111 protein-coding genes, 1 pseudogene and 1 riboswitch (1 of these 113 only partly in view) are annotated in these 112,245 nt (G+C 69.6%); of the genes and pseudogenes, 52 read left to right on the top strand and 60 right to left on the bottom strand.

Features of this window, described 5'->3' with window-relative positions; genetic code table 11:
* The 14 genes from D0D37_RS01995 to D0D37_RS47750 form a co-directional block, all read right to left on the bottom strand.
* Positions 1-135, bottom strand: partial view of a response regulator gene (locus D0D37_RS01995; protein WP_116198755.1) — the 5' end (the start) only. 153 nt of this gene lie to the left of the window's left edge; the window shows 135 of its 288 coding nt (coding positions 1-135); it begins with the start codon at positions 133-135; its stop codon lies beyond the left edge, outside the window.
* A 692-nt stretch (positions 136-827) separates the two neighbouring features.
* Positions 828-1,115 carry a hypothetical protein gene (locus D0D37_RS46425; protein WP_162834041.1) on the bottom strand — a complete coding sequence of 96 codons (288 nt, stop codon included), beginning with the start codon at positions 1,113-1,115 and terminating at the stop codon, positions 828-830.
* A 513-nt stretch (positions 1,116-1,628) separates the two neighbouring features.
* Complete coding sequence (locus tag D0D37_RS01985) at positions 1,629-2,156, bottom strand: hypothetical protein (RefSeq protein WP_116198753.1); 528 nt, start codon at positions 2,154-2,156, stop codon at positions 1,629-1,631.
* Positions 2,146-2,715 (bottom strand): hypothetical protein, encoded by a 570-nt coding sequence (locus D0D37_RS01980; protein WP_116198752.1) that lies wholly within the window; start codon positions 2,713-2,715, stop codon positions 2,146-2,148. The genes D0D37_RS01985 and D0D37_RS01980 overlap by 11 nt, the downstream gene beginning before the upstream one ends.
* A gap of 504 nt (positions 2,716-3,219) precedes the next feature.
* Positions 3,220-4,020, bottom strand: coding sequence for a hypothetical protein (locus D0D37_RS01970; protein WP_116198750.1), 801 nt, complete (start codon positions 4,018-4,020; stop codon positions 3,220-3,222).
* Positions 4,021-4,027: 7 nt separating this feature from the next.
* Complete coding sequence (locus D0D37_RS01965) at positions 4,028-4,300, bottom strand: acyl carrier protein (protein WP_116198749.1); 273 nt, start codon at positions 4,298-4,300, stop codon at positions 4,028-4,030.
* Positions 4,301-4,322: 22 nt separating this feature from the next.
* Entirely contained in the window at positions 4,323-6,041 is a 1,719-nt protein-coding gene (locus tag D0D37_RS01960) for a fatty acyl-AMP ligase (RefSeq protein WP_116198748.1), read from the bottom strand.
* Positions 6,042-6,120: 79 nt separating this feature from the next.
* Positions 6,121-6,915: a hypothetical protein gene (locus D0D37_RS01955; RefSeq protein WP_116198747.1), complete on the bottom strand. Its 795-nt coding sequence runs from the start codon at positions 6,913-6,915 to the stop codon at positions 6,121-6,123.
* Positions 6,916-8,199: 1,284 nt separating this feature from the next.
* On the bottom strand, positions 8,200-8,727 hold the full coding sequence (locus D0D37_RS01950; RefSeq protein ID WP_116198746.1) for a type 1 periplasmic-binding domain-containing protein: 528 nt from the start codon (positions 8,725-8,727) through the stop codon (positions 8,200-8,202).
* The gene (locus tag D0D37_RS01945; RefSeq protein WP_116198745.1) at positions 8,715-8,996 is read right to left on the bottom strand and encodes an Ada metal-binding domain-containing protein; all 282 of its coding nucleotides are present in this window, start codon (positions 8,994-8,996) and stop codon (positions 8,715-8,717) included. The genes D0D37_RS01950 and D0D37_RS01945 overlap by 13 nt, the downstream gene beginning before the upstream one ends.
* Complete coding sequence (locus tag D0D37_RS01940) at positions 8,993-9,724, bottom strand: 2OG-Fe(II) oxygenase (RefSeq protein ID WP_116198744.1); 732 nt, start codon at positions 9,722-9,724, stop codon at positions 8,993-8,995. The genes D0D37_RS01945 and D0D37_RS01940 overlap by 4 nt, the downstream gene beginning before the upstream one ends.
* On the bottom strand, positions 9,721-10,335 hold the full coding sequence (locus D0D37_RS01935) for a methylated-DNA--[protein]-cysteine S-methyltransferase (protein ID WP_116198743.1): 615 nt from the start codon (positions 10,333-10,335) through the stop codon (positions 9,721-9,723). Before D0D37_RS01935 ends, D0D37_RS01940 begins: the two co-directional genes overlap by 4 nt.
* Entirely contained in the window at positions 10,332-10,817 is a 486-nt protein-coding gene (locus D0D37_RS01930; protein WP_116198762.1) for an RNA polymerase sigma factor, read from the bottom strand. The genes D0D37_RS01935 and D0D37_RS01930 overlap by 4 nt, the downstream gene beginning before the upstream one ends.
* 118 nt (positions 10,818-10,935) lie before the next feature.
* The gene (locus D0D37_RS47750; RefSeq protein ID WP_244223346.1) at positions 10,936-11,295 is read right to left on the bottom strand and encodes a hypothetical protein; all 360 of its coding nucleotides are present in this window, start codon (positions 11,293-11,295) and stop codon (positions 10,936-10,938) included.
* Between D0D37_RS47750 and D0D37_RS47745 the strand changes: the two genes are divergently transcribed.
* The 4 genes and pseudogenes from D0D37_RS47745 (at position 11,184) to D0D37_RS01910 (ending at position 16,782) form a co-directional block, all read left to right on the top strand.
* Entirely contained in the window at positions 11,184-11,426 is a 243-nt protein-coding gene (locus D0D37_RS47745; protein ID WP_244223342.1) for a CGNR zinc finger domain-containing protein, read from the top strand. The two genes, D0D37_RS47750 and D0D37_RS47745, sit on opposite strands and share 112 nt — an antisense overlap.
* A 139-nt stretch (positions 11,427-11,565) precedes the next feature.
* Positions 11,566-12,390 (top strand): DUF4097 family beta strand repeat-containing protein, encoded by an 825-nt coding sequence (locus D0D37_RS01920; protein WP_116198742.1) that lies wholly within the window; start codon positions 11,566-11,568, stop codon positions 12,388-12,390.
* 29 nt (positions 12,391-12,419) lie between these two features.
* Positions 12,420-15,474 (top strand): annotated as a pseudogene (locus D0D37_RS01915) (AfsR/SARP family transcriptional regulator).
* 93 nt (positions 15,475-15,567) lie between these two features.
* Complete coding sequence (locus D0D37_RS01910) at positions 15,568-16,782, top strand: cytochrome P450 (protein ID WP_116198741.1); 1,215 nt, start codon at positions 15,568-15,570, stop codon at positions 16,780-16,782.
* A gap of 110 nt (positions 16,783-16,892) precedes the next feature.
* Here D0D37_RS01910 and D0D37_RS01905 read toward each other — a convergent pair whose 3' ends face one another.
* Together D0D37_RS01905 and D0D37_RS01900 are read right to left on the bottom strand one after the other, a co-directional pair.
* Positions 16,893-18,098, bottom strand: a complete 1,206-nt coding sequence (locus D0D37_RS01905) for a metal-dependent hydrolase family protein (RefSeq protein WP_116198740.1) — start codon at positions 18,096-18,098, stop codon at positions 16,893-16,895.
* Complete coding sequence (locus tag D0D37_RS01900; RefSeq protein ID WP_116198739.1) at positions 18,095-19,588, bottom strand: peptide MFS transporter; 1,494 nt, start codon at positions 19,586-19,588, stop codon at positions 18,095-18,097. The genes D0D37_RS01905 and D0D37_RS01900 overlap by 4 nt, the downstream gene beginning before the upstream one ends.
* Positions 19,589-19,767: 179 nt before the next feature.
* On the opposite strand from D0D37_RS01900, the gene D0D37_RS01895 reads away from it, so the two are divergent.
* Complete coding sequence (locus D0D37_RS01895; protein ID WP_116198738.1) at positions 19,768-20,706, top strand: Lrp/AsnC family transcriptional regulator; 939 nt, start codon at positions 19,768-19,770, stop codon at positions 20,704-20,706.
* A gap of 43 nt (positions 20,707-20,749) precedes the next feature.
* On the opposite strand, the gene D0D37_RS01890 is transcribed toward D0D37_RS01895, so the two are convergent.
* Both D0D37_RS01890 and D0D37_RS01885 read right to left on the bottom strand, forming a co-directional pair.
* Complete coding sequence (locus D0D37_RS01890; protein WP_116198761.1) at positions 20,750-22,222, bottom strand: amidase; 1,473 nt, start codon at positions 22,220-22,222, stop codon at positions 20,750-20,752.
* Between the two features lie 96 nt (positions 22,223-22,318).
* Positions 22,319-22,996, bottom strand: coding sequence for a GntR family transcriptional regulator (locus tag D0D37_RS01885; RefSeq protein ID WP_116198737.1), 678 nt, complete (start codon positions 22,994-22,996; stop codon positions 22,319-22,321).
* 230 nt (positions 22,997-23,226) lie between these two features.
* Here D0D37_RS01885 and D0D37_RS01880 point away from each other — a divergent pair, with 230 nt between their 5' ends.
* From D0D37_RS01880 to D0D37_RS01850, 7 genes are read left to right on the top strand one after another with little or no spacing between them, the layout of a single operon-like run.
* Positions 23,227-24,396 carry an acyl-CoA dehydrogenase family protein gene (locus tag D0D37_RS01880; protein ID WP_116198736.1) on the top strand — a complete coding sequence of 390 codons (1,170 nt, stop codon included), beginning with the start codon at positions 23,227-23,229 and terminating at the stop codon, positions 24,394-24,396.
* Positions 24,393-25,223, top strand: a complete 831-nt coding sequence (locus tag D0D37_RS01875; RefSeq protein ID WP_116198735.1) for an HpcH/HpaI aldolase/citrate lyase family protein — start codon at positions 24,393-24,395, stop codon at positions 25,221-25,223. Before D0D37_RS01880 ends, D0D37_RS01875 begins: the two co-directional genes overlap by 4 nt.
* Positions 25,220-26,368 (top strand): acyl-CoA dehydrogenase family protein, encoded by a 1,149-nt coding sequence (locus tag D0D37_RS01870; RefSeq protein WP_116198734.1) that lies wholly within the window; start codon positions 25,220-25,222, stop codon positions 26,366-26,368. The genes D0D37_RS01875 and D0D37_RS01870 overlap by 4 nt, the downstream gene beginning before the upstream one ends.
* A 9-nt stretch (positions 26,369-26,377) precedes the next feature.
* The gene (locus D0D37_RS01865; RefSeq protein ID WP_244223341.1) at positions 26,378-26,977 is read left to right on the top strand and encodes an SDR family oxidoreductase; all 600 of its coding nucleotides are present in this window, start codon (positions 26,378-26,380) and stop codon (positions 26,975-26,977) included.
* Complete coding sequence (locus tag D0D37_RS01860) at positions 26,974-27,849, top strand: HTD2 family dehydratase (protein ID WP_116198733.1); 876 nt, start codon at positions 26,974-26,976, stop codon at positions 27,847-27,849. Before D0D37_RS01865 ends, D0D37_RS01860 begins: the two co-directional genes overlap by 4 nt.
* Positions 27,842-29,056, top strand: coding sequence for an acetyl-CoA C-acetyltransferase (locus D0D37_RS01855; RefSeq protein WP_116198732.1), 1,215 nt, complete (start codon positions 27,842-27,844; stop codon positions 29,054-29,056). The genes D0D37_RS01860 and D0D37_RS01855 overlap by 8 nt, the downstream gene beginning before the upstream one ends.
* 34 nt (positions 29,057-29,090) lie before the next feature.
* Complete coding sequence (locus tag D0D37_RS01850; protein ID WP_116198731.1) at positions 29,091-30,239, top strand: CoA transferase; 1,149 nt, start codon at positions 29,091-29,093, stop codon at positions 30,237-30,239.
* A gap of 274 nt (positions 30,240-30,513) precedes the next feature.
* Here the strand turns inward: D0D37_RS01850 and D0D37_RS01845 are convergent, their stop codons facing one another.
* The 3 genes from D0D37_RS01845 to D0D37_RS01835 are packed head-to-tail and all read right to left on the bottom strand — an operon-like array spanning position 30,514 to position 33,716.
* Positions 30,514-31,113, bottom strand: coding sequence for a TetR/AcrR family transcriptional regulator (locus D0D37_RS01845; RefSeq protein WP_116198730.1), 600 nt, complete (start codon positions 31,111-31,113; stop codon positions 30,514-30,516).
* Between the two features lie 30 nt (positions 31,114-31,143).
* Positions 31,144-32,262 (bottom strand): hypothetical protein, encoded by a 1,119-nt coding sequence (locus tag D0D37_RS01840; RefSeq protein WP_116198729.1) that lies wholly within the window; start codon positions 32,260-32,262, stop codon positions 31,144-31,146.
* A complete protein-coding gene (locus D0D37_RS01835) occupies positions 32,259-33,716 on the bottom strand; it encodes an FAD-dependent oxidoreductase (RefSeq protein WP_116198728.1) in 1,458 nt (485 codons plus the stop codon). The genes D0D37_RS01840 and D0D37_RS01835 overlap by 4 nt, the downstream gene beginning before the upstream one ends.
* Before the next feature lie 397 nt (positions 33,717-34,113).
* On the opposite strand from D0D37_RS01835, the gene D0D37_RS01830 reads away from it, so the two are divergent.
* On the top strand, positions 34,114-35,268 hold the full coding sequence (locus tag D0D37_RS01830) for a permease (RefSeq protein ID WP_116198727.1): 1,155 nt from the start codon (positions 34,114-34,116) through the stop codon (positions 35,266-35,268).
* 28 nt (positions 35,269-35,296) lie between these two features.
* Here the strand turns inward: D0D37_RS01830 and D0D37_RS01825 are convergent, their stop codons facing one another.
* Both D0D37_RS01825 and D0D37_RS01820 read right to left on the bottom strand, forming a co-directional pair.
* Positions 35,297-35,701 (bottom strand): DUF6010 family protein, encoded by a 405-nt coding sequence (locus tag D0D37_RS01825; RefSeq protein WP_425266886.1) that lies wholly within the window; start codon positions 35,699-35,701, stop codon positions 35,297-35,299.
* A gap of 82 nt (positions 35,702-35,783) precedes the next feature.
* Positions 35,784-36,611: a helix-turn-helix domain-containing protein gene (locus tag D0D37_RS01820; RefSeq protein WP_116198759.1), complete on the bottom strand. Its 828-nt coding sequence runs from the start codon at positions 36,609-36,611 to the stop codon at positions 35,784-35,786.
* A 104-nt stretch (positions 36,612-36,715) separates the two neighbouring features.
* On the opposite strand from D0D37_RS01820, the gene D0D37_RS01815 reads away from it, so the two are divergent.
* A complete protein-coding gene (locus D0D37_RS01815) occupies positions 36,716-37,516 on the top strand; it encodes an alpha/beta fold hydrolase (RefSeq protein ID WP_116198726.1) in 801 nt (266 codons plus the stop codon).
* Between the two features lie 162 nt (positions 37,517-37,678).
* Here the strand turns inward: D0D37_RS01815 and D0D37_RS48990 are convergent, their stop codons facing one another.
* Positions 37,679-38,158 (bottom strand): alpha/beta fold hydrolase, encoded by a 480-nt coding sequence (locus D0D37_RS48990; protein WP_208719749.1) that lies wholly within the window; start codon positions 38,156-38,158, stop codon positions 37,679-37,681.
* 119 nt (positions 38,159-38,277) lie between these two features.
* On the opposite strand from D0D37_RS48990, the gene D0D37_RS01800 reads away from it, so the two are divergent.
* The 4 genes from D0D37_RS01800 to D0D37_RS01785 are packed head-to-tail and all read left to right on the top strand — an operon-like array spanning position 38,278 to position 41,573.
* On the top strand, positions 38,278-38,499 hold the full coding sequence (locus D0D37_RS01800) for a DUF6480 family protein (protein WP_116198725.1): 222 nt from the start codon (positions 38,278-38,280) through the stop codon (positions 38,497-38,499).
* A gap of 54 nt (positions 38,500-38,553) precedes the next feature.
* Positions 38,554-39,990 (top strand): MFS transporter, encoded by a 1,437-nt coding sequence (locus tag D0D37_RS01795; RefSeq protein WP_244223340.1) that lies wholly within the window; start codon positions 38,554-38,556, stop codon positions 39,988-39,990.
* The gene (locus D0D37_RS01790; protein WP_116198724.1) at positions 39,987-41,162 is read left to right on the top strand and encodes an AI-2E family transporter; all 1,176 of its coding nucleotides are present in this window, start codon (positions 39,987-39,989) and stop codon (positions 41,160-41,162) included. The genes D0D37_RS01795 and D0D37_RS01790 overlap by 4 nt, the downstream gene beginning before the upstream one ends.
* A gap of 21 nt (positions 41,163-41,183) precedes the next feature.
* Complete coding sequence (locus tag D0D37_RS01785) at positions 41,184-41,573, top strand: hypothetical protein (RefSeq protein ID WP_116198723.1); 390 nt, start codon at positions 41,184-41,186, stop codon at positions 41,571-41,573.
* Here the strand turns inward: D0D37_RS01785 and D0D37_RS01780 are convergent.
* On the bottom strand, positions 41,570-42,328 hold the full coding sequence (locus D0D37_RS01780) for an IclR family transcriptional regulator (protein ID WP_116198722.1): 759 nt from the start codon (positions 42,326-42,328) through the stop codon (positions 41,570-41,572). The two genes, D0D37_RS01785 and D0D37_RS01780, sit on opposite strands and share 4 nt — an antisense overlap.
* A gap of 67 nt (positions 42,329-42,395) precedes the next feature.
* On the opposite strand from D0D37_RS01780, the gene D0D37_RS01775 reads away from it, so the two are divergent.
* The 6 genes from D0D37_RS01775 (at position 42,396) to D0D37_RS01750 (ending at position 48,731) form a co-directional block, all read left to right on the top strand.
* Positions 42,396-43,538 carry a cupin domain-containing protein gene (locus D0D37_RS01775; protein ID WP_116198721.1) on the top strand — a complete coding sequence of 381 codons (1,143 nt, stop codon included), beginning with the start codon at positions 42,396-42,398 and terminating at the stop codon, positions 43,536-43,538.
* Positions 43,535-44,365 (top strand): fumarylacetoacetate hydrolase family protein, encoded by an 831-nt coding sequence (locus D0D37_RS01770; protein WP_116198720.1) that lies wholly within the window; start codon positions 43,535-43,537, stop codon positions 44,363-44,365. Before D0D37_RS01775 ends, D0D37_RS01770 begins: the two co-directional genes overlap by 4 nt.
* Complete coding sequence (locus tag D0D37_RS01765) at positions 44,365-44,967, top strand: maleylpyruvate isomerase family mycothiol-dependent enzyme (RefSeq protein ID WP_116198719.1); 603 nt, start codon at positions 44,365-44,367, stop codon at positions 44,965-44,967. The genes D0D37_RS01770 and D0D37_RS01765 overlap by 1 nt, the downstream gene beginning before the upstream one ends.
* Before the next feature lie 9 nt (positions 44,968-44,976).
* Entirely contained in the window at positions 44,977-46,197 is a 1,221-nt protein-coding gene (locus D0D37_RS01760) for an FAD-dependent oxidoreductase (RefSeq protein WP_116198718.1), read from the top strand.
* 480 nt (positions 46,198-46,677) lie between these two features.
* Positions 46,678-47,358 carry a response regulator transcription factor gene (locus D0D37_RS01755; protein ID WP_116198717.1) on the top strand — a complete coding sequence of 227 codons (681 nt, stop codon included), beginning with the start codon at positions 46,678-46,680 and terminating at the stop codon, positions 47,356-47,358.
* Positions 47,355-48,731 carry a sensor histidine kinase gene (locus tag D0D37_RS01750; RefSeq protein ID WP_116198716.1) on the top strand — a complete coding sequence of 459 codons (1,377 nt, stop codon included), beginning with the start codon at positions 47,355-47,357 and terminating at the stop codon, positions 48,729-48,731. Before D0D37_RS01755 ends, D0D37_RS01750 begins: the two co-directional genes overlap by 4 nt.
* Positions 48,732-48,936: 205 nt before the next feature.
* On the opposite strand, the gene D0D37_RS01745 is transcribed toward D0D37_RS01750, so the two are convergent.
* The gene (locus D0D37_RS01745; protein ID WP_116198715.1) at positions 48,937-49,872 is read right to left on the bottom strand and encodes an AraC family transcriptional regulator; all 936 of its coding nucleotides are present in this window, start codon (positions 49,870-49,872) and stop codon (positions 48,937-48,939) included.
* Positions 49,873-50,007: 135 nt separating this feature from the next.
* Here D0D37_RS01745 and D0D37_RS01740 point away from each other — a divergent pair, with 135 nt between their 5' ends.
* Together D0D37_RS01740 and D0D37_RS01735 are read left to right on the top strand one after the other, a co-directional pair.
* Positions 50,008-51,237 carry a cytochrome P450 gene (locus D0D37_RS01740; RefSeq protein ID WP_116198714.1) on the top strand — a complete coding sequence of 410 codons (1,230 nt, stop codon included), beginning with the start codon at positions 50,008-50,010 and terminating at the stop codon, positions 51,235-51,237.
* Position 51,238: 1 nt separating this feature from the next.
* A complete protein-coding gene (locus D0D37_RS01735) occupies positions 51,239-52,249 on the top strand; it encodes a 2Fe-2S iron-sulfur cluster-binding protein (RefSeq protein ID WP_116198713.1) in 1,011 nt (336 codons plus the stop codon).
* A 57-nt stretch (positions 52,250-52,306) separates the two neighbouring features.
* Here the strand turns inward: D0D37_RS01735 and D0D37_RS01730 are convergent, their stop codons facing one another.
* Positions 52,307-52,987 (bottom strand): GntR family transcriptional regulator, encoded by a 681-nt coding sequence (locus tag D0D37_RS01730; RefSeq protein ID WP_116198712.1) that lies wholly within the window; start codon positions 52,985-52,987, stop codon positions 52,307-52,309.
* A gap of 114 nt (positions 52,988-53,101) precedes the next feature.
* On the opposite strand from D0D37_RS01730, the gene D0D37_RS01725 reads away from it, so the two are divergent.
* The 4 genes from D0D37_RS01725 to D0D37_RS01710 are packed head-to-tail and all read left to right on the top strand — an operon-like array spanning position 53,102 to position 57,147.
* Positions 53,102-53,953: a fumarylacetoacetate hydrolase family protein gene (locus D0D37_RS01725; RefSeq protein ID WP_116198711.1), complete on the top strand. Its 852-nt coding sequence runs from the start codon at positions 53,102-53,104 to the stop codon at positions 53,951-53,953.
* A gap of 16 nt (positions 53,954-53,969) precedes the next feature.
* Positions 53,970-54,893, top strand: coding sequence for a VOC family protein (locus D0D37_RS01720; RefSeq protein ID WP_116198710.1), 924 nt, complete (start codon positions 53,970-53,972; stop codon positions 54,891-54,893).
* Between the two features lie 57 nt (positions 54,894-54,950).
* Positions 54,951-56,693 carry an FAD-dependent monooxygenase gene (locus tag D0D37_RS01715; RefSeq protein WP_167493478.1) on the top strand — a complete coding sequence of 581 codons (1,743 nt, stop codon included), beginning with the start codon at positions 54,951-54,953 and terminating at the stop codon, positions 56,691-56,693.
* Positions 56,694-56,709: 16 nt separating this feature from the next.
* A complete protein-coding gene (locus D0D37_RS01710) occupies positions 56,710-57,147 on the top strand; it encodes a nuclear transport factor 2 family protein (protein ID WP_116198708.1) in 438 nt (145 codons plus the stop codon).
* A gap of 90 nt (positions 57,148-57,237) precedes the next feature.
* On the opposite strand, the gene D0D37_RS01705 is transcribed toward D0D37_RS01710, so the two are convergent.
* Complete coding sequence (locus tag D0D37_RS01705) at positions 57,238-58,185, bottom strand: NADP-dependent oxidoreductase (RefSeq protein WP_116198707.1); 948 nt, start codon at positions 58,183-58,185, stop codon at positions 57,238-57,240.
* Positions 58,186-58,264: 79 nt separating this feature from the next.
* On the opposite strand from D0D37_RS01705, the gene D0D37_RS01700 reads away from it, so the two are divergent.
* A complete protein-coding gene (locus D0D37_RS01700) occupies positions 58,265-58,846 on the top strand; it encodes a TetR/AcrR family transcriptional regulator (RefSeq protein ID WP_116198706.1) in 582 nt (193 codons plus the stop codon).
* Between the two features lie 67 nt (positions 58,847-58,913).
* On the opposite strand, the gene D0D37_RS01695 is transcribed toward D0D37_RS01700, so the two are convergent.
* From D0D37_RS01695 to D0D37_RS01685, 3 genes are all read right to left on the bottom strand, one after another.
* Complete coding sequence (locus D0D37_RS01695; protein WP_244223339.1) at positions 58,914-59,075, bottom strand: hypothetical protein; 162 nt, start codon at positions 59,073-59,075, stop codon at positions 58,914-58,916.
* Between the two features lie 318 nt (positions 59,076-59,393).
* Complete coding sequence (locus D0D37_RS01690; protein WP_116198705.1) at positions 59,394-60,683, bottom strand: ArsB/NhaD family transporter; 1,290 nt, start codon at positions 60,681-60,683, stop codon at positions 59,394-59,396.
* Between the two features lie 31 nt (positions 60,684-60,714).
* On the bottom strand, positions 60,715-61,161 hold the full coding sequence (locus D0D37_RS01685; protein ID WP_116198704.1) for a CBS domain-containing protein: 447 nt from the start codon (positions 61,159-61,161) through the stop codon (positions 60,715-60,717).
* A gap of 329 nt (positions 61,162-61,490) precedes the next feature.
* Positions 61,491-61,583: riboswitch (ZMP/ZTP riboswitch) on the top strand.
* A 48-nt stretch (positions 61,584-61,631) separates the two neighbouring features.
* On the opposite strand from D0D37_RS01685, the gene folP reads away from it, so the two are divergent.
* The gene (folP, locus tag D0D37_RS01680) at positions 61,632-62,453 is read left to right on the top strand and encodes a dihydropteroate synthase (protein ID WP_425266885.1); all 822 of its coding nucleotides are present in this window, start codon (positions 61,632-61,634) and stop codon (positions 62,451-62,453) included.
* 86 nt (positions 62,454-62,539) lie between these two features.
* On the top strand, positions 62,540-63,277 hold the full coding sequence (locus tag D0D37_RS01675) for a CPBP family intramembrane glutamic endopeptidase (RefSeq protein ID WP_116198702.1): 738 nt from the start codon (positions 62,540-62,542) through the stop codon (positions 63,275-63,277).
* Here D0D37_RS01675 and D0D37_RS01670 read toward each other — a convergent pair.
* From D0D37_RS01670 to D0D37_RS01620, 11 genes are all read right to left on the bottom strand, one after another.
* On the bottom strand, positions 63,187-63,915 hold the full coding sequence (locus tag D0D37_RS01670; protein WP_162834040.1) for a universal stress protein: 729 nt from the start codon (positions 63,913-63,915) through the stop codon (positions 63,187-63,189). The genes D0D37_RS01675 and D0D37_RS01670 overlap by 91 nt on opposite strands.
* A gap of 140 nt (positions 63,916-64,055) precedes the next feature.
* The gene (locus D0D37_RS01665) at positions 64,056-65,051 is read right to left on the bottom strand and encodes a nitroreductase family protein (protein WP_116198700.1); all 996 of its coding nucleotides are present in this window, start codon (positions 65,049-65,051) and stop codon (positions 64,056-64,058) included.
* 166 nt (positions 65,052-65,217) lie between these two features.
* Complete coding sequence (locus tag D0D37_RS01660; RefSeq protein ID WP_208719748.1) at positions 65,218-65,508, bottom strand: hypothetical protein; 291 nt, start codon at positions 65,506-65,508, stop codon at positions 65,218-65,220.
* A gap of 70 nt (positions 65,509-65,578) precedes the next feature.
* Positions 65,579-66,205 carry a hypothetical protein gene (locus D0D37_RS01655; RefSeq protein ID WP_116198698.1) on the bottom strand — a complete coding sequence of 209 codons (627 nt, stop codon included), beginning with the start codon at positions 66,203-66,205 and terminating at the stop codon, positions 65,579-65,581.
* Positions 66,202-66,594: a hypothetical protein gene (locus D0D37_RS01650; RefSeq protein WP_116198697.1), complete on the bottom strand. Its 393-nt coding sequence runs from the start codon at positions 66,592-66,594 to the stop codon at positions 66,202-66,204. Before D0D37_RS01650 ends, D0D37_RS01655 begins: the two co-directional genes overlap by 4 nt.
* Before the next feature lie 173 nt (positions 66,595-66,767).
* A complete protein-coding gene (locus tag D0D37_RS01645) occupies positions 66,768-67,352 on the bottom strand; it encodes a hypothetical protein (RefSeq protein WP_116198696.1) in 585 nt (194 codons plus the stop codon).
* Between the two features lie 98 nt (positions 67,353-67,450).
* Positions 67,451-68,020, bottom strand: a complete 570-nt coding sequence (locus D0D37_RS01640; protein WP_116198757.1) for a TetR/AcrR family transcriptional regulator — start codon at positions 68,018-68,020, stop codon at positions 67,451-67,453.
* 63 nt (positions 68,021-68,083) lie between these two features.
* Positions 68,084-69,256, bottom strand: coding sequence for a serine hydrolase domain-containing protein (locus D0D37_RS01635; protein WP_116198695.1), 1,173 nt, complete (start codon positions 69,254-69,256; stop codon positions 68,084-68,086).
* Positions 69,253-70,575, bottom strand: a complete 1,323-nt coding sequence (locus tag D0D37_RS01630) for an MFS transporter (protein WP_116198694.1) — start codon at positions 70,573-70,575, stop codon at positions 69,253-69,255. Before D0D37_RS01630 ends, D0D37_RS01635 begins: the two co-directional genes overlap by 4 nt.
* Positions 70,572-71,762 carry an acyl-CoA dehydrogenase family protein gene (locus D0D37_RS01625; RefSeq protein ID WP_116198693.1) on the bottom strand — a complete coding sequence of 397 codons (1,191 nt, stop codon included), beginning with the start codon at positions 71,760-71,762 and terminating at the stop codon, positions 70,572-70,574. The genes D0D37_RS01630 and D0D37_RS01625 overlap by 4 nt, the downstream gene beginning before the upstream one ends.
* An 11-nt stretch (positions 71,763-71,773) precedes the next feature.
* Complete coding sequence (locus D0D37_RS01620; protein WP_116198692.1) at positions 71,774-73,318, bottom strand: acyl-CoA synthetase; 1,545 nt, start codon at positions 73,316-73,318, stop codon at positions 71,774-71,776.
* A gap of 109 nt (positions 73,319-73,427) precedes the next feature.
* Here D0D37_RS01620 and D0D37_RS01615 point away from each other — a divergent pair, with 109 nt between their 5' ends.
* Positions 73,428-74,066 carry a TetR/AcrR family transcriptional regulator gene (locus D0D37_RS01615; protein ID WP_116198691.1) on the top strand — a complete coding sequence of 213 codons (639 nt, stop codon included), beginning with the start codon at positions 73,428-73,430 and terminating at the stop codon, positions 74,064-74,066.
* Between the two features lie 3 nt (positions 74,067-74,069).
* Here D0D37_RS01615 and D0D37_RS01610 read toward each other — a convergent pair whose 3' ends face one another.
* Entirely contained in the window at positions 74,070-75,062 is a 993-nt protein-coding gene (locus tag D0D37_RS01610; RefSeq protein WP_116198690.1) for a helix-turn-helix transcriptional regulator, read from the bottom strand.
* Positions 75,063-75,148: 86 nt separating this feature from the next.
* On the opposite strand from D0D37_RS01610, the gene D0D37_RS01605 reads away from it, so the two are divergent.
* The gene (locus D0D37_RS01605) at positions 75,149-76,363 is read left to right on the top strand and encodes an FAD-dependent oxidoreductase (protein ID WP_116198689.1); all 1,215 of its coding nucleotides are present in this window, start codon (positions 75,149-75,151) and stop codon (positions 76,361-76,363) included.
* Positions 76,364-76,376: 13 nt separating this feature from the next.
* Here the strand turns inward: D0D37_RS01605 and D0D37_RS01600 are convergent, their stop codons facing one another.
* The 9 genes from D0D37_RS01600 to D0D37_RS01560 all read right to left on the bottom strand — a co-directional run bounded on the left by D0D37_RS01600 (position 76,377) and on the right by D0D37_RS01560 (position 86,240).
* Positions 76,377-76,877 carry a helix-hairpin-helix domain-containing protein gene (locus tag D0D37_RS01600; protein ID WP_116198688.1) on the bottom strand — a complete coding sequence of 167 codons (501 nt, stop codon included), beginning with the start codon at positions 76,875-76,877 and terminating at the stop codon, positions 76,377-76,379.
* Positions 76,878-76,923: 46 nt separating this feature from the next.
* Positions 76,924-77,652: an alpha/beta fold hydrolase gene (locus D0D37_RS01595; protein ID WP_116198687.1), complete on the bottom strand. Its 729-nt coding sequence runs from the start codon at positions 77,650-77,652 to the stop codon at positions 76,924-76,926.
* A 496-nt stretch (positions 77,653-78,148) separates the two neighbouring features.
* Positions 78,149-78,739, bottom strand: a complete 591-nt coding sequence (locus D0D37_RS01590) for a TetR/AcrR family transcriptional regulator (protein ID WP_116198686.1) — start codon at positions 78,737-78,739, stop codon at positions 78,149-78,151.
* A gap of 143 nt (positions 78,740-78,882) precedes the next feature.
* Positions 78,883-79,698 (bottom strand): ABC transporter ATP-binding protein, encoded by an 816-nt coding sequence (locus D0D37_RS01585; RefSeq protein ID WP_116198685.1) that lies wholly within the window; start codon positions 79,696-79,698, stop codon positions 78,883-78,885.
* On the bottom strand, positions 79,695-81,521 hold the full coding sequence (locus D0D37_RS01580) for a dipeptide/oligopeptide/nickel ABC transporter permease/ATP-binding protein (protein WP_116198684.1): 1,827 nt from the start codon (positions 81,519-81,521) through the stop codon (positions 79,695-79,697). The genes D0D37_RS01585 and D0D37_RS01580 overlap by 4 nt, the downstream gene beginning before the upstream one ends.
* Positions 81,518-82,459 carry an ABC transporter permease gene (locus D0D37_RS01575; RefSeq protein WP_116198683.1) on the bottom strand — a complete coding sequence of 314 codons (942 nt, stop codon included), beginning with the start codon at positions 82,457-82,459 and terminating at the stop codon, positions 81,518-81,520. Before D0D37_RS01575 ends, D0D37_RS01580 begins: the two co-directional genes overlap by 4 nt.
* Positions 82,460-82,521: 62 nt before the next feature.
* Positions 82,522-84,045: an ABC transporter substrate-binding protein gene (locus D0D37_RS01570; protein ID WP_116198682.1), complete on the bottom strand. Its 1,524-nt coding sequence runs from the start codon at positions 84,043-84,045 to the stop codon at positions 82,522-82,524.
* Positions 84,046-84,217: 172 nt separating this feature from the next.
* Positions 84,218-85,195, bottom strand: a complete 978-nt coding sequence (locus D0D37_RS01565) for a methyltransferase (protein ID WP_116198681.1) — start codon at positions 85,193-85,195, stop codon at positions 84,218-84,220.
* 88 nt (positions 85,196-85,283) lie between these two features.
* Positions 85,284-86,240 (bottom strand): aldo/keto reductase, encoded by a 957-nt coding sequence (locus tag D0D37_RS01560; protein WP_116198680.1) that lies wholly within the window; start codon positions 86,238-86,240, stop codon positions 85,284-85,286.
* Between the two features lie 86 nt (positions 86,241-86,326).
* Between D0D37_RS01560 and D0D37_RS01555 the strand changes: the two genes are divergently transcribed.
* Positions 86,327-87,049, top strand: a complete 723-nt coding sequence (locus tag D0D37_RS01555; RefSeq protein WP_116198679.1) for an SDR family NAD(P)-dependent oxidoreductase — start codon at positions 86,327-86,329, stop codon at positions 87,047-87,049.
* 63 nt (positions 87,050-87,112) lie between these two features.
* Here D0D37_RS01555 and D0D37_RS01550 read toward each other — a convergent pair whose 3' ends face one another.
* Positions 87,113-88,474: an amidohydrolase gene (locus D0D37_RS01550; RefSeq protein WP_208719747.1), complete on the bottom strand. Its 1,362-nt coding sequence runs from the start codon at positions 88,472-88,474 to the stop codon at positions 87,113-87,115.
* A 104-nt stretch (positions 88,475-88,578) separates the two neighbouring features.
* On the opposite strand from D0D37_RS01550, the gene D0D37_RS01545 reads away from it, so the two are divergent.
* The 5 genes from D0D37_RS01545 (at position 88,579) to D0D37_RS01525 (ending at position 94,004) form a co-directional block, all read left to right on the top strand.
* On the top strand, positions 88,579-89,688 hold the full coding sequence (locus D0D37_RS01545) for a zinc-binding dehydrogenase (protein WP_116198677.1): 1,110 nt from the start codon (positions 88,579-88,581) through the stop codon (positions 89,686-89,688).
* Positions 89,689-89,722: 34 nt separating this feature from the next.
* The gene (locus tag D0D37_RS01540) at positions 89,723-90,688 is read left to right on the top strand and encodes an aldo/keto reductase (RefSeq protein WP_116198676.1); all 966 of its coding nucleotides are present in this window, start codon (positions 89,723-89,725) and stop codon (positions 90,686-90,688) included.
* 106 nt (positions 90,689-90,794) lie between these two features.
* Positions 90,795-91,772, top strand: coding sequence for an alpha/beta hydrolase (locus tag D0D37_RS01535; RefSeq protein ID WP_116198675.1), 978 nt, complete (start codon positions 90,795-90,797; stop codon positions 91,770-91,772).
* A complete protein-coding gene (locus D0D37_RS01530; protein WP_116198674.1) occupies positions 91,769-92,743 on the top strand; it encodes an alpha/beta hydrolase in 975 nt (324 codons plus the stop codon). The genes D0D37_RS01535 and D0D37_RS01530 overlap by 4 nt, the downstream gene beginning before the upstream one ends.
* A gap of 25 nt (positions 92,744-92,768) precedes the next feature.
* The gene (locus D0D37_RS01525) at positions 92,769-94,004 is read left to right on the top strand and encodes a multidrug effflux MFS transporter (protein ID WP_116198673.1); all 1,236 of its coding nucleotides are present in this window, start codon (positions 92,769-92,771) and stop codon (positions 94,002-94,004) included.
* On the opposite strand, the gene D0D37_RS01520 is transcribed toward D0D37_RS01525, so the two are convergent.
* Positions 93,990-94,493 (bottom strand): GNAT family N-acetyltransferase, encoded by a 504-nt coding sequence (locus D0D37_RS01520; RefSeq protein WP_208719746.1) that lies wholly within the window; start codon positions 94,491-94,493, stop codon positions 93,990-93,992. The two genes, D0D37_RS01525 and D0D37_RS01520, sit on opposite strands and share 15 nt — an antisense overlap.
* Entirely contained in the window at positions 94,490-95,077 is a 588-nt protein-coding gene (locus tag D0D37_RS01515) for a hypothetical protein (protein ID WP_116198671.1), read from the bottom strand. Before D0D37_RS01515 ends, D0D37_RS01520 begins: the two co-directional genes overlap by 4 nt.
* Positions 95,078-95,270: 193 nt before the next feature.
* Between D0D37_RS01515 and D0D37_RS01510 the strand changes: the two genes are divergently transcribed.
* The gene (locus tag D0D37_RS01510) at positions 95,271-96,188 is read left to right on the top strand and encodes an AurF N-oxygenase family protein (protein ID WP_116198670.1); all 918 of its coding nucleotides are present in this window, start codon (positions 95,271-95,273) and stop codon (positions 96,186-96,188) included.
* Between the two features lies 1 nt (position 96,189).
* Positions 96,190-97,692 (top strand): FAD-dependent oxidoreductase, encoded by a 1,503-nt coding sequence (locus D0D37_RS01505; protein ID WP_116198669.1) that lies wholly within the window; start codon positions 96,190-96,192, stop codon positions 97,690-97,692.
* A 110-nt stretch (positions 97,693-97,802) separates the two neighbouring features.
* Here the strand turns inward: D0D37_RS01505 and D0D37_RS01500 are convergent, their stop codons facing one another.
* Entirely contained in the window at positions 97,803-98,426 is a 624-nt protein-coding gene (locus D0D37_RS01500) for a hypothetical protein (protein WP_167493477.1), read from the bottom strand.
* Positions 98,427-98,476: 50 nt separating this feature from the next.
* Positions 98,477-99,253, bottom strand: a complete 777-nt coding sequence (locus tag D0D37_RS01495; protein ID WP_208719751.1) for a lysozyme — start codon at positions 99,251-99,253, stop codon at positions 98,477-98,479.
* Between the two features lie 352 nt (positions 99,254-99,605).
* Between D0D37_RS01495 and D0D37_RS01490 the strand changes: the two genes are divergently transcribed.
* Positions 99,606-101,360 (top strand): hypothetical protein, encoded by a 1,755-nt coding sequence (locus D0D37_RS01490; protein ID WP_244223337.1) that lies wholly within the window; start codon positions 99,606-99,608, stop codon positions 101,358-101,360.
* Between the two features lie 94 nt (positions 101,361-101,454).
* On the opposite strand, the gene D0D37_RS01485 is transcribed toward D0D37_RS01490, so the two are convergent.
* The gene (locus tag D0D37_RS01485; protein ID WP_116198666.1) at positions 101,455-102,297 is read right to left on the bottom strand and encodes an oxidoreductase; all 843 of its coding nucleotides are present in this window, start codon (positions 102,295-102,297) and stop codon (positions 101,455-101,457) included.
* Positions 102,298-102,395: 98 nt separating this feature from the next.
* On the opposite strand from D0D37_RS01485, the gene D0D37_RS01480 reads away from it, so the two are divergent.
* Positions 102,396-103,292, top strand: coding sequence for a LysR family transcriptional regulator (locus tag D0D37_RS01480; protein WP_116198665.1), 897 nt, complete (start codon positions 102,396-102,398; stop codon positions 103,290-103,292).
* A 57-nt stretch (positions 103,293-103,349) separates the two neighbouring features.
* Here the strand turns inward: D0D37_RS01480 and D0D37_RS01475 are convergent, their stop codons facing one another.
* Positions 103,350-104,240, bottom strand: a complete 891-nt coding sequence (locus D0D37_RS01475; RefSeq protein WP_116198664.1) for a glycoside hydrolase family 16 protein — start codon at positions 104,238-104,240, stop codon at positions 103,350-103,352.
* A 216-nt stretch (positions 104,241-104,456) separates the two neighbouring features.
* Between D0D37_RS01475 and D0D37_RS01470 the strand changes: the two genes are divergently transcribed.
* The 5 genes from D0D37_RS01470 to D0D37_RS01450 are packed head-to-tail and all read left to right on the top strand — an operon-like array spanning position 104,457 to position 108,452.
* The gene (locus D0D37_RS01470; RefSeq protein ID WP_116198663.1) at positions 104,457-105,287 is read left to right on the top strand and encodes a helix-turn-helix transcriptional regulator; all 831 of its coding nucleotides are present in this window, start codon (positions 104,457-104,459) and stop codon (positions 105,285-105,287) included.
* Positions 105,288-105,328: 41 nt separating this feature from the next.
* Positions 105,329-106,183: an oxidoreductase gene (locus D0D37_RS01465; protein WP_116198662.1), complete on the top strand. Its 855-nt coding sequence runs from the start codon at positions 105,329-105,331 to the stop codon at positions 106,181-106,183.
* Positions 106,180-106,890 carry an SDR family oxidoreductase gene (locus D0D37_RS01460; RefSeq protein WP_116198661.1) on the top strand — a complete coding sequence of 237 codons (711 nt, stop codon included), beginning with the start codon at positions 106,180-106,182 and terminating at the stop codon, positions 106,888-106,890. The genes D0D37_RS01465 and D0D37_RS01460 overlap by 4 nt, the downstream gene beginning before the upstream one ends.
* 15 nt (positions 106,891-106,905) lie before the next feature.
* On the top strand, positions 106,906-107,244 hold the full coding sequence (locus tag D0D37_RS01455) for a YciI family protein (protein ID WP_116198660.1): 339 nt from the start codon (positions 106,906-106,908) through the stop codon (positions 107,242-107,244).
* The gene (locus D0D37_RS01450) at positions 107,241-108,452 is read left to right on the top strand and encodes an RNA polymerase sigma factor (protein WP_116198659.1); all 1,212 of its coding nucleotides are present in this window, start codon (positions 107,241-107,243) and stop codon (positions 108,450-108,452) included. The genes D0D37_RS01455 and D0D37_RS01450 overlap by 4 nt, the downstream gene beginning before the upstream one ends.
* A 169-nt stretch (positions 108,453-108,621) precedes the next feature.
* On the opposite strand, the gene D0D37_RS01445 is transcribed toward D0D37_RS01450, so the two are convergent.
* Complete coding sequence (locus D0D37_RS01445; protein ID WP_116198658.1) at positions 108,622-109,224, bottom strand: TetR/AcrR family transcriptional regulator; 603 nt, start codon at positions 109,222-109,224, stop codon at positions 108,622-108,624.
* Between the two features lie 93 nt (positions 109,225-109,317).
* Here D0D37_RS01445 and D0D37_RS01440 point away from each other — a divergent pair, with 93 nt between their 5' ends.
* On the top strand, positions 109,318-110,775 hold the full coding sequence (locus tag D0D37_RS01440; RefSeq protein ID WP_116198657.1) for an amidase: 1,458 nt from the start codon (positions 109,318-109,320) through the stop codon (positions 110,773-110,775).
* Positions 110,776-110,876: 101 nt separating this feature from the next.
* The gene (locus D0D37_RS01435; protein ID WP_116198656.1) at positions 110,877-111,953 is read left to right on the top strand and encodes a GDSL-type esterase/lipase family protein; all 1,077 of its coding nucleotides are present in this window, start codon (positions 110,877-110,879) and stop codon (positions 111,951-111,953) included.
* Positions 111,954-112,245 lie beyond the last annotated feature (292 nt).

Below are 112,245 nucleotides of genomic sequence, written 5' to 3'. Positions count from 1 at the left end.
GCTCATCCCGGTCGAATCCGCGATGTCCGCGGCCGACACTTCGCCGCCGGGCGCGCTGCGCGCCACGTCGATGACGCGATCCACGGTGATCGTCGATATGCCGTTCGGCGGATCGATGCCCGGATCGATGTCCATTGTCCCCAGCTCCTCGTCGCTCGCGCCGCGATGTCGATCGAAGGGCGCCGGCGCGTCGTCGCGCCCGGTCGTCGACCATCGATTGACTGCACACCACCACATCCGGCGGACCGCCCAGATTCCGCCGGAGCAGGCGCCTGTACCCCCAGACTCCCTGATCGCCTCCGATCCTACGCCGCGAATATAAACGGCCGTCAACCCTGCAAACGCAGTCTCCCCCGCTTGAAATACGCGGAAGCCGCCGCGCACGAAGCAGGGAAAGCGCTCTGCCACGGCATTCGCGCAGATCCCCCGACGAGTCCGCGGCGACGGAATTCGGCCGCCTCGCCCGCTAAATGCAGAACAAAGGCAAGAAGACGGTAAACTACCCTCGGTAATACCGGCTAGATCGGACATAAGACGACTACAGGACGGATTGCCTCGCCGCCAGGAATTGCCCGCTTCGTCGCTCGAATCCCTTTCACGTGGTCGTTTTGCCCGTGCACCGCCCCTCTCACCCCTTGTGGTGCTCATCACAATCCGAGGAGCGTTGATCTCTTCCGGCGAACACTGGATGACGTCGCCGGAAACACGGGAGAACGTCCGAGGTGCCGAGCGCGATCAATAGTCCCGGACCTATCAGTCAACCGGACCGGCGATATGGGATGACCCGCAACGCGCTGATGCCGTTTTACGCCGATCGCTCGAAATGGTCATTGCATCTTCTTCCGGCAAACGGCGCAGCGATTATTCCCGATTAATCCGGCCCGCTTCGGCGAACCGGCGCCGGGTGCGAACCACCCGGAACCAGACCGGATCGCGGCGATCAGAACCAGCGTTGCCTGCTCAGCCGACCTGGAGAACACCGCGTTCTCGAACGACACCGATTCGGTGGCCGCGAGGTCACCTTCGAACAGCCATGCCTCAACGGGCAACTGGTCCAGTCCAGCCCGACCAGCGAGACTCCGCAGCCCCCGCCCCAGGTCGAGCAGGCCCGCCACTCCGCGCAGTCGTATCTCGGCTGCACGTCGTCCAGCAGCTGTCACCGCGGTACGGCGGGCAATTCACCACTGCCCAGGCCAAGTTCGGCGCACACCAGACCAAGGTGTGCACCTGACATCCCATGTCTGCCGCTGATCGAATACGAGGAACCCGGCCGCTGCGCTACCTCGCGCACAAGGTCGAAGGCGCACCCTGTCGCGCGTGATATACGAGGTATACGCGGGCTAAGCCGCATTCCGCACGGCGGACTGGGAATCCAGCTGACGTCGCAGCGGGTAGTTCCGGCACAGCGGAGGCTCCCAGTCGGCGCACCAGGTTGCCAACGCCACGTGCGCGCAGCAGCGGGACGATGTGCTGGCATAGAACCGGACGCTGGCGACGTTGTGTCCACTGTGGCCGGTCGTCGCCATGGCTCGGGCCGCCTGGCTGTCGAAGGGACAGCCGATCCGCGGCGCGGGGTGCGGGGACGCCACCCGCCGCAGTTCAGCCCAGGACTCCGGGCCTGGTCCGGGTCAGGGCAGAGTCGGAGCGATGTCGCGCCACTCGGCGAGTTCACCGCGCAACTCTTCGTCCTCGACCTGCTCCGCCAGTTCCAGCGCGGGAACGACCAGGATGCGGACCCGGCGCAGCTTCCGCATCACCGGTACGTCCTCGGCCCGCAACGACCAGGGCGTCGCGGCGACCTCGGCCGGTGAGATCCCGGCGAGAGTCAGGCAACGACGGGCGACCTGGTCCGGCCGCAGGCTCCGCGGCCGGTCTGCGGGGGCCAGGGCAAGGCACAGCCTCGCTTCCCGGGTCGCCCCCTCGCGGGCGTCCAGGCCGCCGGTCTCGAGTGCGGTCTCCAAGGCCTCCAGGGCCAGCTCCGCCCACGCCCGCCGCTCCGCCTCGGGCGTTCCGGGGCCGGTCGCGCCCAGCGTGACGTGCTGGACCACGCCGAGCCACCAGTTCGTTCCGCCGTCCGGAGGCCGCAGGGCCGGCAGCCCGGCACGCCGGTCCGCCGGGTCCGCGAACCTCAGCGCGTCGAGTTCGTCAGCCTCCACCGACCGGGCTCCTCTCCCAGGTGTCCGGGACACCGTAGCGGCCGAACGCGTCGACGCCCTCCTGGATCACCGCGTCCCCGTCGTGCGCCACCCCGTGGAAGCAGTGACCGCTGTGGTTGTCGATCTCGAGACCGAAGCAGCCGGCGTCGGAGCCGCCCGCGACGTTCGCCTGGCCGGCCGCGCGGACGCGGCCGCCGTCCGCGATGGCGGCGTGGCTGATTTCACCGCCGTTCACCGTGTGCGGCGCGACGCGCAGCTCTCCGCTGTCGGTGACCACCCACTTGAGCTGCCCGTCTCCCGAGTTGATCATCGCATCGAATTCGGACGTGCCGGGGGTCGTCGGCGTGACCCCGTTGCGGCGCATCACTTCCCGCTCGGCGTCCAGGCTTTCCGGTTGCTGGTTGCCGAAAGTTCGGCCGCGGTGCCGATCGAGGTCGGTGACAATCGAGTAGAACTGCCGGTCGACCCATTCCTGCCCGCGGTCGCGCTGGGTCTGGCTCACCGGCTGCCGTCCGCCGGGTGCCCAATCCCAGGTGGTCGCGGCGGAACCGTTGTGCACCTGCTCCGCGAGCGTGCTGCCGTCACAGACGAATCGACCTGCTCGGCCACCTGGACGCCGCCTGATCGGCTACGGGGTTAGCGCTGTGCCACGTCGGGCGCGATCCCGCAGAGCCGAATGCACGGCCTCCGCATCCTCCATCCCGCCTCCGAGTTTCCCGGAAATTCACGGTCGAAACGGGGCAGCCGCGCCATCTTGATGCCCCAGGGAACGGCGAGCCACATCCAATAGGCGCGTCCGGAATTCCAGGCCGATCCGACGGCAAGCTCGATCAGCCTCTCCGGAACGGCTACATAGGAACGACCCCAGAGGCCTCCGGGATCGCCCATCCCCTCCGCTTCAACGACTACGCCGATCAGGCCGCCAGGCAGGATTCCAATCCAGGCTCCGTCGCCGCAGCGCACCACCGGAGTCCACTCGGCCACGGCTGCAGTCGTGCCGGTCACCCTCTCCCCGAAGGCCAGCCGTGTCGCCCCTCCCGCATCGCTGCTCCGTCACCGCGGCTCAGTTGCCCCAGGCGGGGCTGTGGTTAGGAGGATAAGGAGAGCTGGAAGCGCCCTTCAGCCAGTCGTGCAAGTCCTGCCTGTCCCAAGCGAGGAGTATCTCGGCGTTCCGGATGCACATGGCGTAGTCGAGAGTCCCGAAAAGACGGCTGACCGTGATCTGCTGATTGAGCTGCTGGTATCCCTTTCCCGTCCGGTACTCCATCTGCACCGCGGTCTGGAGCCGCCCGAGGCGCAGGTTCCCGTTGACCGCGGTCAGGACTCCCTGGTGCACATTGCTGTTCTTCTCCCGCAGCCCCTTGTTCTCGACCGCCAGTTGGCCGATCTTCTTGAGGGAGTTGACGATGCCGGCGAGCGTGTCCGGTGTCACCAGTTCTCCCACCAGCTGGGTCACCGCCGAAATGGCCGGCGACAGGGAGAGGGACGAGATGGAGACGCTGCGGCTGTCGCCCGTGATGCCGGAGAGGAACGGCATCGTGGTGAACTGGGTTCCGAAGACGATCCACCGGAAGAGATCGAATGCCGTGGACGACTGGTTGAAGCCGGCGGAGTCCGCGGTCTTGCGCATGATGGTGGCGGCCACGGACTGCCACGAGCCGAAGGACGCCAGCGGCCCGAGGCCGGGAAACCCGCTGTTGTCCCCGCCGCAGGCGTTGCCGACCGCTGTCTCCTGGTCGCGCCCGTCGGAGGCCAGCTGATCGAGCTTCGCCAGCACCTCTGGCGGGAGCTTCGGCTTGCCCTCCGCCCAGATGGCGATCTCGAACGCTTCCCGTCGCGACTGCTCTTCGTTCGAAGTGCGCACGGTCGGCTCACGACGCTCGCGTGGCGTACCGCTCGCGCGACTCGCAGATCAACTGCTCGATGTCGTGCACCGTCTGCGCCAGGGGAATGGCTTCGAAGCCCAGGTTGACCTGGAAGCCCAGTTCGACCGCGCCCACCAGGCTGAGGAGCTTCACGGAGTCGACCCCGGGCAGCTCTCTCACCATGGTGGTGTCGTCGAGTTCCGCGCCGCCGAGTTCCAGCTTCTCGCGGATCAGGTAGTACAGCTGCTCTCGCTCTCGGGGATTCAGGCGGGTGTCCATGATTGCTCCTCTCGAAGGATGTTCAGTTCGCTGGGGAGAGCGCTCCGCCGCGGAGAACTCCCTGGAGGTATTGCTCCCGGGTCTTGCTCCGCCGCACCTTGCCGCTGGATGTCTTGGGCAGTTCCCCCGGCGCCACCAGAAGGACCTCCGCCACGGGCAGGGCCAGCTCCCTCTGGATGCGGCCGCGGACCCGCCGCGCCACCACGGCGGCGTCGCCCTCGCGGAGTTCGGCGACGATCACCACCTCCTCGGTCGCCCGGCCAGGCCGGGTGAAGGCCACCACGTTGCCCTTGCGCAAGCCGGGCACCTCGGCCGCGGTCCACTCCACCGTCTGAGGGTCGTGATTGCGCCCGTTGACGATCAGCAGGTCCTTCTCGCGGCTCGTCACGTGGAGGACGCCGTCCGCCAGGTATCCGCAATCCCCCGTGCGCAGGCCGTCCGCTGTGAAGCTCCGGCGAGTCGCCTCCGCGTCGGCGTGATAGCCCGCGGCCACGCTCGGCCCCTGGAAGACCACCTCGCCGATGTGCCGCTCCGGGAGCGGATTTCCCTTGTCGTCCACGACGAGGATTCGGTGGCCCGCGACGGGACGTCCGCAGGGCACGAACGCCACCTGTTCGCCGGGAGCCTCCGAGGCGGGCCGCGCCAGGCCGCTCGCGTGGTAGGGCTCCTTCTGGATGACGTCCGGGGCGACCGGAACTCCGATCTCGCCGAACGAGATCGCGAGCGTCGCCTCCGCCATGCCGTAACACGGCACCAGCGTCCCCAGCCGCAGCCCCGCCGGCGCGAAGTGCGCCGCGAAGGACCGCAGCGTCTCGGGGTGGTTGGGCTCGGCTCCGCAGCCCACGACTCTCAGACAGGACAGATCCAGCCGCTGCAGCTCCTCGGCCGGGGTGTTCTTGACGGCCAGCGCCAAACCGAAGTTGGGCGCGAAGGTCACCGTCGCGCGGTGGCGGCTCACCGTTTCCAGCCAGAGCCTCGGCGAGAGCGCGAAGCGCAGCGTCGGGAGGAAGGTCACCGGGCAGCGCGCCATCAGCGGTGCCAGCACGAAACCGACGAGCCCCATGTCGTGGTACATCGGCAACCAGCTCACGCCCCGGTCTCGCTCGCGCTCGAGCCGAAGGGCTCCGATGATGGCCGCGCAGTTGGCGACCACGTTGGCGTGCGTGACCCGCACGCCTTTGGGCGCCGCCGTGCTCCCCGAGGTGAACTGCAAGAACATCACGTCCGCAGGGAGGATCGCCTCGGGCTCGGGCGCGCCGACCGGCAGGGGCTCGGCGAAGAACTCCTCCGGGTCGAGGACCTGCAGGCCCTCGACCGCGTGCAGGAGCGGGTTCAGCAGGCCTGCCAGGCTTCGGGGCAGCAGGAGCGTGCGGACTCCTGCCGTGCGGAGGATGTGGGCGGAGTCCTCGCAGTACGCCTCGAACTTACTGAGGCCCATGGGCGGGGACATCGGGACCGGGATGACGCCGACCGAGACCGCGCTCAGGAAGGCGAGGACGAAGTCCTCCTGCCCCGGGACGATGAGCGCGATGCGGTCGCCCTTGCGCAGGCCGCTCCGGAGCAGTTGCCGCCCCCGGCGCAGAGCCTCCCGCGACAGCTCCGACCAGCTCACGGAGTGCTCGTGCCCGTCCTCCCGGATAAAGGTGCAGCCGTCGCCCGGGCGACCGAGGTTCTCGGCGAGGACCTGGGCGAAGGTCGAGGCCGTCGTTCCCTCGCGAGGCAGCGTTTCCGGAGAGCGCATGGGACCTTCCTGGGGTGGCGGGCTCCCGGGGCGGCAACCCCCGGGAGCCCGGCGGAACGCGGGAAGACCTCGAACCGGCTTACTGGTTCCAGGCGGGACTGTCGTTGGGCGGCATCGGGGCGCTGGCCGTGTCCTTCTCCCAGTCGTCCACGTCCTGGCCGTCCCACTTGAGCAGCGTGTCGGCGTGGCGCTTGCACTTTTCGAAGTCGAGCACGCCGTAGCCGCGGTAGACGTAGATGCTCTGGTTCAGCTGCTCGTACCCCTTGCCCGATTTGTACTCCATTTCCAACGCGGTCCGGACAGCTCCGAGATAAAGCGTGCTTTGATGGCGCGACAGGACCCCGACCTGCTGATTGGAGTTCTTCTGTTTCCTCCCCTCGTTCTCGAGCGCCAGCTGGCCGATCTTCTGGATAGTCGTCACGATGCCTTGGAAGTTCTCCGGCGTCATGATGTTCTGCACCAGGTCCGCCACTGCGTCGACGGCCTTTTTCAACGAGGTCTTGCTGATGGACGCGTCGCGGTTGTCGAAGGTGTAAGTCAGGAAGAACGGAATCGTGGAGAATTTCTGGAGGAAAATGCTCCAGGCGACCGGGTCGAACTTCTCGCTTCCCGGGTTGAAGCCGCTGAGGGTCACCGCCCGGTGCACGATGGTGCTGCCGACGGACTCCCACGAGCCGAACTTCGACAACGGCCCCAGATCGGGCAGCAAACTGCCGTCCCCCGCCGCCTTGTTGCCCACCCCCTGGGCGTTGCTGTCCGGGTCGAACTCCTTGAGAACCGACCTCGCGGCGGCGTCCAACTCGGGGAATGACATCTGCCACAGCGCGATGTCGACGGCCTCTCGGCTCAATTGGGGTTGGCTGGTTTCGGTCATGACTGCTCCTTGTCCACGGGTCAAGTGCTGCACCGCGCGATGAGTTGACGGTTGGAAAAAGGGTTCTGCTGCTCCAATCAGGGCTGTCGTCGGGCGACGGGGCACAGCTGTTCGTGGTACTGCCCGCCAGTTCCGCCACCGCATCGGCGCCTTTTCGCCGGAAAGGGCGGAATCGCGGAAAACTACGATTTGAGCTTCGTCAGGGACCCAGGGCTGAGCCTATTCAGCCGCAGGCGACCACGATCGATCTGCGACCACAATGCGGTCGACCTCGCCAGCGGCATCTTCCGGCGTAATAAACTTGACGCCAACAGCGAAGCCGCACTTGCCGGCGGGCGAATGCGGCAAGGCATCTGATCATGCGGCGCGACTTTCGATTTTCTCGCATTCGACGCAAGCGCCGGTTTCTGCACAGTTTCGCGAGGCAGCGGAGCAACCCGGAGAAAGCGGTGGCCACGGCCGACACGGCTTGCCCTGCCGGGAGCGTTCCCGCCGCCGCCGGGGCAAGCGCAGTGATCTATTTCATGACAACACCTCTCCGCGATGTGAGGTCCGCCCACGCCTGAGCGCCGCGTTTAAACATCGTCCTCTCCCGAGAGAGGTCAGGGAAAGGCCATTGCCACGAATGCCATTGAATGCATCCGTCCGAGTGCCCGTCGACTACCGAGCAACACATCGATCGACTTCCCTTTATCCGGCCGGGATTCATCAGATCGAGCCCTTCGCTTGCCGCTTCGCGGAGACCCGGGAGATATCGCTCCGCACCTGGCTCTTCGATCGAGTTCGCTGCGGAACTCAGGTGCGCGCGCGTGATCGGCTCGGGTTCGAGATGCGCATTCCGGAAGGTGTCCCGAATTGGAGCAGGTCCTGCTCCGATCGAGTGGCAAAGCGCCGTGCCGCAGCCGGGGCTTCGCCGGGTTGCCTCTCCCCCGCTGTCCGATCACACCCTCGTCTTGCCGCCCGTCACGGTGGCGCACCGGCCACGGCCCTGCACTCAGTTCACTTCCGCGACCACGTCGAGGCGACCCGCGGTTTCCGCAGCCGGGGACACTCCGCGCGTAGTCGTGAGTCACCGTCACCTCCGCTGCCAACTCGTCATCCGCGGAGACAGCCTCCGCCGCTCGCTCCACGACCGCTTCGGATGCGGCTGCTGGGCTGTCCCGACTCAGCGCAGCCCGACGAAAGCGGATCCGCGCCGGGGTTGTTCTTTCGAGAGAGCAGCCGATTCGGCAGACTTGCCGGGGATTTCGCCGAACCGCGTGGGCGTGTCCTCGGCCGGAATGGTCACGCCGGGTCGGCAGCGGGCCGGGCGGCTCCCGCGACGACGCCGTGCGTCACCCGCCACGAAGCGCCTCCCCCGGTGGCTCCGGCCAGGCCGTCCAGGTGGGCGAGGCCGACGAGGACGAGGGTGCGCGGATCGCCGATCGCGGCCGTCGCCAGGGTGCGGGCCGGGCTCCAGCGGGTGGACCACAGGAGCCGCCGGGTCATCTGCGCCCAGCCGGTCGCCGGTCCGGTCATGATCCACAGATCGGGGCCCGCCGCGGCGAATCGCGACGCGGGGCGCAGCCAGGACGCCCCGGTCTCGGGCCAGGAGACCGAGGCGAGAGTCCGGCCGCCCGCCCGCTCCCAGGCGGATGCGACCGAGCGCGCGGCCTCGGCGGCGCGCTCGGTGCGGCCGGAGCCGATCGCGATGTCTCTGGCGCCGCGGGCGCGGGCGAGCCGGACAAGGGCTTCGACCTCGGCTTCGGTGGCGGCCAGGTCCGAGTCGTGCGACGCCGGCCTGGTCAGCAAGGGGCTGGTCAGGGTTTCCATGGTTCGCCGTTCTCCCGCGCGGTTTTCCATTTCCGGTACTGGCGTCCGCAGCAGCGCGCGCACGGGCGGAAACCGGCTGCTGCGGCGGCGGCCTCGTCGGCGAAGAAGACCCGCTGCCGGACGTAGCCGCCGGAGGCGATCGCCCGCAGCGCGGACGGACAGTCGAGCCGTCCGTAGATCCGCAAAGCGCGGTGGCCGCCCCACCGTCCCTTGGCGCGAGACTGGCAGCGGCGGCCGTCCGGTCCGAGCACCGTGTAGGTCTTGGTCATGCCGCGTCGTGGAAAACGAGCGCCAGGGTGTGCCGCTCGCCCGACCTGATGGCGGACACCCCGTGCCGGACCGGCGCGGCCGACCAGCCCCTGGCGGATTCGACCGGCCGGTCGCGGGTGGTGAACAGATAGCCGTGCCCGTGCGGCAGCAGGGTCGCCGTGCCCCGGGACTGGGCGCGCGGACGCTGTTCCAGCAGCAGGAATTCCCCGCCGGTATGGTCGACGCCCGGCTCGTTCAGGTTGATCACGACCTGCAGCGGGAACACCAGGTCGCCGTACAGGTCGCGGTGCAGGGCGTTCCAGTCCTTCTCGGCGTAGCGGAGCAGGATCGCGGTCGGTTTCGGCTGGCCCGCGTCGTGGCACCTGCGGAGCCACTCGTCGAGTGTGTCCGGCCACGGCGCGGGACGGCCGAGTTTCGCCCACCAGTCGCGGGCGATCGGCAGAAGTCGCGGATACAGCGCCTGTTTGAGCCGCTCGACCGGTTCCGGATACGGCGTGCGGAAGTACCGGTACTCGCCCCGGCCGAACCGGTGCCGTCCCATGTCGACCGTGCTGCGGAACAACTCGTCCCGCCCGTACAGCTCTCTGATCTCCTCGGTCTCCTCCGGGGCCAGCAACCGCGGCAGCAGCGCGCCGCCGTATTCGTTGATCTCGGCGGTGATCGCTTCCCAGTCGCCTGCCTCGACGCGGTCGCGCCAGCGGTCGGCCGTTTGCCGCGCGGTGTTCATGCCGCCTCCAGGTTCAACAGCGCGGTCTTGGCTTCGATCCCGCCGATGTACCCGCCGGGCGTGCCGTCGGAACGCAGCACGCGATGGCAGGGGACGACGATCGGCAGCGGGTTGGTCGCGCAGGCGGTGCCGACCGCGCGGACGGCCTTCGGGCTGCCGACGAGTTCGGCCACGTCCCGATAGCTCCGCGTCTCGCCGTAGCCGATTTCGGGCAGATGCGTCTGCACGAGCCGCCGGAAACCGCGCGACAGAGACAGGTCCAAGGGCACGTCGAACGTCCGGCGGTTCCGGGCGAAATACTCGCCGATCTCCCGCGCGGCCTCGTCCAGCCGCTTCGGCGCGCGCAGGATGCGCGGGCTCAGCTTCTGGCCGAGGGTCTCCAGCACCCGGTCGTGGTCCTCGCTGGCGAACGCCACCCGGACCAGGCCCGCCGGCGTCGCGGCGAGCAGCAGTTCGCCGACCGGCGAGTCCACAGTGGAGTAGGCGACGTCGACGAGGCCGGATCGCTCGGCCTCCCGTTCCAGACGGCGGTGCAGACGGTCGAGGAGATCGGCGTCCACGGACGGAGACAGCAGCGCGACCAGGTCGTCGTCGTTTCGGATGCCGTTCATGACGATGCTCCTCTCGCGATCGCGCCCGTACGGTTCTTTCTGAGGTTCTTGATGCCGTCGGCGACGGCTCTGCGCGAGGCGTCGGTGCTCCCGCCGAGGATCTCCGCGATCTCGGCGTACGGCAGCCCGGCGACGTAGCGGTAGGCGACGGCTTGCCGCTGCTTGTCCGGGAGACCGCGCACCGCGGCCCACAGTTCGCGTTCTTCCGGGTCGGGGACGTCCCCCGGCTCGTCCGGGATCTCGCCGACGGGCAGCGGATTCCGCTTGGCCGCACGCAGCACGTCGACGGTCTTGCGGTGCGCGATCGTCACGAGCCACGCCTCGACGTTCGCCGTTTCCGGCAGGTCGGGATAGGCGCGCATGGCGGAGAGAAAGGTCTCCGACCACGCGTCGTCCGCGTCGTGCGGGCCGAGGACGACCCGGCAGACGCGCAGCACGGTGGCACCGTGCCGCGCGACTAGGTGCTCGAAAGGCAGTTGCATGTCCATCCCGCTGAAGACGTGTTCGAGGCAGTCGCGGTGAGATCGCCGGTCCCCACGAGAGTGCCGGAATGCCCCGCCCGCGGCGACCGGCCGGGCCCCGGCCTCGGCGGCGATGTGCTCACTTGCGTCCCCTCTCTTCCGCCTCGTAGACGCGTGGTGCCCGCCAAACGTGAGATGCGAGAACGAAACCGAGCGAAGTCGCTGGTGGGCGGCCCTGGACCGGTTTCTCGCCGAGCACGGCCTCCGGCCGGGCGCGACCAAGAACAGCGACGACCTGAAGCAGGTCCACGCCCGCCACGCCGACGAACTGGCCGCCCGGGCGGGAACCAGGCCCCGGCTGTGCCGCGACCCCGACGGCCGGTGGCAATGGCACGCCGAAACCGCACCGCACGCGTCGCTGGCCGACGAACTGGCCGCAGTGTGTGGGACCTGCCTGCTCGGCGCCCTGCAGGCTCTCGGCCACGACCGGTTCCGGCATGCGCAGCACCGGACTGCGACGGCGTCTTCGTCGACACCAGCCGTGCCGGAAGCCGCTACTGCATGCCCGACCTCTGCGGCAACCGCGTCAGCGTCGCCAACCACCGGGCCCGCAGCCGCGAACGGAGCTGATCCGGTCCGACCCTGAACCGGAGGCGTCAGTCCCGCTGACACAGGCACCCTCCCCGCGTCTGAGCGATGACAGCCGCGTGTCTGCCCAGCAGGCGAATGTGGTCACAACGAACCGCCAAGCCAGCTAGGGAGACCCGAAATGTCCACGTTCACCACCCCGAACCCCATCACCGCCGCGCTCACCACCGCCGGTGCCCGCGTCCGGATCACCGCCAGCGAGCGCACCGAGACCGTCGTGCGGGTGCAGCCCGTCAACGCGGCGAACTCCACCGACGTGAAGGTCGCCGAGAAGACCAAGGTCGAGTTCGCCGACGGTCTGCTGTCCGTCAAGACCACCAAGTCCGGCAGCCAGACCGGTTCCGTCGACATCGCGATCGAGCTGCCCGCCGGGTCCAAGCTGGTCTTGAACACTGCCTGGACCGAGGTGCAGGCGGACGGGGTCCTCGGCGACTGCGAGGTCAACATCGGCTCGGGACAGGTCCAGCTCGACCGGGTCGCCGCGCTGCGCGGCAGCCTCGGCGCGGGCGGCCTCGCGGTCGGCCACGTCACCGGCGACGCGGTCATCGAGGGCAGCACCGCGGGTCTGCGGATCGGCGAGGTCGAGGGCGAGATCCGCTACCAGGGCACGAGCGGCAAGGTCTGGATCGGCCACGCCCGGGCCGACGTCGACCTCGGCGGGTCGAACGGCAGCTTCGACATCGGCACGGCGGACGGAAGCGTTGTCGCCAAGGCCGCGAACTGCCCGATCCGGATCGGGCGGGTCACGCGCGGCCAAGTGGAGCTGTCGAACGCAGCGGGCGGGATCGAGGTCGGCGTCAGCGCGGGCACCGCCGCCGACGTGGACGCGAAGAGCACGAAAGGCGTCGTGCGCAGCACTCTCGGCACGCCGGACAGCTCGGGCGCCGCGCTCAAGGTCCACGCTCGCACGCGGCTCGACGACATCGTCCTCTATTCCGCTGCCTGACCACCCGATCGGATGGCAGGATCGGGCAGGTGCAGATCAAGATCCTGGGTCCCTTCGAAGTCCGCGACGGCGACGTGGCCGACGTTCCGGGCGCGCGCCTTCGCGGACTTCTCGTCGCCCTCGCGCTCCGGCCCGGCCAGGTCGTCCCGAAGGCGTCGCTGATCGACTGGATCTGGGGCGAGCACCCGCCCGCCGACGCGGCGAATGCCTTGCAACGCCTGGTCTCCCGGCTGCGCAAGGCATTGCCGGGAGCCGTGGTCGAAGGTCTGACGGACGGCTACCGGCTGGCGCTCGACCCGGGCGCGGTCGACGCGGTGTGCTTCGAACGGCTCGTCGCCCAGGCCCGGGAGGACCGCGGGCCTGGGCGGTTGCGGGAAGCGCTGGAGTTGTGGCGCGGTCCGGCGATGCAGGACGTCGGCCTGCAGGACAGCGAGGCGTTCGACGCGGCGGCCACCCGGCTGGAAGCCCTGCGCCTGGCGGCCATGGAAGACCGGTTCGAAGCGGAGATCGGGCGCGGACCTCGTCGCGGAGCTGACCGATCTGGTGACCGCGCACCCGGTGCGGGAGAAACTTATCGCCGCGCTGATGCGCGCACTCGCCGCCGCGGGCCGCAACACCGAGGCGTTGCAAGCGTTTCAGCGCCTCCGGGAAACGCTGGCCGACGAGCTGGGCGCGGACCCTTCGCCCGAGCTGTCCGCCTTGCACGTCGCGTTGCTGCGAGGCGAGGTGGGACGGCGCGAGGAGAGCCGCAAGACCAACCTGCGCGCCGAGTTCACCAGCTACGTCGGCAAAGAGGCCGATGTCGCCGCGGTCCGCGACCTCGTATCGGGCCATCGCCTCACCACCCTGATCGGCCCCGGCGGATCGGGAAAGACAAGGCTGGCAACGGAAACTGCCCGCACGTTGGTCGACGGTCTCCATCACGGCGCGTGGCTGGTGGAGCTGGCTGCCATCGGAACCGGCGACGACGTCGCGCAGGCCACGCTGTCCGGGCTCGGCCTGCGCGACGCGCTGCTCGGCGAAGCGTCCACCGCTGATCCGATAGACAGGCTGGTCTCCGCGATCCGCGACCGCGAGACGTTGCTGGTGCTGGACAACTGCGAACACGTCATCGAGTCCGCGGCCGCCCTCGCGCACCGGCTGCTCGGCGAGTGCCGCGGATTGCGGATCCTTGCGACGAGCCGGGAACCGCTGGGGATCACCGGAGAGGCGTTGTGGCCGGTCGAACCGCTCGCGCGGGCCGAGGCCGTCCAACTCCTGAAGGACCGAGCGACGACGCGCCGCCAGGACCTCGCCGACGACCGGACGCTGGCCCGCATCTGCACCGCGCTGGACGGGATGCCGCTCGCGATCGAACTGGCCGCGGTCCGGCTGCGCACGATGTCGGCCGAGCAGCTCGCGGACCGGCTGGACGACCGGTTCCGGCTGCTGACCGGCGGCAGCCGCACGGCGCTGCCCCGGCACCGGACGCTGCGCGCGATGGTCGACTGGAGCTGGGAACTGCTCAGCGACGGCGAACGGCTCGTGCTGAGCAGGCTGTCGGTGTTCGCCGGCGGCGCGAGCCTGGAGGCGGCGGAACGGGTCTGCGCGGGAGAACTGGTCGACGAGTACGAGGTGCTGGACCTCCTCACCGCGTTGAGCGACAAGTCTTTGCTCGTCGCGTTCGGCGAAGGCGCGCCGCGGTACCGGATGCTCGGCACGATCAAGGAGTACAGCGCGGCACGGCTCGCCGAGGCCGGGGAGACCGAGCTTGCCCGGCAGGCGCATCTCGCGTACTTCACCGAACTGGCCGAGACCGCCGAACCCCGTCTGCGCCGCGCCGAGCAGCTGGAGTGGCTGACCGTCCTCAAGGCGGAGCACGACAATCTCGTCTCGGCGATGCGCGGCGCGCTCGCGGCGGGCGACGCGCACGCGGCGATGCGGCTCGCGGCCGCCTGCGGCTGGTACTGGTGGCTCGTGGGCCGCAAGGCCGAGGGCATGGAGCTGATCACCGCCGCGATCGCGATTCCCGGCGAGGTCCCCGACGAGATCAAGGCCATCGTGTACGCCCTGACCTCGATGTTCGTCACATCCGGACCCGGCGACGTGCCGGAAGCCGCGGAGTGGATCCACCAGGCGTACGAGTTCGGCAAGCACGCCCGGCACTGCCACGCGGCGCTGCGGCTGGTGGTGCCGCTGGAAATGATGCTGCGCGACATGGACGCGCTCCTGCCGGCCTGGGAGTCGCTGCTGGACGACGCGGACCCGTGGGTGCGCGGTCTGTCCCGGCTGCACATCGGCAAGCTGCGGATGATGCTCGGCCAGGACTGCGAATCCTGGTTCGACGAATCGCTGGTCGAGTTCCGGGTGCTCGGCGAACGGTTCGGCATCTCGTTCGCGCAGACCGAACTCGCCGACTGCGTGGCCATGCGCGGCGAATTCGCCGAGGCGAGCGAACACTTCGAACAGGCGATCGCCGTCGTCACCGAATTGGACGCGCTGGACGACGTCGTCCAGATGCGCATGCGGCAGGCACGGCTGCACTGGCTCGCGGGCGACAAGGACGCCAGCACTGTTGCGGTCGCGGAGGCGGAGAGCCTCGCGGAAGGCGTCACGTGGCCCGGGACGCTGGCTTCGCTCGCCCTGGTCCGGACGGAGCTGGCCAGGTGGAACGGCAATGGGCAGGACGCCTTCGACCAGTTCGGCCAGGCGATGACTCTCCTGGGAGCGGAATCGCGGCAACCGCATCTGCGGGCCGCGAGCCACGACCTGCACGCCTGGTTCGCCACCGACCTCGAGGAGGCGCGCGAACACCGTGCCGCCGCCTGTGACGCGGCGGCGGAAACCGGACGCGCGCCGGTGATCGCGCAGATGGTGGTCGGGGTTGCTGACCTGGCACTGCGGCGGGCGCAGCACGACCACGCCGCGCGCCTGCTGGCGGCGAGCGCGCAGGTGCTCGGGCGGAAAGACCTGTCGAACCCGGACGTCGCGCGAATCGAGCAGGACGCACGCAGCCACCTCGGCGACGAAGCGTTCGACCAGGCCACACAGGAGGGCAAGGCGGCCTCGTGGACCGAACTGGTCGCGGTGCCCCTCGCGCCCTGACGCGGCTCCCGGCTCGTGTCAGCGCCGTGACGGTCCGGTGTCTGGCCTCTCGGAGATCGTGGTGACATCAAGCCACCACGAGAGGATTTCCCGATGAGCCAGCAGCTTTCCCCGGTCCACGGCCTGCCGATGGACCGCGACGACGGCCCGTTCGACCCGCCGGCCGCGATCACCGCGTTGCGTGAAACCCGTCCCGTCAGCCCGATGCTCTTCCCGGACGGCCACGAGGGCTGGCTGATCACCGGCTACGACGCGGTCCGCCAGGTGATGTCCGACGCGCGGTTCAGCAACCGCCTGGACCTCGGCGTGGTCCACGTGCCGTACGAGACGCCGGGCATGCCGGTCGCCACCGAACCGTCGCCGCAGATCCCCGGCCTGTTCATCAGCATGGACACTCCCGACCACACCCGGCTGCGGCGCAAGCTCACCGGCGCGTTCACCGTCAAGCGGATGAAGCAGCTCGAAGACGGCATCATCGCGATCACCGAACAGCAACTGGACGCGGTCGCGCAGCTGGCGCCGCCGGTGGACCTCGTGCGGGAGTTCGCGCTGCCGGTGCCGTCGCTGGTGATCTGCGAACTGCTCGGCGTTCCCTACGCCGACCGCGAGACCTTCCAGGCGAACTCGTCGAAGTTCATGGAGCGGGACGTGAACCTCGAAGACAAGATGGCCGCGTTCGGCGCGATGATGGGCTACCTCGGACAGCTGTGCACGGACAAGCGCGCCGAGCCTGGTGAGGACATCCTCTCCGATCTGGCCCGCGACGAGGACCTCAGTGTCGAAGAGCTGACCGGGATGGCGTTCCTGCTGTTGCTGGCCGGTCATGAGACCACTGCGAACATGCTGTCGCTGGGAGCCTTCGCGTTGCTCGAGAACCCGGCGCAGCTGGCTGAACTGCGTGCCGATCCGACGCTGTTCTCCAACGCGGTGGAAGAGCTGATGCGCTATCTGTCGGTGGCGGACATCTTCTACCGCTATGCGACGGAGGATGTCGAGCTTAGCGGCGAGACGATTCCGGCTGGTTCGACTGTGGTTGTGTCGCTGCTTGCTGCCAACCGCGACCCGGGCCGTTTCGAGAATCCCGATACGCTTGACGTGCACCGGAAGGTTCGGGGGCAGGTGGCTTTCGGGCATGGCATCCACCAGTGTCTGGGACAGCAGCTGGCCCGCATCGAGATGCGGGCCGGGTTCGAGGGGTTGCTGCGCCGCTTCCCGGACCTGCGGCTCGCGGTTCCGGCGGGCGAGGTGCCGTTGCGGACCAACATGAACATTTACGGGGTGCACGAGCTTCCGGTCACCTGGTCCTGAGCGTTCACTGTCCACTTAGGAGCGCCGCGGCCGGCCGCCCGGTCCCGCGGCGGCCTCCTCGCGGCGAGGCCGGACGCGAGCGCTCGCGACCGGGTGGCGGAGCAGCCGGGTCACCCGCGGTCGGCCGTGTGCACCAGCCGCCCGTCCTGGTACACGGCGAGGATCCGCTTGCCCAGATCCCGCACGTCGAGAGGATCGCCGTCGACGACGACAAGATCGGCGCGCTTGCCGGGAGTCAGCGAGCCCAGCGCGGAGCCGAGTCCCATCAGGTTCGCCGCCGAGAGCGTCGCGGCGTGCAAGGCGTCGGCCGGCCGCATGCCCTGCTCGACCAGGAGTTCCAGCTCCAGCAGGTTCTCCCCGTGCGGATACAGCGGCGCGTCGGTGCCCATCGCGATCGGCACGCCGGCCTCGACCGCGCGCCGGACGCTGCCCTCGGTGCGTTCCTTGATCTTTTCGACGATGTGGTCGGGATAGCCGGCCCCGGCTTCGACCGCCTGCCGCAGACCGACGCCGGCGCTGAGGGTCGGGACCAGCCAGGTGCCGCGCGCGGCCATCGTCTCGAGCGTCTCGTCGTCCAGGAAATGACCGTGCTCGATCGAGCGGACCCCGTTGCGGACGGCCGCTTTCGCGCCTTCGCCGTGGGCATGGGCCATGACGTGCAGCCCCGCCGCCGCGGCCTCGGTCACCATCATGGCGATCTCGTCGTCCCGGAAGTGCGCGATCCGCGGCCCGGCCCCGCCGGACACGACGCCGCCGCTGGTGGCGGCCTTGATGACGTCGGCGCCCGCGCGGACCAGCTCCCGGACCTTGCGGCGGATCTCCTCCGGGCCGTCCACCACCACGGGCGGGCGGCCCGGATGCGGCGGCAGCAGGTCGACCGCGCAGGTCGAGGGCCACCACGGGTCGCCGTGCCCGCCCGTCTGGCTCAGCATGTTCAGCGAGATCTGCATGCGAGGCCCGGGGATCAGGCCGCGCTCCTGCGCCACGCGCATCCCGAGGTCCGCGCCCGCGGCGTCCCGGACGGTGGTGACGCCCGCGGCCAGCGTTCGCGCCATGTTCCGCGCGCCCTCGTAGAACTGGAGCGAAAACGGCTGTTGCACGCTCTCGAAGAGATCCGAACTCGTCATCGTGAGGTGCACGTGGCAGTCGATCAGGCCGGGCAGCACTCCCCTGCCGGTGCAGTCGACTTCCTCGTCGCCGTCGAGGCCGGTCCCGACGTCGACGATCCGGCCGTCTTCCACCGCCACGTCCGCCGAATCCGCGGACCGGGACACCGCGTCGAACAGGGTTCCGCCGCGGAAAACGACGCGCTTCACCGGCCCACCGCCGCCTGATCGCGGTCCATTGTGGACTCCCTTCTCGTTGCTTGCCTTCGGATGAGCGGAGCCAGTGCGAACAGAAGCAACGCCAGCACGATCGCGCCGGCGCCGAGCGCGCCGAAGTAGCCTGCCGCCGAACGGGCGTCGTAGAACTTCACGAGCTGGGCGCCGATGCCCTGCCCGGCCGCGTTCGACGACAGCCACAGCCCCATCGTCTGCGTCGCGAACGCCGCGGGCGCCAGCCTCGTCGTCGCGGACAGCCCGATCGGCGAGAGGCACATCTCGCCGACGGTGACCACGGCGAGGCTCCCGGCCAGCCACAGCGGGTTGGTCTGCCCGGGATGCGCCGCGGGCACCACCATCACCAGGTACGACAGGCCGGCGATCGCCAGTCCCGCGGCGAATTTGTGCGCGGTCGACGGCGAACGGGGCGAGCGGTCCAGCCGCAGCCACAGCAGCGCGAACAACGGAGTCAGCACGATCAGGACCAGCGAGCCGACCGACTGGAACCACGACGCCGGGATCGCGAAACCGAACGCGTCGAGGTCGGTGCTTTCGCCCGCGTACTGCGCGATCACCGTCGCGCCCTGCTCCTGGATGCACCAGAACGCGACCGCCGCGATGAACATGGGAATGTAGGCGCGCACCCGGGCGCGCTCGGCCGCGGTAGTGCGCGCGCTGCGCAGCATGACCGTGAAGTAGCCGACGGGAATCGCGATCGACAGCACGCTGATGACGTCCACGACCCCGTCGGCATCGAGGACTCCGGTGCCTGCCGTCACCGCGATCACCGCGGCCAGCAGGGCGATTCCGGCGACGGCCGCGACGAGCCGCGGTCGCGAGAGCTCGGCCAGCCGCAACGGGTTCTTCGGCCGGTTGCTCACCGGGCTGAGGCGCCGCTGCGTCCGCAGGTAGACCAGAAGGCCGAAGGCCATGCCGACCGCGGCGATCCCGAAACCGGCGTGGTAGTCGTAATCCTGGCCGACAGTGCCGACGACCAGCGGGGCGGCGACCGCGCCGACGCTGATGCCCATGTAGTAGATGCTGAAGCCGGAGTCGCGCCGCGGATCGTCGGCCGCGTAGAGATCGCCGACCGACGAGGAGATCGCCGGTTTCAGCAGTCCCGTTCCGACGGCGATGAAGACCATCGAAGCGAACAGCGCGCCGGCGCCCGCCGGGAGGGCCAGGCAAATGTGCCCGCACATGATCAGGAACCCGCCGACGAGAGTGGTCCTGCGGTCGCCGAGCAGCCGGTCGCTGATCCAGCCGCCCAGGATCGCCGCCAGGTAAATGGCCGAACCGTAGACCGCGATCAGCGGCTTCGCGCTTTCGGGCCGGAGGCCGAGGCCGCCGTCGGACAGCCGGTCGGTCATGTAGTAGAGCAGCAGCGCGCGCATGCCGTAGTAGGAAAACCGCTCCCACGCCTCGGCGAAGAACAACCCCACCAGGCCGCGGGGCTGACCGAAGAACGCCCGTTCCTTCCCCATGCCCACCGCACCTTCCGCGTCGACCGCAGCTCCGATGGGAGCAGACGGTACATCTGCCTGATGCCGGGATCAAGAGACGATTCGGCTGGCATGTGCGCTTTCTCTCGACGCTTCATCTGTCGACATGCCTTTGGCTCGGCAGATTCGCCGATCGAGACGAGATCGGCTAGGTTCTTCCCGTGCAAGGGAACACCGACGACGTGGACGACCTGCTGATCCGTGCGCTGCAGGAGGACGGGCGCGCGTCGTTCGAGACGCTGGCCCGGCTGGTCGGGCTCGCCCGCTCCACCACCAAGGCGCGGGTGCGACGGCTGATCGAGGAGGGCGGGCTCCGGCTGGTCGGCGCGATCCATCCGGCGGTGTTCGGACTGAACCAGCTCGGGCACGTGATCGTCGAGACCGAGGGCGCCGCCCGCCCGGTCGCCGAGCGGATCGCGGCGCTGGGCGAAACCTCGTTCGTCACCACGACCGCGGGCCGGTTCGCGGTGACGGCCGAACTGCGGGCCGCCGACCTGGAGTCCTTCGCGACGGGGCTGGCCCGGGTGCAGGCTGTCCCCGGCGTCCGGGCGGTGCAGGCGATCACGTATCTGCGCGTCTGGAAGGATCCCTACTTTCCGCCGGGCCCGTTGGAAAGCCCGGGACCGCTCGCGGACCTCGAACTGGACGGCGTCGATCACACGCTGCTCGCGCAGTTGCGCGACGACGGGCGCGCGTCGTTCGCCGAACTGGCGAAGGCGACGGGCCTTTCTCCGGGAGCCGCGCGCGCCCGGGTGCTCCGGCTGATCGAATCCGGCGTCGTCCACATCGGCGCGCTGGTACGGCTCAGCCGCTCGACGCGGACCCACACCATCGGTTTCGCGGTGCACGTGACCGGTGATACCGGACCGGTAGCCCGCCGGATCGCCGAGTTCGAGAACATCGACTGTTTCGCGACCGGAGTGGGCTGGTGCAACGGAATCGGCAGCATCCAGGCACAGTCCCTCGACGAGGTGCTGGCCACGCTGGAACGCCTGCGCGAGCTGCCCGGCGTGCGCGCTGTCGAGTCCTGGAGCCACCTGCGGGCAGTCAAGGAAGAGAATGACCGCCCGCTCACCGCCGTCAACGCCGGGCAGAACTGAGCGGGTCGCCTCGCTCAGCAGCCGGTCTATCCACTGTGGATGTTCAGGAAACGTTGCTGGAGCAGCGGATCGGAGCCTGGAAGCCCCCGATCCGCTCCTCCAGCAACTCGGCCAGCTTCAACGGCGTCCGGTCCTCGAACATCGGCCCGATCACCTGCACCCCCACCGGCAGCCCCTCGGCGGACAGGCCCGCTGGCATCGCCGTGGCGGGCAGGCCGGGCATGGTGGCCAGGCCGGCCCAGACGAGCTGGTCGAAGAACGGGTACTCGACGCCGTCGATGTCGAGACGACAGGCCAGCAGGTCGGGGTTGTGGTCGTGCGGGAACGCGGGCGTCGGCGTCACCGGGCACACCACGGCGTCGAACTCGGCGAAGAATTGCCGCCAGCCGTGCCGGTGTAGTTCGCGGCGGTTGTTCACTTCGAGCCAATCGCGGTGGCTGAGCACCATGCCGCGCAGGCGCGACGCGTCGAGGGACTGGTCGTCGGCGCTCAGTCCGGTGGCTCGGGTCTGCAGTTGCTCGTACGCCTCGACGGGGAAACGTGCGACGGAGCCGGAGAACAGGAGTTGCGTGTAGAGGGTCGCGGCTTCGGCCAGGTCGGGCAGCAATGCGCTGTGCCGTTCGACCTGGGCGCCGCCGTCGGCTAGGGCGTCGGCTACCCGGTTGACGCCCGCTCGCACCGCGGATCCGGTCGGGATGAACGGGTGGTCTTCGAGGATCAGGACCCGGAAGTCGCTCAACCGCTCGTGGCGGGCGGGCGGCAGGGCCAGTTCGTGTGCCACGCCGTAGGTCAGCGGGTCCGGACCGGCCATGACGTCCAGCAGGAGCGCCAGGTCGCGGGCGGTGCGTGCCATCGGGCCGACGACGGCGAGGTCCAGGTCGACCGGCAACGCTGGCGAGGGAGGCGCCACCATGCCGCGATTCGCCACCAGGCCGAGGGTCGGCTTGTGCCCGTAGACACCGCAGAAATGCGCGGGGGTGCGCAGCGAACCGCCGATGTCGGAGCCGATGGACAACGCGCCGAAGCCCGCCGCCAGCGCCGCCGACGATCCGCCGGAGGAACCGCCGGGTGTGCGGTCGTGGTTCCACGGGTTGTTGGTGGTGCCGTAGACCGGGTTGGAACTCTGCAAACCTTGCAATCCCAAGGGCACGTTGGTTTTGCCGAGGATTACCGCGCCGGCGGTCTTGAGCCGCGACACCTGTACGGCGTCTTCGGCGGGCAGGAAGTCCCGGTGCTGCGGCATGCCCCAGGTCGTGGGCAGACCGGCGACGTTGTAGCACTCCTTGACTGTCACCGGGATACCCAGCAGCGGCCGGTCCTCGCCGCGGGCGCGCGCTTGGTCGGCCTCGTGCGCGGCGGCGCGGGCACGGTCGAAGTCCGGCACGCAGATCGCGTTGAGCGCCTTGTCTTCCCGTTCGATGCGCTCGATTGCCTCGTCGGTCAGCTCCGCCGACGTCACTTCCCCAGCACGCAAGGCGGCCGCGAGTTCTTCGGCCGAGTGAAAGTTCCGCTCCATGAATTGACCGTAACGACCCTTGAGCGGAGCCATAAAATGTCAATCTGCACAACGGGGCTCAGCGCAGCACCTTGCGATAGTTTCGGCCGGAGCCGGTCAGTGGTCCCAGAATCCTTGCTTCTCCAGCAAAGCCACCGCCCGCTCGCCCGCGTCGGCGAGGTGTTTCTCGACCAGCGTGCGCGACCGGGCGGCCGAGCGCGCGGACAGCGCGTCCAGGATCAGCCGGTGGTCGTGCCGCGCCTTGTCCGGCCAGTCCTCGTGCGCCTCGTAGAACCCGTGCGACACGGTCTTGGCCAGGATGCCCAGGAGCGAGATCAGGCGACGCGAGTCGGCGGCGTAGTTGATCCGGCGGTGGAACTCGTAGTTCAGCCGTTCCTGTTCGGCACGGTCCACTGCGGACTCCATCCGGTCCGCCAGGTCGTGCAGTGCCTGCAGGCTTTCCGGGGACAGGTTCTTCGCCGCGCGCTCCGCGGCCAGACCGGACACGACGCCGAACACGCGGTAGTGGTCCCGGATGTCGTCGCGCGACATCCGGGCGACGAACGCGCCCCGGCGGGCGATGTGCTCCACGACGCCCTCGTGGTCCAGCGTGATCAGCGCTTCGCGGACGGGCAGTTTGCTGATGCCGAGTTCGTCGGCGAGCGCTTCCTGGTCGATCTTCGCCCCGGCGCGCAGCTGTCCGGAGAACACCCGTCGCCGGATTTCCTGGGCGGCCAGCGCTTTGAGGTTCGCCGGGCCGGTGCGGCGCGGTCCGGTGCTCGCGGTTCCGGGCATCGCCACGTCCTTCTCCCATCCCTGCCTCGGCGGCTGTATCGGATGAAGTATTACACGGCTGGGGCACAGGCGGGTGGCCGCTCCGTCTCTGCAACGGGTGCCACGTTGTCACCAAAAGACGCGGTCCACCTGCATGTTCTCCCCTTCCAGCATCCGCGAGACAGTGTGAGCCATTCGATGATTTCTGATAAAGTATTTCTCGGCGGAGTCGCCTGGGTCATAGTGGGGGCATGGCAGCAGCGGTTACTCCCGAGGACTTCCGGCCGATTCTGGAGCTGGTGCGCGACTTCGTCCGGGCGAAGGTCGTTCCGCGCGAGCAGGAGATCATGGACGGCAACGCCATCCCCGGCGATCTGCGCAGGCAGGCCGCGGAGATGGGGCTGTTCGGCTACGCGATCCCCCAGGAATGGGGCGGGCTCGGGCTCGACCTGACTCAGGACGTCGAGCTGGCGATGGAGTTCGGCTACACGTCGCTGGCGCTGCGGTCGATGTTCGGCACCAACAACGGCATCGCCGGACAGGTGCTGGTCGGCTTCGGCACCGACGAGCAGAAGAGCGAGTGGCTGGAGCGCATCGCCTCGGGCGAGGTGGTCGCGTCGTTCGCGCTGACCGAGCCCGGTGCCGGGTCCAATCCCGCCGGGCTGCGCACCAAGGCCGTGCGCGACGGGGACGACTGGGTGATCGACGGGCAGAAACGCTTCATCACCAACGCGCCGATCGCGGATCTGTTCGTCGTGTTCGCCCGCACCCGGCCCGCGGACGACTCCGGGCCTGGCATCGCGGTCTTCCTCGTGCCCGCGGACACGCCGGGGCTGGAGGTCGGGCCCAAGGACAAGAAGATGGGCCAGGAAGGCGCCTGGACCGCGGACGTCACCTTCAGCGATGTCCGGGTCCCCGCGTCCGCGCTGGTGGGCGGAAACGAGGACGACGGGTACCGGGCGGCGATGACGTCGTTGGCTCGCGGGCGGGTGCACATCGCCGCGCTGGCCGTCGGTTCCGCACAGCGTGCGCTGGACGAGTCCGTCGCCTACGCCGCTTCGGCGACGCAAGGCGGTCAGGCGATCGGCGATTTCCAGTTGGTGCAAGCGATGCTGGCTGATCAGCAGACCGGCGTGCTGGCGGGACGCGCGCTGGTGCGCGAGACCGCAGCGCGCTACGTGTCCGGTGAAGACCGGCGGATCGGGCCGTCCGCGGCGAAGCTGTACTGCACGGAGATGGCGGGCAAGGTCGCCGACCTCGCGGTGCAGATCCACGGCGGCACCGGATACATGCGAGACGTGCCGGTCGAGCGGATCTACCGCGACATCCGGCTGCTGCGGCTCTACGAGGGCACCAGCGAAATCCAACGTCTCATCATCGGCGGCGGTCTCGTCCGCCAGGCGAAGAAGGCGCAGAAGTGACCAGCCGCGCGGCGACGCGGGCCCGGGAAGCGGCGACCCTCCTGTTCGTCCCGGGCGACCGGCCGGAGCGCTTCGGCAAAGCGGTGGCCTCGGGGGCGAGCCTGGTCGTGCTCGATCTAGAGGATGCAGTCGCGCCGGACCGCAAGGTGTACGCGCGGGAACAGATCGTCGCGTGGCTTGAGGAGAACCCCGAGTGCGCGGTGCGTGTGAACGCCGCCGGCACCGAGTGGCACGACGAAGACCTCGCCGCGCTCAGGCGGCGCCGGTGCACCGTAATGCTGCCGAAGGCCGAACCGGCGACAACGCGTGCCGCGGCCGAACAACTTGGTGTGCTGCCGGTCGTGATCGCGCTGGTCGAAACCGCGCGCGGCGTACTGGACGCGCGGGAGACCGCGACAGTCCCGAACGTGCAGCGTCTCGCGTTCGGCAGCTTCGATCTGGCCGCGGAACTGGGTGCTGATCCGGCTGATCGGGACGCGTTCGTCGCCGCTCGGGGCGCGCTCGTGCTCGCCTCCGCCGCGGCCGGTCTGCCCGGGCCGGTCGACGGCGTCACCGCGGACCTGGACAACGAGCTTCACCTCACCGACGAAGTCCACTACGCGCGGCGGCTCGGCTTCACCGGGAAGCTGTGCGTGCACCCAAAACAGGTCCCCGTCGCCGCCGCGGCACTGCGGCCTGCGCGCGAGGAAGTCCGCTGGGCGCAGTCGATCCTCGACGCCGCCGGAGCGGGAGGCGCGGTCGCAGTGGGCGGACAGATGGTCGACAAGCCGGTGCTGGAACGCGCCCACCGCGTCCTCCGGCAGGCACGGGAAGGGAACGGGCGATGACGCTCACCGACGACGAACAGCAGATGGTCGCCCTGGTCGCGGAGTTCGTGGACGAACGGGTCCGGCCGCGGGTCCGCGAATTCGAAGCCGACGACGTCTACCCGGCCGAGTTCATCGACGAGATGAAGAACCTCGGCTTTTTCGGACTGCTCGCCCCGGCCGAATACGGCGGCGTCGACGTCAGCACCGCCTGTTTTGCCCGCGTCACCGAAGAGCTTGCGCGCGGGTGGATGAGCCTGGCCGGAGCGATCGGCGGCCACTCGGTCATCACGTACCTGATCAAGACGTTCGGAACCCCTGAGCAGCGCGAGAAGTACCTGCCCGCGATGGCGGATGGGCGTATCCGCGCGACGATGGCGTTGACCGAGCCCGGCGGCGGCAGCGACCTCCAGGCCATGCGCACCCAGGCTGTGCCGGGCGACGACGGTTACACGATCACCGGCTCGAAGACCTGGATCTCCAACGCTGCGCACTCCGGTTTGATCGGTCTGCTGTGCATCACCGACCGAGACGCTTCCCCCGCCCATCGCGGTATGAGCGTCCTCCTGGTGGAACCCGGTGACGGGCTCACCATCTCCAAGAAACTGCCGAAGCTCGGCTACCGCGGCGTCGAAGCCTGCGAACTCGTTTTCGACGGCCAGAAGGTGCCTGCCGACGCCGTCCTTGGCGGCACGCGTAATCAGGGCTGGTCGCACATGATGCGCGGACTGGAAGTCGGCCGGATCCAGGTGGCCTCGCGTGCGCTGGGCGTCGGCCAGGCCGCGTTGAACGACGCCATTCGCTATGCCCAGGAGCGCGAGTCCTTCGGCAAGCCGATCTGGAAGCACCAGTCCGTCGGGAACCTGCTCGCCGACATGGCCACCAAGATGCGCGCGGCCCGGCTGCTCACTTTGGACGCCGCGGAGAAGCTCGACGCGGGCGAACGCGCCGACATGGAGGCTGGGATGGCGAAGCTGTTCGCGTCCGAGACCGCGATGCAGGTCGCGCTCGACGCGATCCGCGTTCACGGCGGCTACGGCTATTCCAAGGAGTACGACGTCGAACGCTACTTCCGTGACGCGCCGCTGATGATCGTCGGCGAAGGGACTAACGAAATCCAGCGCAACGTCATCGCCGCGCAGGTCATCGCCCGCAACAAGATCTGAGGGAGCGTCATGACTTTGCGCAACGGCCGCGCTGCTGTCGGGGTCGCCTGTGACGTCACCAAGGCGACCGATGTGGACGCTCTGCTGGCCGCAGCCCCTTCCCCGGTCGACGTGTTCGTCAACAACGGCGGAATCACCCGCGACGCGACGATGCGGACCATGACCGAGGACGAGTTCGACCAGGTCGTCGACGTGCACCTCAAGGGAACCTGGAACGGCACCCGCAAGGCCGCCGCGATCATGCGCGAACGCGAGAGCGGCGCGATCGTCAACCTGTCGTCGCTGTCGGGCAAGGTCGGGATGGTCGGGCAGGCGAACTACTCCGCGGCCAAGGCCGGAATCGTCGGACTCACCAAAGCCGAGGCGAAGGAGATGGCGCACCACGGCGTCCGGGTCAACGCGGTCAACGCGATCCAGCCGGGTCTGATCCGGACCGCGATGACCGAGGCCAGGCCGCAAAAAGCGTGGGACCGGAAGATGGCCGAAATCCCGATGGGACGGGCAGGCGAGGTCGGCGAAATCGCTTCGGTGGCACTGTTCCTCGCCTCCGGCCTGTCGTCGTACATGACCGGCACGGTGCTCGAGGTGACCGGCGGACGGTTCAGGTGACCGGCTGGGAACCGCACGCCGTCACGACCGCGGAGCTGGTGGATCCGGCCCCGGTCGCGGCGCTGACCGCGCTCTTCGACAACGGACTCCCTCTGCCTCGACCGGGTGACGACCTGCCGCCGCTGTGGCACTGGGTCGCGCTCCCCCGCTGGCCGTCCTCCTCCGAACTCGGCCCCGACGGCCACCCGGCGCGCGGCACCTTCCTCCCGCCGATCGACCTGCCGAGACGGATGTTCGCTGGCGGAGAGGTGATCGTGCACCGGGCGCCGAAGATCGGCGAGACGGTGACGCGGCGGTCCATAGTGGACTCGGTGACGGAGAAATCCGGCCGCTCCGGGCAGCTGGTGATCGTCGTGGTGCGGACTGTTCTGTCCGGTGTGGACGGTCCGCCGCTTGTCGAGGAGCGGCAGGACCTCATCTACCGCGAAGCGGGCACGACCCCGTCCGAGCCAGTACCGGTGGAACGCGCGGAACTGACGGGCACCCTGTTCCGCCGCCGTGAAGACGGCTGGGACTTCGCCACCGACCCCACCCTGCTGATGCGGTTCTCCGCCGCCACCGCGAACCCGCACCGCATCCACTACGACTGGCCGTACGCGACCAGCGTCGAGGGCTACCCCGGTCTGGTCGTGCATGGGCCATTGATGTCGCTCGCGCTCGCCGAAGTGTTGCGTTTGGACTCCCCCGGCGCGCGAGTGACCCGGCTGACGCACCGCAACTTGGCCCCGCTGTTCTGCGGGCAGCCCGCACACCTGCGCACCGAGCCGCGTCCCGGCGGCGCGACCCTGACCCTCACCGGGGCCGCCGGACCGCGCACCAGCCTCGAAGCCGACTACAGCGACCCCTCTGAGGAAGGCACTCCCCATGCGTGACGCCGTTATCTGCGAACCTGTCCGGACTCCGATCGGCCGGTTCGGCGGTTCGCTCAAGAGCATGCCCGCCGCCGACCTCGGCACCATCGCGCTCAAGGGCTTGCTGGAGCGCACCGGCCTGCCCGCCGACGCGATCGACGACGTCATCCTCGGCCACTGCTACCCCACTTCCGAAGCCCCGGCGATCGGCCGCGTCGTCGCCCTCGACGCCGGACTGCCGGTCACCGTCCCGGGCATGCAGGTCGACCGCCGCTGTGGCTCCGGGCTGCAGTCGGTGCTGCTGGCCGCGCTCCAGGTGCAGGCAGGTGCGAGCGACCTGATCGTCGCGGGCGGCGCGGAAAGCATGTCCAACGCCGTCTTCTATGCCAACGACATGCGCTGGGGCGCCACCGGTGCGGGCGTGATGCTGCACGATTCGCTCACCCGCGGCCGTCAAACCCCCGGCGGCAAGCACTATCCGGTGCCCGGCGGAATGCTCGAAACCGCCGAAAACCTCCGCCGCCAATACAGGATCACCCGCGAAGAACAAGACCAACTCGCCGCCGAGTCACACCGCCGGGCGGTCGCCGCACAGGAATCCGGGGTGTTCGCCGAGGAGATCGTCCCGGTGCCGGTCGAGACGCGGAAGGGCACCGTCGTCGTGGACACCGACGAGCATCCGCGGCCGGACACGACCGTCGAGACTCTCGCCAAGCTGCGACCGGTGCTGGGCAAGCAAGACCCCGAAGCAACCGTCACCGCAGGCAACGCGAGCGGCCAGAACGACGCCGCTGCGGTGTGCATCGTGACCACCCGCGAACGCGCCGCCGAGCTGGGCCTGCGCCCGCTCGTTCGGCTGGTGTCGCACGGTGTGGCCGGGGTCGAGCCCAAGGTGATGGGCATCGGGCCGGTGCCCGCTTCGGCGCTCGCGCTGGAACGCGCCGGGTTGAAGATCTCCGACATCGACCTGATCGAACTCAACGAGGCGTTCGCCGCGCAGGCACTGGCCTGCACCCGCGAATGGGGCTTCGGCGAGTCCGATTTCGACCGGCTCAACGTGCACGGCTCCGGGATCTCGCTCGGTCACCCGGTCGGCGCGACCGGCACTCGCATTCTCACGACGATGGCGCGGGAAATGCAGCGCCGCGAAGCCCGGTACGGGCTGGAGACGATGTGCATCGGCGGCGGGCAGGGGCTGGCCGCGGTGTTCGAGCGGGTGTCGGAGTGATTGACCGTAACGACTTCTCCCCGGTGCACGGCGTATGAACCCCGCGCTGCTGGCCGGACTGCGAGTCGTCGAGCTGTCCGCCTATGTCGCGACGCCGCTGTGCGGGCTCACCCTCGCCCAACTCGGCGCGGACGTCGTGCGAGTCGAGCCGCTCGGCGGCGCCGCCGACCGCACGCGCTGGCCGCTTTCCCACTCCGGGACCAGCCTCTACTGGTCGGGGCTGAACAAGGGAAAGCGGGCTGTCGCAGTCGACCTGGAGTCCGAAGTAGACCGCCGCCGAGTCGCCGACCTGATCGTCGACGGCGGCCCGTGCGTGGTCGTGACGAACAGTTCACGGCACGCCGACCTCGGATACGAAGCACTGCGCGCCCGCCGCCCGGACCTCATCCACGTCCTGCTGACCGGTCGAGCAGACGGCGGCCCGGCAGTCGACTACACCGTGCAGGCGGCGACCGGCTTCCCCCTGCTGACCGGGACGGGTTCCGCGCCGGTCAACCACGTGCTGCCCGCGTGGGACGTCTGCGCCGGGCTGTACCTGGCGGTGGGTCTGCTGGCCGCCGAACGGCACCGGCAGGCCACCGGAGAGGGCCGGTCGATCCGGGTCGCGCTGGAGGACGTCGCGCTCGCTACTGCCGGGAACCTGGGCTATCTCGCCGAAGCACAGCTGACCGACCATGCTCGGACGAAGTCCGGCAACGCGATCTACGGTACTTACGGCGATGATTTCGAGACTGCCGACGGTGTCCGGGTGATGATCGTGCTGCTCACCGAACGGCACTGGGACAAAATGCTCGCCGCGACCGGGCTCTCCGACGCCTTCGCCGGGCTGAGCGAGGCGCTGGGGATCTCGTTTGCCACCGAGTCCGACCGGTACCGGCACCGAGACGTGATTTCGCCGCTGCTGGCGCGGTGGTTCGGGCAGAGGCCGTACGCGGAGGTGGCGGAAGTGCTTGCCCGGCACCGGATTCTGTGGGAACGATACCGCAGCTTCGCCGAACTCGGCCGCGACGGCGGAACCGCACTGCGCGAGCTGGCGCTGTTCGGGGAAGTCGACCAGCCCGGCGCGGGACGGCATTGGGCGCCGAAATCACCGATCCAGGTGGACGGCGACCGGCTCGCTCCGCGGCCCGCGCCGGAGGTCGGGCAGCACAACGACGACGTGCTGCGCGCGACGAAGCCGTAGCCAGCCCCGTGCGAGCGCACCGCTCAGTCCCGGAAGAGGCGTCCGCTGTGCCAAGTACGGGTGGCCCGCAGGTCGCCGGTGACGGTCCCGGAACACCGTAGGCTCCACAGTGGACTCGACCAGCTTCCGCTCGCCGCCGCGGACGACAGGGAGAGCATCGCCTGTTGCGCTGGCCGTTGTTCCGGTTGCCGGGGGCGGCCCGGCGGCCGGAATCGCCTCGAGCGAACTGGCTTGGCTCCCCAGCGGTCCTTTGAGTACCGCCCGGTGCGCCGGGTCACCCGCGCAGCGCCGGGCCGATCCAGCGGCGCACCAGTCCGCGCAGTTCCTCGTCGGTGGCCGGCGGTGTCGAAGGGTACTGCAGGAACGACATGAACAGCCGCATCAGGATCTCGGCCAGTTCGTGGAGTTCGGCCTCGGTGCGCACTCCGGCGGCGGCCCAGTCGACCTCGGCGTCGCGCAGGATCCGCGCCCCGAGGGAGAAGGACGGCGGCGTGGCGGTCCCGGCCGTGAAGAAGTCGGCTTCCCCGGCCTGCAGGAGCAAACCGAGATAGGGCTCGTCAGGCAGGCTTCGGACGGCGAAGACGACGGATTCGACGGCGACCTCGACCGGGCTGTCGAACGCGGCCAGGTGCCGCCGCATCCGTTCGGCGAACTCGTCGGCGCCCGCGTGGGCGACGGCGCGCAGGATTTCGGCCAGGCTGGGAAAGTAGCGGTAGACGGTCTGCCGGGTCACGCCCGCTTCCGCCGCGACGTGGGAGAGACTGGTCTTGGCCAGCCCGGCGCGGTCGATGCACGCGATCGCCGCCTTGACGATCCGGCGGCGCGCCTCGTCCTCGGCCCCGGGCGGGTCGCCCTGCCATCCGTGGTACCCCATGGCGCCCATCGTCCCAGACGAGACCGCCGGTCAACGAGCGACGGGCGCTTCGCGGCGAGTGGCCGCGTGCTGCGCGGCCAGCAGCAAACCGGCGACGGCGAAACAGGCGAGCGCGTACAGTCCGCTCCCGATCGGGGTCCCGGAACTGGTGACGCCGTTTCGGGCCCCGAGATAGGCGGGCAGCGCGCCGATCCAGAACACCGCCATCCCGCACAGGTAGATCCCGGGGTAGTACCGGCCGAACGCCGACAGCGGCTCGTCCGTGCCGCGATCGCCGGAGCGCAGCTGTGCCACGACGATCCACGCCCCGCCGAGCCAGACCAGGGCCAGTTCCGCGCCGAGCACCCAGGCCTGTGCGGCCGGGTCGGGACTGTCCCCGCCGAACAGGCTCGCCGGGAGACCGGCGATCGCCATGGTGAACGGGGTGAGGACACCCGCCGCGACGATGCGCGGAGCCAGCCGCCAGCCCCGGCGCGTTCCGCCGACCCCGGCCGGGCCGCCGGTGAAACGCACCACCAGGTAGGTCATGGCCGCCATCGAGACCGAAGCGAACAGCAGCATGCTGGTCATCGGGACCGAAGCCAGCGAAGGCTGGTTGACGATGCGGTTGGCCGGATTCCAGGCCCACCACTTGAGTTGCGGGCCCAGCTGGTCGAAGACCTCGTAGAAGACCTGGCAGGCGAACGCGACGGCGACCGCCCCGATCAGCGGCCCGCGGCGGCGGAAGATCCCGAGCGACCGCACCAGTTCGTAGGCGAGCTGGCTGATCACCGGGTAGAACGCGACGATGTAGAGCGGCAGCCGGTCCCCCATGAACTGCACGGTGAACTGGTTGTGCGCGAAGATGAATCCGTACAGCCGGTCGAGGCCGAACCATTCGGGGAAGTACAGCGGCGGTTCGGTGACGACGAGATAGACCAGCGAGGCCCACCACAGGGCCAGGCTGACCGGGTCGCCCGCGCGGTAGCGGCGCACGGCGTGCCAGAGCGCGAACACGGCCCCGCCGATGATCAGCGCCTCGAGCAGCGGCATCGTCCAGTTGGCGAGTTCCCAAGGCGGCCGGACCGAGACCACTGGGCTGACGTCGTGGCAGTCGAAGCCGAGCTGCCGGGTGACCGCCTCCGCCTCCGGCCCGCAGACGCCGCTCATCCCGCGGCCGCGGCTGGCGAGTAGTCGGTGGCAGGCGGCTCGGCCTGGGGATCGAAGCCGAAGGGCACCCGGTGCCTGCCGAGCACGGAGCGAACGCAGTAGCGTGCCAGCCCGGCGAGCACACGCGGGTTGCGCATCATGTCGCCCAGCGACTCGTCGAGGTTGAACACCTTGGCGAAATGCTCGTCGACGACGTCTTCCTCCCGGGCGGCGCCGACGATGAGGCTGAACGCCGGGGCGGAAACGGCCGCGAGGAGCCGGCGCTTCCGTTCGGACAGCCGTTCGGTGCCCTCCGCGCACTCGTAACCGCGGTCGCGGGCCATCGCCAGGGTCCACGGCACCTTGAGAAGATCCCGCTGTGCGGCCAGGAATCGCGCGCAGAAGCCCGCGTCGAGGCTGGCGGCGCGAGCGAGATGGTCGCGCAGCAGCAGCGCCGAACCCGACGCGGAACTGATGCCCTGCGCGTAGAACGGATTGAACGCGCAGATCGAGTCGCCGACGAACGCCAGCCCTCGCGGCGGGTTCGCCCAGCGGTCGTAACGCCGCCACCGGTTGCCGGTGGACCGGGTCAGATGCACCTCCGAGGTGGGCGTGCACCGGTCCATCGCGGCGGCGAACAACGGCGTCCGGGTCTTGCGGGCCGACTCGACGAAGGCGTCGGTCGTCCGCGGCATTTCCAGGCCCCAGGAGCCCATGCACGCGATGACCCGGTCGCCCTCGATCGGGAAGAAGTTCACCAGGAACTCGTGTTCCGCGGGGTGCCGGCCGCGGTCCTGGGTCGGCATGAGCACGAGGTGCTGCCACCACCAGGACGCCGGCCGGTGCGCGGGCAGCTCGTACCAGCGCGAGGTGTAGGTGACCTTGGCGTCGAGGGTCCGCACCTCGGGCTCCGGCCAGCCCGCCGCCACCAGCCAGTTCGCGACCGGCGAGCCGCGGCCCATCGCGTCCACGACGAAGTCTGCGTCCAGCTGCTCCTCGTCGCCGGCCCCGGCGATCTCGATCCCGGTGACCGCCCCTGCCCCGGTCGTGGTCAGCCCCCGTACGGTGACGCGCTCCCGGATGTCCACATTGGACAGTTCCCGCACCTTGTCCCGCAGCACGCGCTCGATGAGGATCCGCGAGCTGTAGACCATCGTCATCGCACTGCGTTTGCGCGCCGACCAGCCCTCCCGGTCCAGGTAAGCGGCGTCCATCGACGGCATCAGGTGCAGCCCGCCCGCCGCGACGAGGGCGTCCTCGAAACCGGGGAAGAGCGCGGTGATCGCCCGGCGGCCGGAGTTCAGCAGAAAGTGCGGATGCTTGCTCTGCGGCACGCCGCGCCGATGCTCGGCCTCCTCCGGAAGCTCGTCCCGCTCCAGGACGAGCACCTGATCGAAATACGGGGACAGTGCCCCGGCAGCACACAGCCCCGCAACGCTCCCGCCGAGAACCACAGCGCTCTTGCCGAGCTTCATCCGAACCAGCTCCGCTCGTCATTCATACAAAGTCGAAGATAATGTATGAATGACGAGCGAGGGTGTCAACAGTCACTGTCCGTGACGGTTACCTGAGGCGGGGCAAGGCCATGGCACGGCGGATCCGGGAGGGGAAAGGTTCTGTCGGGTACACCTGCTCGCCGCCGAGGTGTCGTGACCGGCGTGGCCTTGGGGCGGCCCGCGTCGGAGATCGAGCCGATGCCAGGGACTTAAGCCGGGTGACTGTTCTCGTTGGTCCGTGAAGGACTCCTTGCGGGAATCTGATTCCCGCAAGGAGTCCTTCACGGACCACAACCCGCTCCCGCCACCGCGCAGGCTCTGCTGATTCCGGCAACACCCCGCACAATCGGGAGGCCGGAAGGAGGCGGTAGACCGGATGAAGGAGATCGGGCACGCGCTCGCGTTGGCCGGGTCGATGACCTGGGAGATCCTGTGGGCGCTCATTCTGGGGTTCGCGCTGTCCGCCGTGGTGCAGGCGGTGGTGCGCAAGTCCACGATCGTGCGGCTGATGGGCGACGACCGGCCCCGGACGCTCGCGGTGGCTTCCCTGCTGGGCGCCGCGTCGTCGTCGTGTTCCTATGCCGCCGTGGCGCTGGCGCGGTCGCTGTTTCGCAAGGGCGCGAACTTCACCGCGGCGATGGCGTTCGAGATCGGCTCCACCAACCTGGTCGTCGAACTCGGCATCATCATGGCGTTGCTGATGGGCTGGCAGTTCACCGCGGCGGAGTTCGTCGGCGGCCCGATCATGATCGTGCTGGTGGCGCTGCTGTTCCGGATCTTCGCGCGCAAGCGGTTGATCGAGAAGGCACGCGAGCAGTCCGAGCGAGGCCTCGCCGGGTCGATGGAAGGCCATGCCGCCATGGACATGTCGGCGGCCGGCGAGGGTTCGTTCTGGCGGCGGCTGCTCTCGCCGCGCGGGTTCACGTCGGTCTCGCACGTGTTCGTCATGGAATGGGCGGCGATCCTGCGGGACCTGGTGATCGGGCTGCTGATCGCGGGCGCGGTCGGCGCGTGGGTGCCGGAGTCGTTCTGGCGCGCCTTCTTCTTCACCGACCACCCGGTCGTCTCGGCGCTGTGGGGACCGCTCGTCGGGCCGGTCGTGGCGATCCTGTCGTTCGTGTGCTCCATCGGCAACGTCCCGCTGGCCGCGGTGCTGTGGAACGGCGGCATCAGCTTCGGCGGCGTGGTCGCGTTCATCTTCGCCGACCTGCTGATCCTGCCGATCCTCAACATCTACCGCCGCTACTACGGCACCCGCATGACCCTGGTGCTGCTGGGCGCCTTCTACGCCGCGATGGTCGGCGCCGGCTACCTCGTCGAACTCCTCTTCGGCGCCACCGGCCTCATCCCGAAACAGCGCTCGGCGACCGTGCTGAAGGCGGGCATTTCGTGGAACTACACCACCTGGCTCAACATCGCCTTCCTGCTCCTCGCCGCCGTTCTGGTCGTGCGGTTCTTCCGCACCGGCGGCGGCGGGATGCTGCGCATGATGGGCGGCGCACCAGAAGACCCGGCAGGGCACGACGGTTGACGCCGGAGCGCGGCCGTCAAGACAGAGGTCAGCCCGAGGTCCGCACGGAGACGAGTTTCGTGCGGGTTTCCTTCACGGACAACCCGCCGGTAAAGCACCAGACGGCGATCACCGGATCGCAGATGGCGCAGCCCAGCGACGAGGTGTGCGCGAAGGGCAGGATCGGCGCGCCTTTGAGGTGGTGCAGCACGTCCAGGGTCGTGTGCAGGAGCCAGGCGACTCCGATGAAAGCCCAGGACCGCAGGCCGCGGTAGGCGCAGTAGGTGACCGCGGCGGTGAAGGCCAGCTCCCACGGGCCGAACGCGCCGCTGCTGAGGTAGGCGGCTCCGGCGCCCGCGACCATGATCGCGTTGAACCGACGGCGATGCGGCTCGGCGAGGAAAGAGTTGAGCAGTACGTAGACAACGCCGACGAGAACGGCGGAAACGACAATCACCGGGCGAACGCTAATGTCGGAGTGCCCGCGCGCGGAACTGGCCGCGGGGACACTTTTCACCGGTTTCTGGCCAGCGGTGCTAGACGCGTCCAGCCAAGTGCTCCGACTGCCATTGCCCGGGGCGGACGCCGGTGTGGTGCAGGAAGAACGCGGAGAAGTTCGAGGCGTCGGGGAAACCCAGCCGATGCCCGCAGCGGGCCGCGCTGAGCCGGTCGTGGGCGAGCAGCCGCTTGGCCTCCAGGACCAAGCGTTCGCACAAGTAGTCCTTGCAGCTGCGGCCCGTCGCGGCTTGGACGCTTCGCGTCAGCGTTCGCGGGGAGTACCCGAGCTTGCGGGCGTAGTGGGCGACGTCGTGGCGGACCCGGAAATCCTCTTCCACCGCAGTGCGGAACCGGTGGAACAGACCCTGCCCGGCGTCACCGCCGGAGGACGGCGGCGCGAGCCGCAGCAGCAGCGCGGACAGCACCAGGCCGAGCAGTTCGCCGGTCCGCGCCTGCGGTACGGCGCGTGCCTCGCCGCGCAGGTGCGCGAGCGCGGCGGTGACCAGCGGCCATTGCGCGGCGGGGACGGTCCAGCACGCCGACGCGTCGGCCGCCAGGTCGCGGCTGCCGGGGGCGGCCGGTGCAGTGGGCACGAACAGCACCAGGTCTCCGGCAAGGTCGCCGAGATCGTCCCAGCGGTGCACGACGCCGGGCCGGATCCACACCGCGCTCCGGGCAGCCAGCGGGTGACTGGCGAAGTCGATCGACACCCGGCCGTGCCCGCGCCGGACCACCGCGAGCACGTGAAAGTCGCCGCGTTCGGTCGTACCGCGGTCGAGCCGCCGCAGCTTCGCGAACGACATCGTCTCGACGGGCGCGCCGGACTCCCGCGGCGGCTGGTAGGCGAGCTGGCGAATCCCGGTCATGCTGTCCATTTTTCACCATGCCCCGTCCGGCCACGACGATGCGTCCGGGCAGTGCGGCCGGTTGACTCGATGACGAGCAGACCACGCGGAAAAGGAGCGCTCTCATGACTGTTTCGACACAGCTTCCGGGATACGATCACCGGCCGGGCGACGGGCCGGTGCTGGTATTTCTTCACTACTGGGGCGGCTCGGCGCGCACCTGGCGGCCGGTCCTCGATCGACTGCCGGGGCAGGCCGCGGTGACCGTCGACCTGCGCGGGTGGGGACGGTCGCGCGAACTCCCCGGCCCGTACACGCTGCAGCAGTACGCAGACGATACGAAGGCGGTGCTCGCCGACGCGGGAGTGACCGACTACCTCCTGGTCGGGCATTCCATGGGCGGCAAAGTCGCCCAACTGGTGGCTTCCACGCGTCCGGCCGGGCTCGCCGGTCTCGTCCTCGTCGCGCCCGGACCCGCCAAACCCGCCGAGACGGTGACGCCTGAATACCGCGAAGGACTGTCCCACGCCTACGACTCCGACGAGTCGACTGCGGCCGCACGCGACACCGTCCTCACCGCCGCCTCGCTGAACGGCGAGGCGAAAGCCCAGATCCTCGCGGACTCCCGGGCCTGCAGCGACGAAGCCCGCCTCGAATGGCCCCTGCGCGGAATCGCCGAGGACATCACTCGCGCGGCCCGTGCCATCGACGTCCCCGTCCTGGTCGTCGCGGGCGAGCACGACCAGGTGGAACCGATCGGGGTGCTGCGCCGGAACCTGCTGCCCTACCTGGCGCGGGCGAGCATGACCGTCATCCCCGGCAGCGGCCACCTCCTGCCGCTGGAAGCACCGGACGAACTCGCGCAGGTGCTCCGGGCCGCCAGGCTGGCCGGGTTGCCGGAGGCGCGGATCGGCTCGCGTGACTAGGTATCGCTCGGCACTGGATGGCGCAGCTGTGCGTCAGGCGGTGCGGCTGAGCCTGGCGAGCATCGTGAGGCGGTCGGTGACGAGCGCGACGGCTGACTCCGCCAGTGCCGGGCTGCTGGCAGATCCGCACCGGGGAACGGATCTGCCAGCACGCGCCGGGCGCTAGTGGTGCAGCACGAAATCCGTCACCACCCGGTTGAATTCCTCCGCATGCTCCAGTTGCGCCCAATGCCCGCACCGGTTCAGCAAAACCGCCCGGGAATTTGGAATATTCGCTGCCAGGAACAGGGTCGATTCGAAGGACACCACCCGGTCGTCGCGGCCGTGGATCAGCAGGCTCGGCGCGGTGATCCGGGAAACCGCCGCGAGATCTCCCAGTCGTGGGCCAGCGCCGGTCCCGAGGCGGCGGAGAAGGCGGGCGAAGCGCTGGACTACTTCGGCATCGCCGGATTCGACGGCGCGTTCGTCGCGTGGCAGGCGGAACCGGAGGGTTCCATGCGGGACCAGATGGCGCTGCTGACCGAGGCCATGGTCGCGATCGCCGAGCGGGTGCTCGCCGGACGGTAGCGGCGCGGGCTCGGAATATCCACAATGGACAGCCCTGCTCGGGGCCGGGCCTGCCGAGCGGGTTTCTCCAGGCATGCGCGAGGCATGGGAGGTTCCCGGGCAACGGCCTGGTCTCTTCCCGCCACTCCCGCGTTTATCCCCGCCCGAGGCGGCAAACCCGTCCGGTGATTGCCCCGACGACGAGGAGACCGGAGATGACCGCACCCGGGCCCGAACCGGACGACGTGCCGGGTCTCGAACCGGGCGGCTCGGTGCCGCCCGGCGACACCCCGCCCGACGCCGGGCAGACTTCGGGACTCTCGCATCCACAACCCATGCCGTCGCGCAAACTGCCCGTCTTCTGGCTCGTCGCGGTGGCGGTCCTCGTGCTCGGCGTGGCCGCGTTCTTCGTGCTGCGCGCCGTCGACTGGTTATAGCCGCGCCGTTTGCGAGTGATCTCCGCCGGGAATTCGCGGCGCGAGGTGATCGACGTGGTGCGAACCGATGTGCCGGCGCGGATGGACCGGCTGCCCTGGTCGTCGTGGCATTGGCTGATGCTCGTCGGGCTGGGCACCGTGTGGATCCTCGACGGGCTCGAGGTGACCATCGTCAGCGCGCTCTCGGACCGGCTGACCGAACCCGGCAGCGGCCTGGTGCTGTCCGAGACCCAGATCGGGCTCGCGACCTCGTGCTACGTCACCGGCGCGGTCTGCGGTTCGCTGGTCTTCGGCTACCTGACCGACCGCTGGGGCCGGAAACGGCTGTTCCTGCTGACGCTCGGCCTCTACCTGCTCGCTACCATCCTGACCGCGTTTTCCTTTGCGCCGTGGTGGTTCTTCGTCATGCGGTTCCTCACCGGCGCCGGGATCGGCGGCGAGTACGCGGCGATCAACTCCGCGATCGACGAACTCGTGCCCGCCCGGTGGCGCGCGACGGTCAGCCTGGCGGTCAACGGCTCGTACTGGTTCGGCGCGGCCGGCGGCGCCGCGCTCAGCCTGATCCTGCTCGACGTCGGCCTGATTCCGGCCTGGCTCGGCTGGCGGCTGGCCTTCGGGCTGGGCGCGGTGTTCGGCCTGTTCATCCTGATCGTCCGCCGGACCGTCCCCGAAAGCCCGCGCTGGCTGTTCACCCACGGCCGCGCCGACGAGGCCGACCAAGTCGTCACCGGCATCGAAGACCGCGTCGAGGAAGCGACCGGCAAGCAGCTCGAACCGGTGGACGACACCATCGAGGTCGAGGAACGCACGCGAACCAGCCTGACCGAAGTCGCGGCGACCCTCGTGCGCAGCTATCCGAGACGGACGCTGCTCGGTCTCGCCCTGTTCGTCGGGCAGGCATTCCTCTACAACGCCGTCTACTTCACCCAAGGCTTGGTGCTCAGCCGGTTCTTCGGCGTGTCCAGCGGGTCCGTCGGCCTTTACCTGGTCCCGCTCGCGCTGGGCAGCTTCGTCGGTCCGCTGATCCTCGCGAGGTTCTTCGACTCGATCGGCCGCCGTCCGATGATCGTCACCAGCTACCTGGGCTCGGGCGTGCTGCTCGTCGGGACCGGGCTGCTGTTCCAAGCAGGAGTGCTGTCCGCGCTCACCCTGACGATCGCCTGGTGCGCGGTGTTCTTCCTCGCCTCGGCCGGAGCCAGTTCCGCGTACCTCACGGTGTCGGAAATCTTCCCGCTGGAAGTGCGCGCACTGGCGATCGCGATCTTCTACTCCGTCGGCACCGGCCTCGGCGGGATCATCGGCCCGGTGCTGTTCGGCAGCCTGGTCGAGACCGGCGTGGTCGGCAACGTCGCCTTCGGCTACTACCTGGGCGCGGGCATGATGATCGCGGGCGGCATCGCCGAGACGTTCCTGGGGGTTCGCGCTGAACGGCGCTCGCTCGAATCGGTCGCGAAGCCATTGTCGGCCAAGGCCAAGGCAGCGACGGGATGAGCGTCCCGGCCCGCCGGGTCGCGGGCGCGAACCGTCATCGACGGCGCGAGGCCGCCGACGCGGTGCCGTGGTCGCTGCGAGTCGCGGCGGCGGCCAGCTGGCGGTTCCTCGTCGTCCTAACCATGCTCGGGGTCATCGCGTGGACGCTCGGCTATCTCGCGAGCGTCACCGTGCCGATCGGGATCGCCCTGCTGCTGTCGGCGCTGTTCGCGCCGCTGGTGGAACGGCTGGTGCGCTGGCACGTGCCCCGCGCGCTGGCCACGCTCCTCGCGATCGTCGTCGGGTTCGCCGTCCTCGGCGGAGTTCTCACGTTGGTGATCACCACGGTCACCGCGAGCCTGCCGCAGCTGAGCAGCCAGATCGGGGCCAGCCTCACAAGGATCAACGACTGGCTGCAGCACGGACCGCTGCACCTGCCTCAACTGCAGCAACTGTTCGAGAAAGCCGTCAACGCGATCCAGGGCAACACCGCCGAGCTTTCCTCGCGCGTGCTCTCCACCGCCGCGACCGTCGGCGGCGTGCTGACCGAGATGCTGCTGACGCTGTTCGTGCTCGTATTCTTTCTCTACAGCGGCAATCAGGTGTGGCGCTTCCTGCTGCGGATCGCGCCCGCCTCCATCCGCGACGAGATCGACGTCGCCGGTCGCCGCGGGTTCGCCTCGCTGGTCAGCTACGTGCGCGCGACCGTGGCCGTCGCCTGTGTGGACGCGGTCTGCATCGGCGTCGGCATCTGGCTGGTCGGGGTTCCGCTCGCGGTGCCGCTGGCGGCGCTGATCTTCATCGGCGCGTTCGTGCCGATCCTCGGCGCGGTGGTGACCGGCTCGGTCGCCGTGCTGATCGCCCTGGTCGCCAACGGATTCGTCGCGGCGGGCATCGTGCTCGCGATCGTCGTCGCGGTGATGCAGCTGGAAAGCCATGTGCTGCAGCCGTTGCTGCTCGGGCGCGCGGTCCGGCTGCATCCGCTGGCCGTCGTGCTGGGCATCGCGCTCGGGCTGGAAATCGCCGGGATCGTCGGGGCGCTGCTCGCGGTGCCGATCCTGGCCGTCGCCAAAGCCGCGATCGGTTCCCTGCTGCGCGACCCGCATCTGGATCCGGTCGAGATCGACCCGCTGCTGCCCGGCAACGCCCGCACCGCGGGACGATCAAGGTTTCGCCGGTCTCGTAGCGGGTAACCGCACGTCGGAGGGACTCTGATGACGAGCTTGATCACTGACGACACAGATGGCGCGGCACCGCGGAGGGGGCCGCTCGAACGCGGTTTTCCGCTGCCCCGCTCAGCACCGCCGACCGTGTCCTCGACGCTGCACCGGCTTTCCTCGATGGCGTCCTTGCGCGCGTGGGAACAACGTTCGACTCCCGCTCTGATGCACCAAGCGATTCTGGACGGCGTGCACGCACGCCATGCCGCCGAAGCGGCCCACTTGAGCGTCGCCGAGGCACACGTGCGCTGGAGTGCTTGGGCAGCCAAAAGACTGGCCCCGCAGCGGCCCGGGGTGGCGGCGGAGCTGCCGGTGCAGCAATTCCTCAATGTGCACGCGGCCTTCGCGGCGGCACTCGCGCACGAAGACCAGCGGGTGGGTTAACCGCGCAGATCCGCTTCCAGCGCGGCCGCCGTCGCGCGCAGCGCTGCGACCAGGGTCGGCAGCCGATCCTTCTGGTACCGCACGCTCGGCATCGACACCGACAACCCGGCGACGACCGTCCCGTCCGCGCCGTGCACCGGCACGCCCACCGCGGCCACCCCTCGTTCCGAACGTCCCTGGTTGAGCGCGAAACCGCTGCGCCGCACGCGCGCCAAGTCCGCCCGCAGCTCAGCCGGATCGGGTCGTTCGCCCGGCTTGTCCACCGCGTAGAGTTCCTCGACCTGTTCCGGTGGCAGTTCGGCGAGCAGCAGCAGACCGGCTGTCGTCTGATGGACCGGGAAAACCATCCCTTCGCGTGAACCGACGCGCAGCGCCTGCGAGCACTCCACGCTCGCGATGAACCGGGCCGTGTCCCCCGTCCGGACGGTCAGATTCACCGACTCGTCAAGCAGGTCCACCAGCCGCCGCAAATGCGGGAGCGCAGCCGCGCGCAATTTCGAAGCGGCCGACTGTGAGTGCGCCGCCAGCTCCAGCACGGGGCCTACGCGATAGGCCCGGTTGGCGTCCTGGACGGCGAAATCGCGGTACACGAGCATCGCGAGCAGCCGGTGCGCCGTTGACGGCGCGACGCCGATCCGCTCGGCCACCTCGGAGACCGTCAACGCGCCTTCGAGCTGCAGCATCGCCGCGATCCGCAGGGCATTGTCGACGCTCGCCACCGCGTACGGCGGCGGAGCCTTGAACCGCTTGTCCATCCGAGGCCGCCTTTCCGCACACCAGAATCCCGTTTTCCGCAGGCCGGGATCCGCCCACCATAACCCCATGCCCAGCACTCCAGCGCGAACTCCCGTTCAGCTCGCCGCGGTCGACGCACCGGACCAGCCCGCGGTGACGCCCGCCCTGCGGAACCTCTACCGCGGCTTCGAACAGGAGCTGCTCGTTCCGTTGTGGACGGAGATCGGCGACCTGATGCCCGCGCACCCGCGCTCACGGGCGGTGCCGCATCGATGGCAGTGGGAGAACCTGCTGCGGCTCGCCGAGCAGGCGGGCGAGATCGTTCCGGTCGGGCGCGGCGGCGAGCGGCGGGCGATCGCGCTCGCCAACCCGGGACTCGACGGCCGTCCGTTCGCGACGCCGACGCTGTGGGCCGCGATCCAGTACCTGATGCCCGGCGAGGACGCGCCGGAGCACCGGCACACCCAGAACGCGTTCCGGTTCGTCGTCGAAGGCTCCGGCGTGTGGACGGTCGTCGGCGGCGACGCGGTGCCGATGCGGCGCGGCGACTTCCTGCCGCAGGCAGGCTGGAACTGGCACGCGCACCACAACGCCACCCGTGAGCCGATGGCCTGGCTCGACGGCCTCGACATCCCGTTCCAGTACGGCATCGACGCCCAGTTCTTCGAATTCGGCCGCGAAGAGATCAGCTCAGCGGAACGGACCACGCCCGAGCGTTCCCGTTCCGAACGGCTGTGGGCGCATCCGGGTCTGCGGCCGCTGTCGGTCGGCACCGTCGCGCCGGGTTCGCCGTTGCTGGCGTACAAGTGGGAGCACACCGACGCTGCCTTGCGCGACCAGCTGCAACTGGAGAAAGAGGGCTACGGCGGAACGGTCGAACCAGGACACGCGGCCGTTCGGTTTACCAATCCGCACAACGGTTCCGACGTCCTGCCGACCATCCGCGCCGAGTTCCACCGCGTGGCCCGGGGCGCCGAGACCGCGCCGGTGCGCGAGACCGGCTCGTCGGTCTGCCAGGTGTTCGACGGCTCCGGCACGGTGACCGTCGGCGACACCTCGTGGGCGGTTTCGCGCGGGGACCTGTTCGTCGTCCCGTCGTGGCAGCCGTTCTCGGTGAAGTCGGAGGCCGGTGCCACGGATTCCGACTCCGGCACCCTCGACCTGTTCCGTTTCTCGGACGCGCCCGTCTTCGAGGCGCTCCACCTCGACCGTCAGGAGACTCTCCGATGAAGCTCGCCACCCTCCGCGTCAACGGCGGCACCCGCGCCGTCCGCCTCGACGGCGACGTGCTCGTCGACCTCGGCTCCCCCGACCTCGGCGCGTTGTTCGCCCAAGACGGCTGGAAAGCGCACGCCGCCCAGGCGAACGGCGAGACCTGGCCCGCCGAGGGCGCGGATCTCGCTCCGGTCGTGCCCAATCCGTCCAAAGTGGTCTGTGTCGGGCACAACTACACCAACCACATCAAGGAAATGGGCCGCGAACTGCCTTCGTACCCGACGCTGTTCCCCAAGTTCGCCGACACCCTGACCGGTCCGGCCGACCCGATCGTCAAGCCGCCGGAGACCGACGCGCTCGACTGGGAGGTCGAACTCGTCGTCGTAGTCGGCAAGACCGTCCGGCGGGCCAGCGAGCACGAGGCCGCGGCGGCGATCGCCGGGTTCACCGTCATGAACGACGTCTCGGTCCGCGACTGGCAATTCCGCACCATCGAGTGGACGCAGGGGAAGATCTGGCAGTCCTCGACGCCAGTCGGTCCGTACGTCGTCACGCCGGACGAGGTCGGCGGCGTCCGTCCCGCGCTCGAGGTGAAGACCACTGTGGACGGTCGTGTCATGCAGCAGGACGACACTGGCACGCTGCTGTTCGACCCGGTGTTCCTGGTGCAGTACATCTCCACGATCGTCCAGCTCAACCCGGGCGACCTGATCGCGACCGGCACTCCGGCGGGCGTCGGCCACGCGCGCGACCCGAAGGTCTACCTGACCGGCGGCGAAACCGTCGTCACCGAGGTCTCCGGGATCGGCGCGTGCGTCAACCAGATCGTGAAGGAATCCTGATGGCGCGGGGTGATTCCGGGAAGTGGGTCGCGTTCGGGACCGAGCTTTTCCTGACCCACGCGAAAGAGCTGTCCGAACCGAGCGCGCTGCCCGGCTGGACCCGCAAGCACCTCGCCGCGCACGTCGCGGCTAACGCGGATGCCCTCGGCAACCTCGTGCACTGGGCCCGAACCGGCGAGCGCACCCCGATGTACGCCTCGCCGGACCAGCGCAACGCCGACATCGAGACAGGCTCGCAGCGGCCCGAAGCCAAGCTCACGGCGTGGCTGCAGGATTCGGCGCGCTCGCTGGAATCCGCGATGGCCGCGTTGACCCCATCGCAGTGGCAAGCCGAAGTGGTTACCGCGCAGGGCCGGACGGTTCCCGCCACCGAGATCCCGTGGCTCCGGGCGCGCGAGGTCTGCGTGCACGCGGTCGACCTCGGCACCGGGCTGACGTTCGCCGACCTGCCGAACGCCTTCCTGTCCGCGCTCGTCGCCGAAATCCAGGCCAAGCGCGGTCTCGACACGCTGCCGGACGGACCGCTGCCCGACGTCGCGGCGTACCTGGCCGGGCGTCCGCATTCGCTGACAGGGGTCCCCGACCTCGGCCCCTGGTTGTGAGGAGAGCCCATGGACACCCCTGACGTACTCGTCGTCGGCGGCGGGATCGGCGGGCTGAGCACCGCGTTCGCGCTGTCCCGGCTCGGCCTGCGGGTCCGGGTTCTGGAGCAGGCGAAGGAGTTCGGCGAGGTCGGTGCCGGCATCCAGCTCGCCCCCAACTGCACCCGGATCCTCGACGCCTACGGTCTGCTGGACACCGCGAAGGCGCGCGGCGTCGTCCCGGACCGGATGGTCATGCGCGACGCCGTCGACGGCCGCGACCTCACCGCGCTTGACCTGCGCGACCTCGAACGGCGCTACGGCTTCCCGTACCTGGTCATCCACCGCAGCGACCTGCACCGGCTGTTCCTCGACGCCTGCCGCGACGCGGGCGTCGAACTCCTCACCGAGCAACGGATCGTGTCGTACACCCACGACCCCGCGACCGCGGTGACCGACGACGGCACCGTCCACACCGCACCGGTCGTGATCGCCGCCGACGGCCTGCACTCCGTGGCCCGGACGCACTTCGCGGACGACCAACCGGTCTCGTCGGCTTACGTCGCTTACCGCGGCACCGTGCCGATCGCCGAGGTCGGCCGCCCGGTCGATCTGTCCGAGGTCGTCGTGTACGTCGGCCCGCGCTGCCACTTTGTCCACTATGGACTTCGCGGCGGTGATTTGCTCAATCAAGTAGCCGTTTTCGAGTCTCCGAAGGCCGTGGCGGGGCTGGAGGACTGGGGCACGCCGGACGAGCTGGACACCGCCTTCGCCGCCACCTGCGACGAGGTGCAAGCCGGGATCCCGCGGATGTGGCGCGACAAGTGGTGGCGCATGTTCGACCGGAACCCCATCCCCACCTGGGTCGACGGCAGACTCGCCCTGCTCGGCGACGCCACGCACCCGCCCCTGCAATACCTCGCCCAAGGCGCGATCATGGCCATCGAAGACGGCTGGGTCCTGGCCGAACACGCGAAGCGGCTCGGAACTGGCGATTGGGACGGCGCGCTGGCCGCATACCAGGCAGTCCGGCCGGAGCACTGCCGCCGCGTCGTGCTGACCGCCCGTGCCTGGGGAAACCTGTGGCATCTGGACGGAGTCGAGCGCGAGCAACGCAACGCCCTGCTGCGTGCCCGCGCGACCGACGACTACGCGTTCACCGACTGGCTGTACGGCCCGACGGCCCTGTTCCCGGAAGACGAACCGGCGATGTTCGAGCCGGTGCCGCTCGTGAATGGCGATGCCGGTTAGAACCGGTGGCGATTACGTCAGCCTCGGCGCTACCCCCGAATCGCCCGCTTGACGCCGATCCGTGCCCGCAAAGCGGGAAACCTCGCCTGGCCGGCCGAGATACAAGCGTCGCGGCCGGTGTTGGTAAGACGATCGTCACGTAGCAATGCCCGGCAGCCCCCTCTCCCCTGCCCATCGCGTCGTGCGAGCCGCTCATCGGGCGCGACGCCGTCGATCACGAGGTACCGGGTCCAGATCGCTCTCGTTCTCCCATCGTCCGAGAGTTCCGCTAGAGCTTCAGCTCGAAGGCCCGAGAGTCCAGGCCCCGGTGCGGCAGAGCTTTGCGTCACCACTTATTGCTGGGGCCTGGCAGGCGGCAGGGGGCCGTCCCGCTGAAACCGAGCGATCCGCCCCCGCGCACGGAGGAATCCGCACCCGCCCTGGGCTTGCCGCGATAGGGAACAATTTCTAGGGCATGTTCCGCGGCGGAGGGGCGACCCGATGACGGTCCGAGTCTTGCTGGTCGAGGACGACGCGCTGATCAGCGAAGCGCTTTCGCTCGCGCTCGCCGACCAGGGCTGCGCGGTGAAGCAGGCCGCGTCCGGGGAAGAAGCGCTGGAGACACTCGACACGGCCAGCGTGGACGTGGTCCTGCTCGACCTGATGCTGCCGGGCATGGACGGGCTCGCCGTCTGCAAGGAGTTGCGCGTCCGCGGCGACTTGCCGGTCATCATCATCACCGCGCGGGCCGACAGCCAGGACGTCATCGCGGGGTTGGAAGCCGGCGCGGACGATTACGTGACCAAGCCGCTCGTCGCCGGCGAGCTGGCGGCTCGTATTCGCGCGCTGCTGCGCCGGGCCGCGCCGGTTCGGCGGTGCTGTCTCCAGGTCGGCGATCTGCTGCTGAGCACGCACGACGAGACCGTTTCCCGCGACGGTGTCCTGATTCGCCTTACTCGCACGGAATTCCGGCTCCTGGCCGAACTGGCCGCCGCCGAGGGCGAGGTCGTCACGCGGGAGCAGTTGCTGCACCGGATCTGGGGACGCGACTACTTCGGCGGCACGCGGCTCCTCGACGTGCACATCCGGCGGTTGCGGCGCAAAGTCGAGCCGGATCCGGATTGCCCGCGTCTCGTGCTGACGGTCCGGGGCATCGGCTACCGCGCCGAGCCCCGGCCATGAGCCCGGCTTCCGGATCCCGGCTTTCCTTGCGCTGGCGGGTTTCTGCGGCTTTCGGGCTCGGGCTGCTGGTGGTGGTCAGCGCGCTGTCGGCGGCGACCTGGCACCTCGCCACCGGGTATCTGCTGAACCAGCGCCAGCAGAGCGCCGACCGCCATTCCCGCGTCAACGCGCGCTTGGTCGACAACGAGGTCCGCTCCCAGTCCGACGGTCTCGGCGAACTGTTGTCCGGCCTCGCCGCCGGGCCGAATTCGACCGTCCTCGTGTCTCTGCCCGGAGGCTGGCGCACCGCCGGACGCCCGGTCGGGCCCGAGAACCTCCCGCCCGACCTGCTCTCCCGCGCCCACCCCGGCGCGCCCGCGCACGAGCGCTTCATCGCGGACGGGATCCCGGTACTCGCTGTCGCACAACCGCTTCCCAGCTCGAACGGCTTCTACGTCGAGCTTCACCCGCTGCTCGGTCTTGAACGAACCTTTCGCAATCTGCGCATGATCCTCGTCATGGGCACGGTGGCGTGCGGCATGTTCGGCGTCGTCCTCGGCGCGTGGGCGGCCCAGCGTGCGCTGCGCCCGCTCGCCGCGTTCACCGAGACCGCCGCCCGAATCGCGCGCGGCGACATGCGCGCCCGGCTGCCCGAACAGGGCGGGCCAGACCTCGCGCCCCTTGCCGCGACGTTCAACTCCACCGCCGACGCTCTGGAACAGCGCGTCCGCCGCGACGCCCGGTTCGCCGCCGACGTCAGCCACGAACTGCGCTCACCGCTCACCACGATGACCACCGTCGCGGAAGTCCTCGACCGCCGCCGCGACGCGATGCCCGCGCCCGCGCAGAAAGCGCTGCAACTCCTGCTGGCCGAACTGCACCGGTTCCGCGGAATGGTGCTCGACCTGCTGGAAATCTCAGCGGTCGACCAAGCCGACAACGGCGACGACCGCGAACTCGTCGATCTCGGCCCGCTCGTCCGCAGCGGAATCGCGAGCAGCCCCGCCCCGCGGCCGACGCTGGACCTCTCCCCGCAACCCCTGCTGGTAGCCGCCGACCGACGCCGCCTCGACCGGGTCCTGGCGAACCTGCTCGACAACGCGGCCCGCTACGGCGGTGGTGCGGTCCGGGTGGCGGTGCACGCGCGCAACGGCGTCGTCCGCCTGGAAGTGGACGACGCCGGAGACGGGGTGCCCGCCGAACTCCGGGAACGCATTTTCGAGCGGTTCTCCCGGGGAATGCACGCCGGACGACGGGATCCCGATTCGGGAACCGGGTTGGGATTGGCGATCGTCGCCGACCACGTGTACCGCCACAACGGCCGCGTGTGGGCGGAGGCCAGGCCGGGCGGCGGGGCGCGGTTCGTCGTCGAACTCCCCGAGGCGCGCGGCTGACACGGGCGTCTGGCGGCGGGGAACCGTCCGAGCGGGCCGGACTCCGCAGGCTCTTCTCCGGCAACTGCCCAGGCGGCTCAGGCCTGGCGGCCGGAGTCGTCTTCGGCAGGCGCGGGTTCGCCGGCCCGCCCCCTGCCCGCCGCGCCATCGTCCACAAAGGACTCACGACCGGCAGGGACGCGGATTCGCGTCAGCTGGCCGGGGCTCAGCGAGCTTGCGACGGCGGACGTCCATACCGCCGGCGAAAAGCCGCAGCGAACCGGCTCGCGCTCGAAAAGCCCCACCGCGCGGCGATCTCGCTGACCGACGATTCGGGGTGCGCTTCGAGATCCGCGCGGGCGTGCTGCAAGCGGACGCCCACGAGGTGCTCCGTCGGCGTGCAGCCGACCCATTCCCGGAAGCTCTCCTGCAGCCTCCGGACCGTGGTCCCGGCGACGGCGGCCATCTCCGCGGCGGTCCACGCCCGGGCCGGATCGGCGCGGACGGCGTCGACCAACCGGGTGATCGCCCGCGGCCGCGGCGGCGGGACGCGGCCGGGATCGGGGCAGCCGGCAAGGAGGAATCCGGCGGCGACCGCTCCGGCCAGCTGTTCCCGGACGATCGGCTGGTCGCTGAACAACGCGCCGTCGCGCATCTGGGACGACAGGCCCGCGACGAGATGCCGCCAGTCGCGCGCCGGGCCGTGTTCGAGGCGGAGCTGGTCCGGGAGCGCGCCCGCGACCCGGACGGTCCCGCCGCCGAGGACCCGCTCGGCCTCGCGGTCCAGCCAGTCCCGGTCGAATTTGACCCCCAGCACGGTGCAGGTCGCGTCCCAGTGGGTGATCAGCGACGGCGTGTCGGCCCGGAAGACCGTCGCCTGCCCTGGCACCGACGTCACCGGGCCGTGCTTGCCGCGGCTGGCGAGATGACCGGTCAACGGCAGGTTGACCTCGTAGGCGGCCGGGTAGTCGCAGGCGATCTCGACGTCGGCTCCCCATCCGACGTACCCGATCAGCACCGGACCGAGGTCCAGCGTCCGCAGGGTCAGCCGCGGTTCGCGGCCGCCGCCGAGCGGCGTCAGCTGGTGCGGAAAGTAGGCGTCGGCCACCGACTTCGAGACTCGCTCCCAGTCCCGCGGCGCCGCACCACGGCGTGCGGACATGGACGCATGCTAGCTGATCAGCGGCGACACGCCGGGTTCGTCGCGCGATCCGTACCGGATCCGCGCTTCGGGTGTCGTGGACCCGGCCCGCGCGGACCTACCTTCTTCCCGACCCGCACGAAGGAGGCCGCGTCAATGACGACGAACAGCACCGCTGCCCAAGACCTTTCCTGGATCGGCGACATCACGATGGCTCAGCTGGAGCGAAACCCGTACGAGCCCTACGAACGGCTGCGCCGCGAGGCTCCGCTGGCGTACGTGCCGGTGCTAGGCTCGTACGTCGCGACGACCGCGGAGATCTGCCGCGAGATCGCGACCAGCCCGGACTTCGAAGCCGTCATCACCCCGGCGGGCGGGCGGACCTTCGGCCATCCGGCGATCATCGGGGTCAACGGCGACATCCACGCCGACCTGCGCTCAATGGTCGAACCCGCCCTCCAGCCCGTCGAGGTCGACCGGTGGATCGACGACCTCGTCCGCCCCATCGCGCGGGGCTACCTCGAGAAGTTCGAGAACGACGGCCGCGCGGAACTCGTCTCCCAGTACTGCGAACCGGTCAGCGTCCGCTCCCTCGGCGATCTGCTCGGGCTGCACGACGCCAGTTCGGACAAACTGCGCGAGTGGTTCGCGAAACTCAGCCGGTCCTTCACCAACGCGGCGATGACCGAGTACGGCGAATTCGCCAACCCGGAGGGATTCGTCCAGGGCGACGAGGCGAAGGCCGAGATCCAGGCGACGGTCGACCCGCTGATCGACCGGTGGATCGCCGAACCCGCCGACACCGCGATCTCGCACTGGCTGCACGACGGGATGCCGCCGGGGAAAACCCGCGACCGCGAATACGTCTACCCGACGATCTACGTGTACCTGCTCGGCGCGATGCAGGAACCGGGCCACGGCATGGCCTCGACGCTGACCGGGCTGTTCAGCGAACCCGATCAGCTCGAGCAGGTGGTGGACGACCCGGCGCTGATCCCCCGCGCGATCTCCGAGGGGATGCGCTGGACCTCGCCGATCTGGTCGGCCACCGCAAGGATCTCGACCGCGCCGGTCACCGTCGCCGGGGTCGACCTGCCCGCGGGCACGCCGGTGATCCTGTCCTACGGTTCGGCCAACCACGACACCGGCGTCTACGAGGCCCCGACCCGCTACGACCTGCACCGTCCTCCGTTGCCGCACCTGGCCTTCGGCGCCGGGAACCACGCCTGCGCCGGAATCTACTTCGCCAACCACGTCATGCGCATCGCGCTGGAGGAACTGTTCGAGTCGATCCCGAACCTCGAACGCGACACCTCCTCGGACGTCGAGTTCTGGGGCTGGGGCTTCCGCGGGCCGACGTCGCTGCACGTCGCCTGGGAGGCCTGACATGTCCTTCACCGCGACCGTCGGCCGCCGGGAAGTGCCGTGCGGGCAAGACCAGCCCATGCTCGACGCGTTCCTCCGCGCCGGCGTCTGGATGCCGAACTCCTGCAACCAAGGCACCTGCGGCACCTGCAAAGTGCGAGTGGTCGACGGCGCCGTCGACCACCGGGACTCCCCCGCCGACACCCTGACCGACGACGAGCGGGCGGCGGGCCTGGCATTGGCCTGCCAAGCCCGGCTCCGCTCGAACGTCGTCGTCGAAACCGCGGGCGGCGCCGGCCGCGCCACGCACCCGCTGCGCGACCTCGCCGCGACCGTCCGCGAAATCCAGGACATCGCCCGCGACACCCGGCGGCTGCGGCTCGGCCTGTCCGAACCGCTGGCCTTCCACGCGGGCCAGTACGTCGAACTCACCGTGCCCGGCACCGGCGTGCGCCGCCAGTACTCGCTGGTCAACACCGCCGAGGAGGACAAAGTCCTCGAACTGCACGTCCGTTTGGTGCCCGGCGGCGCGGCGACCGAGCAGTGGATCTTCGCCGGGCTCGCGGTCGGAGAACAGGTCCAGGTCACCGGCCCGCTCGGCGACTTCTTCCTGCCTCCCGCCGACGAGGACGACGGCGGCCCCATGGTGCTCATCGGCGGCGGCACCGGTCTCGCGCCGCTGATCGGCCTCGCGCGCACCGCGCTCTCCCGGGATCCGGCCCGGGAAATCCGGCTGTACCACGGGGTTCGCGGCGCGGCCGACCTCTACGACCTTGACCTGATGGCCGAACTCGCCGACAGCTGTCCGGGTTTCACGTTCCTCCCAGTGCTGTCTCACGAGCCTGAGAGCAGCACGTACCGCACCGGTTTCCCGACCGACTGCTTCCTCGAAGACGTTCGCAGCGCACGCGGCTGGTCGGGCTGGCTCTGCGGACCGCCGCCGATGGTCGACGCCGGGGTGAAAGCGTTCAAACGCCGCCGGATGGCGCCGCGCATGATCCATCGGGAGAACTTCACCCCGGCCGCGACCTGACCGGGAAAGTTCCGGCAGCGGAGACCGGAATTCCCGCGCAGGCAACGGATTCGCCCGTTACGGCCGGTTCGGTTCGTCCTCGGCGCAGCTGATCAGCAGCTGCGCCGTGTGCGCGATGTGGTCCCGAAGCCGTTCGGCCGCCAAGTCCGCGTCCCGGGCCAGTGCCGCTTCGAGGATCGCCTTGTGTTCGGCCGGGAGGTCTCGGTCGGTTTCCTGTCCAAAGGAGACAGACCACTGCCGGTACAACTCGGCCTCCTCGCGCAGGCCGAGTGCGGTGGCGACCAGCCTGCGGTTTCCGCAGCCGTCGATGAGGGCCAGGTGGAAGTCCGCGTGCGCCGAGACCCAGGCGTCGGCCGGGCGGTCCGGGTCGGCGGGGTCGGTGAACGGGGTCCGCTCGAGCAGATGGTGCGCGGCCACCGCGCGGGCCTCCCACTGCACGTCGCCTTCGAGGATCGACAGCCGCAGCACCAGCGATTCGATCTCCAGTCGCGCCTTCGTCAGATCCGCGAGATCCTCGTGCGACAGCGGCGTGACCGTGTAGCCGAGGTGCGGCTTGGTCTTCACCAGGCCCTCCGCGGTCAACCGGGTGAGCGCCTCGCGGGCCGCGCCGACGCTCGTCGTGTACCGCTCGCACAGGTCAGGGAACTTGAGGCGCTGCCCTGGAACCATCCGGCCGCCCAGGATGTCCGCCCGAAGCTGCTGGTAGACGCCCTCGGCGCGCGTGACTTCCCCTGCCATGCCGTCCACTGTAGCGGATACGAATCTCCTGGCAACTTTCGAAAGTTTATTGCCTCATCGAATCTGGACGAGTACAACTGGAGGACACCGAAGCCGGACGCGAAGGAGCCCCGCATGAAAGTCGCCACTGTGGACGGACGACTGGCCCTGGTCACCGCACCGGGCAAGGCCGTCGACGCGGCCGAGGCCAGCGGCGGGCGGTTCGGCCCGGACGCCCAGCAGGCCTACGAGCACTGGGCCGAGCTGTCCGAATTCGCCGCGACGATCGGCGAGGGGCACGCGCTCGAACGGCCGGTGCGCGACGACCAGCTGGGCAATCCGGTCCCGGCGCCGCGCCAGGTGTTCGCGATCGGCCTGAACTACGCCGATCACGCGGCCGAATCGTCCTTCGCCGTGCCCGAGACGCCGCCGGTGTTCACCAAATTCCCGACCTGCCTCACCGGCCCGTACGGCGAAGTCGTTCTCCCGGACGGCGGGAACGTCGACTGGGAGGTCGAACTGGTCGCGGTCGTCGGCAAGCGCGCCGAACGGGTCGCCGAGGACCAGGCTTGGGACTACGTCGCCGGGCTGACCGTCGGACAGGACATCTCCGAACGGCTGCTCCAGCTGGCCGGTCCCGCCCCGCAGTTCAGCCTCGCCAAGTCCTACCCCGGTTTCGGGCCGCTCGGCCCGGTGGTCGTGTCGCCGGACGAACTGCCCGACCGCGACGATCTAGAACTCGGCGCGCTCGTCAACGGCGAGCAGGTGCAGAAGGGCCGCACCTCGCAGATGGTGTTCTCGGTCCCAGCGCTGATCGCGCGGCTGTCCGCCGTGACGCCCCTGCTGCCCGGCGACGTCATCTTCACCGGCACCCCGTCCGGCGTCGGCATGGGCCGCACGCCGCAGCGCTACCTCAAGGCGGGCGACCAGCTCGTCAGCTACGTCCACGGCATCGGCGAACTGCGGCAGCGGATGGTCGCCGCTTAGCGGAAAGGGCTGGACAATGGCACTGCACCGGTTGAACTCGCTCGTCGTCGGCGTGCCCGACGTCGCCGGGACCGCCCGCTACTACCGGGACTTCGGGCTCGCCGAGGACGCCGACGGCTGGTTCAGCACCCGCGACGGCGGCCGTCAGCTGAAAATCGTCCACTCGCCACGACGGCAGCTGATGGAACTGAGCATCGGCGCGGACGACCCGGACGACCTCGCCCGCATCCGCCGCCAGCTGTCCTCTTTGGACATTCCGGCGGAGATCGCCGGCGACACGCTGTTCACGCGCGAACCGGTCACCGGGTTCCAGGTGGTCGTCCGGATCGCCGAGCGGCTGCACCAGGATCCCGAGCCGCCCACGCCGTACAACGGGCCCGGACGGCTGGAGCGCCCGAACACGCGGGCGCCCGGCGTGCTGCGCTCCGGCCCGGTGCGTCCGCGCAAGCTCGGCCATGTCGTCGTCGGCTCCCCCGACCACGAGCGCACCATCCAGTTCTTCACCGCCGGGCTGGGATTCAAGACCAGCGACGCGATCAAGGGGCACGGCGCGTTCATGCGCTGTTCGACCGACCACCACAACGTGCTCGCGCTCGCCGCGCCGGTCGCTTTCCTGCACCACACGTCCTGGCAGGTCGAGGACGTCGACGAGGTCGGCCGCGGCGCCACCGCGATGCTCGAGGACCACCCCGAACGGCACGTCTGGGGCCTCGGACGGCACCACGCCGGATCGAATTTCTTCTGGTACCTCAAGGATCCCGCGGGCAACTTCTCCGAGTACTACTCCGACATGGACAGCATTCTCGACGACCAGCTCTGGACGCCGGAAACCCTGGAAGGCGCCAAGGGACTGTTCAACTGGGGCCCGCCTCCCCCGCCGTCGTTCCTGCACCCCGACGATCTCGCCGCGCTCATGACCGGCGCGCACCAGGCCGGCTGACCCGGCCGTCTCCTTTCATCCCTGCTGACTGGGCGCGGCCCAGGAGGTCGATCCGTCATGCCCGCTTGCGAAACCGATGTACTGGTCGTCGGAGCCGGTCCCGCCGGCCTGACCGCGTCCGCGCTGCTCGCCGCGCAGGGCGTGCGTGCCGTCACGATCACGAAATACCCGGGCACCGCGCACTCTCCGCGGGCCCACATCACCAATCAGCGCACCATGGAAGTCTTCCGCGACCTCGGCATCGAGGACGCCGTGCGGGAGGTCGCGGTGCCCAACGAGCTGATGGGCGACAACGTCTGGGCCACCAGCTTCGCCGGACAGGAACTGGCCCGGCTCAAAACCTGGGGCAGCGGCACCGCGCGGCACGCCGATTACGCCGCCGCCAGCCCCAGCGCGATGTGCAATATCCCGCAGCACATCCTCGAACCAGTGCTGCGCGAGGGAGCCGAGCGCCACGGTGCCGACCTCCGGTTCTCGACCGAACTGGTGCGGATCTCGCAGACGCCGGACGCCGTCCACGCGGTGGTCCTCGACCGGGAAACCGGAGTCTCAGAGGAAATCGTCGCGCGATACGTGATCGGCGCGGACGGCGGCCGCAGCACCGTGGCCGACCAGCTCGGCTTCGAGTTCGACGGCGAATCCGGGCTCGGCCGCGCCGCGAATGTGTGGCTGGAGGCCGATCTCGCCCGCTACACCGCGCACCGGCCCGGCACGCTGTACTGGATGTGCCAGCCGGGCAACGACTATTGGGTCGGCTCGGGCACGTTCGTCTGCGTCAAACCGTGGACCGAATGGGTCATGCTCTTCATGTACGACCCGGCCGAAGGCGCGCCCGACCTCTCTCCCGACGCCGTCCGCGCGCGAGCGTCGGCCATCATCGGCGACCCGGACGTCGACGTCCGGGTCAAGGCCGTCAGCGAATGGCAGATCAACCACCTGGTCGCCCGCTCGTACCGTCACGGCCGGGTGTTCCTGGCCGGAGACGCCGCGCACCGGCATCCGCCCGCGAACGGGCTCGGCACCAACACCTCAGTGCAGGACGCGTTCAACCTGGCGTGGAAACTCGCCTCCGTGGTCCGCGGCGAGGCAGGGGAAGCGTTGCTCGACACCTACGACGCGGAACGGCAGCCGGTCGGCAAGCAGGTGGTCGACCGCGCGATGCGCAGCGTCGAGGATATGCGGCCGATTTCGCAGGCATTCGGCTTCCGTCCCGGCCAGAGCACCGACGAGGGATGGCGCAGTCTCGCCGGCCTCGCCGCGGACACCCCGGAAGGCCAGGCCCGCCGCGCCGAACTGCGCGAGGCGGTCGAACTGCAGAACTACCAGTTCAACGCACACGGCGTCGAACTCGGCCAGCACTACGCGTCGACCGCGGTCGCGTCCGACGGCACGCCCTGGCCGGTCCCCGCCCGCGATCCGGAGCTGTACTACGAAGCCACCAGCCATCCCGGGGCGCGTTTGCCGCACGCGTGGCTCGAACACGCCGGAACCCCGGTGTCCACTATGGACATCACCGGCCATGGGCAGTTCACCGTGCTCACCGGCATCGGCGGACAGGACTGGCTGGACGCGGCGGGCAAACTGGCCACCGAATTCGGGATCGAACTAGCCGCCCGCCAGATCGGCCTCGGCTGCGAGTACGCCGACCCGCTCGGCGACTGGGAACGCGTACGCGAGATCAGAGAACGCGGCTGCCTGCTCGTCCGTCCGGACCATCACGTCGCCTGGCGCAGCACCGATCTCGCCGACGATCCCGCCGGGACACTGCGGAGCGTCCTCCGCCAGGTGTTGGCTCGGTAACTACGAAAGGAATGTCATGGTGCACAACGAAGTCACCGTCGACCGCAAGGCAATCGCGGAAACGTATTTCAAGCACATGGACGCCGGCGAGGACTTCCTCGGCCTCTTCGCCGACAACGCCTACGTCTACTTCCCGAAGCACGAGCCCGCGCGCGGCATCGCCGAGATCAAGCAGCTGTTCGCGGATGTGTTCGTGATGTTCTCCTCGATCGTCCACGAGGTGCCCTACTTCAACTACGTCGAGCAGGGCGACTACGTCGTCGTCGAAGGCATCACCCACGGCGTGCTCGCCGACGGCACCCCTTGGCGGGCGACCGAAGGACTGGGCGGCCGCTTCTGCAATGTGTTCGAAATCCGCGACGGCAGGATCCAGCGCCTGCACATTTATCTGGACCCGGACTACGGCGACGCGGACGCCAGCCGCTACCCCTGGCTGCCGGACGCCCGCGCGTGATCTCGGCGTACTGCTTCACGCGGCGGCGGTGCCCGCATGTCGTTCACCGCCACTGTCTCAGGTTGCATCCTCCGGTCCCGGTTCCCGTTCCTAGAGGTCGATGACGACCTTCCCGTGCACGTGGCGCTCCGCCTGAAGCTCGACCGCGGCGGGGATCCGCTCGACCGGGAAGGTCGCCGCGATCGGCACCCGGAGCCGCCCTGCCGCCACCAGGCCAGCGATCTCCTCGATGGCACCCGGAGCCGCGCTGGCACCGTTCGCTGGCGTAATCCCGTCGATCTGGGCGGCGATGGCGGTGATGCGCTCGTCAGGCACACCGAGTTCGCGCGCCGCCTGCGCGGTGTCCGTCCCGTGCAGATCCATGGCCGCAGTGATGCCAGCGGGAGCCAGCGCACGGACCCGGTCGGCCAGGCCCTCGCCATAGACGACCGGCTCGGCTCCCAGGGCGCGCAAGGCATCGGCCGAAGATGCCGAACCTGTCCCGATCACTCGCGCACCTGCGAGCCGCGCGAGTTGGACGGCGAACACGCCGACCCCGCCTCCCCCGCCGCCGACGAGCACCGTGTCGTCCGGACCCGGATTGATTACGGCCAGAGCCGCGGCCGCCGTGCAGCCCGCGATAGCAAGTGCGGCGGCAGTGCGGTCGTCGACGCCGTCCGGAGTGCGGTGCGCCTCGCCGCCCGCCGCGATAGTCCCCGCCACGTCCACGATTACGTAGTCGGCGACCGCGCGGGACATCGCGCCGCCGAACACCCGGTCGCCGACCGCGAACGCGCGCACGTCGTCGCCGACCTGGTCCACGGTGCCCGCGTAGTCGGTGCCGAACCCGCACGGCAGGCTCAGCCCGAATCGTGCGGCGGTCTCCGCGTCGGAGGTCATGAACCAGTCCATCGGATTCAGTCCGGCCGCCGCGACCCGCACGCGGATCTGTCCCGGACCGGCCTGCGGCACCGGCACTTCATTGACGTTCAAGGCCTCCGGCCCGCCGAACGACGCGAACTGCACCGCCCGGCTCGGGCGGGCGCTCGGTTCTTTCATGCTCACTCCTGCCGCAACACAAACGGACTATGCTCCGTTTACCGAGTTCGAATCTAGCACAAGTGGAGCGTGATCCGTTTTGGCCGCCGCAAAGATCACCCGACCGCGGGCGGACGCGACCCGCAACCGCCAGCAGCTGCTGGACGTGGCGACCCGCTTGTTCGCTTCGGCCGAGACCGAGCCGTCGATGCGCGCGATCGCCCACGAAGCAGGCGTCGGCATCGCCACCCTCTACCGGCACTTCCCCACCCGAGAGTCGCTGGTCGACGCGGTCTACCAAGACCAGGTCTCGCGGCTCACCAGCGGCGCCCGCGAACTTCTCGCCCAACTCGGCCCGGCCGCGGCGCTGCGCCGCTGGATGGACCTGTTCGGCGATTGGATCGCGACCAAGAACGGCATGCTCGACACGCTGCTCGCGATGGTCGAATCCGGCGAGATCGCCCACGCCCACACGAGGACCGAACTGCTCGCGGCCATCGACGGCCTCCTCGAAGCAGGCTGCACGAGCGGGGAACTCCGCGCCGACGTCCCTGCCGAAGACATCGCCGCCGCCCTCATCGGCATCTTCACCGTGGCTGGCTCACCTGAGCACCAGGCGATGGCCGGTCGCCTGCTCGACCTCTTGATGGACGGGCTCCGGCCACCCGCGGGGGCGAAGTGAGAAGGAACCCGCGGCCGGTGTCGAGGCGCGGACCGCCTGCCTTCCGCATGGCCGCACCCCGGCACACTCAGCCGCGAGCCGTGGCAGGTTCCAGCGCGCTCAGCGCCGGGAGACCGGTGCCCGGCGCCTGAGCCAGCGCGTCAAGCGCGTCGGCAAGCGTGGAATCACTCGTCACCAGGAGAGGCAGCTCAGCGAGATCGCCGACCGGTCCCTCGTGGTCCTCGGCCACGGCCTCGGCGACCGCGCGGGCCCGACGACATTGATGCAGTATGCAACAGTTGTGCACGGACAGGGTTACGGGATCGCTCACACTTGACCAGGCGGCGGCATTTCCGGCACCGGTTTCTCAGCAGCAGTGAGCGGCGGGGCCAGCAGGGACCAGGCCGCGCGCGGCTCCGCTCCCGCAGAATTCCGTGAGGGGAACCCCGACGGAATCAGAGTCCCGCAGGGTTCCCCTCACGGAATTCCCAGCTGCCCCCAGCACTCCCGCCGCGAACACGGCGATCAACCCCTCGCGACCAGCAGGCGTTCCGCCGCAGGTAGCGGGTCAGAAGACGAAGTAGCGCAGCCACAGGTACGGCGCGGCGACCAGCACGGTGATCAGCGTGACGACCGCGCCCTTCTTGGTGAATTCCCAGAACGAGATCGGCGCCCCGGCTCGGGCGGCGATGCCGAGCACGACGACGTTCGCGCTGGCCCCGACCGCGGTCATGTTGCCGCCGAAGTCCGCGCCGAGCGCCAGCGACCACCACAGCGCCTCGGAATGCGCGGGGTCCGGGATGTCGTGAGCGAGCGCGAGCACGAGCGGGCTCATCGTGGCCACGTAAGGGATGTTGTCGATGACGCCGGACAGCAGCGCGGACACCCCGAGGATCAGGAAGACCGCCAGCATCGCGTTCCCGCCGGTGGCGTCGGCGGCGAGTTTCGCGAGCCAGTCGATCACGCCGGTCTTGACCAGCGCCCCGATCATGATGAACAGACCGGCGAAGAACAGCAGCGTTTCCCATTCGACCCCGTCCAGGTACTGGTTCGGCTGAGTGCCCGAAACCAGCACCAGCAGCCCCGCGCCGAGCAGCGCGACCACCGACGGGTCCAGGTGCACCACCGAATGCAGCACGAATCCGGCGAACACCAGCAGCAGCACGGCACCGGACTTCACCAGCAGCTTCGGCTGCCGGATGGCTTCGCGTTCGTTGAGCGCCATCACGTCGGCGACCCGCTGCGGGTCGACGGTGAACGAACCGCGGAACAGCCACGGCAGCACCAGCCCCAGCACGACGAGTTCGATGACGACGATCGGCGCGAGGTTGAGCAGGAAGTCGTTGAACGCCAAGCCCGCGCGGCTGCCGATGATGATGTTCGGCGGGTCGCCGATCAGGGTCGCGGTGCCGCCGATGTTGGAGGCGAGGACCTCGGCGATCAGGAACGGGACCGGGCTGATGTCGAGCCGGTCGCACACCAGCAGCGTCACCGGGGCGATCAGCAGCACCGTGGTCACGTTGTCCAGGAACGCCGACGCGACCGCGGTGATCAGCACCAGCAGCAGCATGATCCGCAGCGGCGACCCCTTGGCGCGCTTGGCCGCCCAGATCGCGACGAACTCGAACACCCCGGTGCGGCGCAGGATCCCGACGATGATCATCATGCCGAGCAGCAGGAACAGCACGTTCCAGTCGACGCCGGTGTCCTCGGAGAAGAACGCGTCGGCCGACCCGCTCACCCCGGTCGCGAGCACCACGCCCGCCCCGGCCAGCGCGGCGGTCATCTTTGGGATTTTCTCGGTCGCGATGAAAACGTAGGCCACCACGAACACCACGACCGCGATGACCGTGCTCACCGGCGGACCGCCCGGATCGGCGCGGCCAGGATCAGCGAGGCGTCAGCGCGTGCTCCAGCAACCGCGACGCGGACACCACGCCGAGCAGCGTCCGGTCCCGCATGACCGCCACGAGCGGGCAATGCAATCGGGCCATCGTGGCGGCGACCTCCACGATCGTGTCGTCGGCGTCGACCTTCGGCAATTCGCGTCGTTCGTCGGGCAGCAGCTCGCGCACCGTCCGCCCGCCCAGTTTGTCCGCGACACGGTCGGCCATCGACTCGCTGAGCACCCCGGCCAGCGACGGATCGTCGCGCACGTAGGGCGGCACCAGGAACTGCACCACGTCGGAGGCGGGCAGCACCGAATGCGGGCACCCGGACGAGTCCGTCACCACCAGCCCCGGCAACCGGTGCTCGGCCAGCAGGCGCGCGGCCGCCAGCGCGTCCGAATCGAGGTCGACGACCGGGAACTCCTCGGCCAGCTCCGCTGCGCGCATGCCCCCAGGCTACGGCGGGCCGGACGACTCCGCTGGAACTCACGATTTCTTTCCTCATGCCTAACGCGGGTGCCAGCGCCATCGGACTCCTCGGGGTCGACCGGACCGCCCGTCGCCCGGCTGGGCACGGGCAGGCCGACCAGACTTCCCGGCACACCACGCGTAAAGATGCCGCAAAGACCAGCCCGGAGCAAACTGGGGCGCCCCGCGCCTTGAAACCGCGGACCGGACTCGCCGTTTCGAGCGCGCTCTGCTGCGAGCAAGCCGTCGTCTCAGACCGCTGGAGGACGCCCGCGTCTCGGCGCAGAGCCGAACTTGTTGATAAAGTCGGCTCGAGCCGTTACTGGCGCATCGAGATGGATCTGACCATCGGGAAGCGGCTCCGTCCTCGGGACGTCGAGCCGCGCGCCTGGGCCTCTGGATTCGGTCTGGGAGGCGCGCTGGTGGCACAGCATCAGGATCCCTCGCTCCTGCTTCGTTCCGGGCGGCCCCGGCTGATCGGGATCGTCAATCTCACCGCCGACTCGTTTTCCGACGGCGGCAGGTTCCTGTCCGCGGAGGACGCCGTGGCGCATGCCCGGCGGTTGCACGCGGACGGCGCCGACATCGTCGAACTCGGTCCGGCGGCGAGCCATCCGGACGCGCAGAAGGTGCCCGCCGACGAGGAGATCCGGCGGCTGGCCGGAGTCATGGACGAACTGGTCGCCTCCGGCATCCCGGTGTCGGTCGACTCGTTCCGGCCCGAGACCCAGCTTTTCGCCGGCGCGCGCGGGGCTGCGTACCTCAACGACATCCAGGGCTTTCCCGATCCCCGCCGGTACGACGAGCTGGCCGGCCTGAGCTGTCAGCTGATCGTCATGCATTCGGTGCAGCGCGCGGGGCTGGCCACCAAGGTCCTGACCTCGGCGGAAACGGTGTGGGCGGGTATCGAACGGTTCTTCGACCAGCGGCTGGCCGCCCTGGAGACCGCAGGCGTCGCCCGGGAACGGCTGGTCGTCGACCCCGGGCTCGGCTATTTCCTGGGACAGACTCCCGAGCCGTCGATGACTGTCCTGGACCGGCTCAAGACGCTCCAGGCCCGGTTCGGCCTGCCAGTTCTGGTTTCGCCCTCCCGCAAGTCGTTCCTTCGCACGCTCACCGGGCGCGGTCTGGAACAGATCGGCCCCGCCACCCTGGCGGCGGAGCTTTATGCCGCCTGCCGCGGCGCCGATTTCCTCCGCACTCACGACGTCGCCGCCATCGGGGACGCGCTCACCGTTTTCCAGGCACTGGACGCCGCGCATCAGAGATAGTCGGGCGTCAGGTTTGGGATCCACCCGGCCACGTCCCCCAGCACGACGCCAGCGGTTGTCCTTTTCCCCAGGCACACTGGATCACGATGTCGTTCCCCGCTATCGCCCCGAAACAGCCGGAAGCCGCCGCTTTCCGCCGCCGAGCCTTCGCGGTCGCCCCCGCCGTGCTGCTGCTCGCGGCGGCCACCGTGCTGGCCAACCGGGTGCTGCCCGGCTGGGCCTATCCGGTCTGCGGAACGGTCACCGCGATCGTGCTCCTGCTCCTCGCTCGGGTCGCTGGGACCAACTGGGCGGAGATCGGTCTCAGCCGCCAGCACGCTCGCCGGGCGCTGCGGTTCGGGCTGGGCGGGTTCGCGGTGGTGGCGCTCGGCTTCGGTCTCGCGGTCGCGATTCCGCCGTTGCGCGTGCTGTTCCACGACGGACGGGTCGGCTCTCACGGATTCGGGCAGCTCATGTGGCTCGCTCTGGTACGCATCCCGTTCGGCACCGTCCTGGTCGAAGAGGTCGCTTTCCGCGGCGTGCTCCCGGCTCTGCTCGGCGCGGGCGAACGCTGGCGCTGGCGGCCGGTGCTCGGTGCCTCCGCGTTGTTCGGGCTGTGGCATCTGCTCCCTTCGCTCGCCCTCACCCAGAACGAGGCGGTGCGACAGACCGTCGGCGGATTGCCGCTCGTGGTCGTCTCGCTGCTGGCGATGGTGGCCGCGGCCGGAGTGGGTGTGTTTCTTTGCTGGTGGCGCTACGTCGGCCGCGGTCTGCTCGCCCCGGCGCTCGTGCACTTGGCCACGAACTCGGGCGGACTGGTGCTCGCCTGGGCGGTCGCTCGTTGAGGTCCGACTGCCTGAAGCTGCCTGCCGCAGCGCCGACGGCAGGTCCACTGTGGACAGAAGTCAGCGGTCCTCACGACGGAAGCCGAGGTCGGGTTCACCACCAGCGAGGCCTGGGCGCTCCACTCGCGCGGCCGGTCCGGTTCGACGATCTGCTCGACGCGCACGTCCGGGTACAGCGAGCCGTAACCGGCCAGTCGTTGTGCCAGCAGCCGGTGCTCGGCTTCCCGTGCCGCATCGGGGAAATCGCAGTCGCCGAACAGCCGGGTGCGGTCGGCGTCGAGCCAGGCGTGCAGCGTGGCTTCCTCGAAAGCGCAGCCGATCGCCGCGTCGCTGAGCGGGCTTCCGTCGACTCCGACGACCACTGGTCCGTCTGCGCGGGTCCGGCCCCGGACGACCACGACCGGGCAGTGCGCGTGCGCGGCCAGGTTGAGGTCCGGAGAGCCCGCGAGAAGTCCGGACCGGGAGCCGGTCGGTGCGCCCAGCACCAGCGACCGCGCTTTCGCCGACGCTTCCCGCAGCGCGAACTCCGGACCCGCCGGGCTCGTCTCGCACGTCATCCGGGCCCGCGGCTCCACCTCCGCGAGATCGTCCCGGACCGCTTGCCGCAGGTCCTCCCCAGCGGTTTCCAGCCGGTCCACCGGCGGGTGCCATCGACTGGCCGCGACCCCCGAACGCCACCAGCACAGTCAACGACACGTGCCGCAGGACCGCCTCGCGCGCCGGGCTGCCGCCTCGGCGGACTCGCTCCCGTCGACGCCGACCAGGATCGGGTTCGGACTCACCGCCGTTCCCGCCACCGGTCGCCGAGGACCTCGGCCACGCCGCGGCGCAGGCTCGACCGCGCCACCCGAGTCGAGCGCCCCAGTCGCAGCAGCGCCTGCGGAAAACCGGCGAGCCGATAGTCCTCGCACAGCGCCGAACGCACCTCGGGCATGCGCAACGGTTGGGTTAGCACGGCACCGGCGAGGCCGAGGGTCACTCCTTCGAGCCAGCAGCGCTCCAGTGCGTAACCGGCGTGGAGGTGGCCGATACGCGTGTCTTCGGCCGTCGTGAACAGGAGCACCGTTTCGGCATCGAGCCGGTCGCGCAGCACGAGCAGGTCCGGCAGAACCGTCGCCCGCCGCGCGGCCCCGGCCCACGGCAGTTCGGCGGGAGACCGCATTCCCGCGCCATGCCGGTGCTCGTCCCGGATCGTCCAGAGCGCCAGTTCGTCCTGGTAAGCGGCGTCGTCCGGGAGGGACCGCGCGGCGTGCTCGAAGAAATTCGCCAACCGCTCCATCCCTTCGAGCCGCGTCGCCTCGACCCCGGTCGCCACAGCCGCCGCGACGACCCGCGCGGTCTGCTCCACGCTGACCGGCAGCCCGGTAAACGCCCCGCGATGGCCCCGCCGCACCATGATCGCCCCGTAGCGCTGCAACTCCAGGTCAGTCGGCGGCAGCAGCTCCGCCGCCTCGACCCTCGCGACGACATCGGGCTGCGCCGGATCCGGCAGCACCGCGACATCGGCGCGTCTGCCGAGCACCCGGACCGCCAATTCGAGGTTCGCCAACGCGGTCCCGCAGGACATCGCCAAGTCCCGGCGACGAGGATCCTGCTGGGGCAAGGCCACGCCGACGCGCTCGCGCAGCAGCACCGCCCCGTCGATCAGCTCGACTCGCCAGGGCTGGGCGCGGTGCACCGAGGGAGCACACAGGACTGAGCGGCCCAGCACCTCCGCTTCGGCGAGCGTCCACTCGCCGGACCGGCAGCCGGTCGCGGCGGCGGTCTTCTCCATGGCGGTCACTCCTGTCGTCCTACGAGAGGAGCCAACGCCTGCCGAGCCTGTTCGCGCACCGGCCGCAAGCCACCGAGCGCAGGGACTAACGTCACCAGCATCGCGGCGCGCCAAGGATTCCCGCCCATCGATCCGAAGTGGACTTGCCTCGGACCAGCTGCCGGGCCTACTGGGGTTGCCCCGCGGACAGCGGCGCCGCGACGAGCCAAGTGCGGTGGACTGGATCGGAAACGGGACACCTGGAGAGAATTCCCGACACCCGCTCGGCATACGAAACCCGTTCGCCGCCGGGCCCGGTCGTGAGGTCAGCGGTCGCCAGCGCGTCCGGCAGCGGGGTGTCGCGGAACGGAAACGGGTGCCCGATTTCGGACGAATAGCCGAGGTCGTACAGCCAAGCCGCGGCGACGAGCACCGGCGGCTTGGCGAACCTCTCGCCGATCTCCCGTGCTTCTGTCACGAGCTGCGCGACATTCGAAGCTAGCGGCGGGTCTGCGCGGCCGTCAAAAATGCGTGATCATCAGATCCCCTCACCCCTCGAACACCAGCACCACCGCCTGCGGCACGCTCCCCTGCTCCCCCGGCCGCACCTCAGTCGTCAACCCGCGGACCGCAGCCGCGACCCGGACGGAATGGACTGCCGCGCCGACCAGAACTCGGTCCACGCCACCCGCACCGTCGGCGGCCACCGCGAGGCCCCGGCTGCCCGGGTGCCGCGTCACTTGGGTGCGCGGCCACGGGTTCTCCCCGGCCACCTCCGCGAGCACGCCGGGATCCGCGACCGGCACCGCCCGTCCGCGTGGCGGTCCGGAGACCGCGCGCAAGGCGAGGTACCGGTCCCAGTCGCTCGTGGTCGCCGGGTCGTCGGCGCCGGGGGTCACCGCCGCGAGCACGTCCGGGCGGACTGGGTCGTGCGGGAACGACAGCACCGGCCGGATTCCCAATCCCCGCAGCACAATCCACGCCGCGGAAAGCGCGGTGCCGCATCCGGCGAGCACGTGGCGTCCGCCGGGATCGTGCCGGAGCCGGCCGACGCTGGCGATCGCCAGTTCGCCGGGCCGGGTCTCGACGACGAACCGGCGGACGTCCAGCCTCGCCAGCGCGTCCACGAGCACCGCCCGCGCGGAACGGTCCCAGGCGAAAGCCACATCGGTCATCTGACCGCTCCGGCAGGCGTCGAGGACGCTGCCCGGCAGGTCGCCAGCAAGCTCTCGGCATCGGTGACCGTGACCCGGTCGGCCAGCCCGGCGGGCACGGTCACCGGCAGCCCGGGCACCGGCGGGACGAGGGCGACTGGGACCTGTGCCCGCAGCGCGCACACGATCCCGAACTCGCGCGTCGTGATCTCGTCGCCCGTGCCGCGGACGTCCACGGCCAGCACCGGCGGGTCGGCGCGGTCGTCGAGCGGGCACGAGGTCCCGGGCCCGAGGGCGAGGCAGAACCCCTCCCTCGAATGACACCGGCTCACCCGGCACCCGTTGTCCCGCAGCGGCTGGAAGAACGCGTCGCTGTCGCCGAAATTCGCTTCGGTCAGCAGTACGTGCACGGTGCATCTCATTTCCCAGGCCGGACGGACGAGTGGCCGCGCCAGGCAGCAGTTCCCGGACCCATTGCGTGACCCGCCTTCGAGTTGGGCGAGCCAGGACCAAGGGGCAGGATTCGCACTGGGTTCTCCTCCCGCTCGTCCCGCAGTCGACGCTAAACCGGCACGACCCGCGGTCACTGCGGGCGGACGTCCGCGCTGCCGGAGTCTTTGGTCCCCAGGCCAGAGGCAGTGCGGCCCAGCCGGAGCGCGGAGACCAGGAAGAAGATCCCGCCCAGCACCGCGTATCCGGCCACGGTGGCCAGCGACGGGTTCGGCGCGGCGGCGCTGACGATGAAGTTCGCCCCGGCCAGCACGGAGATGCCGCCGCTCAGGATCATCGGCCACTGGCCGCCCATCCTCCGCCTGCCCACGGCCACGAGAAGCTGCACAAGACCGGCCAGGACCGCCCAAGCACCCCAAACCCGCAGCACGGCCGGGACGCCGGACGCGCTGGCGACCGCGATGCCGATTCCCGCCAGCAGGCTGAGCGCGATGTTCACGTACAACCCGGCGGCACGGGAAGACCGCGCGTCCACGATCGCGGCGGCGACGTCGAACAGCGGATACCCGACGACGAGCACGACCCCGATCGGGCCGACCTGCGACTTCGAGGTGAGGAACAGCAGCGTCGCCCAGACAAGGGCGAAGGCGAACCGCACGAAATACAGCCGGCGCAACGGGGCCGCGCTTCCGGCGGCGGGCTTGTCAACGATGGTCACGGTGATCCTTCCGGGACTCAGGTAGAACGAACGTTCTGTCTCTCTGAGCCTGTCGGCACGCCTGGGCAGCGTCAAGGAGGAACGGTCTTTCCGAAGTGTTACGTCGCCGCGGAGTCGAGGCGGAACTGCAGGATGCCGTCGACGCCCTGAAGGAACGTCTCGCCGACGTCGACCGAGTCCGTCAGGCAGCCCGATGCCATCGCACCGTCGCGCAGCAGCACGAAATGCCGTCCCGCGGGCTCCGGCGGGGTGTCGCCGATCTGGGCGAGCAAGTCCGTAATGGTGCGGAGGAACCATTCCCGATGCGCCAGAACAGCTTGGTGCACCGGGTGTTCGGGGTCCGGGTATTCCGCCGCCGCGTTGAGAAACGCGCAACCGCGGAAGTGCGCCGACTGGATGCTCACCGCGATGAACTCGGCGATAGCCCGCAGAGCGTCGGCCGCGTGCGGGTTGCCGAGGAGGATCTTGCCTATCCCGTCGCGCTCCATTTCGGAGACGCCTTGCAGGTACGCGACGACGAGGTCTTCCTTGCCGGGGAAATGCCGGTACAGCGTGGCCCGGGTGACCTTGGCTTCGGCCACGATCCGGTCGATTCCGACCGAGTGGAGGCCTTCCGCGTAGAAGATCCGGGTGGCCGTCGCGAGCAGCCTCGACCGCGCTTCGGACACCCGGACCTTCTCCGCCACAACGGCCACGCTAGCAGAGAGAACGTTCGGTATCGCCGCGTCGCGCTACCCGGCGAGATGATCACCGATCTGGGCGAACACGGCTTCGAGCGGCGGCACCGGGACCGACGGCGACATCAGGTGCGATCCGTAGTGCGCGATGACCAGCTCCCGGCCCGGACTGACCTGCAGACGCTGACCGTGGATACCGCGCGCGCCGAACGTGCCGTGGCCATCGTCAGGGACCCACCAGAAATTGTGGTAACCGATCGGCCGCGCGGCTCCAGTCGGCAAGGCGCGCTGAGCGGGACCGGGCGGCACCTCAGTCAGATCGGCGACGACACGTTCCGGCACGATCTGCTGCGCGCCGATCGCACCGCCATTGCGCAGCATCTCCCCTACCCGGGCTAGGTCGCGAAGGGTCGCGCTGTAGCGGCCGCAGGCGATCTCCGTGCCGGTGGGATCCAGGCAGTAGGCGCCGTCCTCTTCCGCGCCCAGCCGGGCCCAGACCCGTTCGCTCCACAGATCGGCGAGGTTGGCGCCGGTGACGCGGCGAAGAGCTTCGGCCACGGCCTCGGTGTTTCCGTTGTCGTAGCGGAATTCGGTTCCCGGCGGTGCGACGGCCTGCGCGGTGGCGAGGTGCTCCTTGACGCTCGTCGGCCCGGCGTAGCCAGCGGGACGGGGCACGATGCCGACGGCGGCGAAATACCGTTGCGCCTCAAGGGGTTTGCAGAACGGCCGACCGCCGTAGTCCATCACGGTGCCCATGTGCAGCAGGTGGTGGATCGTGGCGTCACCGAACGCGGTGCCCGCGAGTTCGGGCGCGTAGTGGGCCAGCGGTTGATCGGCCTCGAGCACGCCTTCGTCCAGGAGGAGTGCGGCGAGCAGCCCGGCCCACGACTTCGCGACCGACGCGGACAGGTGGACGTCGTGCGGCCGCATGCCGTGGAAATATCGCTCGTAGACGATCTTTCCCTGGTGTGCGACCAGGATCGCGTCGGTTTCCGCGCCGGCCAGGAACTCAGTCAGAGTGACCGTCGGTCCCCCGGTGCGCGGGGTGACAAACAGGTCGTCGAGGTCGCGGGAACCCTCGGGCAGGTCCCAGCGGGGGCCGGAGCCGCGCCACACCCGCCGGGTCGGGCCGGTTTCCCTGGCCCGCGTCATGCCGAGGCGGACGAACGCCGGGTCGACGTAGCCGCGGCTCCAGTAGGCATTGTCCACTGTGTACGGACTGGTCACGGTTTCTCCTTGGCTACGGCGAATGCCGCGATCCGGCGGGCGTCGCGTTCCGGGCGCACGAAGAACAGCGCGGCCAGCCCGCCCGTGATCATCAGGACTCCGGGAATCGCGAACGCGGTGGCGAACCCGGCGGCCGGTCCGTCGGCGGCCTCGACGAGCCGGCCGGTGAGGTACGGAGCGAGCAGCCCGGCGACGGTGACCAGCGCGACGCTGACCGACAGCACCGCACCTCGCTGCGCGGGCGGGCTGATCTCGCTGTTGACCGTCTGCCCGTTGGCGAAGGTGACGCCGTGGAAGCTGAACGCCACCGCGATCAGGACGATTCGCAGCGCGGGCTGCGTCACGGTCGGCAGCAGCACCATCGCCAAGCCCGCCAGGATCAGCACGCAGCCGCCGAGGATGCCGCGGGCGATCCGGCTGGGCACGCCGAGATGCAACAGCCATTGGGTGATCGCGCCGTGCGTGAAGGTCAGGATCAGCCCGGCCACCCACGGAATCGTCGTGATCGCGGCCGCCTCGCCGGGGCTGTAGCCGAGCGCCATTTCGAGGTAGGACGGCAGCCAGGCGACCATCAGCGTGGAAGTCCAGTACGCGCCGAACGCGCCCGTGAACCCGCCGAGCCACGTTCCGGACAGCAGGATCCGCCGATACGGAACGCGGCTGGCCGGGACCGGCGCCGCACCGGCCGGGGCGTGGTCGACCGGGCCGTCGCGGCCGATCACCAGCCACAGCAGGCACCAGACGCAGCCCACCAGGAACATCGCCAGGAACGCGGCCCGCCAGCCGAAGTGCACGATCACCACGGTGAGCAGCGGAGTCGCGATCGCCCCGCCCAGCGCGCCGCCGCCGACGATCAGCGCGCTCGGGATGTTGCGCTTGGCATTGGGAAACCAGCTGTAGGCGGCGTGCAGCGCCATCGGCTGCGCGGGTCCTTCGGCGGCGCCGAGCACGATCCGGCTGAGCAGAAGCAGTCCTACCCCGCTCGCGGCGACCACGGACACCTGCGTCACCGCCCAGACCAGCGCGAGCACCAGCAGGATCCACCGCGTCGAGATCCGGCTCGACGCGAAGCCGACCGCCAGCGCGCACACGCTGAACAGGAAGAAGAACGCACTCGACAGCAGGCCGTACTGCGACGGGCTCAGTCCGAACTCGTGCATGATCGGCCGCGCCGCCAGCCCGAGGACGGCCTTGTCGCCGTAGTTGATCAGCATGAACAGCAGCAGCATCGCCACCACTGACCAGCGGCGCAGCCAACTGCTCCCGGTGACGCCGTCTGTGAGCGCCGCTGACCGCGCCCGGGTCCCGGCGGGCTTCATCGCTGTGTCCCGGACGGCTGGAGCAGGGCCTTGGCGATCCCGTTCTTCTGAATCTCCGACGACCCGGTCAGCACGCGGAACATCCGCAGGCGGCGGAACAGCCACTCCACCTCGGCCCCGCGCACGAGCCCGGCCTTGCCGTGGATCTGCACCGCTTCGTCGGCGATGCGGAAGGCGTTCTCCGCCACGAACAGCTTGCACATGAACGCCTCCGTGCTCGGTTTGCTTCCGGAGTCCAATTCGGACAGTGCGTCGTAGGTCATGGCGCGGGCCGCGTAGTACGCGGTGGCCATGTTGGCGATCTTGTGCTGGATCGACTGCAGCGCCGCCAGCGGGCCGCCGAACACCTGGCGGGTACGGGCGAATTCGATGGTGAGTTCCAGCGCGCGACGTGCGTGGCCGAGCACGGTCGGGCAGTGCAGCAGCCGGTTGGTGGTGACCCGGCCGAGCCCGATGCGCAGCCCGTCGCCGACCCGGCCGAGCAGCTGCTGCGGGCCGACGTAGCAGCTGTCGAGGATGATGTCGGATTCGATGTGCTGGCCGGACATCGGAACCTCGCCGTCGGCGACGGTGCAGCCCGGCGAGTCGAGATCGACCAGGAACGCCGAGTAGCTCTCCTCCTCCCCTGCCATCCGGGCGACCAGCACGGAGAAGTCGGCGATGGGACCGGCCGAGGAGAACACTTTGTGACCGCTGATCCGCCAGCCGTCGCCGTCCGGGGTCGCCGTGGTGTGCATGGCGCGCACGTCCGACCCGGCATTGGTTTCGGTGAGCGAGAAGCAGCACGCGCGTTCCCCGCGAACCACCGGCAGCAGGTATCGCTCGCGCTGGTCGTCGGTGGCCGTCGTGAAGATCGCGCCAGCGCGCAGCGGGCCGCCGAGATCGCCGAGCACGCAGTGGTAGAGGATGCGGCCGGACGCGCCGACTTCCTCTTTGAGCGCGGCCAGTTCGGTGTAGCTCAGGTCGAGGCCGCCGTACTCGCTGGGCAGGTGGACGCCGTAAAAACCCAGCTCGCGGCAGCGTTTCCACACCGGTTCGATCATGGCCCGGGTCAGCGGCGTCTCCGGGGTCAGCCCGAGGGCGGCCTCGTAATCGGCGAGTTCGCCGGACAAGTATTCGCGCAGCCGGCCGACCAGCTCCGCCAAGCGCGGGTTGTCGTCATACGCCGGGGTAAGGGTGAAGGACATGCCGGGCCTCCTCAGTGGACTTTCCGTGCTTCGCCCGCCCAATACCGGTCCCGCACCGCGCGCCGGTCGATCTTGCCGTTGCGGTTCACCGGGAGTTCGTCGGCGAAATCCACCGAGCGAGGCTTCTTGATGCGTGCCAACCGTTCCGCGCAGAACTCGATCAGCTCCTCGGCGGTCACCTCAGACCGGCGGACGACGACCGCCTTCACCGCTTCGCCCCACTGCTCGTCGGGCACGCCCACCACGCACGCCTCGGAAACCGCGGGATGTTCGTAGAGCACGGATTCCACTTCGGTGCAGAAAATGTTGTAGCCGCCGGAAATGATCATGTCCTTCTTGCGGTCCACAATGAACAGATAGCCGTCGGCGCGCAGGTAACCGATGTCGCCGGTGTACACCCAGCCGTCGCGGAACGTCTCCGCGGACAGATCCGGTTCGTGCCAGTACTCCGTGACGCAGTCCGGCCCGCGCACCACCACCTCGCCGAGTTCTCCGGCAGGCACCGGCTGTCCGTCGTCGTCGACCACCCGGACCTCGGAGTCGAACAACGGCCGCCCGGCCGAGGACAGCAGTTCCGGGTCCTCCTCGATGCCGCGCACCACGTCCTGGCAGGTCAGCACCGTGACGCCGCTGGTGGTCTCGCCTTGGCCGTAGCCCTGCATCACCACCGGGCCGAACGCCGCCACCGCGTCGCGCAACCGCTGCGGCGACACCGGCGCGCCGCCCACCCGCACACAGCGAAGCGAGGACACGTCCGCGGTGTGGACGCCCGGATGCGACAGCACCATGTTCAGCATCACCGGCACCAGGAACGTCGAGGTGATCCGCTCCTTCTCGACCGCCTGCAAGAACTCCTCGGCGGTGAACCGCGGCAGCACCACCGCGGTCGCCCCGCGAGAAAACGCTGCCAGCAAACCCATTCCGGTCGCGTGCGTGATCGGGCCCGCCGCGAGGTACCGCTCCGAAGCGGACGGCGCTCCTTCCGGACTCATCAACCGCTTGCGCATGTTCGCCAGCCGGTTTCCGTTGGTCTGCACCGCGGCTTTGAGCTTCCCGGTGGACCCGGACGTGAAGTGCAGGACCGACGGATCGTCCGCGCCCACCTCGATCGCGACCGGCTCCGGCGATCCCGCCGCCAGGACGTCGGCGTAAGAGCGGGCGTCCGGTGTGCGGCCGTCGTAGTCGATCAGCGCGCACGACGTTCCGGCGGCCGCCTTCTGTGCCGCTTCGGCGTGCTCGGCGTCGACCAGCAGCACCCGCACGTCCGCGTCGGTCAGGATGTGCTCGACCTCGCCCGCGGACAGCCGCGCACTGATCGGCACGCGCAGGAAACCGCCCTTGTAGCAAGCGATCTCGGTCTCCACGAGATCCGCGCTGTTGCCCGCGAAGGTGGCCACGGCCTGCCCGGGCTCGACGCCGGACGCGAGCAGCGCGGACGCCAGCCGGTTCGTCCGCTCCTCCAGCTCGCGATAGGTCCACCGCCGCTCGCCGCACACCAGCGCCTGCTGATCGGGCCAGAACGTGCTGGCACGGGTGACATAGCTGCCCAGGTTCACGCGGACTCCCTGTTTCCGTCAGATTGACCAATGCTGAACACTGTGTCTATTAACGGTCGCGGTGTCAACAGTTCGCTACACTCGGCCCGGCAACGATCGAAGGGGGCCCATGCCGACCACTGACCGACGTACCCGCCGCACCCGCGGCCTGCTCCGCGACGCGCTGGTGTCGCTGGTGCTCGAACGCGGATACGCCAACGTGACGGTGGAGGACATCACCGAACGGGCCGACCTGGGCCGCGCGACGTTCTACAGCCACTACCCGGACAAGGACGCGCTGCTGCGGCACGTCGTCACCGAACTCCAGGAGGAGCTGGACGAACGGCTGCGCCCGCTGGTCCCGGCGTCCTCGGTGGGCTTCACCGGCAAACCGGCACTCGAACTGTTCCGGCACGCCCGCGAGAACCGGGATCTCTACCTGCTGATCCTGCGCGGCGAAGGCGACGGCCGGGCGCTGCGGCAGTTCACCGACGCGCGCATCGACGCGGTGTGCTCGGTGTTCAAGTCCCGGGCCGACCACCACGACGTCAAACCGCGCATCGACCTCGGCGTGCTCGCCAGGGCGTGGGTCGGCGAACAGCTCGCCGTGCTGCGCTGGTGGCTTGAAACGGAACCCGCACCGATGTCGGCCGAAGAGGCCACGGGGATGCTGCAGAATCTGTCGCTGCGCGGACGCTACTGGGCCAACGGTTTCGAAGGCGACCCGCCGGAGCCTGCACCGGCCGGAGCGGAGTCACCGCAGCCCTAACGCTTACCCAGCGGCGATCTTGGCCCACCGCTGGGTAAGCCGTCGGCAAGCTTCCCTGAGTTCGGGTGGGCGGACTTCGGTCATTTCGGCGTCGAACGTGGCGAGGATTCCCGCGATCCCGGCCCACGACCAAGCTCCGAGTGTCAGCCGCGAATGCTCGGCGTCGAGGTGCTCCACGACGGATCCGCCCGGCGCCCAGCGGGCCACGACGTCCGCGCGCAGGTCGAGCTGGGCGGAGCCGGTGCACGGCCACTCCGCCGGGGTGTCGCCGCGGTCGTGAGTGCTCATCACGAACTGGGCCAGGTCGTCAGCGGGAAGCTCACGAGCCGGGAAATCGCGCGTGGTCGGCCGCGGCCGCAACCGGTCGACTCGGAGCACTCGCCATTGGCTTTCGGTGCGGTCATAGGCGACCAGATACCACCTCGCCGCCCACACGACCAGATGATGCGGCTCGATCTGGTACGCAGGAAGGAAATCGCTGTCCCCGGGCTCGGGGCGAGTCCCGTCCGGACGCAGGGTCTCCGCGACCAGCACCCGACGGTGACGTACCGCAGTCCCGACCGCGGTGAGAGCCGCCGGGTCGATCGGCGGTCCGGGGAATTCCCAGTAGTTCCGCAACCGGGTCAGGCGCAGGGATTTCATCGACGCCCGCAGCGCGGGAGGCATCACCTGGTGCAGGGTCGCCAAGGCGCGCGAAGCGTCGTCGCCTAGCCCGAACATCGTGCTGGGCGCGGTTTGCAACGCCACGGCGACCGCCAGCGCTTGATCGTGGTCGAACAATAACGGCGGCAAGGTGTTCCCGGCACCGAGCTGGTAGCCGCCGTCTGGACCATGCACGGTCTCGATCGAGTAATCGAGCCCGCGCAAGGTTTCGATGTCACGACGGACGGTGCGTTCGCTGGCCTCAAGCCGCGCGGCGAGTTCGCGCAGCGGCCACACCCGGCCTGCTCCCAGCAGAGACAACAGCCGGAGCGCTCGGTGCGAGGTGGTCGCCATCGTCCCATCATGTACTGGCCACTCGGTGTCCACTACCGGGGGCAAGGTGGGTTCCGTTCGAGAGAAGAGCGGAAGGACAGTCAGGCATGCGGGTAGTGGTGGTCGGCGGCGGAATCGGCGGGCTCTCGTTGGGCGCGGGATTGCGCAGCCGGGGATTCGACGTGACGGTGTTCGACCGCGACACCGACGTGACAGCGACCGGCGGCTACCACATCACTTTGGACGACCGGGCACAGTCGGCGCTGGCAGAACTGGTGGAAGCGAAGATCATGCAGCGGCTACTGGCGTCGGGCTCGGCACTCCGGCTCCGCGAACGCGACGCGTTCTGGGACCGCCGCGGCCGGCTTCTCGGACACGGTCCGGACCTGAGCGACAGCGGCAGTGTCGACGTCGACCGGATCACCCTGCGCACGCTGCTGGCCGAAGCGGTCGGCGACGACCTGAACCTGGGACGCACCGTGTCCGGCATCAGCTACGACGGTCCCCACGTCCTCTTCGCCGACGGCACACCGGTTTCTGCGGACCTGGTAGTCGGCGCCGATGGTGCTCACTCGGTAGTCGCCCGGCATCTGGCAGGCGGCCCGACCAACCGTCCGGCGGGCATCATCGGATTCTCCGGCCGCACCCTCCGCCAAGACCTCAGCCTGCCCGAACAGGAGCGGTTGCGATCTCGCTCCGGCACCGCGATCGCACCCCACGGAGCCGCGCTGTACGTCGGTTTCCTCGACCCAGTAGGCAACGCCGCACTCGACGCTCCCGAACTGCGCATGTCCGTCACCACCGGCCCCACCTACATCTGGGGCGCCATGCTCCCGGAATCCACGGCGACCGACTCCCTGCGCACCCTCCGCGGCAGCGAACTGCAGGCCGCGATCCTGGACGTCTTCCGCAAACGACGCTGGGCCGAGCGCACCCTCGAAGTCATCGCGAAGGCCGACCCGCACAGCGTCGCCGCCTTCCGCTTCAACGCCGCCTCCACTCGCGCGGCCGATCTCGCCCCCTGGCCCACCGGCCGAATCACCGCCCTCGGCGACGCCGTCCACGCCACCCCGCCGACCGCCGGAATGGGCGCGGGCGCGGCCATTCGCGACGCCGCCAGCCTGGTCAAGCACCTCACCGAAGCAGACGTCACCACCGCCGTCGCACGTTTCGAGGCCGAAATGCGCCAGCGCGGCGGCGAGGTCCTGGCCTTGGCGATGAAGACGGTCCGATGGATCCTTGCGACCGACACCGCGCTGGGAGCTGCAGCCACTGCTGTCGGCACGCCGCTCCTGGCCGCCGCTGCTCGCCTACGCCGCTAAATAGACGGACGATCTATCGCACCTCGCGAAGCAGACGCACCGCCTTCGGACCGACGCCGTGCAAGGCCAGCAGTTCGGCGTCGGTCCGCTCGGCGGTCTGGGCGAGCGTCGTGATCCCCGCACCATGCAGCGCGCGGGTAGCCGGACTCCCGATCGCCTTGGGCAGGTCGCCGACCTCTCCCGCCACGGCCGTGCCCGCTGCGGCCACCGGAGCAGCCAGTCGCTTCGGCGCGCGGGCCAGCCACGCGCGCCGCACCCAGTGGTTGAGCTGCTGCCCGTTGATGTCCTCGATCGGCAACCGAACCCCAGCCCGCGCAACGCGGCGTGCGGTCGGGTGTTCCGCGCGCATCTCGTCCACATCGGACGCCGTCATCCGCAGAACCACCTGGCGGTCCGGTCGCAGGGCAGCGAACTCCTTGCCCTGCACCGTGAACGCGACCGTGCCGTCAACGGCAGCCTCAGCCGTTTCCGGGTAGGACAGGGCGGTTCTGCGGAGCTGCGCCGGTGTCGTCATGGCCCCCAGGCTGGCACGACTGCGCCGCTCAGGCCATTTCGGCGCCTCAGACAGCCTCGGCCCCGAGGAAGTCGAACACCGCCTCCCGCAGCTCGAGCCCCACCAGCGCACCCCGGTGATCCCCCGAAACCTGCTGCAACCGGGCACCCGGCACCCGCGCGACCAACTGCTCGATCCCGTGCGCCATGAAGTCCTGCCGCCCCGCGACGAACAACGTCGGCACCTGCGGAACCCCAGCACCCGGGTCGAACGGCTCGCTCGCCAGCCCCTCGACGAGATTCAGCAGCGACACCGCGTCCCCCGCCGCCGCCATGGCCGTGATCGCCCCGGTAAGCGGATCAGCAGGCGACGGTCCACCTTGGACAGCCGCCCGAGCAGCCTCGAGATCGACGGCAGCGAACGGTTCCTGCGGACTCAACCCGCCCAGCACCAGCCGCCGCACCGAAACCTTGGGATGCGACGCAAGATCCCACGCAAGCCGAGCCCCGAGCGAATACCCGACGACGTCGACCTCATCCGCCCCAGCACATTCCGCCAGCGCATCCACCACCCGAGTCGCGGTGACCTCCGCGGCCTCGCGAACCTTGGGCCCGCCAGGATGCCCCGGCAAATGCACCACGATCGTCTCCCGCCCCGCAGCCGCCAGCGGATCGGCCCAGTATTCCGCGGGCCAATCAGACGCAGCCGAAGACGCGAACCCATGAATCAGCACGGCAGGAGGCCCAGTGACAGGACGACTGGAAAGCGTGCGAGTGACCGGAAACGCGGAAGTCATTCTCCAAGCGTAGACAAAACCCGCCACCCGGTCCAGCGTTCCGTGAGGGCCACCTTCACGGACTCTGATTCCCTGAGGGTTCCCCTCACGACCAGCGACCGTCCGTGAGGGGCCCCTTCACGGACGCAGATTCAATGCCAGGAACTTAAAACGGCGCTGTCGGTGCGGTTCGAAGTGTGCCTGTCCTGACCGTGGGAGTTGGCGAGGCCGGCACGGGGTTTGCTGTCCGTAAGGGGAACCCTGAGGGACTCTGAGTCCCTCAGGGTTCCCCTCACGGCCCTAAACCGCACCAATGCACCCAACCAACCAGGCACCCACACACCCCCGCACCCCGATACGAAGCCAAAAACGCGGCGCGGGGATGTTTGTCAAGGCATCTTTCCCGCCTTGACAAACATCCCCGCGCCGCAGTCACAATCAGCTTCGGGGTGCCCCGCCGCAACAACGGGCGCAATGTCGCCGCCAGGCGACGAGCCGCCCGAGACCGAGCAAAACCTCAATCCCCGATCCGAGCCATCAACCCGTCCACATAAGCCCGATAACGCCCAGCGACCTTCCCCACCGGATGCATCAGACTAGTCACATTAGCCCCGATCGAAACGGCGATGATCTCATCCGCCAACACCCCGATCGCCGGAGCATCCGCCGCCTCCCCCTTCCCCCGCGCAGCAGCGATCCGCGAAGTCAGCTCAGCCCGCCAACTGGTCAGCAGATCCCGATACTGCCGAGCAAGGTCCGGATTGGCCACCGAATGCTCCCACAACACCAGCAACACCCGAGCCGACGCGATCTGATGCGCATCCGTGGGAATCGCCGCCTCCACAAACCCCCGCAGCGACTCTTTCGGGCTCAGTGAAGGGTCCAGTTCGGACATCCGCTGAGAAGTCTCCTGCAGCACGCTCTCGAACGTGGCCGCGATGATGCTGTCCTTGCTGGGGAAGTAGTGCTTGAGGGCCCCGTTCGCGAACCCGGCCGCGGTGACGATGCTGCGCATCGTGGCGGCCTCGAACCCGCCTTCGATGATCAGCTTTTTGGCGACCTCGACGATTTCCCGTCGTCGCTGATCGTGATCGATGACCTTCGGCATGGTTACAGACTCTAACTCGTATTCTCCCGCGACGGATGTGACCCTGTCCGGCCGCCGCGGGAGGAGTACGGCCGGGAATGCGGGCGCGGAACCGGCCGCCGCGACCCGAGGCCGCAGCGGGCGGAGGAAGCAACGCGAGGGGCTTACCCGAGCCCCAGCCGGGCCGCCCGTCTCTCCGCCTGCCGAGCCGGATCAGCCACCGGAGCGGCCAGCAGCAACCGCTGCGTATACGGGTGCTCCGGCGTCCGCGTAACCACTGCCGTAGGACCGGATTCCACGATCTCTCCCTGATACAGCACCGAAACCCGATGACAGATCCGGTGCACGACCCCCAGGTCATGCGACACGAACAGGTACGACACTCCAGTCTCGCGCTGCAATTCCAGGAACAGCTCGAGGATCGTCGCCTGCGTGGTCAGGTCCAGCGCACTCACCGGCTCGTCACAGACGATCAGGCGCGGCCGCCGGACCAGCGCCCGCGCGATCGCGATCCGCTGCCGCTGTCCGCCGGAGAACTCCCCCGGATACCGGTGCACCGAGTCGGCGGGCAGGCGCACCCGATCGAGCATGTCCGCGACGGCCGTCCGGGCGTCCGCGCGCGAAGTCCCGGCCACCATCAGCGGTTCGGCCAGCACTTCGCCAACAGTCATCGTCGGGTCGAGCGAGCCGTACGGGTCCTGGAACACCACCTGGATGTCGCTGGCCAGCCGGCGCCGCACCGCACCGCGCGCGTGCGTGATGTCCTCGCCGTCGAAGGTGATCCGGCCGGACTCCGGCGCGGCCAGGCCCAGCACGGCTTTGCCCAAAGTGGACTTTCCCGACCCGCTTTCGCCGACCAGCCCGACGCATTCGCCCGGCTTGACGTCCAGTGAAATCCCTTTCAGCGCCCGGAAACGCACCCGGCGGCTGAGCCGGTAGTCGACAACCAGGTCCTCGATCGCGAGCAGCGGAGTCGTCATCGCCCGGCCTCTTCTCCGGTCGCGTGAGCGAGGCCGCGCTGTTCCCAGGCTTCGTCCAACTCGTCCCGTCCTTCGGTGTCGTCCAGCGACGCGCTGATCAGCTCGGCGGTGTAGGGGTCCTCGGGCGCGCGGAAGATCCGTTCCACCGGACCGGTTTCCACGATCCGGCCGTCCTTCATCACCACGACGCGGTCGCAGATGTCCGCGACGACGCCGAAGTTGTGCGTGACGATCACCAGCGCCATCCCGTACTCGGCCTGCAGTTCGCGCAGCAGCTCCAGCACCTCGGCCTGCACGGTGACGTCCAGCGCGGTCGTCGGCTCGTCGGCGACCAGCAGCGACGGCCGCCCGGCCACCGCGCCGGCGATCAGCACGCGCTGCGCCATGCCGCCGGAAATCTGGTGCGGGTAGCTCGCCATCACGCGGTCCGGGTCGGTGAGGCCGACTTGCAGCAGCACCTCGCGCGCCCGCTCCTGCGCCGCGGCCTTGTCCAGCCCGTGCACGCGGCGCAGCGGCTCGACGAGCTGGTGCCCAATCAGGTAGCACGGGTCGAGGTTCGTCATCGGTTCCTGCGGCACGTAGCCGATCTCGCGGCCAAGCAGTTTCGCCCGCTCCCCCGACTTCCCGACCTCGCGCCCGCCGACCCAGATCCCGTCCGCCACCGCGGTCCCGCCCGCCGGCAGGAGATCGAGCACCGAGAACACCGTCTGCGTCTTGCCGGACCCGGATTCGCCGACGATCCCGAGCACCTCGCCGGGAGCCGCGTCGAGAGACACCCCGCGCACGACCTCCTTGACGCCCTTGTCGGTCGCGTACCCGACCCGCAGGTTCTCGATCCGCAGCGCGCAATCCGCCGCCGCGTGCTCGTGACCGCCCGAAGCGCCGCCATTGCCCAAAGCATCCGGCGAAGGAGCCGCGAGTGCTTCCCGCACCCGGGCCCGGCCGCGACGCGTCGGCTGCTCGGCGCGGACGCTCACCAGGTCGGCGAGCGTCGAGCCGATGAACGCCAGCGCGGCGATGGTCACGCCCAGCGCGATCGAGGGCCACAGCAGGATCAGCGGGTACGTCAGCATGTTCAGGAAGCCGTCGTTCATCGTCTGGCCCCAGCTGGGCGTCGACGCCGAGCCGATGCCGAGGAACTGCAGACCGGCCTGCATGCCGATGGCGAGGCCGGCGGTGAGCGCGGTCTGCACGATGATCGGCGCGTACACCGCGCGCAGCAGGTGCGTGCGCAGGATCCGCAGCGTGCCGACACCGGCCACCCGCGCGGCGTCGATGTACGGCTCCTTGCACACCGTCAAAGCGCGGGCGCGGGTGATCCGGTAGTAGCCGGGCGCGAGGAACACGCCGAGCGCGATCATCAGCACGGTGAAGTCCTGGCCGGTTCCCGCCGCGACGACGAGCAGCACGATCATGCCGGGCACCGACTGCAGCGCGTCGCTGATCCACGAGCAGATCCGGTCGGTCGCGCCGCCGAAGTACCCGGCGACCACGCCGGTCGGGACGCCGAGCACGATTCCGGTCACGCAGGTGATCAGTCCGCCGTACAGCGTGGTCCGCGCGCCGTAGAGCAGGCGGCTGAAGATGTCGCGTCCGGCGGAGTCGCCGCCGAGCAGGTGCCCGTTGCCGGGTTCGGCGTGGGTCAGCGCGAAGTCGACGTGGTTCGGGTCGTACGGGGCGAGCCACGGCGCGAACACCGCGGCCAGCACGACGATCGCGAACACGACCAGCGCGAACACGCCGATCGGACGGCGGAAGTACCGGCGCCGCAACGAAATACGCTTCACCGGAGCGAGCGTGGCGGGGAACGGGGCAGCGGTCATCGGTCGCGCACCTTCGGGTTGACCCACCCGAGCACGAGGTCGAGCAGGAAGTTGACGATCACGACGAACACGACGGTCACCGCGGTCAGGCCGAGCAGCACCGGGATGTCCCCGATCTGCGACGCCGACTGCGTCAGGCTGCCGATCCCGGGCAGGTTGAACACGATCTCCACGACCACCGCGCCGCCGAGCAGGCCGACGAACATCAGCGCCAGCACGGTCAGCGCGGACGGCGAAGCGTTCCGCAGCACGTGCGTCGTGACCCGGCGCGACGACAGGCCGCGCGCCCGGAGCGTGCGGACGAAGTCCTGATTCGCGACCTGCAGGAAGCCGTTGCGCAGCTGCTCGGCGATCATCACGATCGCGCCGAGCGACAGCGAGATCGACGGCAGCGCGATCGACCGCAGCCAGCCGACCACCGACTGGTCCGGCGACACATAGCCGACCGCGGGGAACCACTGCAGCTGGATCGCGAACCAGGTGACCAGCACCAGGCTGACCCAGAACCCGGGCAGCGCGAACAGCACCACCGAGGCGAGTTTCAGCACGCGGTCGACCACGCCGCCGGGACGCAGGCCGCAGATGACCCCGACGAGCACGCCCAAGATCGCGGCGAGCAGCGTCGCGGCGACGACGACCGACAGCGTCACCGGCACGCGCAGCGCGATCTGTTCGCCGACCGGCTGGAAATTCCGCCAGGAGGTCCCGAAATCGCCGGTGGCCGCGTGCGACAGCCAGTCCCAGAACTGGACGAGCAGCGGCCGGTCGTACCCGATCTGGGCGCGCAGCGCCGCCTGCTGCGCGGGGGTCGCGCTGTTGCCGAGCAGCCCGGCGGTCGGGTCCCCCACCGCCGTGTGCGCCAGGAAGAACGTGCCGCTCGTGACCAGCACGAGCAGCAGGATCCCGGACACCAGGCGTTTGACGATGAATGTGAGCATGTTCCGGCTCCTCCCCGGGGCCCGTCCCTCCACAAAGGACGAGCCCCGGGACGACGGGCGCGTCAGCCGCGCTGGATGAACCGCAGCGTCGGGAACATCATGCCGGTGATCGGCGTGACGGTGATGCCCTTGACGCTGAAGTAGAGGTTGTCGGCCTGGTACCAGACGTTCCACCAGGCGAGGTCCACGAGCTTCGTGTTGAGCGCCTTGAGCGCCGCGGTCTGCGCCGGGCCGGGCTGGGCCTGCTCCGCCTGCTGCACCAGGGTCTTCACCTCCGGGAAGGCGTCCACCGACGGATTCGGGTTGTACCACTGCTTCGAGGTGACCTGGTCGGTCAGCGTGGCCATGTCGTTGCCGTCCATCGCGATCACCGCGAGGAACATCGGGTACGTCGGCGCGTTCTTCTGGTAGTCCGGCATCGACATGTTCTGCCAGTCGACCTTGATGCCCAGCTGCCCGAACGTCTGCTCTGCGGCGGGCTGCCACGCCTGGAAGATCGTCGACATCGGCATCTTGAGGCTGAAGCCGTTCGCATAGCCCGCTTCGGCGAGCAGCTGCTTGGCCTTCGCGAGGTCAGTCTTGTACTTGCCGTTGCCCGCTGGGTCGTAAACCTGGCTGCCGCTTGGCCACAGCTGGTCGGTGACCGTGCCGGCGTCGTTGCCGACTGCCTTCAGGATTCCGGCCGCGTCGAAGGCGTAGGAAATCGCCTGCCGCACGCGCTGGTCGCCGAGCGCCTTCACCTGGCTGCCGGTGCGGTCGGCGAACTGCACGCCGACCCACGAAGCCGGTTTCTTCGCGACGTTCCAGCCGTTCTGCTGCGCCTTCGGAAGGTTGGCCGCGTTGGCGAACTGGACGTTCAGCTGACCGGACAACATCGCGTTGAAGCTGGCCGCCTGGTCGGTGATCGGGAACAGCCGCACCGTCGGGAACGGGTAGGTCGCGCTGTCCCAGTGCTTCGCGCGCTTCTTGAAAACGTACTGCGACTGTGGCTGCGAGGACGCCTTGTCGAAGGTGTACGGGCCGGAACCGTCCGGGCCATTGGCGAGGGAATTGGCCTTGATCGCCTTCGGCGAGGCCATCCAGCTGCGCCCGAGACCCATGAAGTACAGCAATGCGTCGTCGCGTTCGGACAGAGTGAGCACGACGGTCGACGCGTCCTTCGCCTCAACGCTCTTCACGTCTGTGTAGGCCTGGCCGGACCGGGTGCCTGCCTTGAGGTGGTTGAGGTTCTCGACCGCCGCGGCGGAGTCGAACTTCTGGCCGTCGTCGAACGCGACGTCGTCGCGCAGGTGCATCGTGAGGCTCAGCCGGTCGGCCGACCAGTCCCACGATTTCGCGAGCGCCGGGATGGGCTTGGCGTCCTTGTCCAAGGCGACCAGCGGGTCGTAGACCGCGGACAGGTACGGGCCGTCGAAGCCGATGTCGGCGTTGGCCGGGTCCCACGACGTCACGTCGAGGAACACGCCCGCTTTCAGCTCGTCGGTGCCCGCGCCCGCCCCGGCGGCGCCCGAGCCGGTGCATCCGGCGATCGCGAGCAGCGCCGCGGCGGCCGCCGCGAACAACGCCGCTGTCCTTGTCCTCGTCATTGAGTCCCTCTCTCAGGGTGCTGGACCGCCGGCGGGGTCGCTCGGCGCCCCGCCGGGAACGGCGGGCCTTCGAGTGCGGCCCGGCTCGCCGTGGTGCGGGATAGTCTACGATTGTCGGCTAAAAAATCAACGGGCCGGATGCGTTTGTTATCTCCCGGCCCTGATGCCGTTTTCAGACGGCGTCGGCGACCAGAACGCGCGGGCTTCCGGGCAGTGCGAGGACATCGCATACCCGCCATCCTGCACCGTCCAGCCATTCGCGGACTTCCGCCTCCGGATAGACGACGGTTCCGTCGATCACGAAGTACTCCCCCGCGTGCAGCGCGTCGATCGGCCGCTGCCGTTCGTTGTCGTCGAGGAAGAAGTCCAGCAGCAGCAACGTCGCGCCGTCCGAAGCGGCGGCACGGGCGTTGGCCAGGATTTTCCGGTTCTGTTCCGCGGTGAACCGGTGCACGACGTGGTTCACCATCACCAGATCGTGCTCGCCGCCAGGTTCCGCGGATTCGGTCGGCGCGGGGTCGATGCTCGTGCGATCCGCGCAGCCGGCCGCATTCACCGCGTCGGCGATCCCTTGCGTGGACTCGGGCCCGAAAACGAAGCGAGCGGTCAGTGCGGGATTCGCCCGCAACGCGCCGATCGCGAATTCCGGCGACAATCCGCCCAGATCGAGCATCGAGCGGTAGGGCGAGAAATCGAATGCGCGCGCGAGCATCGACGCGTGCAGCGAGTTGTAGCGCATCACACCCGCCATGAACGTCGCCCAGCGGCCCTCGTCCATCTGGAGGACGCCCGGTTTGCCACTGTCCACAGTGGTGTCGAATTGGAGCCAGTGGCCGTAGCTGATTTCGTTGAGGAAGGTCAGGAACGGCGCCAGATCCGTGGTGCCGTTCCCGCCCAGGTACTCCTGCGCGTCCTCGGCCAGCGAGTAGCGGCCGTCGGTGCGCTCCAGCAGGCCGCGCGCGTTCATCGCGTCGGCCAGGATCCGCGTCAACTGCTCGCCCGTGCCGGTGGAGGCGGCGAGTTCCGGCGCCGTTCGCGGACCGTCGGCGAGTGCGCGGAACAAGCCGATCCGCGAGGCGGCGAACAACTGCTTCGCGCCCATGTACCCGATGGCGATGTCGACGATGCGGTCCGGCGCTGGTTTCGTCATGTGGCGGCTCCTCACGGCGTCGGGGATGCCTCTCCGGGCACCCCGGGGAGCTTTAGTCTACGCACGTCGACAAAAAACACCAGCCCCTTCACCAGGTTCCGTCGGCGGCGACCTCGCGGTCGAGCCACAGTTCCCTCGTCAGCTCGCGAATCCGGTCCGCGCCGACGCGTTCCAGCAAGGCGATCGCACCCGCGTTGTCCTCCAGCTGCGCCTGCCGCGATACGCCCACGAGGACGTTCGCGGTCGCGGGATTGGCCAGGCAGAAGGCAATTCCCAGCTGCGCGGGCGACGCGTCGAGTTCGGCGGCGATCTTCCGCACGGTCGGCCAGGCACCGGCGATCTTCTCCCGGATGCCGCCGACGTCCGCGCCGATCTTGCGGTTCGGCTTTAGATTCCCAACCAGGAGGCCGCCTTCGAAAATGTCCGACGCCTGCAAGGTCAGCTGCCCGGAAGCGAACAGCGGCGCGTAGAACTCGCCCTCGGCCATCGACCGCCGCGCCAGCCCGTACTTGAGCTGCGCGAAAACCGGCGGCGCCAAACCACGTTTGCGCGCAATGTCAAAAGCTTTGCGCAGATCGTCAATGCGCCAATTGTTCACGCCCCACGCGCGGAACCGGCCAGCTTCAATCTGCTCCGCGACGTCCGCGACGACGCGTTCGAGGTCGATTTCGCCGAAGTAGTCACCGACCACGACCACATCGGCCGACTCGACGCCGACGCGTTCCAGCGAGGTGTTCATCTGCTGCGTGAAGCCGACATTCGGGTAGTCCCAGAGCCAGAGTTTCCCGCAGTAGAGCCAATCTTCGCGGGCGAGACCGGCTTCGCGCACCGCGCGGCCGAAGATCTGATCGGTCGTGGAGCCCTCGGCGTGCGGACCCATGTCGTAGTGCGCGACGTCGAAGAAGGCGTACCCGAGTTCGGCCGCGCGGGCGATCAGCGCCACCGCGTCGCCGAACTCCATCCGGTCCCAGGTGTTCCACGAGCCGAGCGACAACGCCGGCACGCGCGGGAACGCCGGGCCCAGTCCAGGTCGATCCGTCGCCACGATTCCTCCTGCGATTCAAGGGATTTATTTTCTACGCTTGTATACTATAAGCCCGCGTACCCCGCTCCCGGCGAAAGGAAACGACGATGCCCGCTGCCCGTACCGTGCTGATCACCGGAGGTGCCGGCGGCATCGGCCGCGCGATCGGCGCCGCCTTCGCCCAGGCCGGCGACGCCGTGGTGCTCGCCGACCTCGACGGCGCCGAAGAAGCCGCCAAACCGGTTGGCGGGCGCGGAATCCGGCTCGACATCACCGACGAGGCCGCGATCTCCGCCGCGCTCGACGAGGTCGGCCCGGTCGACGTCCTGGTCAACAACGCCGGTCTGCTCAGCGTCCACGGCCGGTTGCTGGATCTTCCTGGCGCGGACCTGCTGCGCATTCTCTCGACCAACGTGCACGGCACTTTCCTGATGACGCAGCTGGTCGCCCGCCGGATGGTCGAACGCGCCGAGCCGGGCGTCGTGGTGAACCTGTCCTCGATCGGCGGGCGGCAGCCGACGCCGGGAATGGGAGGTTACGAAAGCAGCAAGGCGGCGGTGGACGCGCTGACCCGCTGGGCGGCGATCGAGTTGGCCGAACACAAGATCCGGGTCAACGCCGTCGCCCCCGGCCCGGTCGCCACGCCGATGCTCGCCGCCGCCATGCCGCCCGGATCGCCCGCCCACGACGCGTGGGTGGCGCGGATCCCGGACGGCCGGATGGCCGCGGTCGAGGACGTCGCCGCCGCAGTGGTGTTCCTGGCGAGCCCGGCCGCCGCCCACATCACCGGCACCAGCCTCCCGGTCGACGGCGGCCAGCTGCTCACCTGAGCCAGCCGTCCGTGAAGGACTCCTCAAGGGAATCTGATTCCCTCAAGGAGTCCTTCACGGACGTTAGGCGATCGTTCCGGGCGAGCGCTCGAAGACGATCTGTCCACCCAGGACAGTCAGGTCGACCTCGACCTCGGGCAGCTCGGCGGGGGTCACCGTCAACGGATCCGCGGACAGCACGCACAGATCAGCCGCCATCCCCGGTTCGAGCGTCCCCTTCCACGAAGCGGCACCGTCCTGCTGGGCCGGGTGCACGGTGTAGCAGCGAAGCAGAGTTTCCATCCGCTGCCGCACGTCCTCGGCCGGGCCCATCCACTGGTCGGCGGCGGCGATTTCCTTCCGCCAGTCCGGCGGCAGCACCGGAGCGTCGGACGTCAGGCAGAGCGGGATCCCAGCGTCGAGCGCCTCCTGCAACGGCCACGCGGTCGCCGAACTGCCCGGCCCGAGCGCCGCGTCGACCACTCCGGCGGTCCGCACGGCGATCCCGGCCTGGGCGGACAGCCCGACCCCCAGCCGGGCCATCCGCTTGAGCTGCGCCGCGCTCACCAGGTCGCCGTGGATGACGTAGTGGCCGAGGTCGACGTCGCGTTCCTCCCGAGCCTGCTCGACGGCGTCCAGCATCAGCTCGATCGCGCGGTCGCCCGTCGCGTGCACACCGACCTGCAGACCGGCCTCGTGCGCGGTGCGGACCATCCGGGTGAAGTTCTCCTCGCGCTCCGGGTCGTCCGCGCCTCCGACCAGCAGGTGGGCGTGGCTGCCGTCGGCGTAGCAGTGGTGGGTGTAGGCCGAGTGCATCGGCGGGATGCCGTCGGCGAAGATCTTGACCCCGCGGAAGTTCAGCCGGCGCGGGTCCGGGCCTGGTCCGTCCACTGTGGCCAGTCCGGTGCGGAAGTTCTCGAACGTGCTCGGCCCGTCGAGTTCGCCGTACAGCCAGAGCGCGGTCACCCGCGCGCGCAGCAGTCCTTCGGCGGCCAGCTCGCGGTACTGCTCGACGACGGACATGCCGAACGCGCCGATGTGCCCGTTGTCCTCCCCCGGTCCGAGACCAGGCTCGGTGTAGCTCGTAATGCCCAGCGCGGCAAGGATTTCGCCCGCGCGGAGGATGGCCGCCCGGCGTTCGGCGGCGGTGCGCAGCGGCTTTTCCGGGCCGGGTCCGGGCGCGCCGTCGTCGGCGAAGAGGGTGTCCGGCCACAGCGCGCCGAGCCAGGCGCCGTGCAGGTGCGCGTCGTTGATGCCCGGCAGGACCGCGCGGTCGCCGAGGTCGAGCACCAACGTGCCGGGGCCGATCAGCTCCCGCACGTCGGCGTCGGTTCCGGCACGAAGCACGCGTCCGTCCCGCACGGCCAGCGCGGTCGCGGGCGCGGCGCCGGCCATGGTGTGCACCGCCGCTGCCCGCAAGACGAGATCCGCAACTGAGGTCGGCACAGGCGCTCCTGGAGGGATTCGGGGACTCGACATTTTTGTCGACGTCCGTAGACTAACCCATCACACGGCCCTCCCGGGCCCGCCAGTCCCCGGAAAGGTTTCCCATGACCGTCCCGACTTCCACCCGCGCCGCGGTGCTGACCGAGCACGGCGCGCCGCTGGAGCTGACCGAACTCCCGCTGCCGGCCGAACTCGAAGCGGGCGCGGCGCTGGTGCGCGTCTCGTGCGCGACGCTGTGCGGCACGGACGTGGAGATCTGGTCCGGGAAAATGAGTTTCCCGGGCATGCTGCCGATGGTGCTGGGCCACGAAATGGCCGGCGAAGTGGTGGCGGCCGGACCGGACACGCGCGACGCGCTCGGCCGCGAGGTCACGGTCGGGTCCCGGATCGGCTGGTCGGAATCGACGTGCGGCGAGTGTTACGGCTGCACCGTGCTGCGCGAACCGGTCGCGTGTTCCCGGCGCGGTTACGGTTTCCTGCAGCGATCCGACGTCGCGCCGTTCGCGATCGCCGGATTGTGCGAATACGCCTACGTCGTCCCGGGCGCGGCGAAGCTCCTGCTGCCTGCCGAGGTGCCCGACACCTGGGCCGCGATGGCCGGATGTGCGGCGAAAACCGTGCTGCGCGCGTTCGACCGGGTCGGCGGCGTCCGGCCCGGATCTCGCGTGGTGGTGCAGGGATCCGGCGCGCTGGGCTTGTTCGCGACTGCGGTCGCGCACCTCAGCGGGGCGGGCAGCGTCATCACTGTCGGCGCTCCCGCGGCACGGCTGGAGCTGGCGAAGGAGTTCGGTGCCGACGAGGTGGTCGAGGTCGCGGGCGGCTCCGACGCGATCGTCGAGCGCGTCACCGAACTGACCGGCGGCCACGGCGGCGACCTGGTCCTGGACTTCGCCGGTGCACCGTCAATCGGCCGCGAGGCGGTCGCGATGGCGGCACAGCGCGGCCGGGTCGTGATCGTCGGCAGCACCGGGCCGGAGCCGACGCCGGTCCCGCTCGGCACGGTGATGGGCAAGGAACTGACCGTCGTCGGTTCGCTCAACGGCGACATCGCCGACTACCACCACGCGATCGAATTCTTCGGTTCGTTCGCCACTCGGATGCCGTGGGACCGGCTGTTCGGCAGCCCGGTCGGACTGTCCGGCGCGAGCGAGCGGATCGAGGCCATGCACCGGCTCGACGAGACGAAAGCCGTCGTCGACCCGCGTCTTCCCTGATCGTCCCTTTCCCTTTACGAGCCAAGGAGGTCTCGTGTCCGCATCCTCGCCCCTGCCCCGCCGCAAGGTCGGCAAGTCCGGTTTGGACGTTTCGCTGCTCTCGCTCGGGTCGTGGCACACCTACGACCGGATGGACTTCGCCGATTCGGTCGCGATGATCCGCGCCGCGGTCGAGGCCGGCGTGAACTTGTTCGACGTCGGCGTCTACGGCATGCCCGGCCATCCGCCGGTCTTCACCGACGTGCTGTGGAGCGCGATCATCCGCGCCGCCCGCATCCCGCGCGAGGACTACCTGGTCTCGGCGAAGCTGTGGATCGAAGGCTTCGGCGACCAGGGATTCCGCCCGCAGCTGGAAAACGCGTTCCTGCGCGGCGGTTTCGACGTCGCGGACCTGGTGATCCTCGGCGACCTGCGCCGCGACGACGTCGCCTTGGAGGACCTGGTCGAAGACCTCGCCGGGCTGACCCGCTCCGGGCTGATCCGGGCGTGGGGCGTCAACAACTGGTCTGCCGGGAACATCGCGCGGCTGCGCGAAATCGCCGAGGCGCTGCAGGTGCCCGGACCGCAGATCGCGCAGCTGAAGTACAGCATCGGCCGACGGTCCATTCCGGACGGCGAACCGTTCTCCCGGCTGTTCGACGACGGTTTCGTCATGCAGGCCTCCGACGTCCTCGAAGGCGGCATCCTCGCCGGACGCACCAAGCTGACCCGCGAGGTCGGCCGCGACCCCGGCGACGTCCGCAAGCGGATCACCCGCGACGCGCCCAAGGTCGTCAAGGTCGCGGAGGAACTCGGCACGAGCGCGGCCCGGCTCGCGGTCGCGTTCACGCTGACGCATCCGGCGAACGTCACGACGCTCTTCGGCGCTACCCGGATGGAGCAGCTGGAGGACAATCTCGCCGCGGTCGAACTGGTGGAGAAGGTCGGGGCCGAGCAGATCCGCACGCTGGTGGAACCGTTCTGGGCGGACCGCGATGCCGTCGATCCCGAAGGCCCCTGAGCCGCTGGTTACCCCGTCTTCACGTCCGTGAGGGGAACCCTGAGGGAATCAGAGTCCCTCAGGGTTCCCCTCACGGACCGCAAATCTCGCGCCCGAGGAGGCTGCCTTGACCTATCGCCCCGTCCCGTTCGACCCGGAGATCGAGCCCGCGCTCGCCGAGATCGTCCCGGCCGACGCCCCGCCGTTCACTCCCGAGACGATCCCCGGCCTGCGCCGCGCGATGGCCGGGATGTTCCCTCCCGCCGCGGAAGCCGTCGGCGACGCACCGGTCACCGTCGTCGAGCAGACCGTCCCCGGCCCGGAAGGCGCGCCGGACCTGGAAATCACCATCCTGTCCCCGCACGAGAGCAACGGCGCGCTCCCCGTGCTCTACAACATCCACGGCGGCGGCATGATGGTCGGCAACCGCAACATGGATGTCGGACGGCTGCTGGCCCTGGTGCTCGAGCTGAATGTCGTAGCGGTGAATGTCGAATACCGGCTCGCGCCCGAACATCCGCACCCCGCCCCGGTCGAGGACTGCTACGCCGGTCTGATGTGGACAGTCGAGCACGCGGAAGAACTGGGCGTCGACCCGTCGCGCGTCGTGGTGATGGGCGGCAGCGCGGGCGGCGGACTCGCCGCAGCGGTCTCGCTGCTCGCCCGCGACCGGGGCGGCCCCGCCATCGCCGGACAACTGCTGCTGTGCCCGATGATCGACGACCGCAACACGACGATCGCGAGCCAGCAGTACCCCGGCCTGGGCACCTGGACGAGGGAATCCAACCTCGCAGGCTGGCAGTCGCTGCTCGGCGACGCGGTCGGCACCGACTACGTCTCCCCCTACGCCGCCCCAGCGCGCGCGACCGATCTGTCCGGACTCCCTCCGGCGTTCATCGAGGTCGGCAGCGCGGAACCGTTCCGCGACGAGGACACCGAGTACGCGCTGCGGATCTGGGCGACCGGCGGACAGGCCGAACTGCACGTCTGGGCGGGCGCCTTCCACGGTTTCGACATGTACGTGCCGGACTGGCCGATCAGCAAGGCCGCACTCGAAACCCGGAACTCCTGGCTGCGCCGGATCCTCGGGAAGGCAGGGAAATGAGCGTCCCTCCCGTGCCCTACGACCCGGAACTGGAGCCCGGTCTCGCCGCGTTCCTCGACCTGGTCGAGCGGATCCCGCTGCGCGCCGACACCATCCTGGCCAACCGCGCCCATTTCGCGACGATCATCCCGCCCGCCGAGCAGATCGTCGGCGATCGCCCCGTCGAACTGACCGAGCGCACCGTCCCCGGCCCCGAGGGCGCTCCGGACATCGTGCTCACTGTCGTCCGCCCTGCCTCGGGCGTCACCAGCGCGCCCGCCCTGTACAGCATTCACGGCGGCGGAATGGTGCTGGGCAACCGATTCTTCGGCCTGGACGGCCTGGTCGACGACGTCCTGCAGTTCGGCGCCGTCGGCATCTCAGTGGAATACCGGCTCGCCCCGGAAAACCCGGCCCCCGCCGCCGTCGAAGACTGCTACGCCGGTCTGTTGTGGACAGTCGAACACGCCGACGAACTCGGCATCGACCCGTCGCGCATCGTCGTCACCGGCGCCAGCGCAGGCGGCGGCCTGGCCGCGGGCGTGGCACTCCTGGCGCGGGACCGGAACGGCCCAGCCATCGCCGGACAACTGCTGGCATGCCCGATGCTCGACGACCGCAACGAATCGGTCTCGACCCAGCAATACAACGGAATCGGAGCCTGGGACCGCAACAACAACGACACCGGCTGGGACGCCCTGCTCGGCCCGGCACGAGGCACGGACGCGGCCTCGCCATACGCGGTCCCGGCACGGATGGCCGATCTGTCCGGCCTGCCACCGGCGTACCTGGACGTCGGCGCCGCGGAAATCTTCCGGGACGAGACGACCGAATACGCCCTGCGGATCTGGGCGACCGGCGGACAAGCGGAACTGCACGTCTGGGCAGGCGGCTACCACGGATTCGCCGGTTTCTCCCCCGACGCCGAGGTCTCCCGTTCCGCGGTCGCGACCCGGCTTTCGTGGCTGCGCCGGATCTTGCGTGCCGGATGAAGCCACGGCGCGAAGCTCCTGCGCGATGAAGGGACTCCAACCGGAAGCGAGCCTGGTCGAACCGGTGCTGCCGAAAAAACGCCCAGGCGCGCTCCGGATGGCAGTCGTGCTGGGACTGCTCGAGGTCTTCGGACCGATCTCGATGGACCTCTACCTGCCCGCCCTGCCCCGGCTAGCCGACGATCTCCGCGCCGGACAGAGCCTCGCACAAGCGACCATGTCGGTGTGCATGCTCGGCCTCGCCTTCGGTCAGCTCGTCGTGGGCCCGCTGAGCGACCGGTTCGGCAGGCGGCGTCCGCTGCTGGCCGGAATCGCGCTTTTCACCGTGCTGTCGGTGGTGTGCGCCTTCTCGCCGTCGATCGAAGTCCTGCTCGCGGCGAGGTTCCTTCAGGGACTGTGCGGCTCAGCCGGAATCGTGCTGTCACTGGCCGTCGCCCGAGACCTCGCCGAAGGCGTCGAATTGGTGCGGTTGCTGGCATTGCTGACCACCGTCGGAGCGCTGGCCCCCATCGTCGCACCAGTGATCGGCGGACAACTGGCGGCGATCATCGGATGGCGCGGCATCTTCGGCGTCCTGGCCGGGATCGGCGCGGCATTGCTACTCGTCGCCGCGACCGCGCTCCCGGAGAGCCTTCCACCGGAGGCCCGACATCGGCGACGCGGCAGCGGCGAGTTCCGAGTGCTGCTGAAAGACCGGCTGTTCCTGGGCTTCCTTCTCGTGAGCACGTGCGGCGGGGCGGCTTTCTTCACCTACCTGGCATCGATCAGTTTCGTGCTGCAGGACGGATTCTCGTTGTCGCCACAACTGTTCAGCGCCTGCTTCGCGGCGAACGCGGTGATGTCGGTGCTCGGCGCCCAGGTGAACCGAGCGGCGGTACGACGCGCCGGTCCGGTCCGGATGTACGTACTGGGCACGACCTTCACCGCTGCGGCAGCGCTAACCATGCTAGGGGCGGTGTTGTTCGGTGCCGGGCTGGCGGCGTTGCTGATTCCGTTGGCCCTGCTGATGTTCGCAGGCGGCACGACGCAGGCGAACGGCAACGCGCTGGCCCTCGCGAACCACGGCCAACGAGCCGGAACCGCCGCGGCGCTCCTCGGCACGTCGTCGTTCGCGATCGGGCCGATCGTCGCGCCACTGGTGTCGCTGGGCGGGACTACGCCGTTGTCGATGAGCCTGACCATGACCGTGGCGTACGGAGTCGCGACTGTTTTGCTGTGGCTGGCGGTGTTGCCCAGGCTGCGCCGATCACCGGCGGTCTGACTCGAACACGAGCTGACCGTCCTCCTCGCCGACCGCCCGGAAGCCCGCCTTCTCGAGTACCCGGCAACTGGCCGCGTTGCCAGGCAGCACATACGCCCGCAGTCCAGGCGCGAGAGCGGGATCCGGGTGGTCTTCGTGCCACTGCCGCAGCGCCCGCGTCAACTCAGTGGCCAGGCCCGTGCCCCACGCCTCGCGTGCCAGCAGATAGCCGACTTCCCGGTGCCCGCTGCCATGCGCGAGACCGAATCCGGCCCGGCCGAGAAAACCGGAAGCACCCTCGACTCGCCACTTCGACCAGCCCCGCTGCCGGTGTTCGGCGATGAACGTGTCCAGCCGTTCACGGGTCGCCGCGCGGGTCTGCGGGCCGGTCGCCATGTGCAGCATGACCTCGGCGTCAGCGTGCAGCGCGGCGAGATCGTCCAGGTCCGAAGGCAGCCAGGTGGTCAGCCGCAACCGCGGGGTGCGGAGGATTTCTTCCCGGTCAGTCACCAGCCGGGGTGGTACGGCATCGGCGGGGTTTTCGGCAGCAGCCACGCGCCGGTCGCCCGGTGCGATGCCAGCACGAGCGCGGCTACCGGGACGATCAGCCACAGGAATCCGCTCGGGAAGGTCATTTGCAGCGTGGGCGGAGCGCTCTTCCGGACGAAGCTGGAGCCGAGGCCGACGATCATGAAGACGACGATGTCCAGGACCGCCAGGCCGCAGCCGACGAGCACGCAGACCCGGCCCGCCGGAGAGCGCTTGAACAGGCCGATCGCACCGGCGACCGTCAGGGCCGCGATCGCCAGGTCCGCGGCGCCGACGATCCCGTTGGAAAGCAGCCTGCTCGAGGACGGATTGCCGATCATCCGGAGGACGGCCACGACGAAGCCGATCGTGGCCACCAGACCGATGACCGAGGCCAAGGTCGCCGCCGCGATCGCAGCGGCCCCGAAGTACGCGGTCGGCGGTTGTGGCATCGGCGGCTGCGCCGGGAACTGGCCGCTGTAAACGGACTGCCCGCCGTAAGCAGGCGGCAACGGCGAGTACTGCTGCGGACCGGTGCCGGGATACGGCTGCGGCGGTTGGGTCACGACGGCGTTTCCTCCGAGGTCAGGAAGACGTTCGCGGCTCATCCTGCCAGGTCAGCGGCCCCTTCCCGGGCCGATTGCCCGAACGGGCGACACGCAGTTCGCCGGCGCCTCTCGCGGTGCGGCCAGATAGGTGTTACCTTAGGTAACAGTGAATCGCGGTAACGCCTAATCAATGTCGCTCAGGGAGGACCGAATGACCAGCGCAGACGTGCAACGAGCACCGGAAGCAGCCCCGTCCGGCCGGCACGAGACCGCGCAGCGGCTGCTCGACTCCTCCGCGACCCTGTCCTACGACCCGGCCACCGAGGTGGACTGGGAAACCCCGCTGGACAAGGACTTCCACGGAGCCAGCCCGGAGTGGAGCACGCTCTACGGCACGAGCTACTGGGCCGAGATGACCCCGGAGCAGCAGAAGGAGCTGACCCGCCAGGAGGCGGCGTCGGTCGCGAGCACCGGGATCTGGTTCGAGATGATCCTGCAGCAGATGGTGCTGCGCGACTTCTACGCCAAGGACCCGACCGACCCGGCGTTCCAGTGGGCGCTCACCGAGATCGCCGACGAATGCCGCCACTCGATCATGTTCGCCCGCGGCGCGCAGAAGCTCGGCGCTCCCCCGTACCGGCCGCGCAAGCTCGCTGTCGAACTGGGCCGCGTCTTCAAGGCGGTCGCGGGCGGCGAAGCGGCGTACGCGGCGATCCTGGTCGCCGAAGAGGTTCTCGACGTGATGCAGCGCGACTGGATGCGCGACGAGCGCGTGGTTCCGTTCGTGCGCACCATCAACAACATTCACGTGGTCGAAGAGTCGCGGCACATGAAGTTCGCCCGCGAGGAGACGCGCGAGCAGCTGGAGGGCGCGGGAGCCGTGCGCCGTCAGGTCAACGCGCTGGTCATCGCGATCGCGTCGTACTTCATCGTCAGCAGCATGGTCAACCGCGACGTGTACAAGAACGCCGGGCTGGACGCCGAGCGCGCGCTGCGCGAGGCGAAGGCCAACGAGCACCACAAGTCGATGATGCGCTCCAGCTGTGCCGGGCTGATGGAGTTCCTCGGCTCGTGCGGGCTGCTCACGAAGCCGGCGCTGGTGTTCTACAAGCGGGCGAATCTGATCTGACATGGCCTTCGCGATCACCCAGACCTGTTGCAACGACGCGACGTGCGTGTCGGTCTGCCCGGTCAACTGCATCCACCCGACGCCGGACGAGCCGGACTTCGGGACCACCGAGATGCTCTACGTCGACCCGGAGACGTGCATCGACTGCGGCGCCTGCGCCGACGCGTGCCCGGTCGACGCGATCTTCCCGGTGGACCTGCTGACCGACTCGATGAAGGTGTACGCCGGGATCAACGCGGACTTTTACGCCGACCGCCCGCCGGCCGCCGCGAACCCCGCGCCGAACTTCCACCGCTGGGGCCCGCCGACGTTCGACCGGGAGATCCCGAGCGACCTCGAGCCCGCGGACGTGGCCGTCGTCGGCACCGGCCCGGCCGGGATGTACGCGGTGGAAGACCTGTTGCTGCACACCAACGCGCGCGTCACGCTGATCGACCGGCTGCCGGTCGCGGGCGGTCTCGTGCGCTTCGGCGTCGCCCCGGATCACCCGGACACCAAGCGAATCGGCGAGACTTTCTCGCGCTTCCACAACCACCCGCGGCTGAAGCTCAAGCTCGGCGTCGAAGTCGGCCGCCACGTGACGGTGGACGAGCTGGCCGAACGCCACGACGCCGTGATCTACGCGGTCGGCGCTTCTTCCGCCCGGACTCTCGGCATCTCCGGCGAAGACCTCCCCGGCAGCCTCGCCGCGACGACGGTCGTCGCCTGGTACAACGGCCATCCCGATGTCCCCGCGCACGCAGTCGATCTGTCCGCGGAGCGAGTGGTGCTGATCGGCACCGGCAATGTCGCGCTGGACGTGGCCCGGATCCTCACCGCCGACCCCGACGATCTCGACGGCACGACCATCGCCCCGCACGCGCTGGAACGGTTGCGCTCCAGCAAGGTCCGCGAGGTAGTGCTGCTCGCGCGGCGCGGCCCGGAAGACGCCGCCTACACCTCCCCCGAGCTGATCGCGTTGGCGCAGCGCGCGAACGTGCCGCTCGTCGTCGACACCGAGGACCCGCGCACCGCGGCCGCGATCGATGCGGGCACCGGAAAAGCCGCGCTGCTGCGGGGTTTGGACCAGGAGACGGTCGACTGGACCGCTCCGCCCGCGGACGGCCCCCGCCGGATCGTGCTGCGCTTCCACTCGGCTCCGGTGGAGATCACCGGCGACCGCCAGGTGCGCGGACTGCGCGTCGACGGGCCTTCCGGACCGGTCGAGATCGCGGCCGGCCAGGTCGTGCGCGCCGTCGGCTACCGGGGACGTCCGGTGCCGGGCCTGCCGTTCGACGACGCGGCCGGGACCATCCCCAACACCGCCGGCCGGGTCGAGGGCCGGACCGGTGCGTACGTGGTCGGCTGGATCAAGCGCGGCCCGTCGGGCGGAATCGGCGCGAACCGGACGTGCGCCGGGGAAACCGTGGCGACACTGCTGGCGGACATCACCTCCGGAGACGTTCCGTTGCGGGGCCGACGCTCGCCGATCGCGGCACTGGCCGCGCGGTTCCGAGGTCGCTGAGCGAGTCCCGCGGGTCTGTTTCTCCTGCGTGGGGCTGCGGGTGCGGGGTGTGCTGTCCGTGAGGGGAACCCTGAGGGACTCTGATTCCCTCAGGGTTCCCCTCACGGACTTCACTCCGTCTTCTCGGCAGCCGCCAAAGTCTCCTCCACCTCCGGCACCCAGAAGCTGAGTTCCAGCGTCTTCACGCCCGCCCAATGCGACATCAACCGGCCCTGTGCGATCAGCGCGGGATACGCGGCGGCGAACAGGACCGCGCCGCACGCCGCGAACATCGGGTGGTCCCCGACGATCAGTTCCACCACCGACGCCACGAACCCGAACGCCATCGGCGGGCTGGAGTTGCGCAGCATCAGCCCGACCGTGCGCAGCCGCGTTGCCTCCCTCGCCGCGTCGGCGTCGTGCAGTTGCAGCGCGGAAAGCAGCAGAAACGAGTCCGCTTCGACAAACGCTCGGCCGCGCGCGGCGGGGTTGCGGCGCAGGAACTCCTCCCGCGCGTCGCGCTTCCTCCGCCGCGGCAGCCATCGCGAGGCCCGCGCGCCCAGCGGATACGCCAGGTAGCCGAGGAGGTAGCTCGCCACCACGATGCCGATCACCAGCACCGCTCCCGGCCCGCGCGAGACGGCGGCGAGGTCGAGCCAGTGCAGCCGCCCGGCGAGGTAGGCCAGGAACGCCAGATGCAGGGCGCCCGGGATCGCGTACGTGAAGAGGTCGAAGAGTCCGACGGCTAGGGTCACCCGGAGATCCAACTACGACCGGGCCCTCTCCGGTACGGCTTTTCAGGCGATCACGCCGACGAACCGCCTCCCCTGGCGAGCGCCTCGACGCGGTTCATCGGCCCGTTGTAGTAGTTCTGGTCGCCGGGCAGGCTGCCGGTGCGCGAGAACTGCCAGATGCTCTGCTTGTCCCAGCCCGCGGGGAGTTCGCCGATGTCCGGGGCGTACCGGGCGAGCCACAGCGGGTTGGTGTCGCCGAATCCGCCGGCGTTGCCGGTGCAGAGCTTCCACCACGACGTCGAGGTGTAGATGATCGCGCTGCGGCGCTGTTTCGCCAGGTACCGGTGGGTGAAGTCGGCGATCCAGGCGGTCATGTCGGCCTGGCTTTTGCCGTAGCAGGCGTCGCCGTAGGGGTTGTACTCGATGTCGAGCGCGCCCGGGAGCGTCATGCCGCCGCCGCGCCACGCGCCGCCGTGGGCGATGAAGTAGTCGGCTTGCTGTGCGCCGCTGGAGACGTCCGGGCGGGCGAAATGGTACGCGCCGCGGATGAGGCCCGCGTCGTGCGCGCCGTTGTACTGCTGGTCGAACTGCGGGCTCACGAACCCGGTGCCCTCGGTCGCCTTGACGTAGGCGAACCGGGCGCCCGCGCCGGCGGCCTGTCCCCAGTCGACCGCGCCCTGGTGCCCGCTCACGTCGTGGCCGAGGGTCTGTCCGGTCGCCGGGTCGAACCGCGGGCTCCCGGTTCGCACGCCTTCATGGCGCAGAATTTGTGAACCGGCAACATTCTCGCCGGCCTTCGAGTAGTCCGCGGCGGCGGCCGGTCCGGCAGTCGCGACGCCGCACGCCATCGCCAAAACCGACACGGTGGCGGCGAATCCGAGCCGCCAGGGTTTGTCCGTTGCTGTCCGGGTCACCGAGACTCCGATCTTCACGGCGGCAGGTCCAAGGTCATCTTGCGGCACGACACGGCGCGAGGCTGGCTGCGTCACCCGGACGTGAACGAGTTTCCGATAGCCGGAATCGCGCCAGTGGTCCAGACAACTGTGACCGAGTTGTGACCGGCGCCGCGCAGCCGGGCGTTTAATTTGTTGTGGCCGACCACAAACTGGTGGGTAAATCCCCTACCGCGGAGGTCTCCCCGACGTGAACCGGACTTATCGACCACCACGACCGCGTCGATCCCGTGGCCCGGCAGTCGCGATGCTGGCTCTGCTCGCCGCGGCCGGGCTGGCCGTCCCCGCCGCTGCGGCCCCAGCGTCCGGTCAGGCGGGCTGCGGGGGCCAGCCGGACCAGCCGGATTTCGGGCCGAACGTGCACATTTTCGACCCGGGAATGCCCTCCGCGACGATTCAGGCCCAGCTGGACAAGGACTTCGAGGTGCAGAAGGACACCCAGACCGCGCAGTTCGGCTCGGGCCGCGTCGCGCACCTGTTCAAGCCGGGCACTTACGCGGTGCACGACAACGTCGGCTTCTACACCTCCGTCGCGGGCCTCGGCCAGAATCCGGACGACGTCCAGATCAACGGCGACATCACCGTCGACGCCTTCAACGAGTCCGACCAGGGCTCCGCGCTGCAGAACTTCTGGCGTTCGGCGGAAAACCTGGCGGTCACGCCTTCCAGCGGCAGCGATCGCTGGGCGGTGTCGCAGGCCGCGCCGTTCCGCCGGATGGACATCAAGGGCGGGCTGCAGCTGTTCCCGGCCAGCTACGGCTACGCGAGCGGCGGCTACGTCGCCGACACCCGCGTGTCCGGTCAGGCCGCGTCGGTTTCGCAGCAGCAGTGGTACACCCGGGATTCGGCGCTGGGCAGCTGGGACGGCGGCGTCTGGAACATGGTCTTCTCCGGGACCGCCGGCGCGCCCGCCAACTCGTTCCCGAACCCGCCGGAAACCACCCTCGACACCACGCCGGTGTCGCGCGACGTGCCTTACCTGTACGTGGATAGCGGCGGCAACTACCGCGTCTTCCTGCCGTCCCTGCGCACCAACGCGTCCGGGCCGAGCTGGGCGAACGGCGGCACGCCCGGTGATTCCGTGCCGATGAGCCAGTTCCGCGTCGTCAAGCCCGGCGACACCGCGGAGAGCATCAACAGCTCCCTCGACGCCGGCTGCAATCTGTTCTTCACCCCCGGCGCCTACCACCTCGACCAGACGCTGAACGTGACCCGCCCGGGCACGACCGTGCTCGGCATCGGCTACCCGACGCTGATCCCGGACAACGGCGTCGACGCGATGCACGTATCCGATGTGGACGGTGTGCGGGTGAAGGGCCTGCTCTTCGACGCGGGCACCCAGAATTCGCAATCCCTGCTGACCGTCGGCGAAAGCGGCAAGCACACGAACCACGCGGCGAATCCGACGTCGCTGCAAGACGTTTTCTTCCGCGTCGGCGGCGACCTGGCGGGCAAGGCGACCAACAGCCTCGTCGTGAACAGCGACGACACGATCGTCGACCACGTCTGGGCGTGGCGCGCCGACCACGGCAACAGCGGAACCGTCGGCTGGACCACGAACACCGCGGACACCGGCGTGCTCGTCAACGGCGACAACGTGACCGCGACCGGGCTGTTCGTGGAGCATTACCAGAAGTTCCAGGTCGTGTGGAACGGCCAGAACGGGAAGACGATCTTCTTCCAGAACGAAATGCCTTACGACGTCCCGGATCAGGCTTCGTGGAATTCCGCGCCCGGCACCGCCGGGTATGCCGCGTACAAGGTCGGTCCGGACGTGACCTCGCACGAGGCGTGGGGTCTGGGCAGCTATTGCTTCTTCGACACCAACCCGGCGGTTTCGAGCTATCACGCGTTCGAGGTGCCGCAGAACAACGGAGTCAAGCTGCGCAGCCTGCTGACGGTGTCGCTGAACCACCGCGGCACGATCACCCACGTCGTGAACGACACGGGCGACGTCACTCCGGACGGCACCAAGCCGGTCAACGTCCCGAGTTATCCGTGACTCGACCGGGTCCCCACGTCCGTGAAGGACTCCTTGAGGGAATCTGAGTCCCTCAAGGAGTCCTTCACGGCCCGGAAACCCGGGCAGGCGGGCCTCAGTCCAGCGCGGTCGCCCGGCTGACCGTCTCCCAGGAGTCGAGATCCTTGGTCAGCGCAGCGATTTTCCCGCGAATCGCGTCCACCGCGTCGCCGCCGAGCGCGAGCCGCAACGGCGCGTCCGGCGAATCCACTGCCCGGAGGATCGCCGCCGCCGCTTTAGCCGGATCGCCAGGCTGTGTCCCGTCCATCCCCTCGATCGCGCCCCGGGTGCCCGCGGTCGATTCGGCGTAGGCGTCGATCTTCTGGGAACGGTGCATCGCCGTGCCGCCGAACGACGTGCGGAACGCGCCCGGCTCGACGATCAGCACCTTGACCCCGAGCGGCGCGACCTCCGCCGCGAGCGCTTCCGACATTCCTTCCAGCGCGAATTTCGCCGCGCAGTAGGCCCCGAACGCGGGCGGCGCGAGCAGTCCGCCCATCGAACTCATCTGCACGACGGTGCCGCTCCCCTGTTCCCGCAGCAGCGGGACGACGGCCTTGGTCATCGCGACCGCGCCGAAGAACATGACCTCGAGCACCGCGCGCAGGTCGGGCAGCGTCAGTTCCTCGACCGCGCCGACGGAGCCGTGGCCGGCGTTGTTGACCAGCACGTCGATCCGGCCGAACTCGTCCAGCGCGGTCTGCACCGCGGCGTCGATCTGCGCCGGGTCGGTGACGTCCAGCGCGGCCGTGCGCACCCGGTCCCCGCCTGATTCGACCAGGTCGGCGAGCGTCTCCGCTTTGCGGGCGGTCGCGAGGACCCGGTCCCCCGCGGCCAGCGCGGCCTGGGCGAGTTCGCGGCCGAAGCCGCTCGAGCACCCGGTGATCAGCCAGACGCGGCCGTCGGTTCCCTCGGTCATTGAGCAGTCCCTCCAGTGGTTTCTTCCGCCTCCGATCCTGGCGCACACCTGCCGGGGTCCGCCAACACCGGTTCGCTGGCGGGCTACAGTCTCAGCCTGTGACCCCTGAGCTGCGGCAGCTGCGCTACTTCGTCGCCGTCGCCGAGACAACGAGCTTCACGCGCGCGGCGGCGACCCTCCACATCGCACAGCAGTCGCTGTCGCAGCAGATCACCGTGTTGGAACGCCAACTCGGCACGCAACTCTTCGACCGCGACGCCCGCGGCACCCGGCTCACTCCGATCGGCGAACTCTTCTTGCCGGAAGCACGCGCGGTACTCGCCCGTGCCGACGCCGCGGTGGCGACGGTCGCTCGTGCGGTACGCGGCGAGATCGGCACTCTGCGGCTGGCTTTCCTTGCCAGCACAGCGAATTACCTGCTCCCGCCGGTCGTGCGCGCGGTGCGGGAGCAGCTGCCGGAGCTGACCGTCACCACTGCCGAAGTCTCCATCGCCGAGTTGGTCGACGGCGTGCGCGGCGGCCGGTTCGACGCTGGCTTCACGCGCCCGCCGCTGGTCGAGGACCTGCAGACGCACACCCTGTTGGCCGAAGAGGTCTGCGCGGTCCTGCCCTCCGGCCACCCGCTGGCGGACCGCTCTTCGCTGCGCCTGGCGGACCTCGCGGACGAGCCGTGGGTGCTGACGCCGCGCACGTCGTGGGATCCCTGGCACCGCAAGTACGACGCCGACTTCGCCGCCGCCGGGTTCACGCCGGACGTCGTGCAGCGCACCGCAACGGTGCAGGGATTGCTGGGACTGGTCGCGGCCGGGGTCGGCGTGACCCGGCTGGCGCGGTCAGCCCACAGCCTTCGCCGGACCGGAGCGGTGTTCGTGCCGTTGGAGGGCGAGTCCGCGCACACCGTGGTGGTGTGGCGCTCCGACGGCCCCCGGCCAGCCGCGCTCCTGGAGGTAGTCACGCGGCTGGCGGAGACGACGGATCTTTCCGGCGCGGGCTGACCGGTGCCTCGTGCGTGTTTATGCCGGTTAGAACCGGCATAAACACGCACGACCCCCTCAGCCCTTGCTGACCTTCACCGAAAACGCGTCGATGCTCATCCCCGCGCCCGGCGTGATGTCCGCCCCCGGGCTGGTGCACCCGCACACCTTGTTCGGATAGGAGCCGCCGATCGCCACGTCGAAGATCGCGAAGAACCCGTGATCCACCGCGGTCTTCCACGTGGCGTCGGACACCTGGTTCTGCTTCACCGCGAACGTTTCCTTGCCGTCCAAGGAAAACCGCAGTTCCTCCGCGGCCGCGTCCCGGCGGTCCACCATCACCGAATACGTGTGGTAACCGGTCTTGCAGCCGGCGCAGTCCTGCAGGTCGCTGCTGATCCCGTCCGGATCGTGGCACTCCCCCGCCCACTGTCCACAGTGGAACGTGCTGGAGTGCTTGTCCAGCGCGTTCACGTTCTCCATGATGTCCAGTTCGCCGATGCTCGGCCAGTTCGTCGCGCCGACCGGCCGGGCGTCCGCGCCCATCGCCCAGAACGCGGGCCAGTAGCCGAGGCCGTGGTCGGGATTCGGCTGCTGGATCGTCGCGCTCATCTCCATCTGCCCGCCCGCCGGTGCGCCGAAGTCGGTGCGCTGGGTTTCGATCCGGCCGGACGTCCACGCGCCGTTCGCGTCGCGCAGCGGCTTGATCACCAGGTGCCCGGCTCCGTCGTGGTAGACGTTGTCCGTCGAGTCCGTGGACGTTTCGATCTCCCCGGTGCCCCAGTTCGCCGCGCCGCCAGGGTAGCCGGTTCCCTTGTCGTAGAGCCAGTTCTGCGGGTCGAGGCCGGTGCCGGCGGGGCCGTCGAAGGTGTCCTCGAAGACCGTGGTCCAGGTTTCGGCTGCCTGCGCGGGCGCGGCGGCCATCGACAGGGCGGCCACAGCCGCGAGGACGAGCGGGGTTCGGCGCATGGTTCGCCTTCCGGTCGAGGGGTTGGTCTCAGCAGGGTCGGCCGGTGCCGCTGACCAGTCAAAACAGTCTGCCTCCCGGTTCCGCCGCCGCGGTGCGCGCGGGCAGAGCGGCGGCGGAAAGGTTTGAACCACTGAGCGAGGGGGTACCGCGAGGGTGGGAGAACCACACCCCCTTTGCGTCCCCCGCGGCCGCCGCTTGCGATCTAGCCTGGGTTCATGAGCGACAGCAACCTCCTCGGCGAGTTCCTGCGGGCCCGGCGCGGCACCACCGCCCCGGCGGACGCCGACCTGCTCGCCGACACCCGGCGCCGGGTCAGCGGCCTGCGCCGGGAGGAGGTCGCGCAGCTGGCCGGGGTGAGCACCGATTACTACGTGCGGCTTGAGCAGGGCCGGGAGCGCACGCCGTCGGCGCAGGTCGTCGACGCGCTCGGCCGGGCGCTGCGTCTGGACGACGAGGCGCTCGCCCACCTGCATTCGCTGGCCCGTCCGAAGCGGGCCAGGCGACGCCCGGCGAAGGAACGCGTCAGCCCGCGCTTGGTGCAGCTGATGGACGCCTGGCCGCAGACTCCCGCGGTCGTGCTCGGCCGGTGCATGACCGTCCTCGCGTCGAATCTGCTCGGCGAAGCGCTGTTCGGCGGGCATGAATACAGCGGCGACCTGCTCCGGCTGGCGTTCCTCGACCCCGACGCCCGGGACTTCTATCCGGACTGGGAGCAGGTCGCGGTCAACACCGTCGGCGGGCTGCGCTCGGCGGCGGGCGCCGATCTGGACGATCCGCTGCTGATCGAGGCGGTCGGCGAACTGTCGCTTAAAAGCGCGGATTTCCGCCGGTTGTGGGCGCGCCACGACCTCCGGCAGAAAACGCACGAGACGAAGCGGTTCCGGCACCCGCTCGTCGGAATGCTCACCCTGCACTACGAATCGATGACCGTGAACAGCGCTCCCGGCCAGCAACTCGTGGTGTACCAAGCGGATCCGGGCAGTCCGTCGGAGGCCGCGCTGGGGCTGCTGGGCAGTCTCGCCGTCGGCGACCGTCCTCATCGCTGACGCTTTTTCCGCAATTTCCGAATTTCTTCAGGGGTAGATCCATGTCTGAAAACACCGCACCCGTCTGGTTTATCAGCGGGTGTTCCACCGGACTCGGCCGCGCGCTCGCGACCGCCGTTCTCGAACGCGGCCTGCGCGCGGTCGTCACGGCCCGCGATCCCGAACGTGTCGCGGACCTCGTCGCCGCGCACCCCGGACGCGCACTGGCAGTCGCGCTCGACGTGACTGACCAGCAGCAGATCACCGATGCGGTCGCCGAAGCAGAACGTGTCTTCGGCCAGATCGACGTGCTCGTCAACAACGCCGGCTACGGCTACCTCGCCGCCGCCGAAGAAGGCGAAGACGCCGAGATCCGCGCACTGTTCGAGGCCAACGTCTTCGGCCTGATGGCGCTCACCCGCGCTGTCCTGCCAGGGATGCGGTCGCGGCGCAGCGGCCACGTCGTTTCGATCTCGTCACTCGGCGGGCTGGCCGCTTTCGGCGCGACCGGCTACTACCACGCCACGAAGTTCGCCGTCGAAGGCTTCAGCGAGTCGCTGGCCGCCGAGGTCGCGCCGCTCGGCATCGGCGTCACGATCGTGGAACCGGCCGCGTTCCGCACCAACTGGTCGGGCCCGTCCATGCGCGAATCCGCCATCCACATCGACGATTACGCCGACACCGCGGGCGCGCGCCGCACCTCGACGCTCGCCACCTACGGCAAGCAGCCCGGCGACCCGGACCGCGCCGCGGCCGCGGTCATCGACGCCGTCACCTCCGCCGAACCGCCGCTGCGCCTGCTGCTCGGCCAGGCGGCCTACGACATCGCCACCGCCCGCCTCGACACCCTCCGCAAAACGTTCGACGACTGGCGCGACGTCACCCTGTCCGCCGACTTCCCGAAGGAATCCGAATGAGCAAGGTCGCCCTGATCACCGGCGCGAGCAGCGGCATCGGCGAAGCCACCGCCCGCCGCCTCGCCGCGGACGGCTGGCGCGTCATCGCCGGAGCGCGCCGCGAAGACCGGCTTGCCGAACTCGCCGCCAGTGCGGACGGCATCGAAGTCCACCGCCTCGACGTGACCGACCGCGCCGACGTCGCCGAGTTCGTCGACCGCGCGGTGCGCGACCACGGCGGGATCGACGCGTTCATCGCCAACGCCGGCGTGATGCCGCTGTCCCGATTGGACGCCGGGCTGGTCGAGGAGTGGGACCGGATGATCGACGTCAACGTCCGGGGCCTGCTGCACGGCATCGCCGCCGCGCTGCCGCACTTCACCCGCCAGCGCCGCGGCCATTTCGTGACCGTCGCGTCGATCGGCGCACACCAGGTCACCCCGACCGCGGCGGTCTATTGCGGGACGAAGTACGCGGCGTGGGCGATCACCGAGGGCCTGCGGCTGGAGTGCGACCCGTCGATCCGCGTCACCACGGTCTCCCCCGGCGTCGTCACCTCCGAGCTGGCGGACACGATCAGCGACCCGGAAACGCAGGAGGTCATGCGGATCTACCGCAAGGACGCGATCGAACCGAAAGCGATCGGCGACGCCATCGCCTACGCTCTCGACCAGCCAGCCGACGTGGACGTCACCGAGATGATCGTGCGCCCCGCCCGGCAACGCTGAGCGAAGGAGGCGCCCGTGCCGCAGTACCTGCTCGGGATCTACCAGCCCGACGGCGGGACCCCGGATCCCGAGGTGCTGGCGGACATCGCCGCGCGCCTCGAAGCGGTGACCGACGAGATGAAGGCGACCGGTGTCTGGGTGTTCTCCGGCGGCTTGCATCCGGCGGCCGCCGCCCGCGTCGTCCGCGCTTCCGGCGGCGACGTCCTCTACACCGACGGCCCGTTCGCCGAAGGCAAAGAACACCTGGGCGGCTTCACCATCGTGACCGCGCCCGACCAGGAAGCCGCGGCGGACTGGGCTCGGCGGATCTCGGAAATCACCACCTTGCCGGTGGAAGTCCGGCAGTTCCATTGATCACCACGGCCGTGCTCGAGCGGGTCTTCCGCGCCGAGCACGGCCGCGCGGTCGCGGTGCTGGCCCGCGTCTTCGGCGACCTGGACCTCGCCGAAGACGCCGTCCAGGAGGCGTGCGCGATCGCCACCGTGAAATGGCGCGCGGAAGGTCTCCCGCCGAGTCCCGCAGGCTGGCTCATCACGACCGCCCGCAACCGCGGCATCGACCGGCTCCGTCGCGAATCCGCCCGCGCCGACCGCCACGGCCAAGCCGCCCTCTTGCACGCCGCCGCCGAACCGTTCGACGAAGGCGCCATCCCCGACGAACGACTGCGGCTGATCTTCACCTGCTGCCACCCCGCCCTCAGCACCGCCGCCCGAGTCGCCCTCACCCTGCGCCTGCTGGGCGGCCTCACCACCGCCGAGATCGCGCACGCGTTCCTCGTCCCGGAACCGACGCTGGCACAACGGCTAGTGCGCGCCAAAGCCAAGATCCGCGACGCCCGAATCCCCTACCGCGTCCCTGACGCGGCCGACCTCCCAGCGCGGCTGAACGCCGTCCTAGCGGTGCTGTACTTGATCTTCACCGAAGCTCACACTGCCAGCACCGGCCCGGATCTCACGCGACCGGACCTGGCCGCGGAGGCGATCCGCCTGACCCGAATCCTCGCCGCCCTGCTCCCCGACGAACCCGAAGTACTGGGCCTGTTGGCGTTGCAGCTGCTCACCGAATCCCGCCGCGCGGCCCGTCTCGACGCCAACGGAATCCCGGTGCTGCTGCCCGACCAGGACCGCGGCCGCTGGGACTGGGCCTTGATCGCCGAAGGCCAGTCGCTGGTCCGCCAGTGCCTGCGGCTCGACCGCCCTGGGCCGTACCAGATCCAGGCCGCGATCAACGCCGTGCACAGCGACGGCACCGACTGGGTCCAGATCCTCGCCCTCTACGACCAACTGCTCGCCCTGACTCCGACACCGATCGTCGCGCTGAACCGCGCCGTGGCAGTCGCCGAGGTCGACGGCCCCGCTGTCGCGCTGACCATTGTGGACAGTCTGCACCTGGCCAACCGCCACCTGTTCCATGCCGTCCGAGCCGACCTGCTCGCCCGCCTGGGCCGAACCGCCGACGCCGCCGAGGCCTACGACGAAGCCCTCCGTTTGGTGACCAACGAAGCTGAACGCCTTCTGCTGCAACGAAAACGCGCCGCCCTGAGCCAGACTCCCCGCGACTGACCCTTCTCGACGAAACCGTTCGCCCGGCCGCGAACGACGCCGAACGCGCTCCCCCACAACGTAAACGCGCCACCCTCAGCGCGTGCCCGCAACTGCCCCCTCGACGAGGCCGTTCACCTGGTCGCGAACGAGTCCGAACGTCTTCCCCCGCACCGAAAACGAGTCACTCTCAGCCTGGTTCCCCGCGACTGATCACCCTCTCGATGACCTTCGTCAGGTGCGCGCCGACGTTCTCGACCCCGCCGTTCTGCACCGCGATCTGCGCCCCCTCCATCGCGAACGTCAGCTCCGCCGCGCCCAGCTCCGGGTCGGCCAACCCGAGGCCCTCGCACATCGCCCGGAGCCTGCCGAACTGACGGGTCTTGTGCTCGCGGATCAGCCGCCGCGCGGGATGGCCCGGGTCGGGCAGTTCGGCGACGGAGTTCGTGAACGGGCAGCCGCGGTGGGAGAACTCGGGCAGCCCGTCGACGATGAACCGCCCCACCGCGCGGATCTGCTCCGCGAAATCGCCCGGATGCGTCTGTTCGGCGGCGTCGAAGGCAGCGGAGTAGTCGTGCACGACGATCCGCAGCCACTCGGCGATGAGCGCGTCTTTGGTGCCGAAGTGCCGGTAGATCGCCATCTTCGTGGTCCCGGCGCGGTCCGCGATCGCCTGGACGCCGACCCGGACGACGCCCTCGTTGAGGAACAGCTCCTCGGCCGCGTCGAGGATGCGCTCGCGCGGCGGCAAGGTCGCGACGCGCGTCGGCCGCCGGGCGGAGGTGCTCGTCATCGGCTCTTCCTCGGGAGGGTTGGCAATGCGGTTCGGCACCAGCTACGGTACACAACCGTTCCCCGTGATACCACTCGGTATCATCCGAAACCGATGAGTCTTTCGAAGGACGTGCTGGTGAAAATCTCCGAATACGCGAGCTGCGATGCGGTCGGCCTGGCGGACCTGATCGCCCGAGGCGAGGTAACGCCGGCCGAGGTCGCCGACGCCGCCGCGCGAGCGGTCGAGGCAGTCAATCCCCAGATCAACGCTGTGGTCGAAACCTGGCCGCCCGAGGACACTCCGGCCCCCGGTTCCGCTCCGCTGGCGGGCGTGCCATTCCTGATCAAGGATCTCGGCGTCGCCATGGCAAGCAGGCGCAGCGAACTGGGCAGCCGTTTGGCCGCAGGCTCCGTGTCGCCCGAGGACTCGCACCTCATGCGCCGCTTCCGGCAAGCCGGCCTGGTGACGATCGGCCGGACGACCACCCCGGAAATGGCCTACAGCACCACGACCGAACCGGAGTTCTACGGCGCGACCCGCAACCCGTGGTCCCTGGACCGCAGCGCAGGCGGTTCCAGCGGCGGCTCCGGCGCAGCAGTCGCAGCCGGAATCGTCCCGCTCGCGCACGCCACCGACGCTGCGGGTTCCATCCGAGTCCCCGCCTCCAGCAACGGATTGTTCGGCCTGAAGCCCACCCGCGGCCGGGTTTCGCACGGACCGGGCGCCGACGAGGTCTTCAGCGGGCTAGCCGTGCAAGGCAGCCTGAGCCGCACGGTGCGCGACAGCGCCGTCCTGCTGGACCTGATCGAAGGCCCCGAACCCGGCGACCCGTACTTCGCCGCCCGCCCGGACCGCCCCTACGCCGAGGAAGCCCAGCTGCCCCCAGGCCGCCTGCGAGTAGCGGTCCTGCGCCGACCATGGGGCGGTCGACACCCAACCGCGCCGGTCTCCGCAGCACTCACCAAAACCATGCACCTGCTGGATTCCCTTGGCCACGAGGTCGAAGAGACCCAGCGCAATCTGGGCGTCTCGTGGGAAGATTTCGTCCTGGGCAACGCCCGGATGTGGACCGCGAACCTGGCCCCGTGGATCGACAGCATCGCCGCCGCGACCGGCCGCCCCGTCGACGAGACCACCCTGGAACCGGTCACCCTCGCCAGCTACCGCTACGGCCACCAGGTCACCGCCGACGAGTTCGTCCGTTCCCTCGCGATGCGCAACCAGGTCTCCCGAACCCTCGCACAGCACTTCGCCCGCTACGACCTGCTGCTCTCCCCCACCCTGCCCGAGCCGCCGGTCGCGCTAGGCGTCTACGGCGAGGGCGCGGACCGACTGGACGGCCTGGGCTGGCTGAACCGCCTCCTGGACCGCTCCCCCTACACCGCGGCCGCGAACGTCTCGGGCGTCCCGTCGATGTCCGTCCCCCTCGCCGCCGACGCCGGACTTCCGATCGGCATGCAGTTCACCGCCGCCTTCGGCCGCGAAGACCTGCTGTTCCGCCTGGCCGGACAGCTCGAACAAGCCGCCCCGTGGGCCCACCGCAACCCGCCGATCCGGGCAGGCGCCTGACCCCTTGAGTCCACAATGGACAGCTAGCGGACGGTGACCCGCATCCCAGCCGCCCCGAACCCTGACGGCGTCGTCCAGGTTATCGCTAGACTTGGCAAGCGATGCGACGATTCCGGTGGTGGTGGGGGGCGCTGGTCCTCGCCTGCGTAGCTGTGCTTGCGGGCTTTTTCGTCTTTTTCGGTTCCGAGAGCCGCCCTGGCCAGCCCTTCCCGCGACAAGGCCCGCCCGGCCGCGGCCCGCTGACCATCGTCTCGATGGGCGACAGCACCGTCTCGGGCGAGGGCGCCGGCGCCTACACCCCCGACACCGACGGCAGGAACGGCGACTGGTGCCACCGTTCGTCCGCCGCGTTCGTGCAGAAGGTCCGGATCCCCGGCGTCTCCGCCCGGGTCAACCTGGGCTGCTCAGGAGCCCCCGCCGCCCAAGTCGCACTCGGCGACGCGAAACAGTGGGGCGAACGCTCCCAAGCCGCGCAACTGGCCGACGTCGTGAAGGACCACCGCGTATCAGCAGTGGTCATCGCGGTAGGCGCGAACGACGACCCGAAGTTCTCCGCGCAAGTGAGCGAATGCTTCAAAGCCTGGTTCTCCTCCGACGGCCCGTCCTGCAATGTCGCGCTGAAGGAAACCTGGAAGTCCAAAGTGGACGCAATGGTGCCGAAAGTGGCGAACGCGGTAGGCGACGTGAAAAAGGTACTGGCCGACGCCGGATACGTCCCCGCGGATTACCAGCTGATCCTGCAGTCCTACGCCACCCCCGTGGGCCCGGACATCCCAGCGGACCTGCAAAGCCTCAACGGCTGCCCCTTCCGCACAGACGACCTGCAGTGGATTTCGACGACCGGGATCAGCACCCTGTCCGCAGGCATCAAACAAGCAGCCACCCAATCCGGCGCCCGATTCCTGGACCTGGCCCGAGCAGGCGAAAACCACGAAGCCTGCTCCGGTGGCGCGAACCCGGCCTCAGAATGGTTCACCAGGCTCACCCTGCACCTGAACGACCTGACCCAGGTCGACCGAGCCACCCACGCACTGCAGGAATCCTTCCACCCCAACGCCGCCGGACACGCCGCGATCGCCGACTGCCTGACGGATTTCCTCACCACGCAAAAAGGCAACGCCTCCTGCCTGGCAGGCCCAGGCGGAAAACTCCACGCCGTCCCCGAACCAGTCAGCTAACTCCCCGCGCGCAACTCTCCCCAGACACAAGTCCGTGAGGGGAACCCTCACGGACTCAGAGTCCCTCAGGGTTCCCCTCACGGACAGCAAACCCTGTGCTGGCCTCGCCAATCCCCACCTCCAGGACAGGCACACTTCGAACCGCACCCACAGCGCCGCCTTAAGTCCCCGGCATTGGCCCTTCCCCGCCGTGAGGGGCCCCTTCACGGAACAGGATTCCCTCAAGGAGCCCTTCACGGACCCCCACCCCACGAAACCGCAGCCAGCGCACCCAACTAAGGCAGCCACACCC

The organism is Amycolatopsis circi (assembly GCF_003385235.1).
GTDB classification, from domain to species: Bacteria; Actinomycetota; Actinomycetes; order Mycobacteriales; family Pseudonocardiaceae; genus Amycolatopsis; species Amycolatopsis circi.
The sequence above is the reverse complement of the archived record's forward strand: the minus strand, read 5'-3'. Positions and strand labels throughout refer to the sequence as shown.

Coding starts and splice junctions, on each gene's coding strand:
- D0D37_RS01870 (WP_116198734.1), top strand. CDS start 25,220: ATGACGCTCACCGACGACGAACAGCAGATGGTCGCCCTGGTCGCGGAG.
- D0D37_RS01910 (WP_116198741.1), top strand. CDS start 15,568: ATGAGCCAGCAGCTTTCCCCGGTCCACGGCCTGCCGATGGACCGCGAC.
- D0D37_RS01475 (WP_116198664.1), bottom strand. CDS start 104,240: ATGCGCCGAACCCCGCTCGTCCTCGCGGCTGTGGCCGCCCTGTCGATG.
- D0D37_RS01815 (WP_116198726.1), top strand. CDS start 36,716: ATGACTGTTTCGACACAGCTTCCGGGATACGATCACCGGCCGGGCGAC.
- D0D37_RS01440 (WP_116198657.1), top strand. CDS start 109,318: ATGAGTCTTTCGAAGGACGTGCTGGTGAAAATCTCCGAATACGCGAGC.
- D0D37_RS01930 (WP_116198762.1), bottom strand. CDS start 10,817: ATGCAACTGCCTTTCGAGCACCTAGTCGCGCGGCACGGTGCCACCGTG.
- D0D37_RS01655 (WP_116198698.1), bottom strand. CDS start 66,205: ATGACCGATGTGGCTTTCGCCTGGGACCGTTCCGCGCGGGCGGTGCTC.
- D0D37_RS01595 (WP_116198687.1), bottom strand. CDS start 77,652: ATGACTTCCGCGTTTCCGGTCACTCGCACGCTTTCCAGTCGTCCTGTC.
- D0D37_RS47750 (WP_244223346.1), bottom strand. CDS start 11,295: ATGCCGGAACCGGTCGTGGCCGAGAGCCTGCAGGGCGCCGAGCAGGCA.
- D0D37_RS01745 (WP_116198715.1), bottom strand. CDS start 49,872: ATGTCCGCACGCCGTGGTGCGGCGCCGCGGGACTGGGAGCGAGTCTCG.
- D0D37_RS47745 (WP_244223342.1), top strand. CDS start 11,184: ATGGCACGCCGAAACCGCACCGCACGCGTCGCTGGCCGACGAACTGGC.
- D0D37_RS01920 (WP_116198742.1), top strand. CDS start 11,566: ATGTCCACGTTCACCACCCCGAACCCCATCACCGCCGCGCTCACCACC.
- D0D37_RS01495 (WP_208719751.1), bottom strand. CDS start 99,253: ATGGCGTGCGGCGTCGCGACTGCCGGACCGGCCGCCGCCGCGGACTAC.
- D0D37_RS01555 (WP_116198679.1), top strand. CDS start 86,327: ATGCCCGCTGCCCGTACCGTGCTGATCACCGGAGGTGCCGGCGGCATC.
- D0D37_RS01765 (WP_116198719.1), top strand. CDS start 44,365: ATGGCGCGGGGTGATTCCGGGAAGTGGGTCGCGTTCGGGACCGAGCTT.
- D0D37_RS01720 (WP_116198710.1), top strand. CDS start 53,970: ATGGCACTGCACCGGTTGAACTCGCTCGTCGTCGGCGTGCCCGACGTC.
- D0D37_RS01580 (WP_116198684.1), bottom strand. CDS start 81,521: ATGACCGCTGCCCCGTTCCCCGCCACGCTCGCTCCGGTGAAGCGTATT.
- D0D37_RS01510 (WP_116198670.1), top strand. CDS start 95,271: ATGACCAGCGCAGACGTGCAACGAGCACCGGAAGCAGCCCCGTCCGGC.
- D0D37_RS01460 (WP_116198661.1), top strand. CDS start 106,180: ATGAGCAAGGTCGCCCTGATCACCGGCGCGAGCAGCGGCATCGGCGAA.
- D0D37_RS01885 (WP_116198737.1), bottom strand. CDS start 22,996: ATGCCCGGAACCGCGAGCACCGGACCGCGCCGCACCGGCCCGGCGAAC.
- D0D37_RS01880 (WP_116198736.1), top strand. CDS start 23,227: ATGGCAGCAGCGGTTACTCCCGAGGACTTCCGGCCGATTCTGGAGCTG.
- D0D37_RS01585 (WP_116198685.1), bottom strand. CDS start 79,698: ATGACGACTCCGCTGCTCGCGATCGAGGACCTGGTTGTCGACTACCGG.
- D0D37_RS01565 (WP_116198681.1), bottom strand. CDS start 85,195: ATGACGAAACCAGCGCCGGACCGCATCGTCGACATCGCCATCGGGTAC.
- D0D37_RS01665 (WP_116198700.1), bottom strand. CDS start 65,051: ATGGAGAAGACCGCCGCCGCGACCGGCTGCCGGTCCGGCGAGTGGACG.
- D0D37_RS01725 (WP_116198711.1), top strand. CDS start 53,102: ATGAAAGTCGCCACTGTGGACGGACGACTGGCCCTGGTCACCGCACCG.
- D0D37_RS01505 (WP_116198669.1), top strand. CDS start 96,190: ATGGCCTTCGCGATCACCCAGACCTGTTGCAACGACGCGACGTGCGTG.
- D0D37_RS01940 (WP_116198744.1), bottom strand. CDS start 9,724: ATGAACACCGCGCGGCAAACGGCCGACCGCTGGCGCGACCGCGTCGAG.
- D0D37_RS01855 (WP_116198732.1), top strand. CDS start 27,842: ATGCGTGACGCCGTTATCTGCGAACCTGTCCGGACTCCGATCGGCCGG.
- D0D37_RS01590 (WP_116198686.1), bottom strand. CDS start 78,739: ATGCCGAAGGTCATCGATCACGATCAGCGACGACGGGAAATCGTCGAG.
- D0D37_RS01845 (WP_116198730.1), bottom strand. CDS start 31,113: ATGGGGTACCACGGATGGCAGGGCGACCCGCCCGGGGCCGAGGACGAG.
- D0D37_RS01625 (WP_116198693.1), bottom strand. CDS start 71,762: ATGTCCTTCACCCTTACCCCGGCGTATGACGACAACCCGCGCTTGGCG.
- D0D37_RS01850 (WP_116198731.1), top strand. CDS start 29,091: ATGAACCCCGCGCTGCTGGCCGGACTGCGAGTCGTCGAGCTGTCCGCC.
- D0D37_RS01755 (WP_116198717.1), top strand. CDS start 46,678: ATGACGGTCCGAGTCTTGCTGGTCGAGGACGACGCGCTGATCAGCGAA.
- D0D37_RS01835 (WP_116198728.1), bottom strand. CDS start 33,716: ATGAAGCTCGGCAAGAGCGCTGTGGTTCTCGGCGGGAGCGTTGCGGGG.
- D0D37_RS01465 (WP_116198662.1), top strand. CDS start 105,329: ATGTCTGAAAACACCGCACCCGTCTGGTTTATCAGCGGGTGTTCCACC.
- D0D37_RS01950 (WP_116198746.1), bottom strand. CDS start 8,727: ATGGAAACCCTGACCAGCCCCTTGCTGACCAGGCCGGCGTCGCACGAC.
- D0D37_RS01740 (WP_116198714.1), top strand. CDS start 50,008: ATGACGACGAACAGCACCGCTGCCCAAGACCTTTCCTGGATCGGCGAC.
- D0D37_RS01545 (WP_116198677.1), top strand. CDS start 88,579: ATGACCGTCCCGACTTCCACCCGCGCCGCGGTGCTGACCGAGCACGGC.
- D0D37_RS01820 (WP_116198759.1), bottom strand. CDS start 36,611: ATGACCGGGATTCGCCAGCTCGCCTACCAGCCGCCGCGGGAGTCCGGC.
- D0D37_RS01830 (WP_116198727.1), top strand. CDS start 34,114: ATGAAGGAGATCGGGCACGCGCTCGCGTTGGCCGGGTCGATGACCTGG.
- D0D37_RS01610 (WP_116198690.1), bottom strand. CDS start 75,062: ATGGCGACCACCTCGCACCGAGCGCTCCGGCTGTTGTCTCTGCTGGGA.
- D0D37_RS01800 (WP_116198725.1), top strand. CDS start 38,278: ATGACCGCACCCGGGCCCGAACCGGACGACGTGCCGGGTCTCGAACCG.
- D0D37_RS01965 (WP_116198749.1), bottom strand. CDS start 4,300: ATGGACACCCGCCTGAATCCCCGAGAGCGAGAGCAGCTGTACTACCTG.
- D0D37_RS01865 (WP_244223341.1), top strand. CDS start 26,378: ATGACTTTGCGCAACGGCCGCGCTGCTGTCGGGGTCGCCTGTGACGTC.
- D0D37_RS01685 (WP_116198704.1), bottom strand. CDS start 61,161: ATGCGCGCAGCGGAGCTGGCCGAGGAGTTCCCGGTCGTCGACCTCGAT.
- D0D37_RS01435 (WP_116198656.1), top strand. CDS start 110,877: ATGCGACGATTCCGGTGGTGGTGGGGGGCGCTGGTCCTCGCCTGCGTA.
- D0D37_RS01525 (WP_116198673.1), top strand. CDS start 92,769: ATGAAGGGACTCCAACCGGAAGCGAGCCTGGTCGAACCGGTGCTGCCG.
- D0D37_RS01485 (WP_116198666.1), bottom strand. CDS start 102,297: ATGACCGAGGGAACCGACGGCCGCGTCTGGCTGATCACCGGGTGCTCG.
- D0D37_RS01790 (WP_116198724.1), top strand. CDS start 39,987: ATGAGCGTCCCGGCCCGCCGGGTCGCGGGCGCGAACCGTCATCGACGG.
- D0D37_RS01840 (WP_116198729.1), bottom strand. CDS start 32,262: ATGAGCGGCGTCTGCGGGCCGGAGGCGGAGGCGGTCACCCGGCAGCTC.
- D0D37_RS01730 (WP_116198712.1), bottom strand. CDS start 52,987: ATGGCAGGGGAAGTCACGCGCGCCGAGGGCGTCTACCAGCAGCTTCGG.
- D0D37_RS01900 (WP_116198739.1), bottom strand. CDS start 19,588: ATGGGGAAGGAACGGGCGTTCTTCGGTCAGCCCCGCGGCCTGGTGGGG.
- D0D37_RS01935 (WP_116198743.1), bottom strand. CDS start 10,335: ATGAACGGCATCCGAAACGACGACGACCTGGTCGCGCTGCTGTCTCCG.
- D0D37_RS01470 (WP_116198663.1), top strand. CDS start 104,457: ATGAGCGACAGCAACCTCCTCGGCGAGTTCCTGCGGGCCCGGCGCGGC.
- D0D37_RS01630 (WP_116198694.1), bottom strand. CDS start 70,575: ATGAAGCCCGCCGGGACCCGGGCGCGGTCAGCGGCGCTCACAGACGGC.
- D0D37_RS01570 (WP_116198682.1), bottom strand. CDS start 84,045: ATGACGAGGACAAGGACAGCGGCGTTGTTCGCGGCGGCCGCCGCGGCG.
- D0D37_RS01955 (WP_116198747.1), bottom strand. CDS start 6,915: ATGACCGAAACCAGCCAACCCCAATTGAGCCGAGAGGCCGTCGACATC.
- D0D37_RS01530 (WP_116198674.1), top strand. CDS start 91,769: ATGAGCGTCCCTCCCGTGCCCTACGACCCGGAACTGGAGCCCGGTCTC.
- D0D37_RS01705 (WP_116198707.1), bottom strand. CDS start 58,185: ATGAAAGAACCGAGCGCCCGCCCGAGCCGGGCGGTGCAGTTCGCGTCG.
- D0D37_RS01600 (WP_116198688.1), bottom strand. CDS start 76,877: ATGACGACACCGGCGCAGCTCCGCAGAACCGCCCTGTCCTACCCGGAA.
- D0D37_RS01735 (WP_116198713.1), top strand. CDS start 51,239: ATGTCCTTCACCGCGACCGTCGGCCGCCGGGAAGTGCCGTGCGGGCAA.
- D0D37_RS01575 (WP_116198683.1), bottom strand. CDS start 82,459: ATGCTCACATTCATCGTCAAACGCCTGGTGTCCGGGATCCTGCTGCTC.
- D0D37_RS01890 (WP_116198761.1), bottom strand. CDS start 22,222: ATGGAGCGGAACTTTCACTCGGCCGAAGAACTCGCGGCCGCCTTGCGT.
- D0D37_RS01775 (WP_116198721.1), top strand. CDS start 42,396: ATGCCCAGCACTCCAGCGCGAACTCCCGTTCAGCTCGCCGCGGTCGAC.
- D0D37_RS01770 (WP_116198720.1), top strand. CDS start 43,535: ATGAAGCTCGCCACCCTCCGCGTCAACGGCGGCACCCGCGCCGTCCGC.
- D0D37_RS48990 (WP_208719749.1), bottom strand. CDS start 38,158: ATGCCTGGAGAAACCCGCTCGGCAGGCCCGGCCCCGAGCAGGGCTGTC.
- D0D37_RS01960 (WP_116198748.1), bottom strand. CDS start 6,041: ATGCGCTCTCCGGAAACGCTGCCTCGCGAGGGAACGACGGCCTCGACC.
- D0D37_RS01615 (WP_116198691.1), top strand. CDS start 73,428: ATGCCGACCACTGACCGACGTACCCGCCGCACCCGCGGCCTGCTCCGC.
- D0D37_RS01490 (WP_244223337.1), top strand. CDS start 99,606: ATGCTGGCTCTGCTCGCCGCGGCCGGGCTGGCCGTCCCCGCCGCTGCG.
- D0D37_RS01445 (WP_116198658.1), bottom strand. CDS start 109,224: ATGACGAGCACCTCCGCCCGGCGGCCGACGCGCGTCGCGACCTTGCCG.
- D0D37_RS01780 (WP_116198722.1), bottom strand. CDS start 42,328: ATGGACAAGCGGTTCAAGGCTCCGCCGCCGTACGCGGTGGCGAGCGTC.
- D0D37_RS01675 (WP_116198702.1), top strand. CDS start 62,540: ATGTCGTTCCCCGCTATCGCCCCGAAACAGCCGGAAGCCGCCGCTTTC.
- D0D37_RS01715 (WP_167493478.1), top strand. CDS start 54,951: ATGCCCGCTTGCGAAACCGATGTACTGGTCGTCGGAGCCGGTCCCGCC.
- D0D37_RS01710 (WP_116198708.1), top strand. CDS start 56,710: ATGGTGCACAACGAAGTCACCGTCGACCGCAAGGCAATCGCGGAAACG.
- D0D37_RS01605 (WP_116198689.1), top strand. CDS start 75,149: ATGCGGGTAGTGGTGGTCGGCGGCGGAATCGGCGGGCTCTCGTTGGGC.
- D0D37_RS01945 (WP_116198745.1), bottom strand. CDS start 8,996: ATGACCAAGACCTACACGGTGCTCGGACCGGACGGCCGCCGCTGCCAG.
- D0D37_RS01785 (WP_116198723.1), top strand. CDS start 41,184: ATGACGAGCTTGATCACTGACGACACAGATGGCGCGGCACCGCGGAGG.
- D0D37_RS01760 (WP_116198718.1), top strand. CDS start 44,977: ATGGACACCCCTGACGTACTCGTCGTCGGCGGCGGGATCGGCGGGCTG.
- D0D37_RS01750 (WP_116198716.1), top strand. CDS start 47,355: ATGAGCCCGGCTTCCGGATCCCGGCTTTCCTTGCGCTGGCGGGTTTCT.